The organism is Flavobacterium sp. CFBP9031 (assembly GCF_034044945.1).
In the GTDB taxonomy this organism is placed as follows: domain Bacteria; phylum Bacteroidota; class Bacteroidia; order Flavobacteriales; family Flavobacteriaceae; genus Flavobacterium.
Genome location: NZ_JAXCWF010000003.1, coordinates 230,686 through 346,028, shown reverse-complemented (window position 1 = coordinate 346,028; position 115,343 = coordinate 230,686). Strand labels below are relative to the sequence as shown.

Sequence of the window (115,343 nt, the reverse complement as noted above, 5' to 3'; positions counted from 1 at the left end):
TTTTAAATTCGCGATCGATTACACTAATAATGCTGCTTTATTTTCAATATCATTCTGCGTCAATAATGATTTTATATTATTGAAAGTCACCAATGCAATTTGAGTTAAAGCTTCGTTGGTAAAAAATGCTTGATGCGCTGTTACCAATACATTCGGAAAACTCATTAAACGCTGAATCGCGTCGTCTTGAATAATGTTTGCCGATAAATCTCTAAAGAACAATTTTTCTTCTTGTTCGTAAACGTCAATTCCTAAATAACCTATTTTCCCTTCTTTTAAGCCTTCAATAACCGACGATGTTTCTATTAATCCGCCGCGGCTCGTATTGATAATCATAACACTGTCTTTCATGAAAGTCAGCGAAGTTTTATTGATTACATGTTTCGTCTGATCGTTTAAAGGGCAATGCAAAGAAATAATATCACTCGCCTTGAAGATCTCTTCTAAACCAACAAAAGAAACGCCGTCTTTTTTCATTTCATCACTTTCAACAATATCATACGCCAAAACTTTACAGCCAAAACCTAACGCTATTTTAGAAAATGCTTTTCCGATATTTCCTGTTCCTATAATTCCAATTGTTTTTCCGAATAAATCGAAACCTAATAATCCGTTTAAAGAGAAATTTTGTTCGCGAACTCTATTATAAGCTTTATGTGTTTTTCTGTTTAAAGTTAAAATCATCGCCATGGCATGTTCGGCGACCGCTTGAGGAGAATATGCAGGAACACGGCAAACTTTTATGTGGTGTTTTTTAGCCGCTTCTAAATCGACATTATTAAAACCAGCGCAGCGTAAAGCAATTATTTTTACTTTTTTTTCTGCTAATTGTTTAATGACAGTTTCGTTTACAATATCATTTACAAAAACACAAACAATCTCGCACTCTTCTATTAAAGCTACCGTCTGAGGATTTAACTGTGTTTCAAAAAAGTCCAGCTGAAAACCAAAATCTTCATTGTATTTATTGAAAAACGTTTTGTCGTAAGGCTGGGTCGAGAAAAAAGCGATTTTTTTTGCGCCAAGATTTGAGCTCATAATAGTGAATTATTTATGTTTTATTATTTCTAAAATTCCCTTTTGGCAGATAATACAGCCATCCAAAACCAATTAAAAATAAAATAAGCGAACCTATAAATGCTGGAATCAAAATCTCTTTATTATTATCTAATGCATTGTTTAAAGCGGCATACAACAACCAAATTTGGATGCTTACATTTAAGATTAAAACAAATATTAAAGTAGAAAGAATAACATTCAACTTATTTGGATTTGCCTGATTTTGGCTTTTTCTAAATGTACTCATAATATATTTCTTAAACAATTAACTCGCTTTATTTTCAAAAGCTTTTACAAAAATCTTTTCTCCTTTTAAAACCACTTCCAACTGAGGCAAAGCTCTTGGCGGAGGCCCAGCAATAACATCACCAGTCAAAGCATCAAAAGAACCTTCATGACAAGGACAATGAATAATTCCTGTTCCCGGTTTGTAATAAACGGCACACGAAAGATGTGTACATTTTTGCTCAAAAGCTCTAAACATGCCACTTTCTAAATGCACTAAAATATACGGAATGGTACTTCCTTCAATCACAAAACCTCTCGTTCCGCCCAACGGAATATCTTTTACATCGCATACAAAATGTTCGCCCACCACTTCATCAGCTGGCAGTAAATAGGCTTTTGCCGCTACCAATCCGCTGCCCACCATTAAACCACCAGAAACCAGAGTAAGGAATTTAGCAAAATCACGTCGGCTGACTTGTGTTGATTCCTGCTTTTTATAAGGAAAATCTTTTTTCCAATTTTCTTTTAAATTATCTTCTTTAGACATGGATTTTAGATTTAGAATATTCGTAATTCGTTGCTACCCTTCGGCATCATGATATTTACTTTTGTATTTACGCGCTCTTTCCCAAAAACAAATGAATTTACTGGAGTACTATTTGGACGCATTTCTTCGATTTGTTCGCGAGTTCCATAAAACAAGGCGCCACTCGGACAAACCGTTGCGCACATTGGTTTTTTGCCAACGCTGGTTCTATCGTAACACATATTGCATTTCATCATTAAATCGTATTCTTCCATTTTCTTCGGAACTCCAAACGGACAAGCCATAACGCAATTGGAACATCCAATACAGCGTTCTGTATTTGCAGTATGAACCACTCCAAATTCGTCTTGCGAAATCGCATCGGCTGGACAAACATTCGCACAAACTGGATCTTCACAATGCATACAAACCTGAACTGTGGTCTGAATGGTAACGGCACGCTCTACATAATTAACATGAATCATCGATTCCTGACCATTCGTTTCACATTCCGAACACGCCATTTCGCACGCTTTGCAGCCTATGCATCTTTGTAAGTCTACAAAAAACTCTTCGTTTTTATTATAATTGGTTAAATTCATAATTGTTGCTTTTTATAGATTAAACACTTGCATAAGCATTTGATTTGTCTGATGAATTTTCTATTTCGCCCAAGGGTTCCAACTTACAAGCACAAACTTTAAACTCCGGAATTTTAGAAATCGGATCTAATGTTCCGGGCGTTAGTTGATTGGCTGATTTTTTTCCCGGCCAGTGATACGGAATAAAAACGGTATCTTTTCTGATGGTTTCTACAATATTGGCTGGAAAAATTCCTTCCCCTCTTCGGGTTGAAACTTTCACTAATTCTCTCTGCTGGATATTGTATTTCTGAGCCATTTCCGGATGAATTTCCAGCAAAGGTTCAGGAAACTGATCTACCAGTTTTCCGATTCTTCTTGTTTGTGTTCCGCTTAAATACTGAGATACAACTCGTCCCGTAGTTAATATTATCGGATATTCTTCATCTGTAATTTCGCCTGGCAATTTATACGGAGCAGGATTAAAATGTGCTTTTCCGTCTGGAGTTGCAAACTTTTTATCTTCCCATAATCTTGGCGTTCCAGGATGATCTTCGGTTGGACATGGCCAGAAAACGCCCATATTATCTTCTACTTTTTTATAGGTAATTCCGTTGTAATCGGCAGTCCCTCCTTTTGAAGCAACACGAAGTTCATTAAAGATGGCTTCGCTATCAGCGTAGGTAAACTTATCTTCCTCCCCTAACCTTTTAGCCAATTCTAACAATATTGAAGTATCGGTTCTGGCATCTCCCGGAGGTGTTACAGCTTGTCGAATTCGGATAACTCGTCCTTCAGCTGAGGTTGTTGTTCCTTCTTCTTCTTCCTGCAATGAACCCGCTAAAACAATATCCGCATGACGGGCAGTTTCATTCAAAAAGAAATCTATCGCAACATAAAACTCTAATTTTTCAAGAGCAGAACGCACATAATTATTGTTTGGAAGAGATACTAACGGATTAAAACAAATCGAAATCAATCCTTTTATTTCACCACTGTGAATCGCTTCTATAATTTCATAAGCTGTAATGCCTTTATGCGGCATATCTTCTTCCTTAATTTTCCAGACATCGGCAATGTATTTTCGATGATCCATATTTTCGATATCACGGTTTCCAGGCAGCTGATCACATTTATGACCGTGCTCTCTTCCGCCCTGACCATTTCCTTGTCCGGTAATCGTTCCGTAACCGCAATAGGGTCTTCCAATTCTTCCAGTTGCCAAAACCAGATTAATGCATCCCAAAACATTATCTACTCCTTTTGAGTGATGTTCAATTCCTCTTGCGTGCAGTAAAAAGCTCGTTTTTGCTTTTCCCCATAATTCGGCCGCTTCTTTAATTTTTTCTTTCGAAATTCCAGTAACTTCTTCTGCCCATTCTAATGTATACTCTTTTACAGCATCAATCGTTTCCTGAAATCCTGAAGTATGATTATCAATAAAATCATGATCTAACATATCGTGATCTACGAGATATTTCAGCATTGCACCATACAAAGCAGAATCAGTTCCTGGCCTTACATCCAAATGAATATCGGCTGTTCTTGCTAACGGAATAACACGCGGATCGACAACAATCAGTTTTGCACCTCGATCTCTGGCTTTCCAAATCCAATGGGTTAAAGTGGGAAACGTTTCGCTGATATTGGCTCCAGCAACTATAATAACCTCAGCATATTCTAAGTCAGAATAATTGTTTGAAGCGCGATCTAAACCAAATGCTTTTTTATTTCCTGCGCCAGCACTTACCATGCAAAGGCGTCCGTTGTAATCTAAATTTCTTGTTTTTAAAGCTACTCTAGCAAACTTCCCAACCAAATAACTTTTTTCATTAGTTAACGAAACTCCAGATAACATCGAAAACGCATGTTTCCCATATTTTTCCTGAATTCTTTTAATTTCAGAAACGGTTTTATCCATTGCTTCATCCCAAGTGGTTTGTTCAAATCCTTTGCCTTCTACTCTTTTTATTGGATGTAATAATCGATCTGGATGATTATTTTGCATATAACGCTGAACACCTTTTGGACACAAACGCCCCTCGTTGAACGGAAATTCCATCCAAGGCTCAAAACCAACCACTTTATTGTCTTTTACAGATAATTGAATACCACATTGCATTCCGCAGAAACAACAATGTGTTTTAACCGTTTTATCTGGTTCATCACGTCCTGAATATCCTTCTTTTGGCGTATAATTCAGATGCGGACCAAATGCTTCAATTATTTTTTCAGTTGATACAGGTAGTTTTGCCATGATTTTTTTTGTTGTTTTTTGGTTTCATGTTTCAAGTTTCACGTTCTGCTACGAAACTTGAAACCTTAAACTTGAAACTATATTTTTATCCAAATAAATTTCCGCCTTCAATTCTTGCTTTTAAATGTGCTTTCGCTAAACGATCTCGTTTTCCTTCGGGACTTAAATCTAAGTGTGAATTTCCTTCATCATCACTAAAGTCAAAACCTAATTGTTTCGTTACAATTTTCAAATCATCAATGTGAAGCTGAGTTGTAAAAGGTTTTCCGGTTTCTTTACAGATAGCCATTCCTTTTTTCATTCCTTCCTTTTTGTAAATATGCGCACCAATTTGAGCCGGTCGCTGAATAATATGGAAGAACTTTCCAAAGGGAATCCATATCAAAAACATAATAACCGTTACGGCATGAATTACAGCTAGAAAATCATACGCGAACCCTTTCATAAACTGATACGAATACGTTAGGCATAAACCAGTAACCGAAATGGCAATTAATAAAAGAAGTGGCAGTAAATCGCCTTCAAAAGTCTGTGTGGCAATTAACCCTGGATTGGTTAAACGTCTTCTTAAATAATAAAGAGAACCGAAAATAACCAGATAAGAAGACCAGTTTAAGGCATGGAAAGTCAGAAATGCCATAATAGAATCCAATCTGAAATCCATTACTTTAAAACCAAAAAAATGGGCTTCGTAAACAGAAATAGAATTGGGTGCCAAGGTAAAATGAATCCATCCAAATGTGAGCGGGAAAGTAATAGCAAAAGCCGAAAAACAGCCAATTGCAATGCAAAAATGAGCCAGCCATCTGTATTTTCCTCTTGGATAAATAAATTTCTGAAAAGCAATATTTTCAACCGATTCTTTCCCTAAAAACCATAAATGCGAAAAGACTTTTCCTGTAAAGAGAAATTGAATGCCGCGTTTGAAATACATCCAAGTTGGAGGTCGCTGCAGCCAAACCGTGTATCGATACACCACTCCGAAAAATGCAAACAGAGTTCCGAACAGATAGGTAACCAAAGCCGCATCAAAATTTTGCAGTTTTCTTGATCCATAGAAAACCAATACGACCATAAAAACCGAAGCGGCCGTTGCAATTAATAAAGCTTTTGTATTAAATGTTTTTTCTTTCATGACAGATTATTTTCGCTCAATATCTTTAGCCATTTCAGGCAGTTTTTCTTTTGTCATTTTCACAATTACACGATGCATCCAGATTAAACAAGTCAGAGATAACGCCAGAATAAAAAGCCATGAGCTCGTCCAGAATCCGGTAAATGATAATAAATACCCGAAAATAATAGGCCCGAAGAATCCGCCTAAACCACCTAAGAGTCCGACCATTCCACCAATTACCCCAACTTCATTAGGAAAATAATCTGGTATATGTTTGTAAACAGCAGCAGAACCAATTCCCCACGAAATTCCTATTAGAATAACCAAAACTAAATACACCCACATATTGGCTTCAAAATGAATTTGTGTAATTCCTTCTGCCAATAAATCTTTCTTTTGCACTTTTTGGTTTTGCTCTACAACCACTTCCTGCCATGTTTTTTTGGATGGGAAAAATTTAGAATGTGGCTGACTTTCATCTTTTTGAGCGATGTTATATTCTTTATCATCTATTACTATTTTATCTGGTGCTACAGACGTAACTGTTCCTGCTTTGCTAGATAACAACCCGCTTCCTGATGTTGTAATATCCATTTTCGGAAACAATAGTAAAAAGCTTAAAACGACTGAAGAACTCAAAACCCAATACATCACTTTTCTAGCCCCGAATTTATCCGATAAAAAACCTCCAAAAGCGCGTACGACACCTGCAGGTAAACTAAAACAAGAAGTAAAGATTCCGCCCAAAACTAAAGTGGTGTGATAGACATTCATAAAATTTGGCAGAAGCCATTGTGAGAAAGTAACAAACGAGCCAAATACTAAGAAATAATAAGTTCCGAAACGCCAAACACGCACGCTCTTTAAAGGCTGTAATAATTGTTTTACCGTTTTGGACTGTGCTTCGCTTTTTTTGTTTTTGGCAAAAATCAGAAATACAATTCCCATCAATAATAAAGCAGAACCGTATAGAATAGGAAGCCATTTCCAACCATTTTCAGGATCGCTTTCTGAGAATGTACTTAATAAAGAAGGTGCAAGAAATGGTGTAATTGAGGCTCCTGCAGTTCCCATTCCGAAAATTCCTAAAGCTCTTCCTTGCCATTCTTTTGGATACCACACAGAAGTTGAAGCTACGCCTACAGCAAAACTAGTTCCGACCATTCCGAATAAGAAACTTAGAATAGCAAAAACAGTAAAAGAAGTCGCAAAAGGTAAAAGAAACAATGGAATTGATGCCAAAATCAATAAAGCAGAATGCACAATTCTGCCTCCAAACTTATCGGTTAAAATTCCCATTGGCAATCTCATAATCGATCCTGTAAGAACAGGAATCCCTAAAAGCCATCCGATCTGTACGACACTCCAGTTAAAAATTTCTTTATCAACTAAAAAAGTAACCAGTACTCCGTTGAGTGTCCAGCATGCAAAACAGATTGCAAATGCCAAAGTGTTTAAAAAAAGGATGCGGTGGGCTTGGGAAAGATCTGCCATAGAATAAAGTATTAAATTGTGTTTTTGAAAATCTATTACTGAAATATGGGAATCATGGAAATTGCTTTTTCTAAACAACAGAAAAGCAATAGTTTACTAAAGTTAAAAAAAATATCCAAAGCAAAGTACTTACTGTCAAATATTTAGCGTTATAATAATCTTATTTAAATTCATTCTTATAAAAACTGGTAATCAATCTGTTAAATAAAACACAATTTCAAAAGAGCGATTAAACCTGTTTTAATTAATAAAGTCTAATCTGTAAACAATTAAAAAACTTGAATATGAAAAAATTATTTATCGCAGCTATGTTATTTGTTGGAATAGCAAGTTTTGCACAAGAAACGGATCAAAAACCGGCGCGTGAGCAAAGAGAGAGAATGACTCCAGAACAGCGTAATGAGAAACAGCTTCAAAAACTAACTACAGAATTAAGTCTAGATGCTAGTCAGCAAGCGCAGGTAAAGCAGCTTTTAGCAGATAGAAGTGCAAAAGCCGAAAAATTTAGAGAAGCTAGAAAAGAAAAAAAAGATAGCAACACAAAACCAACTGCTGAAGAAAAAGCGGCTTTCAAAAAACAAATGGAAGACGAAATCGCAGCAAATGATGCTAAAATGAAATCGATCTTAAAAGCTGATCAATACACAAAATGGAAAGCCCTGCAAGAAGAGAAAAAAGACAAAATGAGGGATAAAATGAAAGAGCACAAAAAAGATAAAATCTAATTTGATGCAAAAAAAAGAGGCTTTGAAAGCCTCTTTTTTATTATTTAAAATGTTTTCGATACTTTATCAATCGCATTGATTGTAAAATCTAAATCTTCGTAAGTTAATGCATCTGTAATAAACCACGTTTCGTATGCAGATGGTGCGATGTAAACACCTTCTTGCAATAATCCGTGAAAGAATTTCTTGAATGTTTCGTTATCTCCTTTTGCAGCAGTTTGGAAATCAGTAACTGGATTGGCATCAAAGTGAACCGAGATCATAGAACCAACTCTATTGATCGTAAACTCAACATTATTTGATTTTAAAACTCTGTCAATTCCTGCTTCTAAATAAGCTGTTTTTTCTTCTAAACGAGTAAAAACTTCTCTATCCGAATCAAGTGCTTTTAGCATTGCCAATCCCGCTGCCATAGCCAACGGATTTCCTGATAATGTTCCAGCCTGATAAACTGGCCCAAGCGGCGCTAAGTAATTCATGATTTCTTCGCGTGCAGCAAAAGCTCCAACTGGAAGTCCTCCACCAATTACTTTTCCGAAAGTCACGATATCGGCATCGATTCCGTATAATTCCTGAACACCTCCGCGAGCTAAACGGAAACCTGTCATTACCTCATCAAAAATCAATAAGATTCCGTTTGCAGTACATAGTTCTCTTAAACCTTCAAGGAAACCTTTTGCAGGCAGAATACATCCCATATTTCCTGCAACAGCTTCGATAATAATAGCTGCAATTTCTCCTTTATTAGCTTCGATTAAAGTTTTTACATTCTCCAAATCATTGTATTTGGCTAACAAAGTATCTTTTGCAGTTCCTTCTGTAACTCCAGGACTATTTGGCGAACCAAAAGTTACGGCTCCACTTCCTGCCTGAATCAAAAATGAATCCGAATGTCCGTGGTAACAACCAGCAAATTTTACAATTTTATCTCTTTTTGTAAATCCGCGAGCCAAACGAATTGCGCTCATACAAGCTTCTGTACCCGAATTCACAAAACGAATTTTATCAATATTTGGAACCATAGAAACAGCCAAAGCTGCAATTTCAGTTTCCAATTCAGTTGGCATACCAAACGAAGTTCCTAGTTTTGCTTTTTCAATAACAGCATCAACAACTGGCTGATACGCATGACCTAAAACCATTGGTCCCCAAGAGTTAATATAATCTATTAATTTGTTTCCGTCTTCATCATATAAGTAAGCACCTTTGGCACTTTTTACAAAAATCGGAGTTCCGCCAACGGCTTTAAATGCTCTTACTGGTGAATTTACTCCTCCCGGAATTACTTTTTCTGCTTCAGCAAAAAGCTGACTACTTCTTTTATATAACATTCTTATTTTTGATTTTAGAATTCAGATTTTAGATTAAAACTGAAAACCTATTTTAATTTCTAGATTAATTTCAACAGAACTGAAAACTGCCAATGAGACTGAACACTAAAAACTGACCACTTAATTACTTAACCTTAAGTCTCTGTCCAATTGAAATAGCATTATCCGTTAGATTATTTTTTCTTTTTAAATCCTCAACCAATAAATTGAATTTCTTTGAAATGGAATACAATGTATCTCCTTTTTGAACCTCATATAAATTCGGATCGTATTGATTCATATTGATCTTTGGATCAGAAGCGACATCATAAGATGATTTTTTTGGTGGAGCCGAAGTATTTATCGGAACATAGTTTCTTCCTGTAACCTGACAATCATATTGATGCAGATTATAACGTTCGATATAACTAATCAACTTATCTGGATATTTCGGATCTGTTGCATAACCTGCTGCTCTCAATCCTTTTGCCCAAGATTTATAATCGTCTTTTTCGTAAGTGAATAAAGTTGCATATCGCTTTTTTCCAACCAAAAATAAAGCATGATCTCTATACGATTCTGATGCCTGAGGATATTTTCTAAAACATTCCTGAGCCGAATCATCATCATGGCGAACACTTTCTCCTAACCAATCATTATGACATTTTATACCAAAATGATTATTAGCATCTACAGCCAAATCACCTCTACCTGCACCCGATTCCAAAATTCCCTGCGCCAAAATAATACTCGCCGGAATTCCGTAGGTTTTCATGTTTCCCATTGCAATATCTTTGTAAAGCAACACATAATTACTAATCAAATCGCTGGTAACAACTGTTTTGGAAGTAGATTGAATAACCTCAGTTGTATTATTTGTAGAAGGATAATTTTTACCGATTGGCTTAACAGGAGTACTTCTTTTTGTCGCTGCCGTTCGAGTTTGAACTGCTGCCGCTTTTTTAGTCGTCGCGATAGCAGGCTTACTAGAAGAGCAGCTTGCTAAAGCTAATATTAAGAGAAGTAATACAATTTTTTTAATCATTAGTTTTTAGTATTGGTAATTTCTTCTTCTTCAACTTTATATTCATTCCATCAATTCCCTGCAATCCGCCTGTGTGAATGAGTAGAATTTTTGAATGTGCAGGAAAATAATTTTTGCTGATTAAATCTATAACGCCAAAAACCATCTTTCCTGTATAAATTGGATCTAAGGGTACTTTATTTTCTTCAAAAAAAGCATTAATAAATTCGATTAATTCTAAATTTATCTTTCCATAACCTCCAAAATGATAGTCAGAAATTAAATTCCAGTTATCTTTTTTTGCAAAAATACGAATTTCATCGGTTAAAAAGTCACCTTTTAACGCTCGAAAGCCCAAAATTTTCTGGTTTTGCAACGAACTATTAATTAATCCCGAAATCGTACCACCTGTTCCAACTGCGCAACATACGTAATTAAAAACCGAATCTTCTTCGGTTAAAATCTCTTCGCAGCCTTTTACTGCCAATTCGTTTGTACCTCCTTCTGGAACCAAATAAAAATCGCCAAATTTATCTTTCAACTTTTCTATAAAAGATTTTTCACCTTTCAAACGATAATCTTCTCTTGAAACAAATTCAAATTGCATTCCGTTTTCTTGGGCAAATTTCAAAGTTGGATTCTCTTCTATTTTATCTAAAAGTTCATCCCCTCGAATTATTCCGATGGTTTTGAAGCCTTGTTCTTTTCCCGCATAAGCAACTGCTGCAATATGATTGGAAAATGCTCCGCCAAAAGTCAGTAAAGTGGTTTTATTTTCGGCTTTCGCCTGAAGTAAATTGTATTTCAGTTTTCTAAATTTATTCCCCGAAACAAAAGGATGAATGAGATCTTCACGCTTTATAGTCAACGAAATATCATTCGGAAATTGAATATTGATGGATTGATTGAAAACTGGATTCATTTTAATTTAATGTAATGTAGAAACTGGAAAAAAGATCTATTTTTCAGATAATTTAAATCGGTTTCTTTTGTGTAAGCTTCTCTTTCAAAACTAATATTTCGATACGCTAGATCTTTGTTTTTGTATTGAATTAAACGAATTAAAAATTCCAGAACATACCAAATAAAGAATGGCAGAACTAGCATTTCTAGCTGTTGCCTCAAATGTATTTTTTCATGATTTACAAAAGTCCCGTTTGCTTTATCAAAATCATATTTAACTAAAACGAAAGGAAATAAAGTCATTCCTCGATACCCTTTCGGAATTAAATATTTAGCAACAATCAGAAACATTGGCTGTAAAATTTATAAATTTGTAGCTATAAAATTGTTCGATTTCAATAAAATCATAATCAAATATTTATATTTTTGATTTTAGTTTATCCGAAAAAGAACCCGAAGCAGATTTATGAAAGAGCAAAGTAATGAAAATAAATTAATCGAAGGCGAAGATTTTTACTATACGCCCGAAGGTTACAAATGCTTTACTGAAAAACATCATTTAAAACGTGGTTATTGTTGCAAAAGCGGTTGTCGCCACTGTCCGTACGGATATGATAAAAAAACAGGAAGAATAAATAAAAATTAGAATACCACAGGATGAAGGTTTTTATCAATAAAAATATACCAGAAGATGGCATTAAATTGCTTCAAGACAAAGGCATTACCTTTACAATAAATCCAACAGAAAATGCATTGTCAAGAGAAGAGTTTATAAAAATCTGTCAAGAACATGATGCGTTGCTGAATGTTGGCACAAACAAGTTTGATGAAGATTTTTTTCAGCAATGTCCCAATTTAAAAGGAATTGCTTTGTTTTCTGTCGGATTTGATTCTGTCAATATTCCATCGGCAAACAGCAGAAAAATTCCTGTTGGAAATACGCCCGATGTTTTAAGCAGAGCGACATCGGATGTTGCTTTTTTATTGATGCAAAGTGTTGCGAGAAAGTCATTTTTCAATCATAAAAGAATTTTAAATAATGATTGGGGAAGTTTTGACCCTTTGGCCAATTTAGGACAGGAACTTTACGGTAAAACGCTGGGAATTTTCGGTTTGGGAAGAATTGGTTTTGAAATGGCTAAAAAATGTAAGGCCGCATTCGGAATGAACATAATTTACCACAATCGTTCTCATAATGAAATTGCCGAAAAAGAATTGGATGCGAAATATGTAGATTTTGAAACGTTACTTGCAGAAAGTGATGTTTTGAGTGTTCATTCGAATTATACAGAAGAAAATAACGAAATTTTCAATAAAAATGCTTTTGCTAAAATGAAATCTAATTCGATTTTCATCAACACGGCAAGAGGAAAATTTCATAATGAAAATGATTTATTTGAGGCGCTAACGAATAGTATAATCTGGGGCGCAGGATTGGATGTTACCAATCCTGAACCAATGAAATCAGATAATCCGTTATTATCACTTCCTAATTGTTGCATTTTACCACATATTGGCTCTGCAACTTATGAAGCTAGAAATGCAATGGCGATTTGCGCAGCTCAAAATATTATTGCGCTTTTTGAAAATAAAAAAATGCCGTTTTGTGTTAATGAGGAAGTTTATATTTAAAATTCCAATTTTTTAAATTCCAAATTCCAATTTAAAATCAACAATCTAAAATCTAAAATTATAAATGGATATTCGTTCAAGAAAGTTTAAGATTACGATTTACAAATCGTATCATAGGTCGGATATCCGTTATCCCTAGCTCTTTTTAATTAGAAAATGTGACAATTTGCCAATGAGGCAATTTGAAAATGAGGTAATTAAAATAAATTTTAAATTCCAATTTCATCGGCTAATATTTTGCTTCTCTGGAGCTTTTATATTGGGGTTACTGTTTTTCTATAAATATTTCGCATTTGCAAGTCTTTATTTTATCAGCTCCAGAAGAGCTAAATATTTATAGAACAAATTAACCGTCAGTCACATTTAAGCCCCAGCGGGGCGGCATAATTAAAAAAACAAAAATTAATCTGTTGTTAATCTAACCGCAATATCTTAGCAACTTAGCATCTCTAAAAAATGACTTTCAAAGAACAAATACAACAAGGAATACCTTCTATACTACCATCAAAACAGGCTTACGATCTAGCAATTAATCATGCTCCGAAACGAAAAGAAATTCTTTCGGCAGAAGAAAAAAAGTTGGCGCTGAAAAATGCTTTACGTTATTTCGATCCAAAACATCACGCCGAATTACTTCCTGAATTCTCAGAAGAATTAGAAAAATACGGCCGTATTTATATGTATCGTCTTCGTCCAGATTACAAAATGTATGCAAGACCAATTGACGAATATCCAGGAAAATCATTGCAAGCGAAAGCGATTATGCATATGATTCAGAACAACTTGGATTATGCAGTGGCACAACACCCGCATGAATTGATTACGTATGGAGGAAATGGAGCCGTTTTCCAAAACTGGGCTCAGTATTTATTGACGATGCAATATTTGTCTGAAATGACAGATGAACAAACTTTAACCATGTATTCTGGGCATCCGATGGGATTGTTTCCTTCGCATAAAGAAGCGCCAAGAGTTGTGGTTACCAACGGAATGGTGATTCCGAATTACTCGAAACCTGACGATTGGGAAAAAATGAATGCGTTAGGAGTTTCTCAATACGGACAAATGACGGCTGGAAGTTATATGTACATTGGCCCTCAAGGAATTGTACACGGAACGACAATTACGGTTTTAAATGGTTTTAGAAAAATAAAACAAAATCCTGAAGGAAGTTTATTTGTAACTTCTGGTCTTGGTGGAATGTCGGGGGCACAGCCAAAAGCAGGAAATATTGCAGGTTGCATTACGGTTTGTGCTGAGGTAAATCCGAAAATTACTAAAATCCGTCACGAACAAGGATGGATTAATGAAGTGGTAACTTCTACAGACGAATTGGTTGCCAGAGTAACTTTAGCGAAAGCGAATAAAGAAACCGTTTCGATTGCATATTTAGGAAATGTGGTTGATGTTTGGGAACGTTTTGATCAGGAAAACATCAAAATTGATTTAGGTTCAGACCAGACTTCACTTCATAATCCGTGGGCTGGTGGTTATTATCCAGTTGGAATTTCTTTTGAAGAAGCCAATGATTTGATGGCCAATAATCCAGAATTATTTAAAGAAAAAGTTCAGGAAACCTTACGCCGTCACGCAGATGCTATTAACAAACACACCGCAAAAGGAACTTACTTTTTTGATTACGGAAATGCCTTTTTATTAGAAGCTTCTCGTGCAGGAGCCGATGTAATGGCCGAAAATAATATCGATTTTAAATATCCAAGTTACGTTCAGGATATTATGGGCCCAATGTGTTTTGATTATGGATTTGGTCCTTTCCGTTGGGTTTGTACTTCAGGTAAACCTGAAGATTTATTAAAAACAGATGCGATTGCTTGCGAAGTTTTGGAAAAAATGGCTGAAACTGCTCCAAATGAAATTCAGCAACAAATGCAGGATAATATTAAATGGATTAAAGGCGCACAGGAAAATAAATTGGTTGTAGGTTCACAGGCTCGAATCTTGTATGCTGACGCTGAAGGCAGAATTAAAATTGCTGAAGCTTTTAATCAGGCAATTGCAAAAGGTGAAATTGGCGCGGTTGTTTTAGGACGCGATCATCACGATGTTTCAGGAACTGATTCTCCTTATAGAGAGACTTCCAACATCTACGACGGATCTCGCTTTACAGCCGATATGGCAATTCATAACGTAATTGGAGACAGCTTTAGAGGAGCAACTTGGGTCTCTATTCATAATGGAGGCGGAGTTGGCTGGGGCGAGGTTATAAACGGCGGATTTGGTATGGTTCTTGATGGTTCTACAGAGGCTTCAAAACGTTTAGCATCAATGCTTTTCTGGGATGTTAACAACGGAATTTCAAGAAGAAGCTGGGCTCGAAATGAAGGTGCTGTTTTTGCCATAAAAAGAGCCATGGAAGTTGAACCTTTATTAAAAGTGACTTTACCTAATTTAGTTGACGAAAGTTTGCTTTAAAATAACATAATGTCATACTGAGCGAAATCGAGGGCTTACAGAAATGAAAGGACTTTCACTCGCTCAGTTTGACAAACTTAAAAAGAACATTAATTCTTAGATATATGAAAACACTTAAGTTAATTCCGTTTTTGTTACTGCTGATACTTACTTCTTGCAGTACTGTGACTGTTTATTCTGATTATGACAAAACTGTCGATTTTGCGCCGTATAAAACATACGCTTACTTTAAGCCCGGAATTGACAAGGTTGAAATATCAGACTTAGACAAAAGAAGAATTTTACGCGCTATTGATGATCAAATGCAAGCTAAAGGATTTACAAAAAGTGACAATCCTGATTTACTGATCAATATTTTTACAAAATCCAGAGAGCAAGTAGATGTAAACCAATTTAGTGCTGGCTGGGGTTACGGCTGGGGCTGGGGTTGGAATCCTTATATGATGTATGGTGGTAACCAGACTACCGTGTCTACTTCTACTGAAGGGACTTTATACATTGATTTGATCGATGCTAAAAAGAAAGAAATGATCTGGCAAGGTGAAGGTGTTGGAACTTTGACAAGAAACATCGATAAAAAAGATGAGAAAATTGCTGAGTTTGTAGGCAAAATTTTAGCTCAATATCCGCCAGTTAAAAAATAGTTTTCAGTCTCAATTGGTAGTTCTCAGCTTTTATAAAACTTTAAATAGTTGTGAACTTTCCAGAAATAATTAATACATTTGTTACTCAATCAGCTAAAAAAATGAAAAACTTTAACAACATTATTATCGCTATTATTAGCATTATTGCAATTCAGCAGTAATGGCGAGGTGTTATATAAGTTTGTAAAATATAATTTATAGAAACCTCCCAATTGGGAGGTTTTTTTATTTTAAAAATAATTTTAAACAGCCACGAATTCACGAATTTATATGTTCAAAGATTATCAAAAATAATTCGTGAATTCGTGGCAAAAAAACAAATTCTCATGAGTTTATTTAACGAAGTACTTAATGCCCAAAAGCAGCTTGAAAATGTAGTTGCCGCAACGCCTCTAACCCAAAATTTGAATCTTTCAGACGAATTTGAATCTACTATTTTATTAAAAAGAGAAGATTTGCAAATTGTTCGTTCGTATAAAATTCGGGGTGCTTACAATAAGATTTCTTCGTTAAATGAAAAAGAAAAAGCAAACGGAATTGTTTGTGCCAGCGCAGGAAATCATGCTCAAGGTGTTGCCTATTCTTGCAATCTTTTAAAGATTCAAGGCAAAATTTATATGCCCAAAACAACTCCGAAACAAAAAGTAAAACAAGTTCAGTTATTCGGAAAATCGTTTGTAGAAATTGTTTTAACTGGAGATACTTTTGATGACGCTTATGCTTCTGCAACTGCTGATGCTATCAAAAATCATAAAACATTTATCCACCCTTTTGATGATGAAAAAGTAATTGCTGGACAAGGAACTGTTGGGTTAGAAATCTTAGAAAGTTGTAAAGAACCTATCGATTATGTTTTTGTTCCAATCGGAGGCGGCGGATTGGCTTCGGGCTTGTCTGAGGTTTTTAAGCATTTAAGTCCGCATACCAAAATAATTGGAGTTGAACCAAAAGGCGCTCCTTCGATGAAAACTTCGATTGAAGAAAACAAAAATACGGCACTAAAAACAATTGACAAATTTGTAGATGGAGCTGCTGTAAAACAAGTTGGAGATAAAACTTTTGAAATCTGCCGTTATAATCTGGAAGATATAATTTTGGTTCCCGAAGGAAAAGTCTGCACTACAATTTTAAGATTGTATAATGAAGAAGCAATGGTTGTTGAACCAGCAGGAGCATTAACAATTGCAGCTTTAGATTTTTATGCAGCTAAAATTAAAGGAAAAAATGTAGTTTGTATTGTAAGCGGAAGCAATAATGACATTGAAAGAACTGCCGAAATAAAAGAGCGCTCTCTACTTTATGAAGGTTTGATGCATTATTTTATGATTCAGTTTCCACAGCGTCCGGGAGCTTTAAAAGAATTTGTCAATAATATTTTAGGGCCTGATGACGACATCACGTATTTTCAGTTTGCTAAGAAAAACAGTCGAGAAGTTGGTTCTGTTGTCGTTGGTTTAGAATTGAAAAACAAAAATGACATTATGCCTATTAAAATAAAAATGACCGAAAATGGTTTTGAGTTTCAATACTTAAATGATAATCAAGATCTGTTTACACAATTGATCGGATAAATAAAAAATAAAGGCTGTCAGATGGGATGACAGCCTTTTCACATTCAATACAAATTACTAATTGAATTGTGGATTGTAAATTATTGCTTCAAGATTTTTTTCGAATAAGAGCCTTTATTGTCGCTCACTTTTACCACGTAAACTCCTTTTGGTAATCGAGAAATTTCAATTTCAGCTTGATTTCCTTTTATAAATTTTACATTTTTCTTTAAAACAGGTTGCCCAGTGATATTGAAAATCTGTACATCTGCATCTCCCTCATGATTCGTATCGATTTTTAAAGAATCATCTGTTTCATCGACAAAAATCATCATATCATTTGAACTTGTATTTTCAACAGCTGGTTGAGCTAAAGCGCTTTTTGCTGTAGAAGATTCAACCTGCACCAACTGCCACTGCTGATTTAGACCTCCGGTATAAGCCCAAACTTGAATATTAGCGCCATTTGCTGTCGAAACATTTTCTACATCAAGCGATTTACCGCTGTTTACGTTTATAATTTTGTAATATCCTGTTCCAAGATTGGTTACCGTCCATTTGAATTCATTTGAAGATGAAAAAGTTTTCTGCTGTACTTTTAATCCATCTCCGGTTCCGTTATTTTCAACCGCCAAATACATTCCGGTCGATTTTACGATGATGTAATAATTACCGCTTCCGTCAGAAACAAACTTCCAGCGTTGGTTACTCCCTCCTCCATTTGTAATATCATATTGTTGAATTCTGCTTCCGCTTGTTGTAGCATTATCTGCAACATCTAAACCTTTATTACTGTTTCTTGAAATAATGTTATAATATCCCGGAAAACCTGTTGAACCAGCTGTTACAGTAATTGCACTAGTTGCGGTTTTTGCTCCGTCAACCGTAGTCGCTGTAATAGTGGCATTTCCTGCAGCGATGGCAGCAACCAATCCGTTTGAGTTTACTGTTGCAACAGATGTATTGCTAGAGCTCCAATTAACTGCTGTATTGGTAGCATTGCTTGGAGAAACTGTCGCTGTCAATTGCTGTGACTGACCCGCTGTAAGTGTTGCGGAAGTCGGACTTACACCAACTCCTGTAACCGCAACTGGATTTGATGCTCCCCAAGTAAAAGTAACTGCAGAAGAAGCGGGAACTGCATAATTAAATGCTGACGATCCTGAAACTACTTTTATCGTATTTGATGATCCTCCTGAATTATAAATTACTAGTGCGGTTGAACCATCAGGATTTTTAAATGCAACTGAAGAAATAGTGCCACTTGTGCTTGAAGAACCAATTCGCACAGCACCTGGTTTAACATATTTAGAAATTTGACCAATAATATAATAGGCTACATTTTTAGTGTAGCTTGTACTATTATTAACTGTAATCGCACCTAAACAAGTGGTACACCCACCTGGAGTACGCGGACCATAGCTTGGATTATTGGCAGCATTCCATTCTAAAACTGTTTTCGACCAGTTTGTTGTACTTCCAATTACAACATTTTGCATATGCCAGCCAAAATCACCGCTAAAACTTCCGCCTGCACCAGTGTATTGTTCTGTAAAATAAACATTTTTGTTGGTTTGATTTTTTACAGTCGACATTGCTGCAATATTTCCTAAATACAAGTGAAATGCTGCTCCGTCAACATAAGAACTATTATTTAAAACATCAATCGGGTAAGCTGTATTATCGCAATTGTGGTCAAAAGCAATAATTTTGATGTTGCCATAACCTGCTGCTGCCATTTGAGGCCCAAGCTGTTGATTGATAAAATTCTTTTGTTCTGTAGAATTCATCAGCATGCTTGGTTCGTTGTTTGGATTTTCCGGTTCATTTTGCGGTGTAATTCCCCAAATATTAATACCTTGTGCTTTCATAGCATCAAAATATTTTACGAAGTATTTCGCATACGCCGCATAATATTGTGTTTGCAACGAACCTCCAACCCAAGAACCATTGGTTTTCATCCATCGTGGTGCCGACCAAGGGGTTGCTAAGATTTTGATGTTAGGATTAATCAGTAAGATTTTTTTAATGATCGGAACTAAATAAGTTAAATCTGGTCCGTTCAAACTGAAATTGTTCATATTTGTATCGCCTGAAGTTTCGTTGTAACTGTAAGAAGAACTGCTTAAATCTGAAGCGGCAATACTGATACGAACGACGCTTGCATTTAATCCTGTTGTTGGATTATACAAATCATTCAACAATTGATTTTGCTGAGTGGCAGCCATTCCAGCAATGACTTCGCAGCTTCCTTCGGTAAGGGTATAACCAAACCCATCCATGGTTTGATACGTTGTTCCTGCATTTACAGTTACCGTAGAAGGATTGATTCCTGAATTGGTTCCAAAACTTACTGTTGCCTGCTGTTGTAATAGTTTCGTTTGATCTCCTGTGGTCATCCACGGAGTTACCGTCTGAGCATTTAAGCTGTTCATGAATAAAAGCGTACCGCAACATAATAGTTTCAACGCTTTACTTACCCGAATTGTAGGTGTTTGAGTAGTTTTGTGCATTCTTTTGTGGTTTTGGTTTGATAATTAGTTTTTTCTTATTTATTCAGTTTTATTTTACTAAAACAGCACAATATTATGAGTATTTTTGCAATATTGTTATTTTTAATACTTTACAAATACACATCAAATTAAAAAAACTGATATAACAAAAACGCATCTAATCGTTTTTCAAAACACTGAAAAACAATATTTTAAAAAATTAAAAATCATAAAAAACTTACCTATTAAAATCGAAATAACTCATCATAAAATAAAAAATCTATACAATTCCTTACAAAATGCCATTTTACGAGCAAATAAAGGGCATATGACAATTATCAGGGACATAAAAGAAAGATATATTGTATTTTTGTAGTTTACTTAAAATACAATAAAATGACAGCTTTAAAAGATATTTCGACAATAGAAGACATTCAGCAAATGGTTAATAGCTTTTATGCAAATGTTAGAAAGGACGATTTAATCGGGCCGATATTTAATGATAAACTACAAGATCGCTGGGAACCTCATCTTCAAAAAATGTACAACTTTTGGCAGACAATTCTGTTTGATGTTCGTGCTTACTCTGGAACACCTTTTCCTCCTCATAAACAATTACCAGTAGACAAAACGCACTTTGACCGTTGGATCGATATTTTTAATTCGACAATCGATTCGCAATTTGCAGGACCAATAACCGAAGAAGCCAAAATGCGCGCTACTAATATGGCTTTTATGTTTAGCCATAAAATTGAGTATTTTAGAAATGTAGAAAATGAAATGAGAAATGCAATAAAAAAATCTTAAAAAAATTCCTTCAATTAAAAAGCAGAACTTTATATTTGATAAAATGAATTAAACCCAAATCTACATTCTTTTATTTATGAAAAAAGTTATTTTCTTTATTGCAATCTGTTTCTCATTTTTAAACCAATTATCAGCACAAACACCAGCTTCTAATTTATACAAAGGAACTGTCGACGGAAAAACCCCGATTACACTTTACATTCAGACATCAGAAAATCAATGCAATGCCGATTTAAGCTATGCGGCAATGTATCGTTACAATAAATCAAAAAATTGGATTCAAATTTATCCTACTCAAAACAAAAAGAAAGAAAATGAGTTTGTTATGGTTGAACACAATTTCAGTGGTGTTTTAATTTTACAGAAAAGCGGAAATACTTTCACTGGTTTATGGATTAGCCCTGATGCTAAAAAACAATTGAAAGTAGAGGTAAAAGAAACTCCAATGACCAAAAAAGAGATTGAAAACTATCAACAAACGATGGAAAGAGTAAGTTTTGATAATAACGACTGCTAAAATCGCATTTATTTCAGCTCTTTAAAAATCTACAAAAATGCAATAAAAGTCAATTTCGAATAAAAATTTTGCGATGGATGATAAAAAATCGAGTCTTAAATTCGTAATTTTACATTTTAATCTACAACGTTTTCGAAATGAATCCAAATATTGAAACCAATCCGTTATTAGAGAGATTGCCGAAGCATTTACAGCAATTTATCAAACCTCAAGATTATAGTGACTACACTCCTATCAATCAAGCGGTTTGGCGATATGTTATGCGCAAAAATGTAGATTATCTTTCTAAAGTGGCGCATCATTCTTATCTAGAAGGTTTACGTAAAACAGGAATCGAAATTGATTCTATTCCGAGCATGTACGGCATGAACCGAATTCTAAGTGAAATTGGGTGGGCTGCGGTTGCAGTTGATGGCTTTATTCCGCCAAATGCTTTTATGGAATTTCAAGCCTATAACGTTTTGGTTATTGCTTCAGACATTAGACAATTAGAACATATTGAATATACTCCTGCTCCAGACATCATTCACGAAGGTGCTGGTCACGCTCCTATTATTGCCAATCCAGAATATGCGGAATATTTGAGACGTTTTGGCGAAATTGGCTGTAAAGCGATTTCTTCTCATAAAGATTATCAAATGTATGAAGCGATTCGTCTGCTTTCTATTTTAAAAGAAGCAGAAGATACGCCACAAGAAAAAATCGATGAAGCCGAAAAAGCGGTTGCCGATTTGCAAAACAACATGGGCGAATTATCTGAAATGGCTCAAATTCGAAACCTACACTGGTGGACCGTTGAATACGGTTTGATTGGAACGGTTGAAAATCCAAAAATTTATGGCGCAGGATTACTTTCTTCTATTGGAGAAAGCGCTTGGTGTATGACAGATAATGTGAAGAAAATCCCTTATGATATTTCTGCTGCCAATCAGAATTTTGATATTACACAATTGCAACCTCAGCTATATGTAACTCCAAATTTTTCTTATTTGAGTTTGATTTTGGAAGAATTTGCTAATAAAATGGCTTTACGAACTGGAGGTTTATCTGGTATTCAGAAACTGATTCAATCGAATGCTTTAGGAACAATCGAATTAAGTACAGGTTTACAAATTTCTGGAGTTTTTACCAATGTAATTGAAGAAGAAGGAAAACCTGTATACATCCAAACAACTGGAAAAACAGCTCTTTCTTACCGCGAAAAAGAATTAGTTGGTCATGGAACTTTAACGCATCCTCATGGATTTGGAAGTCCGATCGGGAAACTGAAAGGCTTTAATCTGGCGATTGAAGATATGAGTCCGAAGGATTTACAGGCTTACAGTATTGTAGAAAACGAAACTGTAAAACTGGAATTTGAAGGCAATATTATTGTGGAGGGCGAAATTATTACGGGTTCTAGAAACTTACATGGAGAAATCATTCTGATCAGTTTTAAAAATTGTACCGTTACTCACGGAGAAACTATTTTGTTTCAACCTGAATGGGGCAATTACGATATGGCAATTGGTAAAAAAGTGATTTCTGCATTCTCTGGCCCAGCCGATGTGAATAGTTTTGATTTAATTAATATTGTTCCTTCAACAAAAACGATTAAAGCGAAACATACTGACGAGCGTGATGAATTGGAAGTTTTATATGCTACAGTTAGAAACATAAGAAATAATAAAGACTCTAAATCGGAATTGAAATCGGTCTTTGAAAAAGTCAAAAGCAATCATTCAAATGACTGGCTGTTAAATATTGAAATTGCCGAGCTTTTGAAAGATTCAGATGAGAAACAGCTTTTGCAAGAAGTTTTGGTATATCTGGATCAATTGAAAGAAAGACGTCCCGAAATTGCGCATTTAATTTCTGGTGGATTGGATTTGATTTTTGATCGTTCTATTGCTTGATTTGCTAGAAAGGCACTAAGGCGCGAAGGTTTTTATTAAGTAAATAACATAATATTTGTCATTTCGACGAAGGAGAAATCTCCGCAAGTAACTCAGCAACGAAAAACCAATCTTTGTCGAGCTTCTCGTGGAGATTTGCTTCGCCTGTTCGCTATCGCTCGAGTCTCCTTCGTCGAAATGGCAAGATTCCTGAAAGTCTGTGTATGAAAACTATCCAAGAATTTGGTATTAAATCATTTTAATCCTTTAATCTGTGGCAAAAATTCTTTGCGACTCTGCGTCTTTGCGAGATTCTTTTTTACAACTTTACAACTTCAAATCCTGAGTCAGCTCCGTTTCAGACTCGATAGTTTTTCCGTTGTATTCTAGTTTCCAGCCCATTGAATTGGTCATGATTAAAATCTTAGACAATTCGCTTATTAATCGGTTTTGGGCGTTGGTTTTTAGGGTAGATTTTTCGATTTTCTTAGCCAGATTGGCTTTTACCGATTTGTTGATTTTATTGTAATCGTCGCCCGTAAACGGATTCAGTTTACTTTGTTCAACATCATAAAACTGAATATCTGGGTTTATGGTAATTTCTTCTTTTGGAATATTTAAAATCGTAATGGTTTTATTTTTTTCGTCAATATCATATTTCATCTGATGCAGATCGTAAGCAACCGTCACATTTGCATTGACTACAATAAGCGCTTTTTTCTCAAAAGAAATCATGTCCATCAAATATTTCTGCTGATTTTTATAGGTAATGACTTCTGAAAAATGCCCTTCGGTTACCACCAATTTCCCAACGTTAAGAATCTGCTGCTGAATTAGATTGGTATTGTACTGAATATCTGAATCGTCTTCTTTTTTGAACTGGCAATATTTAAACCCCAGAACAATTATTAAAACAATAACACCAACACCTATAATTCTTTTAATCAAGTTTTGCATTCTTCTAAAATATTTTAGACCAATTTACTCCTTTTTTTAGTTTTTTTTGCCACGAATTCACGAATTTTCGCTAATCTATGTGGATACTAATAATTGAATTTCACAAATTAAAATTTGTGAAATTGAAAAATTTTATAGACAAAGAAATTAGCGAAAATTCGTGAATTGCTTCGCCTGTTCGCTATCGCTCGAGTCGTGGCTAATAAACCTAGAAAGGATATCCGATAGCGATATTCAAAATGAGATTATCTTTTCTCCACGAGCTGCTTCCAAAATTAATATCGTCAATTACCCATCTTTGTCCGTCTGGCAAGGCAGGATTTCGAAGCGGAATGGCCAAATCTGTTCTTAAAACTAAAAACGATAAATCGAAACGTAAACCTGCTCCTGCTCCAATTGCAATTTCTTTCATAAAATCTTTTGAGATTTCGGCACCAGCTTTGTTCGGATCAGCATGCAGCAACCAAATGTTTCCAGCATCTAAAAACACCGCACCTCTAACAATACTAAATAGCTTTGCACGATATTCGGTATTAAATTCCAACTTCAAATCGGCTGATTGATCTGGTGTATAATTATCAGTTGTTTCTGGTGGAATAACGTAACTTCCCGGCCCTAAAGTTCGTGCTCTAAACGCTCGAATACTATTTGTTCCTCCTACAACAAACTGTTTGGATGCTGGAAGCGTATTCGAATTCCCGTAAGCAAATCCAGCTCCAACAATCAATCTGCTGGCTAATTCGCTTTCTTTTCCGAGTTTTAAATAATGTCTAAAATCGGATCTGATTTTTACATATTGGCTAAACGGGACATCAAATATAGTTTTAACCTTATTTGGATAATCTGCCCCTGTAATCAATCCGGTAAGATTTCCCGCCAAATCCAATTCGCCATTAAAATAGATTGTGTTTTTTCGGCGCTTTTGCATCGTATTGGTATACGTATAATTGTACGTTGGCCCAAAAATCAGCTGTTTTTCGATTACTTTTCCTAATGCCGGATCTTTATCGATATCAGCTAGATATTCTGGCGTAACATGATTCGGACTCACATAAGTCACATCTATAATATTTAACTGATGTTCTTTACGAATGTTTTCTTTCCACAAATATCCAAACGAAGTATTAAAAGAATTCAAGGCATACAACTGCGTTCGTTTTTGATATTCGTAACGAATAGTTGCTTTAGTCCTCGGTACATATTCGCTATTGCCTTCAATATTAAAAGGAGTAATAAATCTAGGCCAGGTCAAGCTGACTTCGCCTCCAAGCTTATAAATATTTTTCCCTTTATTTACACCTCCAAGCTGAAAATCGGCACCACCAAAAATTGAAGCGGTAAACAATTCTGCACCACGCAAAAAGTTTCTGTTGTTCCAGTTTAAATTTAATTCGGTACCGGTATAACTTGCTGAATTGGTTTTCCCGATAACTTCAACACGAATAAACTTTTTAGGCAAAAGTGTTAGGTAATAATACGAATCTAAAGCATTGTCTATACTGTCTGAAGGCTTAAATTCATTTTTGACAAAACTGAAAGTTCCTAAATTCACAAAACGATTCAAAGTCAAATTATGATCGGTTCGGTTGTATAAATCCCCTTTTTTGAAATAGATTGTTCTGTCGTAAACTCTTGGCTTAAACGTTTCTGCCGTATCAATAATGGTAAAATCTTTGTACTGCGTAATATTCTTTTTTCTGTAAACCATGCTGTCGTTTCCCAGAGAATAATTGGGATAAACAAAAATGTTATTTATGGTATAAGCTCTTAATGCTTTTACAGGAGTTTCATCTTTAATAACCAATCTAATTTTTACTTCATGATCGCCTTTACTGCTGTCTACTTTCGCCAGAAGATAATCTGGATTAAAATAGTAATACCCTTTTTCTTTCAGTCTGGCATCAATACGTTCCCGTTCTGCTTTTATAACATCCAAATCATACGGCTTGCCCACTTTGAGCAAACTGCGTCTACTTGATCTTGCAATTATTTTTGACATCTTTAAAGAGTCATCTGGAAATGTGACGCTTTTAATAATATATTGCTTTTTTGGAACCACAGTATATTCTGCCGTTACTCTCTTGTTACTTACAGTAGAATCGGCGCTGACACGAGTTTTAAAATAACCTCTATTTTCAGTAAAATTTCGCAGCACTGAAGCATTATAATCTAAATCGACTTTACTAAAAAGCACTGGCTCTTCTCCAACTTTGTTGCGAAGCCAATATCTAAATCCTTTATCTTTTTTGGGTTCCCCAGCAATATTATAAAACCATAATTTTGGACGTAACCCTAAAAACGTTTTATTTGGTTTTGGACGAAGAAGACCTTCCAACTCGGTTTGTAGCGCTTTTCTATCTTTCTTTTTCATGATAGAATCTTTCACTTTCACCGAACCGCCTGTATAAAGCAAGTCCCCTTCTGGAAGATATTTTGTATTACTGCATCCTAAAGCAAAAAATAAGGAAAGCAGCGCGATATACTTTAAATATATATTTCTATGATTAAGTCTTTTGCTCATTTCCTTCAATTGTTTTTTCGTCTTCGTTCTCTTGCAATTTTTCCTTTTCCTTCTGCTCTTTCTTTTTTTGTTTCTCTTTTTCCTTGCGGATTTTTTCTTCTCGAATTAATTCTTTTTCTTTTTCAGTACGATGGAAAAGTTCTCTAAATTTATTGTAACTCATCGTGATAATAAAAGCAACACCTGTTTCTACAACCTGCCCTTCGACTGCCACTTGATATTGATTTTTTCTGTAGGCACGAACCATATAACGGCCGTCTTTTGTCAATTGATAATCTAAAGCGACATCACCAGCAATATTGGTGCTTTCTTCATTGGCGCGTTCTGCACCTTCTACTCCAAAACTGCTTCCAACCGTTACTTTTAATCTGTCATCCAACAGTTTTTTAGAAACCTCCACATTCAAATCGGTTCTATTTTGCATCGTCCCAGACGTGTAATCTTCAGACGATTCTAAATCGAAATTGACTTCAACTCCTGTGATTAATTCTCCTGCCAGATTATTCAATTGTTGCGAAAGTATTTTACTTACACTTTGTCTCGCCATGGTTTCAGCACTTATACCCCCACTTTGACTCGCAAACGGATTTTCGCCTACAAAACGGTTTAATAATAAAAGGGCAAAAACCTGTTTATTCAATTCTGCGGGATCTTGTTCTAACTGTTTCAACTTGGTTTGCGTCATTGTAACTACATCTGTAGAAACATTATAATTTCCATCCGGCAATACAATTCCAAAAGAAATTTCAGGTTTCATCAATTCGCCGTTCATTTTCAATAAAGTCTGAAACGGAAGTTTTTGTTTGTAAGTGTTTTGTACCGCCTGAGTCTCACTTTGTAATTGTTTTCCAAGTAAATCAATCGGTGCCGCATCAACTTTATAAATAGCCGTAATATTGACATTTGCCATTGTGGGTTCACCATTCCAGGTAATAAAACTGCCTTTCTGAATATCAAATTTCCTTTTGATTCCATTAAAATTCATTTCATAAGCTCCGTCCGAAAACTCGTATTTCCCAGTTAGAGTTGTTTTTCCAGATTGATCAATTCCTCCAACTAATTCCGCTTCCCCTTTCAAGTTCAAATAATCTCCGTTTGCTTTATCAATCAGCAACGTTAATTCGGCTTCTTTATCAATTGTAATAGCAACATTCACATCCATTCCTTTCAGTTCCGATTGATCTAATTTATTTTGAAGATCAACTGTTTGTTTGAGGTACATATTGTCTTCATCAACAAACTCTACAATTCCCTCACGATCTGCAATAGAAGGATCTGATTGTGGCATCACCACCGTAAACTTGGTTTCTTTATTGATTTTTAGCGTTCCATCAACAACCGGACTATCCAAGTTTCCTTTTATATTCAATTTGGTATCTAAGAATAAATCTCCATAGAACAAATCGTTGTCTTTTGCTTTTGAATGAATGGCTCTAAAATCGTCTGCTTCAACTAGCAAATTGAAATTGTATTTCACAAAGTCTGGAGACTGAATGGTTCCGTTTACGTACAATTCGTTGTCATTCTCATCAAAAAGAGAGAATTTATCAAATGAGATCGTTTCATTGCTAAAAGTGATTTTCTCATTTTTAGTTTTAAAGTACGAATTGAGCTGTGTTACCCTAAAACCAGCATCATTAAAATTCAATTCTCCATTAATTTTTGGAGCAGAAGTGTTTCCTGTAAGCTTAAAATTCCCTGATAAAAAGCCTTGTCCTTCAGTAATATTACCCATGCTAAAACCTTGGATGCTTTTGATGTTTAACTTATTAATAGCCACATCAAAATCAAAATTCCCAGTATCCATCAAATAATCTCCTGTTAGCTTCAAATCATTTCCTTCGTCACTTAAAGCTACATTTGCAGCAAGCGTATTTGCTGTTTTATTGTCAACTTTTATTTCTAAGTCACCGACTTTTGAACCTTTAAAAGTAAAATCATCAATTTTTAAGTCAGAAGTAAAAGTCGGGTTTGTCATCACATTTTCAACCAATGCATTTCCGTTTATCAACCCTTGCATAAGCAATTCGTCTTTTTTAACCATATTCATAATGGTTTCTATTTTGAAATTAACAAAATCGACTTGCAACGGCGCATTGTCCTGTGTTCCTTGCGATTGAATTTTTAACTCATTTCCGTTATTATTCAAATTGAATTTATCGACATAAAGTCTTTTTTCTCCAAACTCAATCTTGTTTTCTGGATCTACATTCCATTTATCATAATTTAAAATAAAGTTTTCAGCATCCAGTTTTACAATGTTTTTTGAATCTTCAGCCTTAAATTCACCTGCTATAAAATATTGCTGTTTCTCTTTGGCATCTTTTACTTCAAGAGCATAAGTCAAAATATTATTCTGCACATTTCCTGATAAACTTGTAAACGGAATTTTAAGCGAACCGCTTTCAATTGTTGCCACAGAAATCGAGTACTCTAAAGCATTTTCTTTGGCTTCGATGTTTATTTTCCCGTCCGAAATGGTATTGCCTCCATAAACAATTCTTGGAATGGTTCCTTTTACAGTCAAAGAATCTGTCTGATTATTATAATTTCCTGTTATGCTAAAAGGTTCTAAGCCTGTTAATTTTGGCAATAATTTTAAAAGCACAGGATCATTGTCGACTTTCAAAGTAAAGGCTAATCTCTGTTCATCTGATTCTGCATTAACCTTTGGATTTTTTAGATCAATATATTTTGATAATGATTTTTGAATCGAATTTGCCAGTGTCGTGAGTTTGTATTTTCCTGTTACTTCGGCTTTTAAAAATTGAGACGAAATTTTAATCGAATTGCTGTCTTTGTCTGCAAAAGCCAAAAGACGAATTGAATCTAAAACAATCGGTTCGGCATCTTGCAAAATCTGAATGTTCGAAAGAAATACTTTTCCGTTCAGAAAATCTGGATTGCTATTGGTTATATCGGCATCGACATTTCCGCGAAGTTTCATTGGTCCTGCATGCAGATTTAGTTTTTCTAAATCGGCAATATCCAAATTTAGTTTCAGTTTTACGGTTGGATATTTCTCTTTTGTATCGCCTGAAGCTGTTAAATTGAAATTCAAATTAGGATCTTCCATTCCTGATTTTACCGCAAAAGAACCGTTTTCGATATTTCCTTTCAGCGTTAAATCTTTATAGGTATATTTATTAAAAATCGCTTTCTGAACAATTCCGTCAACAAAAGCATTTGCCGTTTTCGGATCTAAACCGTTTCCTTTTACTTTCGCTTTAAGCGTAATTTTTCCGATGGAGTCGTTTTTAATTAATCGCCCCAAATCGAATTCCTGCAGAGAAACGTTTGCATCATATTTTTCTCTTTTCTTAATGCGCTGATCGAATAACGCATCAACTTTTGCATTTCCGAAACTGCTGTTTAAAGCCAGATTCGTTTTAAAATTTTGAACTGAACCTTTAAATTTTCCTTGCAAACTTAACTGTGACGGAAGTTGAATATTTTTCGGAATTGTTCCCGCAGGCACAAACAGGTTAATGTCTTTTGAAGTACTCGAAATCTTCTTGATATTTAAATCATAATACGCTTTTTGAGCATCCGGAAGCCCAGCGATTTTCCCAGAAAGCGAAACTTTTGTCGTTCCTATTCCGCTCATTTCAAATTTCGAAATAGTCAAATCTTTTACTTTTCCGCTCACGCGACTGTCTACATACAAAATCGCATTTGGATTGCTTTTAAACGGATTTGTTTTCTGCAAATCTGGAACAAACAAGAGAATGTCTTTAAAACCAATTTTTGATTGTTTTAAATTAGCATCAATTGCCAGATTTCCTAAATCTTTCTGAAGCGATTCAAGTGATTTATATTGCGCCTTAACTTTATCTTGAACAAGAGTTTGTGGCGTTTTTAAATATAAATTCTCTAAAGAAGCATTTTTTGGACCGTAAAAGAAATCGGTTTTGAAAGCCTGAATCTGCAAACCGCTTTTTTCGTTAACAGTCAATGTTTTAATATTTCCAGAAATGGTATCATTTCCATAATATAATTTCTCGGCTTTAAAATTAAATCTACTCAAATCAAGATGCGCATAATCCAATCCTTTTGTTTTCGGTTTGGACTGCATATCATCAAATTTAAAAGCAATGTTTTCTAGATTGGTTTCGTTCAATTTTACTTTCCAGCCTACTTGCTTTATGGCTGTGGTATCTAAGTTGGGTGCGTCAATTTGCTTGTCTTTTGCTCCCAATCGCAGATTTCCGCTTAGATTTTTTACTTCGAAAGTATCAAAATCCAAAAGCTGTTTGTTCAGGTCAATTTCGTTTACAGCTAAATTTAAGTTGCCTAAACGAATGCCAGAATTGAGTTTTGAATCTTTATTATCGTATAAAATATCGATTTTAGACAACGCTATTTTATCTAATGCCAATTTAAAGTCTGGACGCTTCGAAATTGTATCAACCGTTTTTACTGAAACTTCAGCAATTTTCTCGACTACATCCTGATCTAAAATCACCTTCAATCCGTTTAAATTGATTGTCGGAATATTAAAATCCATCTGATCCAAATCAAATTTTTTGAATTTGGTATCAAAATGAGTCAGGTTTACACGAATGTCATTTTTAGCGAAATCATCCTTAAAGTTAAATTTAACTTGATCGAGGTTTACTTTTACAACCGAAATTTTGAAAGGCTTTGCATTAGGATCTTCAACTTTTGGTTCTTTTGATTCGAATGCTTTTATGATATAATCGAAATTGAAAACGCCTTGTTTGTTTCTGGAAATATTGGCTTTTACATTTTCAAGCGAAACCGAATTGATTTCGAGTTCACTGCTAACGAGTTTAAAAAGGTCAACATCAACCTCTAATCGTTTACCAGCCAGCAAAGTATCTTTTTTTTGATCTTCAAAATAAAAACCTTCCAGAACTACATCTTTGGGGAATTTTATCGAAATATGATCTAATGAAACTTTAGTTTTTATCTTGCCCTGAAGATAAGTAATCGCTTTGTCCTTAACGAAATTTTGTACCGAAGGAACCTGAATTAGAATAATAAGAAGTAATAAAAGTGCAACTACAGAAACCACGCACCACATAAGGATACGAAGTGTTTTTTTAAGAAAATAAACAGGTTTCTTATTCATACGTCAATAAAATCGGATTAGATTAAAATTGCTTCTGAAAAAAGCAGAGTTACACATTTTACAAAAATGTAAAATTTAAACCTTAACAATTTACACAATTATGAGGAATTATTCTAAAATTTTATTGTCGTTTTTGCCATAAAGGCGCTAAGTCATGAAGTTCTTTTTAAATAACTATAGTTAGAATTTGATATGAGAAATCTTTTCTTGTAAGAGGTTTATCTTTTGCTGGAGTTGGGCCAAGAATTTTTGATGCTGTTCAGATTCTGGATTAAAGCTTCTGTGGCGAAGACTTTTCTGGATTTCATCAACTTCCTGCATTGTTGTCAAACTTTCCTGAGAAATGTAATTTTCGCTGAAAAGCTTCCAGATATAATCGATCGCAATTTGATTGGGATGTAGCATATCTTCATTATAAAAACGATAGTCGCGAAGTTCATCCATCATGATTTCATACGAAGGAAAGTATTCAGTGTTCCGTTTTAAGTGTTCGGTTTTCAACACAAAATGCAAGGCTGTAAATAAATGAGACTTGCTTAATTGATTTTCTACGAAACCATCTTTTATGTGTCGCACCGGAGAAATCGTAAAAATGAAATGGATGCTTGGATTTAAAGACTGAATTAAATTGATTGTATTTTGAATGCTTTTCTGAATCACTTCAACCGATAATAATTCTTTCGAAAATTGTTTTTGAGGCACTTTGTGGCAATTAGCAACAACTTCGTCTTTTTCTAGATTTCTATAAATCCATGAAGTTCCAAAAGTGATGATAATATGAGTGGCTTCTTTTAATTGTTTGTTCGTTTCTAAAATTGCTTTGTTTAAAGTTTCAAGCAATTCTTGTCGGTCGGCATTACTTAAATCAGAATGCACATCAAAAGAATGCCAGCGTTCGTTATGAAAGAAAACGTCTTTTTCTTCAAACCATTGTTCTTTACAAATTCGTTCAAATAATTTTTCTATAGAGACCGAATTAAATATAATTCCAAACGGATTTGTTTCATTCTGAAATTTAAAATAATCGAATTTCTCCGCCATATTCTCAGCAAAGCAAGAACCTATAGAAAGTATTTTCGAATTATAATCGATTGGCGAATTACTTTTTGAAATAGGGATTTGTGTTCTGAATTGCATGACTTAAACATTTTAAACAAATTTCGATTATTTTTAGCAATAAAAAAAGCCAGATAAATCTGGCTCTATAGGTAAAAAGTTGGCTCTTAATAAAAATATTCAGTGTTACCTAAACTATCAGATCCTGTATTAACTTCTTTAGTTGGGTATCCTTGATCATTATAGGTAAAAGTGCTGTTTCCCCATAAATCACCATCTGCTGTATCTGTTAGGATATTGAATTTAACTCCATTTGCTTCTCCATCAACAAATGCGATTTTATCCATTCCTAAAATATTTTTAGTTGCATTGTTTTTATTATCATAAGTGTATTTATGATCTGGTGAGTTAGTGCTTGTAATTTCGCTTACTTCACCATTTACAAATTTAATTGTAGCTGTTCCAGAAGGAACATTTTGTAAAACATCATTTCCTGAATATCCTTTCACTGAAATTGTACCATCTGTATTATACGTATAAACTTCCTTATATCCTCTTAATACTGCTACTCCTTCCTCATATTCATATTCAACTCTTACAAAAGTTGATAGCTTTCCATCAGTAGTGTATGTAAAAGTATTTACTTGTTCTGATTTTCCATTAGGAAGTTTGAAATCAATTTTTGTAATTAAATCTCCTGTATAAGTATAATGCAGATTAAAAAATCCAGTATCATCTGTTGCACTTACTATTTTGTTACCGTCGTACTTATAATTAATGGTAGCTTTATCTCCATCTGGATTTGTAATAACAGTTTTTTTTAGTAAAACAAGATCTGAAGAACTTGATGAATCATCGCTTGAACACGATGTCAAAACTAGTGCTAAAGCACCAAAAAGGCATAATAATTTTTTCATTTTGATTTGGTTAAAATTCTTAATGGAGCAAACGTAGTACAATCAAAAATCAAAACCTTACGGGATTCCTCATCGAAGCATATTTTACAATTAAAAAGATCATTAATACACTAATAACAAACAACATAAAGGATCACTTGGTAAGAAAACGTTCTAAAAGACATGCATCTTAAAACACAATACCTCTTGTATGACTTCTATTATTTTTGAGTAAAAAAAATTGAACACGTAAAAAAACTTTAAAAACTCCATCAGTTAATTCACCTGTAAAAAAATTACATTTTTAATAACAAAAATGAACTTCACAAACTAAAACAATTCCTTATTTTTGCATCTTCCATTTTTTTTAAAATCTTATATGAAATTATTATATACCTACATTATCAAACATAAAATGCTTCTGTTTTTTGCTTTGATAATGGCTACTATCAACATTTGTTTCAGTTTATCTGACTCTGTAATTACAGGAAAATTAATGCAGGACTGTGGCGTCGGTCTGGCAAAATACAAAGGAAATGAAATCGGATTTATAAAATCTTTAGCTTTTTGGCTTGGGCTTTCACTTGGTGCTGCCATGATTTCCAGAATTACCAAAAACTTTCAGGATTATTTTACCAATGTGGTAATTCAGAGAACCGGTGCGCAAATGTATACCGACGGAATCAAAAAGTCTCTAGATCTTCCTTACGCCGAATTTGAGGATCAACGAAGCGGTGAAACTTTAAGCAAATTGACAAAGGTTAGAATCGATTCAGAAAAACTGATTACACTTTCTATCTCTCTAATTTTCCAAACTATTATTGGTTTCATTTTCGTAATCGTTTATGTAGCCCGAATTGATATGAGAATTTCAATTATCTTTTTAATTACTGCTCCAATTATTGCTTTGGTAAGTTTGTATTTAGGAAAAAAGATCAAAGTTGTTTCTCGAAAAATCGTGAATCAAACCAATGCATTGGCAGGTTCTACTACCGAAAGTTTACGAAACATCGAATTGGTAAAGAGTCTTGGCTTAACGTATCAGGAAGAAAAACGTTTAAACTTAAATACTTTTAAGATTCTTCAACTAGAGTTACAAAAAATAAGATTTATTAGAAGTTTAAGTTTCATTCAAGGAACAACCGTTCATTTCTTGAGAACTTGTGTTGTTTTTGCTTTGTATTATTTCTTGTTTGGAGGAAAAATTATCGTTGGAGATTTATTGACAATGGTATTCTTCACCTTCTTTATTTTTGGCCCTTTGCAGGAGTTAGGAAACTTCATCATCGCTTTGAACGAAACAAAAGTTTCAATGGAGAATTTCAAAAACTTACTGAACGCTCCAAAAGAATTCCGTCCAAAAACTCCAATACATATTGGTGCAATTCAGAAACTGCTTTTCGAAAATGTGAGTTTTCAGCATAAAACTGCCAAATTTAAAGCCGTTGAAAATATCAATTTCGAAATCAAACAAGGTCAGACCGTTGCCTTTGTAGGTCCGTCAGGATCTGGAAAAACAACTTTGGTAAAATTGTTAGTCGGATTGTATACTCCAGAAGAAGGTCAGGTTTTATACAATGATATTGATTCTACAGAAATTGATTTACTAGATTTAAGAAAACAGCTTGGTTTCGTAACTCAAGATGCACAATTATTCTCTGGAACAATCCGCGAAAACTTATTATTCGTCAAGCCAAATGCAACCGACGAAGAACTTTATGATGCTTTAAAACGCGCCAGCTGTGACAAACTTCTGAGACGCGCCGAAGATGGTTTAAATACTACAATTGGTGAAGGCGGAATTAAAGTTTCTGGAGGTGAAAAACAGCGTCTATCTATCGCAAGAGCTATTTTGAGAAATCCGAATTTATTGATTTTTGATGAAGCGACTTCTGCTTTAGATTCGATTACCGAGGAAGAAATTAACGATACGATACGAAATATTTCAGATAAAAACAGAATTACTGTTTTAATTGCACATCGTTTATCAACTGTTATGCACGCTGATAGAATATTTGTCTTAGAGCAAGGTAAAATCATCGAGCAAGGCAAACACGAAGATTTAATTGTTGAGAAAGGGCTTTATTATGCTATGTGGCGCCAGCAAATTGGAGAGCGTAAGTAGTTTTTTTTAAAGGTTCTGAGGTGCTAAGAAACTAAGGTTCTAAGTTTTTTATGCCTTATTTGTCATTTCGACGAAGGAGAAATCTCCGCAAGTAACTCCGCAACCGGAATCCAATCTTTGTCGAGCTTCTCGTGGAGATTTCTCCTCGTTGAAATGACTTAAAATGAGAAAATACTATAAAATACAAAAGCCGAGAGATTTTACAATCTCTCGGCTTTTTTGAATATATAAAAAAACTTAGAACCTTAGTTCCTTAGCATCTTAGAATCTTTATTTCACAAAATCCACAGCTTTAGCAAGCGCTTCCCCAATTCCATCAACATTTTTACCTCCTGCCGTCGCGAAGAAAGGCTGACCTCCTCCTCCACCTTGGATGTATTTACCTAATTCACGAACTACTTGTCCTGCATTTAAGTTTTTCTCTGCTACAATTTCTTTAGAAACATAGCAAGTTAACATTGGTTTTCCTTCGTGAGCAGTTGCTAAAACTACAAATAAGTTGTTATAAGAACCACCTAATTCGTAAGCTAAATCTTTTGCACCTTCTGGGTTTAAATCTACTTGTTTTGCTAAGAATTGAACTCCGTTGATTTCTTGTAATTCTTTAGCCAAATCAGCTTTCATATTTTTAGCTTTATCTTTCAATAAAACTTCCAATTGTTTTTTCAATTGAGCATTTTCATCTTGTAATGCTTGAATCGCTTTTACAGGATCTGGCGCATTTTTAAGCACTTCTTTAATTTCTCCAAAAGAAATTGCTTGAGACTCAAAATATTCTTTTGCAGCTTCACTTGTGATAGCTTCAATTCTTCTAATTCCAGCAGCAACAGCTCCTTCAGAAACAATTTTAAAGTGCCAGATGTCAGATGTATTTGCAACGTGAGTTCCTCCGCATAATTCGACAGAATCTCCAAATTTAATGGTACGAACTAAATCACCATATTTTTCACCGAACAAAGCAATCGCTCCATCTTCAAGTGCCTGTTCTTTCGGAATCGCTCTTTTCTCTATTAATGGTAGACTCTCACGAATCCTTGCATTTACAAAGTTTTCAACCTCTAATAATTCCTCATCAGTAACTTTAGCAAAATGAGAAAAGTCAAAACGTAAAGAAGCATTTCTTACCATCGAACCTTTTTGCTCAATATGCGTTCCTAAAATCTTGCGTAAACCTTGGTGCAATAAATGCGTAGCCGAGTGGTTTGACGAAGTTTTAGCTCTTTGGTTTGCATCTACAACAGCATTAAAAGTTGCTGTAATATTTTCTGGCAACGATTGTGTTAAATGTATCGTTTGGTTGTTTTCTTTTTTAGTGTCGATGATATAAATGATATCTCCGTTTTGCGCTTCTAAATATCCTTTATCTCCAGTTTGTCCTCCACTTTCTCCATAAAATGGAGTAGCATTGAAAACTAATTGGAAAATTTCTCCATCCTTTGCACTTTCAACTCTACGGTACTTCGTAATCTTAACTTGTTGTGATAATCTGTCATAACCAACAAATTCCTGAATTTCATCTTCAACAATTACATTCCAGTCACCTGCAGTTACTTTAGAAGCTGCACGAGATCTTTCTTTTTGTAATTGTAATTGCTCTTGGAATCCTTTTTCGTCTAATTTCAATCCTTTTTCTGAAAGAATCAAAGCCGTTAAATCGATTGGGAAACCGTAAGTATCATACAATTCAAAAGCTTTTTTACCGTCGATTGTATCTCCTGCATTATTTAAGATTACAGCATCCAAAAGAATTAATCCCTGATCTAATGTTCTTAAGAAAGAGTTTTCTTCTTCACGAATAACATTCGAACAAAGTGCTTTCTGTGTTCTGATTTCTGGGAAAGAATCTCCCATTTGCTCGCTTAAAGTTTCAACTAATTTGAAAATAAATGGCTCTTTTGTTCCTAAGAAAGTAAATCCGTAACGAATAGCACGACGTAAAATTCTACGAATTACATATCCTGCACCCGTGTTAGAAGGCAATTGTCCATCAGCAATAGCAAATGCTACCGCACGAACGTGATCTGCAACTACACGAATAGCAATATTCATTTTATTTTGTTCTTCACTAATGTCTGTTACATCATTAGTTGTATATTTTGCTCCAGTAATGGTTTCGATTTCTCTAATTAAAGGCATGAAAACATCAGTATCATAGTTTGATGTTTTTCCTTGCAAAGCCATACACAAACGCTCAAATCCCATTCCAGTATCAACGTGCTGTGCAGGAAGTTTTTCCAATGAACCATCTGCTTTACGGTTGAATTCCATGAATACATTGTTCCAGATTTCAACAACTTGCGGATGATCGTTGTTCACTAAACTTTTTCCAGAAACTAAAGCTTTTTCTTCTGCAGAACGTAAATCAACGTGAATTTCAGAACAAGGTCCGCATGGCCCTTGGTCACCCATTTCCCAGAAATTATCTTTCTTATTTCCAAGAATAATTCTATCCTCGTCAATTAATATTTTCCAAATATCCCAAGCTTCTTGATCAAACGGAACGTTATCTTCTTTACTTCCTTCAAAAACAGAAACATAAAGATTTTCTTTTGGAATTTTGTACACTTCTGTCAATAATTCCCAAGCCCAGTTGATTGCTTCTTTTTTAAAGTAGTCACCAAAAGACCAGTTTCCTAACATTTCAAACATAGTGTGGTGGTAGGTATCAATACCCACCTCTTCAAGGTCATTATGTTTTCCTGAAACACGAAGACATTTTTGCGTATCGGCTATTCTTGGACTTTTTGGAGTTCCGTTTCCTAAGAAAAATTCTTTAAACTGGGCCATTCCCGAGTTGTTGAACATTAAGGTTGGATCGTCTTTAAGTACAATAGGAGCTGAAGGAACAATAGTATGACCTTTACTCTCAAAAAAATCTAAAAATTGTTTACGTACGTCTTGTGATTTCATATTTTAATTAGAAAATGTGTCTGTTTTAATGTGTCAATTTGAAAATTAGATAATTAGCTAATTTATTCATTTGATGATGCGTTAAGTTTTTTATAATGTAATTAAAAAACTTATAATTTAAACAATAAATTACCTACTTTGCGCATTATCTAATGATAAAATAGCCCCAATATCTAATCATTAATCCTTGTAAAAAAGTGTCGAACAACTGAAACATTTAGCAGTTTCGTTCGACTAACTCATTTTACAAGGTGCAAAAATAGCGTATTTTAAAATATGGCGAAAGTAAAATATTATTACGACTCAGAAAATCTGGCTTATACGAAAATAAAAACCAGAAAAAGAATAAAAATTGGTTACGCATTCCTGTTTTTATTGGCTTCAGCACTATTTGGATTTTTAGTTTTTGTACTTTTAATAAACACGCCTTATTTCGAAACCCCAAAAGATCGTTTACAGGCACGTGAAATTGAAAATTTAAAACTGCAATATTCCATTTTAAATAAAAAACTGGACGAAATCGACGCTGCCGCAGATGCATTAGAAGAACGTGACAATAATATTTACCGTGTATATTTTAACAAAGCTGAAATTCCAGATTCGATTCGGAAAGCTGGTTTTAGAAGTTCTGACAGATACAAAGCGCTAGAAGGATATAATAATTCTCAATTGGTTTTAAATGCAACCAAAAGAGTCGACAAACTATCGAAGCAGTTGGCCATTCAGTCTAAATCTTTAGATGATATTTTAAAATTAGCTGGAGCTAAAGAAAATTTATTGTTAGCGATTCCTGCCATTCAGCCAGTTCGAAATGAAAATTTAAAACGTGTCGCGTCAGGTTTTGGATACCGAATTGACCCTTTCACGAAAGTGAGAAAAATGCATAACGGAATGGATTTTACCGCCAATACTGGAGCTCCCATTTATGCAACAGGTGACGGTGTTGTAGAAAGAGCTGACAATACAGCTTCGGGATACGGAAACCACATCGTGATCAGGCACGGTTTTGGATATGAAAGTTTATATGCGCATTTAAGTAAATACAACTGCCGTCCGGGGCAAAGAGTGAAACGAGGCGATGTGATTGGTTTCGTTGGAAGTACGGGTAGATCTGAAGGTCCGCATTGTCATTATGAAGTGCATAAAGACGGAAAAGTCGTAAATCCGCTGAATTTCTATTACGGAAATATTTCGGCTGTAGAATATGTGGCGATTTCGCAAATGGCAAACCAAGAAAACCAATCATTAGATTAATATCACGAAAAAATAGTATTTTTGAAATAAAATAGAAAAAAACAAATCATGCATATTGAACTTTCTAAAGACAAGAGATATTACAGTATTGGCGAAGTTGCCAAAGCTTTTAATGTCAATGCCTCTTTGATACGATTTTGGGACAGCGAATTTGACATTCTAAAACCTAAAAAAAATGCAAAGGGAAATAGAATGTTCACTCCAGAAGATGTTACCAACCTTCAATTAATCTATCATTTAGTAAAAGAAAGAGGTTTTACGCTTGAAGGTGCCAAAATACACTTAAAAGAGGGTCAGAAGAAAACGTTAGATAAATTCGAAATAATACGTAAATTAGAGTCGATAAAAACGCAACTGAACGACATCAAAAACGAATTGTAATTAAAAATAGAAATAAACTTAAATCAAAACAAATATGAAAAAGTGGTTAATCCCTGTAGGAATTATTGTAGCACTTATTGCTATTATCGCATTTTGGTCGATTGGTATTAAAAATACTGCTTTGCAACACAGTCAGGCTGTTAATAAAGAATGGGGAAATGTTCAAACGGCTTACCAAAGACGTAATGATCTTATCGGGAATTTAGTAAACACTGTAAAAGGTGCTGCTGACTTTGAAAAAGGAACTTTGACAGCAGTAATTGAAGCTCGTGCCAAAGCTACATCGGTAACTATCGATCCTAGCAATGTTACACCAGAACAATTAGCAGCATTTAACCAAGCTCAAAGTGGCGTAAGTTCATCATTATCAAGATTATTGGTATCTGTTGAGCAGTATCCAACTTTAAAAGCAAACGAGAATTTCTTAAAATTACAAGACGAATTAGCAAGTACTGAAAACCAAATTTTAACTGCTAGAACTCGTTTTAATGAAGCTGTACAAGTTTACAACGGATACGTTTTAAAGATTCCAAACAACTGGTTCTTGAGCGAATACAAAGAAAAACCATACTTTGAAGCCTCTACTGGAGCTGATAAACCTGTTGAAGTAAAATTCTAAAATCTACAATCTAAACTCTAAAATCATTTTCATGTCAAAAGTAGAAGATTTTTTAACCAAAGAAGAAGAGCATGAAATTGTTGAAGCAATTCGCGTGGCCGAAAACAATACTTCTGGCGAAATTAGAGTACATATAGAAAAAACAACTTCTAAAGTCCATTTTGATCGGGCTTTAGAAGTTTTTCATGAATTACGAATGGATGAAACCAGATTGAAAAATGGAGTATTACTCTATTTTGCAGTTGAAGATAAAAACTTTGTGATTTGTGGAGACAAAGGAATTAATGATGTCGTAGCTAACGATTTTTGGGATTGTACCAAAGACATTATGGTGAATCATTTTAAATCCGGCAATTTTAAACAAGGAATTGTTGACGGTATTTTGAATGCCGGAGAACAGCTCAAAAAATATTTTCCGTCTCAGGAAGATGATGTAAACGAACTATCTAACGAAATCTCAAAAGGATAAATAATGAAAAATTCCAAAATTAAAATCCCAAATTCCAATAGAATTTTTCAGATTACTTTTTCGTTTATCGCATTATTTATCAGCAATGCTATTTTTGCGCAATTTGAGATTCCACCCAAACCAAGTTTCCAGACTTCTGTTTACGATTACGCTAACATTTTAAGTTCTACAGAAAAGGCACAATTAGAAGAAAAACTAATTCGTTACTCTGATTCAACTACTACTCAAATCGTAGTAATTACAATTGAGAGTTTAAAAGGAGAAGATGTAAGCCAATTAGCAACTAAATGGGGGCAAACATGGGGAATTGGAGGAACTAAAGAAGATGATAATGGAGTGGTCATTCTTTTAGCTAAAAATGAAAAAAAAATTGCCATCAATCCTGGATACGGTCTGGAAGATCGTTTAACGGCAGGTATTGGCGGAACAATCATCAGAAATATTATTATACCTGAGTTTAAAGCAGGTAGTTTTTACAACGGCCTTGATAAAGGAACTGATGCTATTATTGATGTTTTTAAAGGAAAATACAAAGGCGAACGCAAACAAGCAAAAGGACAAGATTTTCCTATTCTGCCTTTTATTGTAATTGTTGTAATTGTTTTAATCTTACTCGCTCGAAATAAAAGAGGCGGAGGAGGAAATTCTGGCAACAATGGCGGCGGAGGCCCTAGCCTGCTCGATGTTATTATTCTGAGTAATCTTGGAAGAAGTGGCGGAGGAGGCGGATTTGGAGGCTTCGGCGGCGGATCATCTGGCGGTGGTTTTGGCGGAGGCGGTGGCTTCGGAGGCGGATTTGGCGGTGGAGGTTTCTCTGGCGGTGGATCTAGCGGAGGCTGGTAATTTATTCTGGTTCTAATTTTCCTCGTTTCAGGTTTCAAGTTTAGGTTTCAATCTTAAAAAATCATACATTTACATTTTACAATTTATTAATAGATGTTATCACATAAAGCAAAATACGCCCTTAAGGCCTTACTTTATTTAGCAGAACAAGACGAAAATCACATTTCTAGAACTGTAGAAATCGCTGATGGCGCTAACATTCCTAAAAAGTTTTTAGAGCAGATTTTATTAGATCTAAAACGCGGCCGTTTTGTAAGCAGTAAGCAGGGAAAATTTGGCGGATACTATCTAATTAAATCCAAAAATGATATCACTTTGGCAGAAATTCACCGATTATTTGACGGTGCAATTGCCCTTTTGCCATGCGCTTCTTTAAATTTTTACGAGCCTTGCTCTGATTGTAAAACCGAGTCTGAATGCAGTCTTCGTCACGGTTTAATGCTAATTAGAGATAAAACTTTGAAGGCTATGGAAGGCATCACAATCGCCTCATTGGTAAAAAAATAAAAAAATATTTTCTAAAGTCTAGTAAATCGATAGAATTAATTATATATATTTGCCAAAAATAATTAACTAATCATTTACAAAATTTTAACTCATGAAAGTACATTCTAGTAAATCAGGTGGACAAAATCTTTTGCAAAAAAAACATAATTATAATTTCACAACTGTGAATACTGCTTCATCTATGCTGTGTATGTGTTGGTAAAAAAAATTTAATTTTAAATTCTACTAATCATATATACTTAATATAAAAAATGAAGACATCTATAAAAAATATACTTACACTACTTGCAGTTTTAACATTCTCAATCTCATTCGCACAAAAAATTGACGGGGTTGTTACAACAGATCAAAATATTCCTTTAGAAGCAGCCAATGTGGTAATTAAAGGAACCACTTTTAGCGCGATTACAGATTCTGAGGGAAGATTTTCGATAGAATCACAAGGAAAATTACCACTTACAATCCTCGTTCAATACATTGGTTATAATACTGCTGAGCTTGAAATTACAGCTATCCCTGCTTCACCATTATTGGTGACTTTACGCGAAGAAAACAAACTTGTTGAGGTTGTAGTTTCTTCAAGAAGAAGAATTGAAAAAGTACAAGACGTACCTATTGCCGTTTCTGTAGTTACAGGAAAACAAGCAGAAGCAGCAGGAGCTTTCAACGTAAACCGTATTAAAGAATTGGTTCCTTCTGTACAATTATATTCTTCTAATCCAAGAAATACTGGAATCAACATTAGAAGTTTAGGTTCACCATTCGGACTTACCAACGATGGTATCGATCCTGGAGTTGGTTTCTACGTAGACGGTGTTTATTATGCTCGTCCTGCAGCAACTACTTTAGATTTTATCGATGTAGAACAAATCGAGGTATTACGTGGTCCACAAGGTTCTTTATTCGGAAAAAACACAACTTCTGGAGCTTTTAATATTACATCTCGCAAACCAAGTTTTACAACTGGTGCCGATTTTGAATTGAGTTACGGAAATTATGCCTTTTTACAAGCTAAAGCTTCTATCACTGGAGCATTAGGAAAAAAAGTCGCTGGTCGTTTATCTTTCTCAGGTACACAACGTGATGGTTTAATTGATAACATTGCGACAGGAAGACCAACCAATACTTTGAACAATCAAGGTTTTAGAGGACAATTATTATGGACTCCTACTGAAAATACAAACATTACTTTTGCAGGAGATTTAACAACACAGCGTCCTGACGGATATGCGCAGGTTGTTGCTGGTGTTGCCCCTACTCAAAGGGCTGCATACCGTCAGTTTGATGCTATTATTAAAGATTTAAATTATCAATTGCCAAGTTTAAATGCTTTTGACCGTAAAATAGATCACGATACACCTTGGCGTTCTGGACAAGATTTAGGAGGTGTTTCTTTAAACATTGATACAAAAATTGGAGGCGGAACTCTAACTTCTACAACTGCATGGCGTTTCTGGAACTGGGATCCGTCAAACGATAGAGATTTTACAGGATTACAAGTTTTAGCTAAATCTCAAAACCCAACAAGACAAACTCAGATTACACAAGAAGTTCGTTATGCTGGACAATTAACTTCAAAAATTAGTGGTGTTGCAGGAGTATTCTTTATCGATCAGACCTCTCAGACAGATGGTACAGAAGAATCAGGAAATGCACAATGGAGATTCTCTCAAAGTACAACTAGTCCATTATGGAAAACTCCAGGTCTTTTTGAAGGATACGGAATTAAAACTGACGCAAGAATTAGAGCTTCTAGTGCTGCAGTATTCGCACAGCTTGATTGGGCTGTTACAGAGAAATTCCACATTTTACCTGGTTTGAGATATAATTTTGATAAAAAAGATGCAAGTTATTCTCGTAAAACTTATGGAGGACTTCAAACTACAGATCCTGCCTTATTGGCTTTGAAAAAATCGGTTTACTCTGATCAGGCATTTGACTCAGATACTGACAATACAGACTTTTCTGGAAACTTAACGCTTACTTATAAAGCATCAGACAAAATCAATGCTTATGCAACTTATGCAAAAAGTTACAAGCCAGTTGGAGTTAACGTAGCAGGTCTTCCAACAAACGCAGCAGGACAGCCAATGACAGACCTTGCAGTGGTTAAGCCAGAAAAGGTAAATCATTATGAAATTGGAGTAAAAACATCTCCGTTTAAAAACTCAATTTTCAATTTAACGTTCTTTAATACTGATATCAAAGATTTCCAAACTAACGTTCAGGCAGCTGAATTGGGTGTAAACCGTGGATATCTTGCCAATGCAGATAAAGTACGTGTAAGAGGTGCAGAATTGGATGCAAGTTTTGTTATCAATTCGCATGTAACAATTAATGGAGCGGCAACTTATACAGATGGTAAATATGTGAAGTTTACTAATGCGCCACTTCCGTTAGAAGAAACTGGAGCGCCAGTTGCCTTCAAAGATGTTTCTGGAACTGAATTGCCAGGAGCTTCAAGATGGGCAGGTTCTCTTGGAGGTGAACTTTCGGATAAAGCAAAATTCTTTGGTAATGCTGGAAAAATTTTCTTCGCCGCTGACGGATATGCTCGTTCTGAATTTTCTTCAAGTCCTTCGGCTTCAAAATATTTAGTCGTACAAGGTTATGCAATCTTTAATGCTCGTTTAGGTTTCCGTGCTTCGCAAGGTTTATCTATTCAGATTTGGGGAAGAAACCTTTTCAATAAAGATTACTACGAGCAATTATTGCCTGCAGGTGGTAACTCAGGTCAATATGCTGGAGTTCTTGGTGATCAAAGAACTTACGGAGTTACATTCAAGTATTCACTGTAAGATGGTTAGTTAGTTTTAGTATTAAAAAGGGATACATTTTAAAATGTGTCCCTTTTTTTTATTTCACAAAATAACTTTCAAATCAAATTTTAAAATAGACGGAAATAAGATCATTTGTATAAATTCGCAGCCTGAATTTATAGTTTTTGAACAGATCTTTTAGATTACTTTTTACCATAATCTTTCTTTGCCAGCTAATTACTGGGCAAAATCAAAGAAATATCGACCAGCAGACTTTGACCTGGATTCGATACTATAATATTTTTCCGTTATCCGAAAAATGGGCTATTCATTCTGAATTTGATAATCGAAGCTTTGTAAACCCTGTTCACGAAAATCTTTTCGTTATACGGTCTCAAGCTCGTTACAGAGCGACTAATATGATGGATTTTGGTGCTGGATTTGCTTTTTTTAGCGTCAATACTCAAAACCCAAACCTTGACCCTGATTATTCTGTTCCCGAATATCGTGCACAGCAAGATCTTACTTTAATTAATGATATTGCCAAAATAACTTTTCATAATCGCTTTCAGCTCGAAGAACGATTCATTCAAAAAGCAGATAAAAATGGACTTTTAGACGAATTCTCATTTGCTTACCGATTTAGATACCGATTACAATCTATGTTTACCCTTTGGGAAAAAGAAGGAAGAAGCATAAAAGGAACTATTTCTGACGAAGTGTTATTCAATTTCGGAAAAGATAATCGTAGAAATACTTTCGATCAAAACCGTTTTTACGTTGCTTTACGTTATCATTTCAATCCAAATCTTGGTTTGGAGCTGGGTTATTTAAAGAACTTTCAAAGACGCGCCAGCGGTGTAGATTTTTACGATCGTGATATTATCCGATTCACGGTTTACCATAGAATTAATCGGAAATTTTAGATTTTAGATTTTAGATTTTAGATTTTAGATTTTAGATTTTAGATTTTAGATTTTAGATTTTAGATTTTAGATTTTAGATTTTAGATTTTCTAATAAAAAAACCGAAAATCAAAAATTTGATTTTCGGTTTTTTTAATCTTTGAGCCTTAGAACCTTAGCTTCTCAGTACTTCAGAACCTAAAAAAAACTCACGATCCTCTCTGTTTTCTTCCTTTTTTGCTTTCAGCAAAGTTTCCAATTTTATAGGCTAGAGAAAACATTACGTAGCGTTTTAAAACTGTATTTTCTTCATCTCGAATTGAGGTTGGCGAAATGGTTCTTGTGGCACTTTGGTTTTGATTTAAAACATCATACACTTTCACTTTTGCATATAATTTTTTATCCAAAAATCCGTAAGAAAGACTCGTATTCCAAAGGAAGAAATCTTTTTTGAAATCGTCTGAGATATTAGAATTATAAGTATATCCAAAATCATTTCCGAAAATTAAATTAGCAGGCCAATAGGATGTTGTCTGCAAATTAATTCTATGAATTACGTTTGAAGTCGCATCTCTAGAATAGTTTTCATATCGTGTTTCGTTGTACGATAAACTATAAGATGGCGCGATTGAAAGCACTTCTCCATAATCATAAGAAGCATAAACACTTGGCGTAATTACAACCGATTTTGCATTGTACATAATAGCATTTGTAAATCCTTTATCAAAATTATAATTACCGCTTAAACGCAAGCCATATCTTAAAGTATGAGCATCTTTTTTAACCTGCTGATTCCAGTTTCCTCCAACAGAAGCCGAATACGTTCCCGAAATATTTACATAAGTTGTATTTCTTTTTCCGCTATCATCATAAATAGAAGTTGAAACTATATCATTATTGTAGTAATCTCCTTTAAGGAACAGGCTATAGCCAGAACGTGTTCTAAAGTCAAAGTTTTTAAAATCGATTCCTGCCGTATTTTTCTCAATCGGATTTAAATTTGGATTACCAATTACACTATTCAACGGATTATTTAAATCTGCAACTGGCATTAATTGTGTTGCCGACGGAAGCGCATTAGAATAATCGTATTTAAAAGTTAAATTTTTAGAACGATTAAATTTATATCGAAGTTGTGCCGTTCCGTACGGAAGCATGTATCTTTTATTCAAATCGGTTGTTTGATTTAAATAAAAAGAATGATTATCAAACTCTACAATTGATGTTCTAGAATTGATATTAAGCGTGTATTTACTTTTCTGCCAACTGATACCAACTTTTGGTGTAATCGAATTTTGTTTGGATGTGGTATAATTTGTTAAGGACAAATTTAAATCTGAATAGTCTTGTGAAGCATCATCAAAATTAAATGTCTTTTGATCGTTCATCGAACTTTGCCAGTCAAAATCGGTACCAAAACGAACGCGAAGCGAATCTGTAATTGGCTCTGTATATTCTAAATCTAGTGAATAAGCATCGCTTTTTGAAGTATTTTTTGCGTTCTGATTTCTTTCGTCGCTCGGTTTATTATCCTGATAGAAAATCGTCTCAGAAATATTGATACCGTTCGAATCATTTTTAGTGTTATTGTTATTAAAAACTACACTTAAATTTCGCGACTTTTTTTCAAACGTTTTGTTGAAATTAATGCTGTTGGCAAAACTTGTATTTGAACTTTCGGCATGCGATGTTGCCGTACTTTCGTTCAACGCATCGCCATTTTCATTTTCAGAGAAAGTCGAAGAAGACGAATTACTATTTGATTCCGATAAATTCAATTTAGGAGCAAAAACAATCTGCATCGTAGGATTGATTTTGTATTCTAATTCAAAATTGGCCTTGTTTCCTGTATTTTCATTTCTAGTTTTAGAATCGGCTTCTGTCAAGATATTTCCCGTTGGCAAAAAACTAAGCTGGTTGGATTTGCTGTCATTTTTAGTCACCGCATTTGTAAAGTTATAACTGCTCATAAACTCCAAATCTTTTGTCCAATCGTCAGAATAATTAATCCCAGCCAAAGTCGACTGTGTAATCCCTTTTCCTCCACTGCTCGCACCTTGACTGCCTCCTTTTGCATTTCTTCCTCCTCCCATATTATCAAACACCTCATCCATAGAGAATCCGGTTGAGTTGATATTATTTGAAGATGCTAAAACACTAATTTTTTGTTTGTTCTTAAAGAAATTCATCATCAAACTACTTTCATAGCGTTCGTCTGAACCATATCCTCCAAGTACTTTACCAAAATACCCTTTGTTTTTCTTTTCGTCGATTGTAATATTTATACTCGAATAATCTGAAGTAGATTCTTGTTTAGAAAGTTCTTCTTTTTTGGTTTTAAAATCAGAAACCTGAACTTTTTTAATAATATCTGCCGGAAGGTTTTTAATCGCAATAGCTCCATCTTTATCAAAAAATGCTTTTCCGTTCACTAAAACTTGATTGACTTCTCGTCCATTTACGGTAATTTTTCCTGTATTGTCAACATCAAATCCTGGCAACTGTTTCAATAAAGTTTCCACATTTGCATCTGGACGCACTTTATAAGATCCGGCGTTAAATTCTAATGTATCTTTTTTGATGGTAATCGGCGGTGCTTCGCTTTTTATGATTACCTCATTTAAGACATTTGCATTTTCAAGCATGTACAATTTACCAAAATCTTTACTTTCTGTAAGTCCTTTTTGTTCTTCGTAATACGCTTGGTATCCCGTATAATTTACTTTCAGAAAAACGGGCTTATCATACTTTTTAGTATTGATAATGAAATTTCCGTTTTTATCGGTCGTAGCATATTCAATAATGGTTGAATCTTTTACCGCTGTAAAATAAACGGTGGCGAGTTCTAGCGGAAGTTGCGAGTTAATATCGACTACAGTTCCTTTAATAACAATATTGTTCTGGGCATTTGCCGAATATACAAAGGCTAAAAACAATAGTAATGAATAAATTCTGGTCATAAAATTAGGTTAGTTAGATCAGTAAGACTTTAAAAAACGCAAAAGGTTTAATTGTATTTTTTACATTTATCCAAATATAATGCCAATAAAAAATTGATCTTTTAATTATCTAGACACCAAACATAAAAAAATCCCCTAATTCAAGGGGATTCTTTTTTTATTTTTCTCTAATATAAATATCTATCGGAACTCCTGCAAAATCCCATTTTTCTCTAATTTTATTTTCGAGATATCTTTTATATGGTTCTTTAACATATTGTGGCATATTGGCAAAAAATACAAACTGAGGTGTTTGTGTTGGCAATTGCATACAATATTTAATCTTTACATATTTTCCTTTTGTTGCTGGCGGCGGATAAGCCTCAATCACTTTTAACATGTACTCGTTGAATTTTGAAGTTGCAATTCTTTGTTTTCTATTTTCGAAAACTTGAACTGTTGCTTCTAATGCTTTTAATAAACGCTGTTTTGTTAAAGCAGAAACGAATAAAATTGGCACATCTGTAAAAGGCATCAATTCTTTTTTGATTTTCTCTTCGTAATCACGAGTAGACATCGTATCTTTTTCTACCAAGTCCCATTTGTTCACCAAGATTACAACCCCTTTACGGTTTTTCTCTGCCAACCAGAAAATACTCTGATCTTGACCTTCAAATCCGCGAGTTGCATCGATAACTAAAATACAGATATCTGCATGCTCAATCGCACGCACAGAACGCATTACAGAATAAAACTCTAAATCTTCTTTTACTTTTGCTTTACGACGAATACCGGCAGTATCAACCAAGTTAAACTCGAAACCAAAACGGTCAAATTTAGTATCAATTGCATCACGAGTTGTTCCAGCAATATCGGTAACAATATAACGATCTTTACCAATCAAGGCGTTTATAAAACTAGATTTTCCTGCATTTGGACGTCCTACAACTGCGAAACGTGGCAATTCAACTTCTGGCGTTTCTGGTTCAGGTTTTTCTGGGAAAGCATCAATTAAAGCATCCAATAAATCTCCTGTTCCACTTCCAGAAATACTTGCGAATGTATAATATTCACCTAAACCAAGATTGTAAAACTCTACCGCGTCTTTTTCACGCATTGCGTTATCAACCTTATTTACAGCCAATAAAACTGGTTTTGTTACTTTACGAAGTAATTTTGCAACAGTTTCATCCATTGGCGTAATTCCTTCTTCAACATCAACCACAAAAATAATAACATCGGCTTCGTCGATAGCAAGTTCTACCTGCTTACGGATTTCACCTTCAAATACGTCATCGCTTCCGCGAACGTATCCACCTGTATCTATGACAGAAAACTCTTTTCCGTTCCACTCGCTTTTACCATAGTTTCTATCGCGGGTAACCCCAGATACTGAATCTACAATAGCTTCTCTTCTTTGTATCAGCCTATTAAAAAGGGTCGATTTCCCTACATTAGGTCTTCCTACTATCGCAACAATGTTATTACTCATTTTTTTGAATTTTAGACTTTAGACTTTAGATTTCAGATTCTTAGCTTCCTAAAAACCTAATCACTTGTAATCCAAAATGCCTTATTTAAATTTTTTGCAAAGGTAGTTAAAAAAAGTTGCTGAGACGCTAAGATTCTAAGTACCTAAGTTTTTTAATTATTTTGTTTCAAATTTCAAGTTTCAGGTTTCAAGTTTTACGTCTGCCATAAAACTTGAAACCCGAAACTTGAAACAATTAAAAGCTTTATTGATTGTAACCAAATCGTTTTAGCATATTGGCGTTACTTCTCCAGTTTTTATTCACTTTTACGACTAGTTCAATGTGAATTTGTTTTCCGAAGAATTTCTCTAAATCGGCACGAGCATCGGTTCCAACTTTCTTTAAAGCGGCACCTTTATGTCCGATAATAATTCCTTTTTGAGTTTCACGTTCTACCATAATAATCGAACGGATTCTGATGATTTTTTCATCTTCAAAAAATTCTTCTGTTACGATTTCAACCGCGTATGGAATCTCTTTGCTATAATTCAATAAGATTTTTTCACGAATAGTTTCGTTAACAAAGAAACGTTCTGGCTTGTCTGTCAACTGATCTTTCGGATAATAAGCTGGAGATTCTGGCAATAATTCGATAATTCTTCCGAAAACTTCTGGAACATTAAAATTCTGTAAAGCCGAAATCGGGAAAATTTCTGCATTTGGTACTTTTTCTTTCCAAAAAGAAACCTGCTCTTCTAATTGTTCCTGATTAGAATTATCTATTTTATTTAAAAGTAATAAAACGGGAATTTTGGCATGAATGATTTTATTAAAGAAAGCTTCGTCTTTTAGATCTTGCTCGCCTATTTCGACCATATAGATTAAAATGTCTGCATCTTCAAAAGCCGATTTTACGAAGTTCATCATCGATTCCTGCATTTCGTATGCTGGTTTGATGATTCCAGGAGTATCAGACAAAACTAACTGAAAGTCTTCTCCGTTTACGATTCCTAGAATTCTATGACGTGTAGTTTGTGCTTTTGATGTAATGATCGACAATCGTTCTCCAACGAAAGCGTTCATCAATGTTGATTTTCCAACATTTGGATTTCCGATAATATTTACGAAACCTGCTTTATGTGACATTTTTTGCTTTATTTATTTTGCAAAGGTAGTCATATCAACTCAATACAGAAAATAAAACATTTTTTAAAGTTTTCGTTGGATTTCTCAAAAATCGACGTATCTTTGCACCCGAAACATCGCGGGATAGAGCAGTAGGCAGCTCGTCGGGCTCATAACCCGAAGGTCACAGGTTCGAGTCCTGTTCCCGCTACTAAGTAAAACACCACTTGAAAAAGATGGTGTTTTTTTTATTCAAAATTTTAACAGCTCGGCGGACTCATATCCGCCACGGCGGACACAGGTTCGAGTCCTGTTCCCGCTACTAAGACAAAAGCTTCAGAGAAATCTGAAGCTTTTTTGTTTTTTATCTATTTTCATTTCATTCACTAGCAAAACATCCTCACCTTCAATGATTACTGATTACTCGAAGTCGGCGCTACATTCTTTCTGTGAATTTACATCTTGGATACGATTTGCATCCAAAAAAACTTCCGAATTGTCCTCTTCTTTCAACCAAATTATTGCCACATAGTGGACATTTGTTTTCTTTAATTTTTTTTTCTCGGTTTCTAATTCTTCTTTTAATATAATTAATATGTTCCCGTTTATTGAACGAATCAATGATATTAGAAGCATTAATTCTTTCAAAAATACTATTCTTTTCGTCTTTTGAGAGATTTATAGTAGAGTATTTTTTAATTGTTCTTATAAGACGATACACATTAATAACATCTACACTTGTATCAATCTTTATTTCTGCTTTTGTCGAAAAAACAATAACAGATACATATTCAAGACCGCTATATTCGTTTAAACAACTTTTCAAAGCTCGTATATGTCCCGCATTTTGAAAAATTGGATTGTAAAATTTCGTTTTGTACTTATATAATACTTGAGTCCAGTACTCCGAGTTTTCATGTCCAACAATCCATCCTTTGTAATTTTTGGTTTCAATAACAAATATTCCAAAACTAGAAATCACCACATGATCGATTTGAGCAGTTACTTCCCCTCTTTTTAAAACTATATTATTAATTACTTTATAATCTGACTTATTTAAAAAATATAATACTGAAGAAACTGTTTTCTCTCCAACTATTCCTTTAATTTTTGTTTTGAAAAAACCAAAAATTAAAATCAGTAAAAAGACTGCAATTAGTAAAATTAGTTCCATAAACTCTTAGTCTCTTAAATTTCAACTAAATATAAAGAAATACTACTAACTAACAATTTTATAATAATCTTTAATAATTAGGTTAGATAATTGAATGCTTCCCACTACAACGACAAAAAGCTTCAGATTTCTCTGAAGCTTTTTGTCGTTTTTTGTGGACCACTTTGAAATGACTTTGCGTTCACGAACGGCACGCTCACACCAGCAAGGAGACAGTTTTCATTTCATACGTTTTGCTTCTATCTTTTTTCCATTCTGTAATAAAAACAAATTTGAAATTTCTCCTTTTTCGTTCTTTTCAAACTGAATTTGTGCATCTACTACTTTGTAGAAAAAGAACATTTCACTTTCTACAAATATTCGGAACGCATCTTGTCCAGTCAATTGTGAAAATAGCTGGTCTTTATCTAATGAAATTTTGATTTCATACTCATTTTCAACTGCATAAGTCCCAACAAACTTTTGAAGTTCTTCAGGAGTAATACTAATTTCTTTTCTGATTTTTTGCACAGGCAATGGTTTATTATATAGAATACTTCTAATTGCCTTAGAAGGAATTGAAACGTTGCTGTGATTTTGAAGTATTATTATTGTTTTATCATTTGTAATATGTCTATCAATAAAAGTCACATAGCCTGGCCACCCCCCATCATGGTTTGCAATTTTTCCAAAATCAGCATTTTCTTCAATTCCCCAACCAAAACCATAATTCCTTTTAGCTCCGTCTTTCAAAGTTGCTAATTCAAAAACTGCTTTCATATCCTCTTTTGTGAGTAATTTATTGGTATATAATGCTCTATCCCAAATCAATAAATCGTTTACAGTTGAATTAACTCCTCCATCTCCAACAACACCATCAAGCCAAATAACAATTTTAGTTTCTTCCAATTCGTCTGGTAAAACATATTTTTTCAAACTATCTGAGTAAACATAACCAAAAGCATAATTGTCAATTTTCTTTGGCGATAATCTACGATTGTACGCAAAGGTATTTTTCATTTTCAACGGTTGGAAAATAGCCTTGTTTAGATAGTCAGCGTATGTCATACCCGATGCTTTCTCAATTATTGATGCCAATAGTGCATAGCCCGTATTGCTATATTCCCATTTAGTATTTGGCTCAAATAGTATTTTTGGTTGATGTTTACTAAATATATTAATTATGTCTTTGTTAGTGGCAATTTTAGATTTGTCAAATAAACTATCCATAAGCTGCATGTAGTCTGGCAGACCTCCGGTATGATTCAATAAGTTTTTTACCGTTACTCCTTTATAAAAAGAAAGTTCGGGTAAGTATTTTGTGATGTCATCGTCCAAATTCAACTTCCCTTTTTCTTTAAGTATCATTATCCCCATAGCTGTAAACTGCTTTGAACAAGATGCCAATTCAAAAATCGAATTTTCGTTCAATTTTTCTTTTGTTGTTTCATTTGCAAGTCCAAAACTATGGCTATAAATAACTTTCCCTTTTTCTGCAATTAGAACATTTCCATTGATTTTCTCTTTTGAATAAAGAGAATTGAGTAAACTGTCGATTTTTTGAATTCGATCTTGTCCAAATGTAAGATGTGCAACTAAAAGAAGTCCGATTGTAATTGTTAATTTCATTTTTTTATTTCTGGTTAATTAATGCAGGTAAGATGGCTCGCAAAATTGCCACCAACTTATTTATATGTGTGACAAAACCATAAAAAGCCATCCAAATTTGGGTAGCTATATGTGATAAATCTCATACATTATTTATCTTTCAAATATATAATTTTTCGAATACAAACTTTAGATAAACAATCGAAATTCACATTAATGTTAACACGAAAAGTATTCAAAAAATAAAAATGCCTTTTTAATGTTTACGAAATAAAAATCCTATTTTTGGAAACAAAGAAAGAATGACATTTCTACCCAATTCACGTTAGAAAAGTCGAAAATCTTCAAACTTTTAACAAATTAACCAGAGAATTAAACCATACCTTACGACAATGAAATATTTAACCGCTATTTTATTTTTCACATTATTTGCCTGTAACAGTGTTCATAAAACTAATAAACAAATTGTTGAAAATGCGATTACAAATAACGCGGCTAAGTTATTAGAGGACAAAAGATTTCATTCTGTTTCCATTACAGTGTTTAAAGATGGAGAAGCCACAATAAAACATTTTGGTGAATTAACGATCGGAGAAGGAAACAAACCAAACGATTCTACACTTTACGAATTGGCTTCGGTAACTAAAACTTTTACAGGTTATGTAACTGCTAAAGCTATACTTGATAAAAAAATAAATTTAGAGGATGATATTAGAATTTATCTTGATGAACCTTATCCTAATTTAGAATTTAAAGGCGAACCTATAAAAATCAAACACCTTATTACACATACAAGTGGTTTTCCTAATTTCCCTATAAAAAGCGAAAATAAAAAGGCTTTTTTTGAAGGACTAAAACTAATCAAAATTGAAACGATACCTGGAGAAGTATATTCTTATTCCAACACGGCTCCAGAATTGACAGCACATATACTTGAAAAAGTGTATCAAAAGCCTTATGAGGAATTGGTAACTGAATTTATTCTGAAACCAAATAAAATGAACCAAACCAAGTTTACATTAACCGAAAATGATAAAACAAGGTTGGTAAAAGGCTATAATGATAAAAACGAATTAATGCCTAACTTCAACAGAACTTTATGGGGCGGAATTTCGGGATTGCATTCTACGCCTACGGATTTAGTGAAATATATGAAATTGCAACTAGACAAGTCAAATCCTATTGTAAATGAATCGCATAGAAAATTATACAAAGAAGGTTCTGATTTTTGGGAAGGCTATCATTGGTACATCATAGAAAATGAAAAGGAGTTAATTTATAGACATCACGGAGGCATATACGGAATGCAGAATTGGTTTGTAATTTATCCTAAACAAAACATAGGAATATCTATAATTACAAATACCAGCTTTAATGAAACAGGAGAAATTTTAGAAAATGTAGTCAATAAATTGTATGATGATATAAATAAATAGATAGATATAAAAATCAAGTCCATTCTTCGGATTTACCAAATCATCCAATTATAAAGCTATTTTCCATTAAGGATATTACCTAAAAGTATTGCAATAACTGTTGCCCGTAATCTTATTTGTCTTTTGCGATTCTAAATCCAAATCCATCGTTTCGTGTGTCTTTTGGAGATTGGTATCTCACTTCCGGCATATGAATTCCGTATTCTAATGGTTTTCCATCTGCACTTTGGGTTTCGTAAAACCAACTTACACCTTTCGAGATTTTATATGATCCTTCTCCTTCAGGTGGTCCTTGAGGATTTTGTTTGCTTACTAAGCTATCCTTTTCAGGATTATACCAATCAGAAACCCATTCCCCGACATTACCAGTCATATCATAAATTCCTAGTTCATTCGGTTTAAGAAGTCCCACTTTATGAAAAATACTATCTGAGTTTTCTTTTACCCAACCAATCTCAATTGGATTATTACTGCCGCTATATTTGTAGTTTTTAGTTTTCTTTCCACCTTTAGCAGCATACTCCCACTCTGCTTCTGTTGGTAATCTTCCTCCTGCCCATTTTGCATAATCATTTGCTTCATCCCAAGTGGCAAGCATCGGATTTTCGTCTATCCATTTATAATATACTTTTACGCCATGTGCATTTTCTATAGGTGCGTCTGGCATTTTTCTTCCAGTATTTTTACAAAACTCCCTAAACTGTTTAACCTTTATTTCATATTTACTTATATAAAAATTATCTAGTTCAACCATTCGGTGCGGACTCGTAAAACCATTTATGGTGTCTCCTTTGGGGCTAATGACCATTTGGTTTTTGCCTTGTTCAAAAGTGCCACCCTCTACGAAAATCCAGTCAACATTGTCTTCTTTACAGGAAGTAAATACCAAAAGTCCAAGAAAGATTATAAGTAATTGTGTTTTCATATTATTTGCTTAAAATTACTGTCATTAAATCTGACAACTACACAAATCTATCCAAATTTGTATAATACTACGAACTTTAAAGAAACAAAATTCCTTGCGACAAAGACAAAATCTCTTAAAAAAATCCTAAACTTTTTTGCCTTTTCCTAATAAAAATTTTCCAATAAACCTCCATGTCGCCCTAGACCAAAATATCTTATAATTCTTTCATAATTTTAGTTAATCATTTCTTAATCTGCTAAGAAAACAATTTGCATTACTATAAATTCGTCGTGTCATTTAATATGAAATTAGCTATATTTTAAAAAATAGCATCATTCAAATTACACCCCAAAAACAAAACTTAAAAACAACTAAATACCAAAACGTGATTTATACCACACTTTTAAATATTGCGGTTTTTCAGGGAATAGTTTTAGGCTTTATTATTTTAAAGTCTTCCATTTTCAATAGTAATTCAAATAAATATCTGGCAGGTTTGCTTTTTACACTTTCCATTATTTTACTGAATCATGTTTTTGAGGTTGAAGATGCATTTACTCCATATCCTTTCCTTCGCTTTATTGATCATATCGAATGGACATTTCTAATAGCTGCTTTTATATTCCTTTTTATTATAAATCGAATTGACGATAGTATAAAAAGCAAGCAAAAATCGTATTTGTGTTTTATTCCCTTTGCCTATACCGCTATCCTTAATATTGCGTGCGATCTGGATCGTATTGCAGGACTTTACACTATTCCAGAATCGGGCTCTGGTCTGCTCAAAATACTTAGTCTGATTCATCTTGTGTTAGCCATTACATTCATGCCTTTTTTACTGTGTTACTCTTATTTTATGCTAAGACATTTAAAAGATCCACAAGAGAAAAATTGGATCTTTATCCTATTAACAATTGTTTCTTCATCATTATTCGCTTTTCTTATTATTGCCCTAGCCAACAAGTTTTTTCCATTTGACCTTTCTGCAACGATGAGCATCTTGGCTTTTTTTGCCACATTCATAATTCATTGGACTGCTTATATTGGCATTTATAAATACAAGCTGGCCAAAGACCACGAAGCAGTTTACAATTTTTTAAACAGAGATTTAGCCATTTCGCCCGCCAATCTTCAAATTATAGAAAATGACACTCGAGAAGAATATAGTGAATCTATCACGGCAGAAAATCTTTACTTTCAAGAACTAGAACTTCTTTGCAAAGAGCAGCACATTTATACTGACAGTACACTAAACAGAGAAAAAGTTGCCGAAAAATTAGGTATAAGCCCAGGATATGTTTCTCTAATTGTAAACACAATAACAGAAGATAACTTTGCCAACTACATCAACAAATATCGGGTTGAAGCGGTTAAGGAAATGATTTCAAATTCTGAATATGAAAACTATAATTTGCTTGCAATGGGTTTAGAATCTGGCTTTACTTCCAAAACAACTTTTTATAAAGCTTTTAAAAAACTTACTGGCCAAACACCAAATGAGTATAAAAATAACCTCAAATAAGTACCATTTTATACATTTTTGAGTTTTTGAAACCTTTTCTAATTTTTCTTATGCCAATTTTGGCTTCAAATAATTCAAATCAATTTTTATGAAAAAAATTTTATTGCTAGCTGTTTTTACAGTTTTAGGATTTGCAAATGTTAATGCCCAAGAAATTAAATTTGGAGCTAAAGCAGGTTTAAACTTTTCAACTGTTAATGGAAGTAACACCAACAACATTGATTATGTAACATCATATCATTTTGGTGTTGTATCGGAAATTCCAATTTCTGATAAATTTTCCTTCCAGCCTGAAATAATGTATTCGCGTCAAGGATATAGCTTCAATAATGATGTTGTTGCTATGAATTATTTGAACATTCCTTTAATGGGAAAATATTACGTAACAAAAGGATTAAGTCTTGAAGCCGGACCGCAAATAGGTTTTTTACTTTCTGCGAAAAATGAAGGCGTGAAAGTAACAAACTCATTTACTACTTTTGATTTTGGCGCTAATTTTGGCGTAGGCTATAAATTAGAAAACGGACTTAATTTTGGTGCTAGATATAACTTGGGAATAACTAAAGTTGATACTGACAATAGAAATGGAGTATTTCAAGTATCTGTTGGTTACTTCTTTTTCTAAAGTTTAATACTCTCATCGCTTTTACACTTGGAACTCCTTAGAAAAAGAAGATCATAATAACCGATGAGTATAGATTTTAATTAAAGCTTCAGAGAAATCTGGAGCTTTTTTTATAAATATACTTTATTTATATAAAACCCGTTATTTCTTTACAATAATTTAATATCATGTTTTCTTAGTAACTGATTTTATATTATTAAATGTTTTCTTAAATTCGCAATTCCGTAATGAAACCATTTGTTTTCATTCTAAAATTATGATTTTCATATCAATACCACAAAAAGTAACTTTATAATCTTTTAAAAACAAATTATATTATAATTACAATTCAACACAATGCAAAACAAACACAACCCCAAATTCTTATTTTTTGCCCTTTTAGCCTTATTTTTTTCTGTCAATTTATTTTCTCAAAAAAGTGTTTACGCCGGAATCGAAATTGGACGTAGAGCTATTAAAGTTTCTGTAATTGATGTAAATAACATCAGAAAAGCTGATTACAAAATTCTTTCTTTCTGGACTGAAAGAATTCCGTTTGCTGACCATATTACTGCTAACGGTGAACTTACACAAGAAGATATCACTAGAACTAGTGTTATAGTTACTAACCAATTGCAAAAAATTAAAGCTGAAAACAAAATTCTTGAAGAAAACATTTTTGTTGTAGCGGCTCCTGTTTTTGCTTCTGCACGTAACTTAGATGTTTTAAAAAATAAAATTGCGATTTTAACTGGAAAGCAATTAGAAGTATTAGATGTTAATGAAGAAGCAAAAACACTTGTAAAAGGTGCTATACCACCTGTTGATTTTGCTAATGCTTTCCTTCTTGATATTGGTGCTCAAACTACAAAAGGAGGTTATATCGACGAACTTAAAGACGGTAAATTAGAATTTGTTCCTTTAGAGCTTAGTTTTGGTACAATGACACTTACTGATGCTGTAGAAAAAACAGTGGTAAACAAAAGTCAGGTAAACGATATGTCGACTTATCAGGAAAAATCTTTTGACTATAATGTAATTCTACGTAAAAAGACAAAAGAATTATTTGATGCGAATCCTCCTTTGGCAAAAAAGGATAAATTATACTTATCTGGTGGAGCTGTTTGGGCATTTTCAACTCTTTTCTATGATGAAAATGTGAATAAAGAGCATTATGTTGCTCTAACTCTTCAAGATGTTATCGATTATGATGCTATTCTTAAAAACAACTTTAACAAGTTTACTAATCTTGCCAAAACAAATAAAGAAGCTGCGAGAGTTTTAAGCACTTACGACCAAAAATACTTGATTTCGGCAAACAACATCCTTGTAACTTGTCTTGAAAGTATTCCAGACTACGCAACAAAGAAAATTTTGTTTGTAAAAGAAGGACAAGTAATCTGGCTAATCTCTTATATTGCAGATCGTTCTAAAAAAATAAATACTAATTTCTAAAAAGTATTTTTTCAATAAAAAAAGCCTCAGAGAAATCTGGGGCTTTTTTTATTGCTTCTCATTTCAATTTAAAACATACTGGTATTTCTAACTTCTACTATTTCAAAATGGTTGCAACTTATAATTTGCAACCATATTTACCATTCAAAAAAGCATAGTTTTTCTTTTAAACTCTAATTTTAAAAATCAGGAAAAAATCTTACATGAAATAAAACCTCCCGATTATGAAAAATTTAACCGCTTTTTTTATCGTAACTCTTTTAGCAGTAACTGCCTGCAAGAAAGAACCATCAAAAGATAATCAAGAAACAGCAAATGCATTGTCTACTGACTCCATAACTGCTATTGCAAAAGAAGCTTGGATATATGGCTATCCCATATTTTACAATTACAAAACCATTTACTCTAGCGCAATCAACAAGGAAGCTAAAGAATACTCTGGATTTAACAAATTCAAAAGCGTAGCTACCAGTGCAACTCCCGCAGATACTTTAATAGTAACCATAAATAACGATACTCCGTACTCAATGGCAGCGATTAATGTTTCAGACGAGCCGGTTATTCTTCAAGTGCCAAAAATAGAAAACGATCGATATTATGTAATGCAGTTTGTAGACCTCTACACTTTTAATTTTGAATATGTAGGATCGCGAGCAACTGGCAATAATGCAGGTAAATATCTCATTGCAGGACCAGATTGGAAAGGAGAAACTCCTAAAGGCATTGATAAGGTTTTACATTCTGAAACCAATTTAATATTTGTCGTAGGCCGTACCCAGTTACATGATCCTGCAGATGTATCAAATCTTAAAAAAATACAGGCGCAGTATAAATTAATTCCGCTGCATGAATATACAAAACAGCCTGCTCCTCCTGTAAAAAAATACAATCTGCCTTTGCCAGTCTGGAAAGAAAGCGATTACAACTCGCTTCAATTTATTAGTGCGCTAAATGCTTTATTACAATACGCAAACGAAGATAGCAGCGAAAAAGAACTAAGAAAACGTTTTGCTAAAATTGGAATTGTGCCTGGACAACCTTTTGACAGTTCAAAATACTCGCCTGAAACGATAAAAGCAATTGAAAAAGGAATTGCTGAAGCCAAACAAGAACTGGAATCTAAAATAGATAATGTCAAAGATGCGGGAAGCCTTTTTGGTACACGCGCAGAACTTAAAAACAATTTTCTGAACCGTGCAATTGCCGCAGCTGCCGGAATTTATGGAAACACTAAAGAAGAAGCAGTTTATACCGGAAGCAGTGTCGATAAAAATAATCAGCCGCTTTTAGGCAATAATAATTATGTTTTAAAATTTACTAAAGATCAACTGCCTGAAGCCAAATATTTTTGGAGCATCACCATGTATAATCTTCCTAAACGTTTTCTGATTCCAAACCCAATTAACAGATATTCTATTGGCAATAAAACAAAAGGATTAAAATATGAACCTAACGGAGATTTGATCATTTATTTACAAAAAAGCTCTCCTGGAAAAGACAAAGAAAGCAATTGGCTTCCGACTCCTAAAGACGAAAAATTCATGTTTGTGATGAGAATTTACGGTCCGCAGCCAAACGTTATTAATAATATTTGGAAAATGCCTCTTCCAGAAATTGTAAAATGAAAATCATAATTTCAGAAATAAAATCATAACCATTTTTCTAATTTTAATTTCAAATAATATGAAAAATTACAAATTACTATCAGGAATATTTCTAGTTACGATATCATTACTGATTTCTTCCTGCAAACAGAATAATGACAAATCAGAAACCGATTCTTCAGCATTAAAAGATTCAACGGCTGTAAATACGGATTCAGTGGCACAAAAAAACAGTGTTAAGGTTACTGCATCAAACTTTAACCGCGCAGAAACAGATCTTTACTTTACGACTTCGGTTAAAGATGCTGGTGGTATTGGTAATATACATCATTATAGAACTTTAATGCCAATTGACAAACAAGCTGTAATTCGTGCTAACCGAGATGTATTGTATTCTTCTGGAGTTTATGATCTCGATGCTGGACCAATAACCGTTACACTACCAGATCCAGGGAAACGTTTTATGTCGATGCAGACTATCGATGAAGATCAATATTCTGAAACGTATTACGCTCCCGGAACTTTTACTTTTACAAAGGAAAAAATCGGAACACGCTATCTGATGTTAGGAATAAGAACTTTTATTGATCCTAACGATCCTAATGATTTACCGAAAGTTACAGCATTGCAAGATGCAATTAAAATTAGCCAAAAAGATAAAGGAACTTTTTCGGTTCCAAATTGGGATCTAGTGAGTCAAAAAAAAGTTAGAGATTCTTTAATTGGCGTTTCTAAAAAATTATCTGATACAAAAGGAATGTTTGGCTTAAAAGGTAAAGTTGATGAAACACGCCATTTATTAGGAAGCGCAACAGGATGGGGCGGAAATCCAGAAAAAGATGCACTTTATCTTTCTGTTTATCCTAAAAAAAATGACGGAAAAACAGTCTATAAACTTAAAGTTAAAAATGTTCCTGTTGATGGATTTTGGTCTATAAGTGTATACAATAAAGAAGGCTATTTTGAGAAAAACGATCTTAACATGTATACCTTAAATAATATTACAGCGAAAAAAGATGCTGACGGATCGATCACTATACAGTTTGGAGGCTGTGACGGAAAAACACCAAATTGTATTCCTGTCGCTCCAGGCTGGAATTATTGGGTTAGACTATATCGTCCGCATAAAGAAATACTTAATGGCTCATGGAAATTTCCTGAAGCGGTTGAAGTTAAATAAATACTAGTATCAATAAAATTAAGGCTTCAGAGAAATCTGGAGCTTTTTATTTTAAATTAATCTCTGAAAAGTTTCATCATTTAAAAACTATATCGTAATATTGCAATATTAATATAATAATTATGGGAGCAACTAAAACAGAACATTTTACAGACGCACAAAATCAAATTGCTACAATTGCTAAAGCATTAGGACATCCTGCAAGAATTGCCATAATCGAATATTTGCTGCAAGTGAATGAATGTATTTGCGGCGATATTGTAAACGAACTGCCTCTTGCCCAGCCTACCGTTTCTCAGCATCTAAAAGAGTTGAAAAATGCTAGAATCATTAAAGGAAATATTTCTGGAAATGCAATTTGCTATTGTATTGATGAAAAAACAATTGATATTTTAAACTCCTATTTTTTAAACATCACACAAACCATTTCAAAATCAAAATGTTGCTAAAACATTTTTTTTGAGCAACTATATCGCAATATTGCAATTAACAAATAAATAAAAATAAGATGAAATTATCAGAAATAAAACAGATTTTACCAACATTAGACAATGTTGAATTTCAATTAGAAAACGGAACTTTTGTGCCAGAACATTTTCATGTGACAGAAGTTGGGGTAATTACCAAAAATTTTATTGATTGCGGCGGAGTAATCAGAAATGAAAAAGCAGTAAACTTTCAGCTTTGGGATGCCAATGATTTTGAGCATCGTCTAAAACCAAATAAACTATTGCACATCATTCAATTATCTGAAGATAAGCTAAACATCGAAGACTTCGAAATTGAAGTAGAATACCAAAGCACCACAATTGGAAAATATGATTTAGAATTTAACGGAAAAACTTTTGTCCTAAAAAACAAAACAACAGCTTGTTTAGCCCAAGATGCTTGCGGTATTCCAGCTGAAAAACAAAAGATCAATCTTACTCAATTAACCAATGATAATGCTTCATGCTGCACTCCAAATTCAGGATGTTGCTAAAAAATGAAAGAACAAATCTTTAAATACAAGAAACCAATTGTAATAACCTCATCTGTTATTTTACTGCAGCTTATTTTCGGTTTTGAACCCAAATTCTGCATCATAAATATCATTTGGTTATTTGTTTAATTATGAAAAAGAAAATACTAATACTTTGTACAGGAAATAGCTGCAGAAGCCAGATTGCCGAAGGCTACATGAAATTTTTTGCAGAAAATAAAGCTGAGGTTTACAGCGCGGGTGTAGAAACTCATGGCGTTAATCCAAAAGCTATTTCGATAATGAAAGAAGATGGAATAGACATTTCAAATCATACTTCGAACAATATTGATGAATATACCCATATCGATTTTGATTTTGTGATTACGGTTTGCGACAATGCTAAAGAACGATGTCCTTTTTTTCCAACGAAAGCAGCCAAATTTCATTACAATTTTCCCGATCCTGCAAAAGCAATAGGAACTGATTCTGAAATCATGGAGCAGTTTAGAAGCGTACGAGAGCTAATAAAAACATATTGCAAAAACTTTGTGGCAGAAAATCTAACTTAACATTATTGAATATTCCGTTAGGAATATCTCGTCGGTAGAAAAAAAATAATATAGTTTTGCATTGTGTCCTGTAGGGACAGCTGATTTTAGGGAAATAAAAAATACGTTCAATTAATCAAACGTTCCTACGGAACGTATAATCATGGTTCATATTTAAAATCTACCAACGAAACATTCCTACGGAATGAATAGTTGGAAGAATCTTGTCTATTTTTAAACATTACCTCATCGATATAAAAACCAAAAATGCGTAAACCCAAAAGGACTTACGCATTTTTTCTGATGAAACATTATAAAAAACGCCGTTTATCGTCTTCTTCCGCCACCTCCGCCGCCAAAGCCGCCTCCGCCACGAGAACCACCTCCCATTTGTCCAGCGCTTGGTCTTGACGAAGCTCCTCCGCCTCTATTAAAATTGGAGTTTGAAGAACTTCCTCTATTAAGATTCGAAGTTCCTGCACTTGGAGATGCACTCTGGCGTGTTCTTCCAGATGCATTGGTATTTCCTGTTCCTGTCGATGGTCGTGTGCTTGCAGAAGGGCGCGAATTACCTCGATTGGTATTGTATCTGTTATTGGTAGAATTGTCTCGTACTGTGTTAGATCTTGATCTATTATTATTGTAATTATTAAAATTGTTTCTGTTATTAATGTATACGTTATTATGTCCGCCATGATAATGACCGCCATGATAACCATGATGATGGTAATAATGGTTGTGACGATAAATTCCGACCGCCATTACGGTAAAAGCGGCGAAGTAAGGCGGATAAAACCCATAATAATAAGGTGGATAATACGGCACATAAGCCGGTGAATATACATATTGTACAATGGGCACCGTTTCTACCACAACTGCCGTTACGGCTGGCGCGCTTTGTACGGGATCATCTCCTGCATAAGCTGGGTTTGCTGTTTTTGCTGGTGCGGATTTAGCTACTGGTTCAATGACATAATCTTTTCCGTACAGCAGCTCATCGCCTACAATCTGCATTTTTACCTTTCCGTTTTTATCTTTATCAACCAAAATAACAGCAACGTCTTGATTTTCGTTCTTGTTTACAGCAACTTGAAGAATAAAAGTAAACGAATTTCCGTTTTTCTTTGTGACTACTTTTATAAAGTCTACTTTTTTATCCAGATTCAAATCCAGATTATTGATTCCTGTTTTCTCCAGATTCAGGTTTTTCTCAAATTCTTCAATAGTTTTTGATTTCTGAAACAGGGACATCACGGCATATAAATCAAGATTGTCTCCTGGAAGCCCAAGTTCTGGGCCATCATTTTCAGCTTGACAAAAAATCAACTGGGCAGACATCATTAATGCGACTGTCAAATATTTTGTAAATATCTTTATCATAGTAAGAGTATAAAATATTAATAAGAAGAGTAGAAAATGATTCTTTCTATACTTTCTAATCTGTACCCAGAAATCGTCTAGTGTTTTTTAGTTTTATCCAATTCGCCAATAAAAGGAATTGCATCTTGAATTTCTGCTCGTATGGTTACTTGCAAATACTGCTCAAGCTGTACAAATTTTGCAGCATTGATTCCGCCAATTGGTTTTACCAGTTTAGAATGGGTTTTCGCAAGCAGTTTTTCAGCTTCTTGATTGTACTTTAAATTCGATGAGGTTAATTCTGTCGCTTTAGCGTCACTCAAATTGGCATAATTCTTCGCATAATCTTCTAGAATTTGAATCTTCTTCTGACTTAAGGCTTTGCGTTCTGTTTCGTATTTGTCGTAAATAGGCTGAAATGCAGCTGCCTGTACATCGGTCAAGCCCAAATATTCTTTAACCACTTCTGCTTTAGATTTTCCGTAAAGGTCTTGGATGAGTTTAATTTCATCAACAGAGCTCTGGGCCGTGACATTCAATCCAAAAGCTAGTGACAGTATAAATATTATTTTTTTCATAATCTTAATTTTATAGTTTTTAATTACTTGCTAAAGTTTAGCTAAGCGGTACTCCAAACTAAATTGGGAGTATTTCAATGTTATTTTTATTCTGTCAATCCATCAGATGCACTCATGTCTCTTAAGCATACATATTTGCCATCTCTTTTTTCAAAAAGGCTCATATAGTTTCCAGTATTAACTGGAGTGTTAGTAGAATCTGTTACTTTGTAGTATCCTACTTCTACAACCATATTACCATCCTTAGAAACAAAAACTTCTTTGGTTTCAAAAGATATTATATTCGTATTATTAGCCAAATCTGATTCTAAAAATTCATATCTGGCATCTTTACCAATAATGGGTGGCCTATTTTGATAAAAAGTTATGGCATCATCTGCATAGTAACCAATCTCTTTTAGCTGGCCAGCATTGTATGTTGCAGCATATTCATTTTCTTTTGCCTGAATTTCTTTCTTGACTTGTTTTAAGTCAATTACAACATTTTCGTCTTTTTTTGTATTGCAGGAAACCAATAAAACACAAAACCCTGCGAGAACCGCTCTTGTAATTATTTTATTTTTCATACCTATTAAATTTTCAAATTGTTATAAGATTATTTCATTTTACAAACAGGTTCAAAAAATTGTTCGTAAACACAGGCCTTTTTAATATTCTTCAAATATCTTTTGGAGTTCTGCCAAACTTCTCTGTTTCAGCAATGCTACTGATAATAAAATTCTAGATTTCTGCGGATTCAAAGCGTATGAGGCAATAAGTCCAAGTTCATCATCATTGCATTCTACATTACGGCTTACAAGTCCAGTCGCAACGCGCGTGCTTCGAACTACGATAATTCCTTTTTTGCTGGCTCTTGCGCAAGCATCTAGAGAAGCTTTATTCATATTTCCGTTTCCTACTCCAGCAATTACAATTCCTTTAGCACCGCGTTCTATCGAAGCATCAATTAAATCTGGTTTCATATCGGCATCGGCATAAATAATATCTACACGAGGAAAAGAGCTAACGCCTTTCACATCAAATTCTGAGTTTTTCCCAAATTTTTGACTAGGGTAATTAAAGAAATCATTTGTTCCGTAAGAAGTAATACCGATAAGTCCTCGAAGCGGAGACATAAAAGTCTGAACGGCCGTTGTACTCACTTTTGTTAACGATTGTGCAGAATGAATCCAATCATTCATTACCAAAAGCACTCCGCGTCCTCTTGCTTTAGGATCGCCAGCTACTTCAATAGCATTATAAAGATTTAAAGGTCCGTCTGCACTAATGGCTGTTGACGGGCGCATTGATCCTACAAGCACTACTGGTTTATCTGTTTTTGTAGTTAGATTTAAAAAATAGGCCGTTTCTTCCATCGTATCGGTTCCGTGTGTAATTACAAAACCGTCTACATCATTGCTATTGGCCAATTCATTAATTCGATTAGCTACCTTCAGCATAATTTCAAATGACATATCCTGAGATCCCACATTCGCAATTTGCTCGCCTTTTATATCTGCCACTTTTAAAGCATCTGGAATGGCATTTACCATCGCATCAATAGTAACCTGTCCCGAAGTGTATCCAGATTGTACTCCCGTTTTAGCAGAACCAGCAATTGTTCCTCCTGTTGCCAATATTAGAACTTTAGGTTTAGCCTGTCCGAACATGCTGATATTTAATGACAGTATCAGCAGTAAAAGTATTTTTTTGTAAAAGTTGATATTGAATTTCATCATTTTGTAGTTTTAGATTGAGAATTATTTTTGGCCCGTTAAAGTTGCTGGATCCAGAAGTTTCTTAATTTGATCTTCTGTCAGCAATTTCTTTTCGCGTATAAGTTCTAAAATTCCTTTGTTGGTTGCGAGTGCTTCTTTGGCCAGTTCGGTTGTTTTTTCATAACCCAAAACAGGATTCAGAGCCGTTACAACACCTACACTTCTATCCATGTAATGCGCTAAAACATCTTTATTTACCGTAATGCCATCGATACAGTTTTTTCTAAATAACGGCATTGCTTTAAAAAACAATCCTTGCGATTCCATCATGGCAATAGCCTGAACAGGCTCAAAAGCATTTAATTGCAATAAACCAGATTGTGCGGCAACCGTTACGGTAAGGTCATTTCCCATTACTTTAAAACACAATTGGTTCATCAACTCTGGCATAACCGGATTTACTTTTCCTGGCATAATTGAAGATCCTGGCTGAAGTGCAGGCAAATTGATCTCGAAAAAACCAGTACGAGGACCAGAAGCCAAAATGATCAAATCGCTGCTTATTTTTGCCAAAGCAACTGCCATGCTCTTAAGTGTAGAAGAATACATTACAAACCCTTGCTGGCTAGTTGTTGCGGCAATAAGATCTTTGCTCATTACGATTGGTTTTCCTGTAATTTTTGCCAGATGTGCCGCTACTTTCTCAGCATAACCTGGAGAAGCAGTAATTCCTGTCCCGATAGCAGTAGCCCCCATATTTTGTTCGCATAGATAAGCCTCCGATTTTTTTAAAGCGCTAATCTCCGCATCAAGTTGATTCCCAAAAGCATGAAATTCCTGACCTACCGTCATTGGTACAGCATCTTGTCCTTCAGTTCTTCCTATTTTTAGGATGTCTTTAAATTCATCACCTTTTTTATGGAAAGCTTTCGCCAAAAGATCGGCCTCTTTAAGCAGTTTGTCGTTATGGAGCAGTAATGCTACTTTTATAGCTGTTGGATACACATCGTTTGTTGATTGCCCCATATTAAGATCATCGTGAGGTTCAATAAATTGATATTCGCCTTTTTTATGACCGCTTAGTTCTAGCGCGATATTGGCCAAAACTTCGTTCACATTCATATTGGCAGAAGTACCGGCACCACCTTGATACAAATCGACCAAAAACTGATCGTGATATTTGCCGTCAATTACTGCTTGACAAGCTTTTTCTATAGCAGCAAGCCTGTCTTTTTTAAGTCGGCCTACATCAGCATTGGCACGTGCCGCAGCTAGTTTAACCATTGCAAAAGCTTTTACATAGTCAGGATAAGATTGCGTAGTCAAGCTACTGATCTGAAAATTTTCTAACGCACGTGCAGTTTGCACACCGTAGTAAGCATTTGCTGGGATTTGTTTTTCTCCTAGAAGATCTTTTTCAGTTCGGGTTTGAGCATTAAGAATGCCTAAAGACAATCCGAACAATAGCAGGTATTGTACAGTTTTACACATATTTTCTTTTTTTATTAATTAAAAACAAAAGCTTTTACTGGTTTCTTTTATAAAATGATTGTGAGAAATTATATTTAAAAGAAAACTGTAATTTGTTTATTGAAGTACTCCATCCATCATTAAAATTTTCGCGGTCACCCCACTGAAATTCTGCTCCAACTGTGCAATTTTTTACAGGAGTATACAAGACATTTACAAGAGCGTATTGTCCCTTTTTAAACGCCTCATCTATTTGTCCATCAGAGTTGTCGATATCAATCATAGAATATCCAATTGCAGTACTAAATTTATCACTCCAAGTATGATCTAAAAAAGCTACAACCCCCACTAAAGGAAGCGCAACACCTTTTACAGGAGTTACCGCATTACCAAAATTGTTTTCGATACCTATATCCACAGGAGCATCGTTCATGTAGTTTTGTATTCCTTCTCCGTATACCACCTGTCCTCTAAAAACATCATTTTTACTAAAGTTGATGTTGGTGCTTAAATTAAGTCCCCATCCTACAGCCTCTCCAGATAAATCATACTGATCATTATTCAGATCTTTCCATTCAATTTTTCTTAAGATACCTGCCAACTCCACATAACCCCATTTTGTGCCAACGTGATATTCTGCCGAAAGGTCTGGCAACGGAAATCGCGCTTTTACGCCTTGCAGTTCCACACGATTTGCATAATCTCCCTGATCGGCACTTGCTCCAGGTCTTTCTAATGCGATAGTTAAACGGGTATCACCTTGAATGGGCATATAACGAATTTGAATATTACGGAAGAATACCATTCCTGTTGGCCCCCAATACTCTAATGAATTCGGAAATACGCCAATATCCATAAATGGGCTCCAAGTTTGTCCAGCTCCAAATTTTCCTAATTCGGCATAAGCATGACGCAAACGAAAAGTAGTTTGTCCAGCATCGACACCCGTACCGAACAATTCGAATTCAAAATGAGTTTTTAATTCGCCAATTCCTGTATCAAAGTAATTTTTGAAACCTAATCTGGTCTGGCGCACAGAAGCGTAGTAACTGCCATCTGGTCCGTATTCGTCTTTAAAAGCAGGCAATTTTGTGGGCCTTACTACATCGTACCAATCTGATTGTATCTGATTAAAATTATAACCAATATCGGTCATAATAAAACCGTAGATTTCCATGCTTTTATTCCCTTCGTCTTGAGCTCGAACAAATGCTGAAAGAAGAAAAAAAATTATGAGGACACGACACCTCATCGTTGCGATCTGCAAAAATCTTTTTTTCATAATGATTATAGTTTGTTTATTGTGGGATACAACTTTTAATCTGATTTTTGCAGTCCTGGCTTAAAATAAAAGTCATTTTATTTTAAAAAATGGATATTTCTCAGTACGAATTTTTATTCACCTCAAAAGCTTTTATCTGATCCTAAAAGCTCTTAATACGGGAATGCAAAAATTTTAACACCTATACATTACAGTCTTTTTTGTTTAAAAAAAGAAACAAAACACAGCTTTTACCTAATTATCAAACAAATATAACTAATACAATAGCACGACTAGGGTTATTAACCGTTACATTTAACCGTTAAAAATATCAGATAAATAATACTAACATGTTAAAAATTTTCATAAATTTATATCTTCATAAGTAATTGGTCTTTAACATTTTATACGCCTAAGTGACTTTTTTTTGACATTAATAATTTTCAAATAATTTATTATGGAGTCTATAAAAAAAATCCCCTCGGATAAAATCTATAATGAGCTGGAAAATGTTTTAAAGTTTTATTCTTTTAAGAACTCCACTCTTTTAAGCAATTTTCTTCGCTATATTGTCACCGAGACTATAGATGAAAGACAGCAGTTTATCAAAGAATATTCTATAGCTGTAAATGCTTTAAGTAGACCCTCCCATTTTAATCCGCATGATGATGCCATGGTTCGCATTCATGCAGGACGATTAAGAAAATTACTTACTGAATATTATTCTACCGATGGAAAAGGCAATTCGGTTATCATTCATGTCCCAAAAGGCGGTTACGTTCCAGAATTTATTCATAATAATAAAATGAGACCTACTGATCTCTCTATCAGTATTAGTAAAACCAATCCATTAATTACCGTTTTTCCTTTTAAAACAATGGTCCATCGACCAGATTTAGAAGCTTTTTCGCAAATACTTTCTGAGGAGATCAGTGCAGAACTTTCCCGTTTTCAAGATATATCTGTAATAGCTCATTTCCCTTCTGATGTCCTTTCAAAAATTAACGAAAATGTTCTAGAAGCGGCCAATATGATTGGAGCAGATTTTCTTATTACAGGACACATTCAAATTATCGATAACAAACTGCACATAAGAGTCAGCCTAATAAGCTCATCTTCAGGGAAATTTATTTCGACTAAAGTATTTACTCCAGCTACTATAGAGGATGGCATTAGAATTCAAAATGAAATCGTAAAGGATATCGTTTCTACTATGGGCGGTTATTATGGTACTATTTTTAAAGAAATGGTAAAAACTTCATCATCTAAAATTTCAAACCACTCAAGCGTTTCAAAGGCAGTCTGCAGTTACCACGAATACCAATGTTCCTTTTCTATTGAAAATTACGCTACCGCCCTTTCTAATTTAACTGAAGCCGTAGAAATAGACCCAAACCATTCTATTGCATGGGCAATGCTGGGCGAAATGCATTTGGCTTCTATTGCCCTAGGATTAGACAATTGCAAAAAAACTATCGAAAAAAGCAGTCACTGCATCACAAAAGCCTTAAATATTGATCCTAATTGCCAGCAGGCTTGGTACGCACAGACTCTTTTACATTGTTTTAGAAAAGATCAAGACAACTGTCTTTATGCCGCAGAGCAATGCATAAAAATGAACCCTAATTCGTCAGGCATTGCTTCAGGAATAGGCTGTATACTGATTTTTGCAGGTTATTTTGAAAAAGGTTTTAATTTATTAGAAAATGCCACTCATATAAATCCTGCACATCCATGGTGGATTAGCATTGGATATTGTTACTATTTCATTCATAAAAAAGAATATCAAAAGTCTTTATATTGGGCAGAAAAAATGGATTTTGAAGAGACTATTTGGGATCCTTTGCTTAAAGCCGTTTCTTTATCTCTGCTCAGCGAAGATGCAAAAGCAAAAGCATATTTGAATAACCTTCTAGAACTACAGCCTCAAACAGCCGCAGAAATAAAGGAAATACTATCGAGTTTTATGTTTTCTGATGAAATTGTTTTTAGAATCATCAACAGCTTAAAAAGAATCGGGTTAAAAAATGGCATCTGATCTCTGAGAGATTTAATCAAAAACTATCTTCTACGACTAAGCCACTTTCTTTACTGCACGTTTTTTCTTTTCTAATAATTTAAGATGATTTTCGGCGCACAAAATTTTCTCGGTCGTGCCGTTCTTCTGTATTTCGATGAGATAATGAAAATCTCTCTCCTTTGAAGTCGATTTTATTATAAGCCCCTTTTTAAAATCCATTTTTCTTTCGATAATGGTTCCCTTGTAAGATCTCCCACTTAATGCAGTGTAGGAAACATCTTGTCCTTTTACAAATTTCATTGTTTTAGCCTTTTGTTACTAATATTTGCTAATACTTCTAAATCTGAAAAACCAATGTTAAGGGGGGAAATCAGTTTTTCTATTTCGGCGAATGTAAAAAGTTTTGACAATTTACAACCCCGTATTTATACCTGTTTTTTGAATCTTAAATATAATTAATTTTTTAATGTAAAAATTACCTTCCAAAAAAAAATTGATACAATTTAGAACAGCTTCTTTTGCTTCTTTTTTAGCATGAATTCCTAGTTTTGAAAGAATGAATTTTTGTTTCAAAAACAACTAAAAAAGAGCAAAATGGTACAGGAAAGAGTGATGGAGAAATTGGCAATTTTAGCAGATGCAGCAAAATATGATGTTTCTTGCTCATCGGGACAAAGCACGCGAAAAAATAAAAATAAGGGATTAGGAGATACTGGAGGCGGAATCTGCCATGCTTTTACAGAAGACGGGCGCTGTGTTTCTCTTCTAAAAATCCTTCTTACCAATCATTGCATTTTTGATTGTGCTTATTGTGTAAGCCGAAAAAGCAACGACATCAAACGGGCTGCTTTTACCGTGCAAGAAGTTGTAGACTTAACGATTGGTTTTTACAGAAGAAATTATATTGAAGGTCTATTTCTTAGTTCTGGAATTTTTGACAATGCAGATTATACGATGGAACGTCTGGTTAGAATTGTCAAAAAACTAAGATTGGAAGAAAATTTTAATGGCTATATTCATCTAAAAGCAATTCCAGGTGCCAGCGAAGAATTACTAAAAGAAGCTGGATTATACGCCGACCGTTTGAGTGTAAATGTCGAAATGCCGACAGAACAAAGCCTCAAATTACTTGCTCCAGACAAAAATCATAAAGATGTGATTAAACCAATGCAATATCTAAAAAATGAGATTATTGGTTATCAGGAAGAGAAAAAATCCAACTACAAAACACCGCTTTTTGCTCCTGCTGGACAAAGCACGCAAATGGTAATTGGCGCAACAAAAGAAAATGATCTGGAAATTCTTGGAATGGCCAATTACTTTTACGAACAAATGAAAATGCGTCGGGTCTATTATTCTGGTTATGTACCAATAAGTTACGACAACAGGCTTCCTGCAATTGGGACTCCAGTACCTATGATTCGCGAAAACCGTTTATACCAAGCCGATTGGCTAATTCGTTATTATGGATTTAATGTAAATGAAATTGTTGGTTTTGATCAGCCGAATCTTGACTTGGATATTGATCCAAAATTAGGATGGGCCTTGCGAAATCTTCATCAGTTTCCTGTGGATATCAATACGGCCGATTTAGAAATGATCCAACGTATTCCGGGAATAGGATTTTTGGGCGCGAAAAAGATTGTTGCTGCTAGAACTTTCAAAAAACTACAGCCTGATGATTTAAAGAAACTTGGCATTTCGTATAGCCGATCCAAGTATTTTTTGGCTTTCTCTTCGCCTTTTTATTTACAAAAAGACTTGACGCCGATTCAAATAAAAAATCAGATTTTGAATTTGCAAAACAGTAAATACAAGAATAATTTTTCGAACCAGCTTGCTTTATTTTAATTCAAATGACACAAATTCTTTATGATGGAAGTTATGAAGGCTGGCTTACAGCAATTTTTGAAATCTACGAGTACAAACTTAAAGATGTTGTTTTTGCCAAAGAAGAGATTTCAAACACTTTGCTTTTCTCCAACACACATTCTGTAACGACTGATGAGGTAAAAGCTAATCGGGTTTTGAATGGTTTGCAGGAACGTCTTTCTCATCATGGCTTCAACAATCTTTATTTTGCTTTTTTATCTGAATTGGATCAGATTGAAGAAATCTTATTCCGATTTGTAGCCTATGCTTTTGCGAGTAAAATCAATATTGAAGGAGATTTAAGCCGAAGCGAAGTATTGAATGTAAAAAAAGCAGCACATTTAACAGGAAAAGAAAGTCATAGAATGAAAGCCTTTGTTCGTTTTAAACTAACAAAAGACGGATTATATTATGCCATTATAGAACCAGATTGCGACGTTTTGCCACTTATCGAACAACATTTTAAAAACCGTTACGCCGACCAGCGCTGGCTGATTTATGATTCAAAACGCAAGTGCGGAATTTATTATGATCTTGAAAATGTCTCTACGGTCGAAATGCAATTTGAATCAAATCCGTCCTCTAGTTTTTTAGCTGAAATCAACGATGAAAACGAAGAATTTTTCGAGAATCTATGGCGCAATTATTTCAAGAGTGTCAATATCGAATCAAGAAAAAACACCAAACTTCATATCAAACACATGCCAAAACGATATTGGAAAAACCTGACAGAGAAAATACCAAACCTCAACAAAAGGTAATATTGTCTAAGCCATTAGTCGAAATTAAAAAAATACTTTTTAACACATAGAAATATATATTTTAATATTGAAAAGAAAATCCAAAGAAACCAGTTTCTACACATAGCTAAACTATGTACATTTAAATTAGTGAAGCGCCTTTTTTAAGTTTTCAAAAACTATGTTTCTATGTGTTAAATACTTCAAATAGAGTGTTATTATTTGCTTTTCTTAAGCGCGTCCAGCAACTCTACCATATCTACCACAGCATAAGTTGAGCAATAGTCAGATACGGCATAAGGCAGAATTAAACTGTTGTTATGAATAATCGCCCCGCAAGAATATACTACATTAGGAACATATCCCTCACGCTCATCTTCCAACGGAGAAAGCAACGGTTCTGTCAATCTTCCTATTTCTTTTGATGGATCGTCGAGATCAAATAATGAAGCACCAATACAGTAACGTCTCATTGTACCTACTCCATGCGTGATAACAAGCCAGCCTTCTTCTGTCCATAATGGCGAACCGCAATTTCCTATTTGAGTCAATTCCCAATTAAACTTAGGCTTTTGTAAAAGAATGGGCGTGTTCCATTGTGTGACACGCTCAGAATACATAATGTAATTATTAACACCATCAATTCTGGCCAGCATTGCATATTTGCCTTTTATTTTTCGAGGAAACAAAGCCAGATTTTTGTTCTGTGCGCCTTCTCCATGCAATGGCATAACTCTAAAACTATAAAAATCTTCGGTAGAAATTAACTTCGGCAGAATCGTGTGTCCGTTATAAGCCGTATAGGTTGCCATAACACGATCTGAACCATCATCATCAACAAAACGTACAAAACGTGCATCTTCTATTCCGCGGCTTTCAGAATCAGAAATCGGAAATATGACACGTTCCGTTATATCCGAATCGTGTTTGAACTGCAAATCGTAAAAAGAATTGGCCAGCCACAAAATTTCTTCTAGCGCCACTTTTCTTTCTTCACGAATTAAAGGATCTTTTAAAGCCTCAATCAACGTATTTTTAAGAACAGCAAATTCAAATTCTTCGGGAAGATCCTGCATAATCTGAGCGATATATTTATCAGTAGTATGCATCTCATACAGCTTGGTCAAAAATCGCTCTTTATTAAACAACGTTTTATGCTCGATTTCTGCCTGATCAATATGATTTCCTATTTTCATGATATGCAGATTATTGTCACGATCTAAAATTGCTCTTCTAAAAACAATCGACGAAATATGACCTTCACCCGTTGCTCGAAAAGAAATAATAACGCGTTTTTCTCCTGCTTCTAATCCCGTCTGATCAAAATCTTCTACTATTGACGGATTAAAAATCGCTGCAGATTCGATGGCATACTCCATTGTACAATACGATCCAATAAGCATTTTTCGGTCTAGAGACATCCCTTCGTAATCGATCTGCATTCCTTCTATTATAGGTCGTATTCTTTCGCAGTGTCTGAAGAATACTGCCGAAATATTTCGGTGCCTCCTAGCAAATTCACGAAGCGTCTGCTCCAAAGTCTGAAGTACCTGTTTCTCGTCCAGCATCATTATCCGAAGTACCATTTGCTGGGTTCGTTCTTGCCCATTCATAAAATATCGGGCAACAACTCTTCTTGAATCTGGTAAAAACTTTATATTTTTTCGGACAACGGATACTCGCATAACTGGGAATTTTTATGATAATAAATCATTTATTATCCAACAAGTTAGTGATTTTTGTTAAAGTAAAAAACTTAATTTTTTATTAAAACTTAGAATTAGCCTATAATCCTAGGTTCTTTTATACTGATTTCATCAAAAGTTTTTTCCTAATTTCGTCTCTGGACATCCAACTTAAAACAATGAAGAATAAAGTTAAATTTTTGAGAGAAGAGAAAAACATGACTCAAAACGAACTTGCCGAAAAATCGGGTCTTTCATTGCGAACCATTCAGCGAATTGAAGCGGGGAATATTCTCAAAGGCTTTACCTTAAAAACAATTGCCGAAGCTCTAGAAACCAATCCCGAAAACCTGATTATCAAAAAGGAAAATATCCAAATCGAAAGAGCCAAACTCATTAACCTTTCTGTTTTATCTGGACTTATTATCCCGTTTGGAAGCGTTGTTCTTCCTTTAATTTTAACGTATAAAACACAAGATTCCCTAAACAACGAAATAGGAAAACAAATTGTAAGCCTTCAAATTGTTTTAAGTCTTATTCTTTCGGTTCTAATGATTGTGAGTCCGTTTATTCAACATTTATTTACTTTCAAATTTCCGCTTTTCATCATTCCTTTAATTGCCTTTCTTAGCATAAAATTTCTGATTGTTATTTTGAACGGAGTCAGTTTAAATCAAAAACAAGAATTAGCTATAAAACTGAAAAACAAATTCTTATAGTAAAAGTCATAAAAATGGCGTAAAACTGTCGTATTGTTTTTGCAAGAAAATCGGAATCGAAAACCGAATCTTGCAGAAAAAATAAACTATGAAAGTATTTAAGAAAATTGCAATCGTATTTTTAGTCGTTATTGTTTTATTCTTGTTGGGAGGATATTTTTATTTTCAAAAGAAATTCACTCCACCAGAAAACTATTTGAAGGTTTCGGGTATTGCCCAAAATATTCCCATAAAATGGATTTCGAGCGATGGAAATTCCCATTCTGCTTTGCTTTTGCCCATAAAAGTGAACGGAATAAACCGAACCTTTTACATGCAATTTGATTCGGGTTCTGCCGTTACGGTTTTTTATAAAAAATCATTGGAATCTATTGCTCAAAAAATTCAAAATCAGATTAAAATTGATGCTGCAAACAATTTCATTTCGACTGCTTTTACAATCGGAAATATGAAAGTTGCATCCAATACTTTTGAAGTTTTGAATTATGGCGAAAAAATCAATTTTGATGATCCAAAAGCTGAAAATATAATCGGAACAATTGGAACCGATTTATTAGAAAAACGAATTACGATTTTAGATTTCAAAAACAATCAATGTTACTTTATCGAAAATACAAAAGAAGATGATTTTGCTGATTTTGAATTTAAAAAACGTAAAATTTTAATTCCATCAAATATCGAAAATGAAAAACTAAAACTGCTGTACGATTCTGGAACTAGTGGTTACGAACTGATAACGACAAAAGAAATTTGGCAGCAATACAGAATTAAAAACAGTGCTGTAAGAATGGAAAAAGGAAATTCGTGGGGAAATACTTTGAGTGTTTATTCCGCTTCTGCGAAAAATAAAATACAATTTGGCAAAGTGATTTTAGACCTCTCTGAAGTTACGCATATAGAAGGCACATCAGACCTTCAAAAATTCTTAATGAAGCGTTCTGGAATGCAAGGAATGATTGGTAACAAACTTTTCCTCCAGCACAAATTAATTCTGGATTGTAATAACGGAAAATTTAAGTTGGAATAAGAGTAAATTTTACAATAAAAAACGGTTTTTAGGAATTGATTTTAATGATGTTTTTGACATTTTCGATAAAACTTTCGGTGTCTTTGATTTCTTGTTTTATCAACTGATGATGATCAGACAAATCGTGCTGTTCCATCATATCTTTTTTTAAATATTTAATCATCGATTCTAGACTTCGCGTATCATTTTGATTTTGTTTTTTTAATTCACGCTGTTTGCTTTCCAAATATTTTAAAGTCTCTTTTAACTTCTGAACGTTTAATTTCACCAACCTATTCTTTTTAATAATTATAAAAACAATAGCTGGAAATGTGACAAATTCAATATGCTCCAAAAACCAATACCATTTGAATTCAACTCCGTTCCCAGCCATTGTTATTGGTACTTACGAACAAATTGATTTTTTGGATTTAGAAATTTTCTTATTTTTTTACTAATTTTTAAATCAAGAAAATAAGCAACTGAATTACAAATATTTAAATTAAAAATAGGCTTGAATTATTTTTTATTTTAATCAAAATAGAAAAGAATGAATGTGATTACAAATCATATTCACCATTAAAAACACAACTTTCAGAATTTCAAAACATTAGCAAAAATCATCTAAAATTGTGAATATCTATTTGAAGATTTAACTATTTATTTTGCAGTAAGATTTATCTTTGGCATCCTTAAAATTTAAAAAGAGATGAGCGCAACTTGGTACGAATGCAAAGTAAAATATAGAAAGACAGATGAAACTGGAGGACAAAAAGTTTTAACCGAGCCCTATTTGGTTGATGCTTTGTCTTATACAGAAGCTGAAAAAAGAATGACCGAAGAAATGGCCGCGTATACAAGTGAAGAATTTAAAATCACGGCTATCAAAGTGGCAAATTATGCCGAAATTCATCCTTTTGAGAATGCAGACAGATGGTTTAAATCTAAAATCACCTTAATTGCTTATGATGAAGAAAGCGGTAAGGAAAGAAAAACAAGCATGTATATGCTCGTTCAAGCAAATGATGTTCGCGAAGCCTTTGACAATACACTTCACATCATGAAAAATACAATGGGCGAATATTCTATTCCGGCCATTTCAGAAACGGCAATTATGGATGTTTTTCCTTATTTCAGCGGTGAAGAAGGCGAATCAGAAATGCTGGAAAGATTCAACGCTTTGAAAGCGTCTAAGCCAGAAAAACCAGAGGCAGAAATGATCGATCACATGGAATTTGAAACGGCTGTAGAGGAGTAATATACTAAAATGCATAAAAAAACGAAAAGCTTCAGAATGGTCTGAAGCTTTTTTATTTTAGACTATTTCAATAAAGCATTTTTGCCAATGGCGTTACTGCCGAAGCCGATTTTGGCAGTAAAGACGTAAGCGCATCAAATTGTGTTGGACTTATATTCTTTTTCATTTTGGCTATAAAAGACTCTCTAGTGTTGGTCATTTTAGAAGTATAACCTGCTTTGTCTGTAGCCATTGTAGGCAAAATGTTTTTCTTTTTATTTAGCGTTTCATTTACCAACGAATTCACAACCGGTTTTTGAGCTTCGGTTAATTTCAATTTTGGAGATAGTACGCCCATAACCTGATTTGCGACACTAGCAACATCAAAAGCAGGTACTGCTGTTGTCGATGCCTTACTGGCTGCTTTTGTCACGTCTCCTATGCTTTGTGCATTTGCAAATGAAATTGTCCCTAAAAAGACAGCTAAAATCAATAATTTCTTTTTCATGGTATTTTCTTTTAAAGTTATTTGCTTGATACTAAAGGTAATAAAAATGTGAATTCATCTGACATTTTAAAATCATAAACATCTAAAAACCTGTACTTTATACTATTTCAGCAAGAAACATTGCAAATCTTCATAAATCAAAATAAGTCCTATCTTAGCTACAGAATTGCGCGTTGATTTAAAACCACTTACAGCACCAAAGTCAAAAAACCTAAGAAACCAGAATCTATATGACCAAAAGAAACCTAATTTTATTCGGATTTATAGTTTTAAAATTTATCCTACAATATGTTTTAGTTAGCCCAGAATACGATTTGCAGCGCGACGAATATCTGCATCTGGATCAAGCAAATCATTTGGCTTGGGGATATTTGTCTGTTCCGCCACTTACCTCTTGGTTTTCGTATATCATTTTACTGCTTGGAAATTCGATTTTTTGGATTAAGTTCTTCCCTGCTCTATTTGGCGCTTTGACACTTTTGATTGTCTGGAAAGCTATCGAACTTTTAAAAGGCAATCTTTATGCGTTAATTCTTGGTGCTTTATGTGTTTTATTTTCATGTTTACTGCGTTTAAATATGCTTTATCAGCCAAACTCATTTGATGTTTTATGCTGGACTGCATTTTATTATGTTTTACTACAATACCTGACTTTAGAAAATAAAAAATGGTTTTATTGGGCAGGCGTAATTTTCGCTTTGGGTTTCTTGAACAAATACAATATAGTGTTTTTGTTACTCGGATTAATTCCTGCTATTTTAATTTCTAAACAGCGAAAAATACTCGCAAAAAAAGAATTCTACTTTGCTCTTATTTTAGGATTAATTCTAGTTCTTCCTAACCTTTATTGGCAATACAGCAATCATTTTCCAATTGTGCATCACATGAAGGAATTGGCCGAAACGCAATTGGTTAATGTTGATTTAGGTGATTTTGTAAAAGATCAAATTCTATTTTTTATTGGCGGATTATTGGTTATTTTGACTGGACTTTTTGCGGTTTTATTGTATAAACCTTTTCAAAAATACAGGCTCTTTTTTACCTCTTTCGTTTTTACAATGCTGATCTTTATTTACTTTAAAGCAAAATCGTATTATGTAATTGGCCTATATCCAATTTATATTGCTTTTGGCTCTGTTTTTCTATCTCAAATTTTAAACAACGGATGGAAACGATATTTAAAACCTGTATTTATAGCACTGCCCTTATTGTTTTTTATTCCGATGTACGAAATGGCTTTTCCTAATAAAAGTCCAGAATATATAGTGGCGCATCCTGAGAAATACAAAAAAATGGGAATGCTGCGCTGGGAAGACGGAAAAGACCATCATCTTCCACAGGATTTTGCCGATATGCTCGGCTGGAAAGAATTGGCCAGAAAAACAGATTCGCTTTATGCATTGTCGCCCAACCAAAAAGAAACCATTGTGCTCTGCGATAATTACGGACAAGCGGGAGCGATTAATTTTTATTCTAAAAAAGGAATCAAAGCGGTTTCCTTCAATGCCGATTATCTGAACTGGTTTGATCTTAGCATTTCATACAAAAACCTGATTCGCGTTAAGGAATATGACGAAAACAATGAAGAACTTAAAGAAACGAGTCCGTATTTTGCAACGGCAACAATTGGCGGTCAGATAACTAATCAATATGCTAGAGAATACGGAGCTACGATTTTTGTGTTCACGAATGCTAAAATCGATATCAATAAAAGATTACAACAAGAAATCAACGAAGTAAAAAGCGCTATTATAAATGATTAATTTCAAGGACCTATCGTATTTAGAAACTGGAAATCTAAAACAGCAAGCCGCATTTCATGTTTTGACTAAACATAGAGTTTTGGAAAACCTTACTGAGTTTGATCCTATTTTGGTTGGCACGATTCCGATAAATATTGATATTGAAAATAGCGATTTGGATATTGCCTGCTACTGGAAAAGCAAAGTTGATTTTATTGAAAGGATTAAATCTTTATTCGAAAAAGAAAGCAATTTTACCATTCAAGAAATTGTGATTGATAACCATGAATCTGTTGTGGCAAACTTCTTTATTGAGACTTTCGAAATAGAAATCTTTGGACAAAATATTCCAACCGAACTTCAAAATGGTTACAGGCATATGTTCATTGAGCACCAAATTCTAAGCTCAAAAGACGAAAACTTTAGATTGGAGATCATAAAACTGAAAAAAAGTGGCATAAAAACCGAACCAGCATTTGGCTTGCTATTAGGCTTAAACGGAAACGTTTACCAAGAATTACTGGATTTTAAATTATAAGAAAAACCGTCTTTTCTGAAAATTATAAAAAATAAAGTACTAAAATTGTTTGCATAACCGTATTTAGTGTGTATCTTTGCACCCGAAACATCGCGGGATAGAGCAGTAGGCAGCTCGTCGGGCTCATAACCCGAAGGTCACAGGTTCGAGTCCTGTTCCCGCTACTAAGTAAAACACCACTTGAAAAAGTTGGTGTTTTTTTTTATTCAAAATTTTAACAGCTCGTCGGACTCATATCCGCCGCGGCGGACACAGGTTCGAGTCCTGTTCCCGCTACTAAGACAAAAGCTTCAGAGAAATCTGGAGCTTTTTTTGTTTACATACCTTTCCGATTCTCTTTACGGGCACAGATTGCAAATCTGTGTGATCGTTGTGCTCGTGCTAGCAGAGAGATTAGCTAGTATAATAGGCATTAGAAAATCTAATAGTCCATTTTCCGTCTTTTGAGAAATAAACATAAATTATCTTATATCTTTTGTCTATTCGTATATCAAAACAAGTTTTTTTTGTTTCAGAAATTACTTTTAAAATAGGTGTCTCTGAATCTTTCGAATAATTATATCCAAAATATTCCTCCAAAGTATCCGAACTTCCAGATAGGTTTAATTTTTTTTCATATTTCAACTCATTATTAACAAATCCTTTGATAACATCATTAAATTCATACAAAAAATAAACTGTAAATGCTTGCAAATTTTGCTTCGACACAATACCTGAATTTTTCGGCTTCAATCTATCATATTGGACAGAAATATTTCCTTCACAAGAAATATTTTTAACGATTTTTTCTTTTGAAGAACAACTAAGAATAATCATTAATAATAAAATCCCTGCTGTTTTTTTCATTTGACTTATTGTTTTTATTATTTATTTATTAATTCATGCTTTTAAGTTTTCCAGATCAGAATTCATCATGTTATTCCCTGCTCCGCAAAGTCTTCTTCATTAATGCTGCGCAAATGTCTCTGACTTTGTGCTACTCAAAACAAATATATCTAAAAAACATAAATGCCTTAAAGTATCTGACTTTAAAACAAAACTTCTAATAGGAGATGAACAAAAAAAAAGTCAGGAGACTTTTGAGACGTTTGTATTCAATATGACGAAAAAAAAATGCGCAAAGTCAGAGACATTTGCGCAGCTTTTTTGTGAGGAACTCTTCGGAGAGCGGGGGGGAACACTTAGGAGAGCGGCAGTAAACTTTTATAGAGAAATGGCAGTTTCTTCTCGCAAACCATTTATAAACTCTTCAAAGCTATTGGCTACTAATTCAAAAGCATCATTTTTTGTTTCCCACTCCATTTCCATTTGATACAGTAAAATTTTATCTATCGATTCTTCATCAAATGATATACAAAATATCCAGCCTCCATTATCAATAGCAAATGGCAACTTTTTTCCCAAACCTTCTTCTTTGAATTCTTTAATAAAATCGTACATCATCCTATAAGTTATGAATTGTGAAATCTCAAACAACTTTCCGTCATTATTTATAAACTTATTTTCCTTTACCGACAAATCAGCATATTCTGAAATAAAATCTTTAATGTTATCAGGTATTTTGATACCAACTTCATTTTCAATTCTAATATATTGGTGTGGTAAAAACCTATCACATAAAGTTAACTTTCTCATTTTTTTTAATTACTAATTTTCGAATAATCCTTTTCTAATTGAGCCACTATAACAGAATATCCCCTGCTCCGCAAAGTCTTCTTCATTAGTGCTGCGCAAATGCCTCTGACTTTGCGCTACTCAAAACAAATATATCTAAAAAACATAAGCGTCTCAAAGTCTCTTACTTTAGAATAAAACTCCTAACAAGAGATGAACGAAAAAAGTCAGGAGACTTTTGAGACGCTTTTGTATTCAATATGACGAAAAAAAAATGCGCAAAGTCAGAGACATTTGCGCAGCTTTTTTATGAGGAACTCTTCGGAGAGTGGGATTTTTTTGTTTTTTTTAAACTATCCTTGAAACTTTTATATTCTTTATGTTGAATTATTCCACAGAGTGCAAATTAAACCCAACAGATTCAGCTCCTACATTTTTCACTTTGTAATTTCTCATTTCTATCCCAAGTCCGTGATCTCCTTCAAATGTCGAATTGAAACAGATTCCAAAATAACCTTCATCTATTTTTCCTGCCATATGAATTGCTTTTGGTTTTATCATTAAATCAATAATTTGAGCATCCTTATTCATTGGATTAGGATATTTATTATCATCTTCAAATTCATTCAAGTAATCGTTCCACAGAAATGTATAATAATCAAAAATACCTTTTCGGATGTCTTCTATAAATGATTCTTGATTTCTAACAATATATTCAATTGTTGATTTATGGATTTCTGAAATCTCTTCATTATCAATTATTAATTGACAATTATCACAATTAAAAATTCTAATTGGCAATCTGCACACTAATTGATCATCACTAATTCCGAAATTTGGATACGTATAATTTTCCCAAATATATTGACTTGGATATTCTCTTCTATGCCATTCATCAAATATTTCTTGTGTGCTCATTTATAGTTTTAAAGTTTGAGTTAATTATTTCGTGTTCCGCAAAATCTTCTTCATCAGTGCTGCGCAAATGTCTCTGACTTTGCGCTACTCAAAACAAATATATCTAAAAAACATAAGCACCTCAAAGTCTCTGACGTTAAAACAAAACTTCTAACAAGAGATGAACGAAAAAAAGTCGGGAAACTTTTGAGACGTTTGTATTCAATATGGCAAAAAAAAGCGCAAAGTCAGAGACATTTGCGCAGCTTTTCATGAGGAATTCTTCGGAGATTGGACTAGCTATTTCATTAGCAATTTATATTTTAATTTAGCATCCTTGTCTTCTGGCTCTTTTTCAATGTATAACTTTAGATATTCAATCGCTTGTTTTTTTTGACCTGAAAACCTATATGCCTCACTTATATAATAATACCCATAGGTGGAGTCTGGAAAAAGGTGATTATTTAACTTAAATAAATCTATTGCCTGATTCGTCTTTTTTTCGAACAATAGCTTACAACCATATCGTTCAATAAGATTTTCTCTTAATGAATACTTCTTCGAATTGCGTTCTACTTCTCTAATTCCAGCTTCATAACCTTTATTGCATACTATCTTAATTATATCTTTAGTATAAAAAAAATTGTCAATTGATGGTGCTGAACCCACTAATTGTTTTTTAATTAGATTACTTACTTCCCAATAATTTTCGACTTCTCCATTTGTTAGAATAATAACAGTATAGCCCAAATCCGGATAAATCATTAGTTCACAAGCAATACCATCATGCCCACCGGTATGTCCAAAAATTCGGTGCCCGTTTATTTTGTTTTCTTCAAATCCATATCCATACATTCCTTCTCTATACTTCACTTTACCCGATGTACAAAGAGCAATATTTTCTTTACTAAGCAAACGACCGTTTTGTAAAGCATTGGCAAAACTCAGCAAATCGTCAACGGTTGAATAGCCGCCACCAGCAGGAGTTCCTTTTACTAAATTTACGAAAATATTATTTTTCCATTGTCCTGGTTCCTCTAATGACATTGTATAGCCAGTAGCTAAATTTGGAATAGCATTATCCAATTCGTAAGCATCAGTATTAATCATTTTTGAAGGTTTGTATATATATTCTTTTACGTAATCAAAATAATTTTGAGCCGACACCTTTTCTATGATTAATCCTAAAACCATGTATCCAGAATTGCTATACGAGAAGCTGGTACCTGGGGCAAAGGCTAGTTTTTTATTAACAAACAATGGAAGGTAATCAGAAACCGTTTTGAATTTTTCTTTTGCAAGCTTATCGTATTCTTCCCAAAAACTGTTCATTCCCGAAGTGTGCGTTAACAATTGGTGGATTGTTACAGAGTCGGAAACAGTTTTATTGGGATAATCTGCAAGATATTTGCCTACTTTGTCTTGAAGCGAAATCTTGCCAGATTCTACCAATTGCATAATCGCTATTGCTGTAAACATCTTGTTTATAGAAGCTAAGTTGAACTTTGTGTCTGGCTTATTTTTTATACTGTCTGGCAAATTGGCAAAACCAAATGCTTCCCTATATATTGGTTTGCCATTTTTTGCAATAAGAACAACCCCACTTAAATTATTTTCTTTTTCAAGTTTTTTTAAGTGAGACCTTATCGGATAAACTACACTTTCCAAATTTTGTGATTGGACCGCGATAGGTTGCAAAAGCGATATAAAGAAGATCGATATAATAAAATATATTTGACGGGTTGTCATATGGTATCATTTTATGATTAAAGAGACAAAACTACTTTAACCATAAAACGAAAAATTGTATAAATGTAAACCTATAAAAACAGCCAGTGCACTTGTTTTCTTTCTAGCGCAGTTGTTTTTTCAAAAAAAACTTTAGGAGAGAACCCTGTCAATGATTTGAATTCTCTTATCATATGGGACTGGTCAAAATAATCAACACTATATGCAATATCCGTTAAGCTGTTTCTTGTATTGTTTGATGAGTATTTATTAACCGCATTTCGAAATCTTAGTATCTTTTTGAATTGAGATGGAGTTTTGCAGATATGCCTGCCAAAGTGTTTGTTTAGCGTTGTACGTGAAATAGCATTTTTTTTACATAGTTCTATAATCGTTAAAGCATCATTTTCTTCACACATAATTTCAGACAAAATAGTTTCAAGAAAATCATGCTGAAACCCTATTAATTTGGATAACCAATAACTTTCAACAGCTTGAATTTTTTCGGTATCATTTTGCAAGGAAAGAATTTCAATCATAGCTTTTCTATAATCTTTAAAAGGTGAAAATTCAGAAAAATTTGAACTATTATAGTGGCTTAATTCATGCTCCAAAAATGAATTAATAGCTAACGGCTTAAAATAGATAGTAATTTCTTTTATTTCTCCTTCGTATTGGACATACACCGGCTTATTGAAATTATACACCAAATTTGTTTCAATCTTATTGTCATCGCATTTCCCAATTATTAACTTATTTCCTTTATTAATAGTTTTTGATTTTTCACTTATTGATACAATGGTAAAAATAGATGGGAAAGTTATGTATTGGGCGGGTTTTTCTTCAGATGTATGCGTGAGTATATAAATACACTCTATGTATTTTTTAAGTAAAGGATTTAAAGGGGAATAAACTTTTATTTTCATAGTTTATAAAAATTGGATTCACCAGCTGTCAACGAGACTTTAAATTTGTTATGCATTGACAAATCTTTTACCGTTTGCCGTTTGGTTCACTAAAATTACTCCTAACTTATTTTATAAATGTGGTTATGCAAACAAAAAGAAGAGAAAAAAGTTAAGGTGTTCATTTTTAAAAATCATAATAATCAAAGATAATCTAGTTAGATGTTTGAATGCTTCCCGCTACTAAGAAAAATACCACTTAAAAAAGCTGATGTTTTTTTATTTTAAATCCTAACAGTTCGTTGGGCTTATATCCGCCACGACGGATGCCGATTCGAGTACTGTCCTCACTACCAATACAAAAGCTCCAGATTTCTCTGAAGCTTTTTTTAGAACTATCATTAAAACTGTTATATCCATTGCCTTCAAGAGCATTACGCTCAAATTAGCAGTCTAAATATTATTTAATACTGGGTTACTTCTTTAGCCAGATTACGTATTACAAACCATTTTGGGTTAGTCAAAAAAGATTCAGTGTTCCAATCTTTACTCTCAATATCTTGTAAAAGAATAAATAATTGTTCCAATTTAAATTTAATATCACCATCAATCAAGTTTTCTGAATGCAACTTATTGAGATTAATAGGATTCAGAAAGGTATAAAAATCACCCTCTAATTCTTCTAAATTAAATCTAATTAAATCATCCCTTTCATTAATGCTAATATGGTTTGGAATTGCCATTAATTTTAATGTCTCTTGTAAAGATCTAAAGATATCTACCATTGGGCTAATTCTTTTCCAATTCTGTTTCAGTATGCATCACACACGCCCACTTGCTGTTTTCTTTAATCCAGGTAGAAGTGCAAACGCACTTTATAGGTTCTTTTTGACTTTGATCTACTATCTCAAAATCGAGACGATATCCTATTACCGCAGTGTTTTCGGCAATTAGTTTTTCTTTTACATCATAGATGTTCAGCACTTTTATTTTATTGGTTTGCCCAGAGTCGAACATATTTTTGAACTCAGCCTCACTGATACCCTGAATACCATTTTTTCCGGCAACTATGCAAGGAAACAGCGTTAGGTTTCTAACCGTTTCATAGTCACTATTTTCAACTCCGTGCCAGTATTTTTTTTCCAATTCTATAATTTGCCCTTCCATATTATCTCGTTGTTAATTAGACATTTCACAAATTTCACATTAATATTGAAATAAAATTACTCTTTTAACATAGATTTAATTTCGTAAAAAAGCTTCTTAATAATCATCTTGATCAAACGAAATGGATTTAGGATCTATCAACTGTTGGCGTGAGCGTCTGGCTCGTGCTACGATTTTTTTAATTACTAACTCATAATTTTCAGGTTCAAACAATATGAAAAAATGAGAAAGAAAGAAGTTCCTGAATCTCTAAAGATTGTTGGAAATAATATAAATGAGATTATTAAAGAAAAAAACTAAAAGTTAGACATTTAGCGAGCGATTCTAATTTAGATATTGAAGCTTTAAGAAGATATATGTTAGGCAAACAAATTATGGGTATCGATAAAGTTATTAGAATTTCTAAAGCTTTAAGTGTCGAAGTATCGGAACTATCTCAGAAAACATGATTATTCTTCCCTTCATTAAAACATAAAACACAATAAAAGCATAGAAGAATATTCTCTCAAAAATAAAATTTTTCAATATTTTTAAAAATTATTTTTCACTTAAAAAACGAACATTTCGCCCACACAACCTCACAACAACAATTTATTAATCAAACAAATACAAAACAACTAACTCGATTAACATGCCAATACTGATCGTCCAAAATGGTTTTCCATCAAAAAAAAATTAAAAATTTTTCTCAAAATGCTTTGTACATCTCAAAAATAGTTGCACTTTTGCACCCGCAATAGCAAAGCAGGTCCGTTCGTCTATCGGTTAGGACGCCAGGTTTTCATCCTGGTAAGGGGGGTTCGATTCCCCCACGGACTACTTACTAAGACAAAAGCTTCAGAGAAATCTGGAGCTTTTTTTGTTTATATTTACTTCTTTAAATGTTTGAGGATTTTAGAACAGTATTAAAAGCGCACAAAACCTACAAATTGGCAATTAATAAAGACACAAATACAGCAAACACAATAACAAAGCAAACAAGAAGTTATGAATGAAGTAATTTCAGATTACAAACACAATCAGAAAATCAACCCAAATCTTAAAATGAAACACAAATTAATAGCCCTTTTATTTGTATTCGCCTTTGCAAATATGTCTGGACAAGCGCCCGCCAGCAAAACCAACTACACCAACAGCAAATTACCTGCAGAAGAAGCTGTTACTAATAAATCTCTAAAACCGCTTAAAAAGATTTCTCTAGACGATACCTCAATTTTAATTTACGATTACGACGGTTCGCTTTTTTCATGGGATCTGGAAGTCGAAAGCATTGTTTGGACAGTAAAAGCTTCAGATGCCCACACAGAGATGTGCGCCAACAAAATAACCATTCATGACGGAGTTGTGTATATTCCGTTTATTAATGGAGAAATTTACGCAGTAGATAATGGAACAGGAACTATTTTCTGGAAATCTAGAATAGGAAACATTACAGACCAGATTGTTCTAAAAGACCAAACTCCGATTATAGCTAACGGAAAACTTTTTATAACTGCTCAAAATCAAAATCAGAGCAGTAATTTATACGCTTTAGATTTAAAAGATGGCAGCTTGGCTTGGAACTACAAATTAGACACTCCAAACAACGATATTGAGCCACTTTTTTTCGATAATAAGATCTTTACCCAAAGCGGAACAAATGTATATTGTTTTGAGGCTAATACAGGAAAATTACTTTACCAAAAAAGCTTTGATGAAACCATGACCGGGAAACCAGTTACAGATGGCGAAAGTGTTTTTATAACAGGCGATAAAAATTGGCTCTATGCTTTAAAACCAAACAGCCTTGATGTTTTGTGGCAGTTTAAAATAGAAGAAACCAAGAATAACGTTAAGGAACGTATAGTATGCCACGACAAAAAGCTATATTTTGCAGCGCAAGGGTCAGAAGTTTCTTCGATATATGCTGTAGATTCTAAAACGGGAACTCAGCTTTGGAAAACAGATTTTAAAGGTGATAATGTAGAATACATCGTTAAGGAAGTGGATAATCTTTGGGGATATACCCGTAAAAAGAAGCTTTTTGAACTGGACTTATCAAACGGTGAAATTGCATTTGAAGAAAAACTAACTACACTGCCAATTTCCAATATAGAATTTCCTGCTGATGACAACCTACTTTACTATTATTGCGATGCAGGCTTAATTCAGTTTGATTTAAAAGAAAAAGACGAAAACGTATACTACATGCGTACCTCACTTAAAGACGATCCATATAGCGCTTATTTAAAGATAATTCGATAATAGCTTGCTGCTTTTTGAAATAAAAAAAAGACCATTTTTTCAAATGGTCTTTTTTATACTCTTTTGAGAAAAATTTACGCTCTAAACAAAGCATATTTATTATAGTTGTACAAAACTTTATCATAAGCAACATAAAGCGAAACTATTTTCTCTGACGATTCATTGAATGTGATTCCGTTATATTTTCTAAACAAGTAAATTTCTTTTAAACAATTAGAAAGACTTTGGTGAATTTCACTTGTAAAAGTCGGCAGTTTTTTATCTCCTACCAAAAGATCAACCTGGTAGTTGGAACTGCTTTTTGATAAGTTATTACCAATAATTCTAATTGTAAAAGTGGTTGGTTTTCCGTACTGTTCTCCTTGATATTGCAGTGTCATAATTTCTTCTTATTAAGTGATTAGTAATGCCGTTGGTTAATCGGTTTTTGGTTCTCCGGATACTTATATTAAAGTTATAAAAATTTAGGCAAACATAAAGAATTCAATTCTAAATTAAATGTTATTTTTTCAAAAAGACGAAACCTCTAGAAACCAGAAAACCGTAACGAATTACGGTTTTGGCAATTAACTAAATATATTTAATCAACTTGTTTAACGAGTGTAAAATTCATTCATAAGCATCGATTAATTTTGGGTAATTATTGTAATTTATTTTCTTGGTTTATTTCTAATAAAAACGGATTTCCATTTTCGTCTATCATGGTCATATTCAAAGCATCTAATAATGCTGTCTTTTTTGAAACCTCGCCTGTAAATTTATTGTACGAAAGATTCAATTCTTCAAGCTTGTTAAGCTTTTCAATTTCTTGCGGAATTGCGCCTGAAAATTCATTGTCAAATAAACTAAAATTTTCTAATACATTCCAATTAATAATTTCATTTGTCAAATTTCCCGACAGCTTATTATTATTCAGCAGCAATACTTTTAGACCAGAAATTTTATAAATCGAAACAGGCAGTTTTCCGTTTAATTCATTATTGCAAACAGCTAAAATTTCTAACTGATTTAGTTTTCCAATTTCCGACGGAAGCTCTCCAGATATCTTATTCATAAAAAGCTCCAAATCTTTCAATTTAGTCAACTGGCAAATCGAAGATGGAATTGCTCCTGATAATTTATTATCGGCAATATTAAGCATTTCTAACTCTTTCAGATTAAAAATGGCAGAAGACAAACTTCCTTCAATTTTATTTTTTTCCAGATTCAGCGATTCTAAATTCACAAGATCGTAAAAAGCTTCAGGCAATTCTCCCTGCAGATTATTATCTGCCAAATTGAGCGCGACCACTTTTCCGTTTTCGGCTTTAACACCGTACCAAGTAGAAACAGACAGACTTAAGTCCCATTTGTTTTTCCATTGCAAACCATTTGTTGCATGGTACAATTTTACAAGCGCTTCTTTTTCTTTATCCGAAATGGTATCTGCCAAAACGTTTAGCGAAAAAGCAAATAATAAAGAAAGAGTAATTAAAATTTTCATAACAGATTTGGGATTTGTTACTTGTGTAAAATTATGCAATTCACTGTTATAATACACCAAATATCGGCAAACTGTTTAAAAAAATTTTACAAGTAGGATTTAAGCTACTTTTATTATTTTTCAGAACCTGCATTTTTTTTGATTACATTTGATCAACTAATTCTAAAAACCTCACATTATGCAAATTAACTTCGTTGCTTTATTCCTTGCAGCAATTGTCACACTCGTAACTGGTTTTATCTGGTACAGCCCAAAAGTATTCGGAACAATCTGGATGAAAGAAAATAATCTTACTCAAGAAGAGTTAAAAAAAGGAAATATGCTTAAAATCTTCGGACTAACGTATATTTTTTCTCTAATGATTACAATGACTTTAATGTCTCTGACCATTCATCAGTCTGGTGCAATCGGAATGGTTGGTGGACCGCCATTGATAGACAGTGCAAAACCTTCATTTGCTGCTTTTATGGCAGATTACGGAATGGCTTACAGAACTTTCAAGCATGGTGCGCTTCACGGTTTTATGTCGGGACTATTTTTTGCTTTTCCTTTAATTGGAATCAATGGCTTGTTTGAAAGAAAATCTTGGAAATATATTTTTATCCATAGCGGATACTGGATTCTTACTCTGACTCTTATGGGCGGAATCATCTGCGGATTTGCTTAATATCATTTATAAAAAACCCATTTGAAAAATTTATTTCAAATGGGTTTTTCTTAATAATAACTTAAACCCCATTAGTTATTATAAATATTATCTAATTTTGAAGAAATTAGCTCACTCTTTTGAATACAACATATTCTTTCCAGATTTACAAAAGCGCATCATTACTGCCTTTAGAATGGAACTCGCTTGCAGCAAATAATATTTTTTTGACACGAGAATATCTCGAAGTACTGGAAAATTCTTCTCCAGTAAATATGACCTGCCATTTTATTGGGCTTTTTGAAGAAAAAAAACTAATCGGAATTGCTTTAACGCAATTCTTATTTGCAGAAAAACTTGAATCTTTTGGAGAGCGTGATAAATGCTTAAAAACTTCGGTGCGTAATTTTGCATTAAAGAATTTTGCTTCACACGTTTTATTTGTTGGAAACAATATGCTTACAGGACAAAATGCTTTTATTTTTGACAAGACCATCAAAGAATCCAAAGCAATTAAAACACTTCATAAAGCTATCAATCAGCTTAAAAAAGATTTGAAAGAAAGCGGAAGAAAGGTTCATATAACGAGCATAAAAGATTTTACAGCAAAAGAAATCGAACCGCTTCAGGCAGAATTCAAAAACAACTACACGTTTTCGACCCAACCAAATATGATTTTTGAAATCAATGAAAATTGGAAAACCGAACAAGATTATATTGATGCTTTATTAAAAAAATATCGCGATCAATACAAACGGGCACGCAAAAAATCGGAAGGAATTGTAAAACAGCAAATGTCTCTTTCTGACATTAAACAATATGAAGATGTGATTTACGATTTATATTTTCATGTTGCAAAAAATGCACCTTTCAATACCTTTTTTCTGGCGAGAAATCATTTCAGCTTTTTCAAAGAAATCATGGGAGACAACTTTCTTCTCTATGGCTATTTTTTAGATGAAAAACTAATCGGCTTCAACACTTTAATCAAAAATGGCGATGTAATGGATACGTATTTTCTTGGTTATGACGAAAGTGTTCAGCGCGAAAAAATGCTGTATTTAAATATGCTCTACGATATGATCGCTTATTCTATTAAGAAAGGTTTCAAAGAAATTGTTTTTGCCAGAACAGCTCTTGAAATTAAAAGTTCGGTTGGGGCAAAACCAGTTAAAATGTATGGTTTAATCACACATAGCAATGCATTGATTAACCATAACATTTCAAGGTTTTTTAATTATTTAGAACCAAAAACAGAATGGCAGGAACGTAATCCATTTAAATAAATCTACGGTACCGCAATTTTCATTTGCTTGTGCAGAATATGAATTTCTAAAGAAGTCTGAGCACCACAATATTCTCCATCAATTTGAAAATTAACGGGATAATCCGTTTTTATTTCAGCCTTATCGGTTGAAATAATCACAATATCATCAGAATCAATTGGCATATTTCCGGTAATTATTTTTCCGATTAAAAGTAGATCCAAACTTTTTAAAATCACCAGCTCAAACTTCCCATCATTCATAGCTCCATTTGGATTAATTACAACTCCAGTTCCATATTTCTGCGAATTGGCTATTACAATCATTCTTGCTACATGCTCTACCGTTTTGTTATTTGCCGAAATGGTAGCAACAAAAGGTTCCTCAGATTCTTTGAGCGTTGTGAAAGCTTGCAATGCATATCCCCAAAAACCACGCACATCACTTTCTTCATAATTTTTAACCAAATTGGCATTTAATCCGATATCACTTAAATGGATACTTTTTTTTCCGTTAATACAAATCATATCCATTTCGATATAATGGTGTAGAAACGCTATTTTAAGGTTCTCCTCTATTCCATCAGGAAGATTCAAGTCAACCGAAAGTCCGTTTGCAGAACCTGCAGGCAAAATCCCAATTATAACATCTTGCTCTTCTACCGCTTCAGCTACCATTTTTATCGTTCCGTCGCCTCCTGCAACAATAATGCGCTCTGGCTCATGTTCATTATATAAAGATTGTATGGTTCTTAGATCATTTTTTCCCGTAGTTTCGTAGACTTCCAAATTGAAATGATTGGTTGCTGCAAACTCTTCAACAGCATCAATAAGATCTGATTTATCCAAGTCACCAGAAATAGGATTTACAACAAATAGAATATTCTTTTTCAAAATTTTATTTTTAAAACCAATTAAATTAAGTAATTTACAGTTACATAAATATACGTAATTAATGAAACCAATTCTACAATTATATCGCGGTTATGCAAATGAGCAAGAGTTAATTGTAATGGGGCATGTTTTAAAAAGAGAAAACAAATACGATTTTGAGAAAAGAAAATTAAAAAATGCCACTTCGATACTCAGACTGTTCCGAATAAAAACCATTAAAAATTTTGATGTTTATCTTCATTATAATGGCGAAGTCATCCACACTAAAACATTAGATGATGGCTTTTTCAATTTTTGCATTCCATTAGAAAAAGAAACCCATTTTGGATGGATGTCTTACGAAGTGAGTTTAAAATATAAAGAAGAAACCATAACTTGCAAAGGCAGTTTTATTAGACCTCACAAAGGAAAACTCGGAATCATATCTGACATTGACGACACTTTTCTGATTTCACACACCAATAACTTTTTTCGAAAACTTTATATTTTATTATTTAAAAATGTAAATGACCGAAAAGTTTTTAAAGATGTTGTACCTCACTATCAAGCTTTAAGTTCTGCAGGAAGAGACAATGTCGAAGAAGTAAATGCTTTTTTCTACATCTCTAGCAGCGAATGGAATTTATACCGATTTATTGCTAAATTCACCCGAATTCACAAACTCCCTAAAGCCGTTTTTCTCTTAAAAGACATCAAAAGAGGAGTCACCGATTTCTTCATGAGCGGAAGAGGAAATCACGATCATAAATACGAAAAAATAAAGCATGTTGTAGAGTTCTACCCAACTTTAAAATATGTTTTAATGGGCGATGACTCGCAGCACGATCCAATGCTTTACGAAAGAATTTGCAAAATATTTCCCGTTACAGTTGTTGCGGTTTATATTAGACAAACGGGTAAATCTCCTAAAAAAGAAGTCCAAAAGATTCTAAAAAATCTGGAAAGCATAAATGTTTCCGTTTGCTATTTTAAAGAAAGCAGTAAAGCAATTGATCATTCTAGATCGATCGGGATTATTAAGTAGTTTGTTTCAAGTTTCAAGTTTTATAAAACGCAAAGTTCGCAAAGCTATCTATTGATAAAGCTTTGCGAACTTTGTAAATTGTAAATGCCAACTACAAAAAACTTAGCGTGCCTTGCGGTTAAATTTACTCGTCAACATGAAACTTGAAACCTGAAACCTGAAACTCGAAACAAAAACATTAAGCATTCAACCCATCAATTTCTTCTGAAACAACTTCCCAATCGATTAACAATTGCTCCAAATCTTCTTTCTTTTTATTGTAAGCAGTAAAAAATGAGGCATCTTCGATATGTTTGTCGTAATTGGTTTCTAACATCTTATCGTCGTGCTGAATTTGCTTTTCTAATTGCTGAATCTGGCTTTCGATTTTGCTTAATTTGTTCTGAAGGGCTTTTCCTTTCTTCTGATCTTCATAAGATACTTTGGCAACCTCTTTCTCTTTTGGAGTCGTTGCTTTTACAACATCTTTTTTCTCAACCTCACGCATGTTTTCCAAATTACGTTGCTCTAAGAAAAAGTTAATGTCTCCTAAATATTCTTTGATTTTTTGGTCTTTAAATTCGTAAACGATATTTGACATTCCTTGAAGAAAATCCCTGTCGTGAGAAACCAATAATAAAGTTCCGCCAAATTTTTGAAGTGCTGCTTTTAAAACGTTTTTAGATTTAATATCTAAGTGGTTCGTAGGCTCATCCATCAGCAAGACGTTAATTGGCTGTAACAACAATTTGCAAAGTGCCAAACGGTTACGTTCACCTCCAGAAAGTACTTTCACTTTTTTCTCCACATCATCTCCACGGAACAAAAACGAACCTAACATATCACGTACTTTCATACGATTTGTGTCAGTTGCAGCATCTTCCATTGTTTGAAGCAAAGTAATTTCTCCGTCTAAGTATTCTGCCTGATTTTGAGCAAAATATCCTAATTGAACATTGTGTCCTAATTTGATATTTCCTTCATATTCAAATTCGTTTACAAGAGCCTTGATGAAAGTCGATTTTCCTTGCCCGTTTTGTCCAACAAAAGCAATCTTACTTCCTCTTTCAACCAGTAAACTTATATCTTTAAGAATCGTTTTGTCACCGTAAGCTTTCGTTACATGTTCAGCTTCAATAACAACTTTCCCTGGTTCTTTTGAAACTGGAAACGAGATATTCATTACTGAGTTATCATCTTCGTCAACTTCGATTCTTTCTACTTTATCTAATTTTTTAATCAGCGATTGCGCCATCGAAGCTTTTGAAGCTTTTGCACGGAATTTCTCGATTAATTTTTCTGTTTCCTCAATCTTTTTCTGCTGATTTTTTTGAGTAGCTAATTGCTTTTCTCGAATTTCATGGCGCAGTTCTAAATATTGAGAATATGGTTTATTGAAGTCATAGGCTTTACCTAACGAAATTTCGATTGTTCTATTCGTTACATTATCCAAGAACATTTTATCGTGCGATACAATTACGACAACTCCAGGATAATTACGAAGGAAATTCTCTAACCAAATGATACTTTCGATATCTAAGTGGTTAGTTGGCTCATCGAGAAGCAATACATCGTTGGATTGTAATAATAATTTAGCCAATTCGATACGCATTCTCCATCCTCCAGAGAACGTTTCTGTTTGGTTATTAAAAACTTCTCTTTTAAAACCAAGACCTAAAAGAATTTTCTCTGTGTCTCCCACATAATTATAACCTCCAAGAAGTTCAAAACGATGTGTATAATCAGATAAATCTTCAATGATTTGCCCGTATTCTTCACTTTCATAATCGGTTCTAGTAACCAATTGATGATTGATTTCTTCCAGTTTTTTCTCTACAACCTTAATCTCTGTAAAAGCTTCATAGGCTTCTTCCAAAACGGTTCTTCCTTGTTCAAAATCAATATCCTGACGTAGAAAACCCATTCTGATATCTTTCTCTTGCGAAATAACTCCTGAGTCTGGTTTAAAATCTCCTGCCAGCATTTTTAGCATTGTAGATTTACCAGCTCCGTTTTTACCAACAAGACCTACACGGTCGCCGGCGCCTAAACGAAAAGTAACTTCTTCAAATAAATAGGTTCCTCCAAAAGAAACGGAAAGATTGTGTATATTAAGCATAATTTGAGTAAAAACTAAAGGCTGTGAAAAACCTTTATTTTATTAATAAAAAACAAACTGTAAATAAACCTTTGGCATTTACAATTTTGAAAGTGCAAAAGTATAACTTTTAATTGAAGTTTTTATACTGAAAAACAATCGCTTTTACCATATTCTAAAACAAAAAAACGGATTGAAAATTCAATTTGATTTTCAATCCGTTTTTAAAATTTAAATTATTGAATGCTTTTTTAAGCTTCTTTAGGCTCTGGCATTAAGATCGAAGCTAAAACAGAAATTAAAAGTACACCTCCAATTACTAATAAAGAATAAATAGATTCAATATGGTAGAATGGAGAAATAATCATTTTTATTCCGATAAATGACAAGATAATGGCTAGACCATATTGCAATTTACTAAACAAGTGAATAAAGTTGTCTAACAAGAAAAACAATGCTCTAAGCCCTAAAATTGCAAAAATGTTAGAAGTATAAAGAATAAATGGATCATTTGAAATTGCAAAAATCGCAGGAATAGAGTCTACTGCAAACAGTAAATCTGTAAATTCAATTACGGCTACAACTACTAAAAGTGGAGTTGCTAATTTTTTACCATTTTCGTATGTAAAGAATTTATCTCCGTCATACTTATCGCTAACTTTAAAGAACTTTCTAATCAATCTAGCTCCTCTAGTATTGTTGTAATCTTCATCATCGTCATCGTCTCCAGAAGACCAAGATTTAACCCCAGCATATACCAAGAACAATCCGAAAGCTGTCATGATTAAGTTAATATCATATTTAAATCCTTCTAATCCTGCAAGGCCTAAAAGTTTGTTTAAATACGTTAATTCGATTAAGAAAGCACCAGAGAAAATAAAGATTGCTCTTAAAACTAATGCTCCGATAATTCCCCAAAACAACACTTTATGTTTGTTGTTATTCGCAACATCAAAAAATTTAAATACTAATATGAATACAAAAAGGTTATCAACAGAAAGCGCTTTTTCGATCCAATATGCCGATTGAAATTCATAGAATTTAGCTGCACCTGCAAAATAGTACACTAAACCACTAAAGATCATGGCTAAACTGATCCAAACTAATGACCAAGTTATAGCTTCTTTATTTGTTACGACGTGACTTTTTTTGTTGAAGATTCCTAAATCTAGCAACAGCATAATAACTACTGCAACCGCAAAAACAATAATTAAACCGGGATGTTCCGAAAAGATTGGGTGTTGATTCATTTTAGATATTAATTAGGTTAATTTTTAAATTATATATTGGCCATTGTTACCACAATGACTCTTCCGCCCTCTTCATTAGAAAGCAGTATTTTTTTTCCGTGTGTAAGTTCTACCATTGTACCAATTGGAACTTCTTTGTCTTCAGTTAAATCTTTTAGCGAAGTCAGTTTTTGATTGACCAAAACCCACTTCCCATTAAAAAAAGTAAAGTAACCAACAGGCACTTTTTGCTGCGGTGTTAATTTCTCATTTCTGGCAATATTACGATTAACATGCCATTGAAACAAATATTGATCATTATAAACCATTAATCGATGATTCTCGGGCTTCCAAGTCGTTTCCTGAAACTGATAATACAGATCTAAAACAGGCAGTGTTCCTTGATGCGGAGTACCGCAAAAAGGACATTTTGGAGTATTTGTATTATCAAAAACATACCATTTTTGGTCGCAGGTCGGATTATGACATTTCTGCATTAAATCGGTTGTTTTTAACAATGCAATTTCCCATTCTTCTGCGTTTGGTCTTTGCATCGGATTGTGTAATCCGTCTATAAAAACTTTATCAAACAAGGTTTTTAAATAAGGTCCTGTGATGGTATAAGGCAATTTTGTAATATCTGCCCAAGGTAAATCCCACTTCGAAACTTGGTTTAGTTTTGGCCTATTTGTGGCATCGGTTGGGTGTTCGATAAACATCGCTTTTTCGCCCATTGACAATAAATCGTCTTTTTCGGTATCTAAATCATGGACTTTTCCTCCTTTTAACGGATGCCTATGCAATAGAAACATATAAATCAAAACTGGCAATGCATGCAAATCTGTTAATCTGTTTGGCAATTTTCTGTTCGGATCATTTTTATCTAAATGTTTGCTCGAAAGTACTTCTGGCGCAATAAATTCGGCTGTACCAATTACTTCTGCAGGAAATAATCCTGGAACAACCAATCCGTCCAAATCTATCATACAAGCCGATCTTTCTATCGGATCGATTAACACATTATTGTATGATAAATCAGAATGAGCCAATCCCATGGCATGCATTTTTTTAACGCCTCTAGAAAGATTTACACAAACTTGAAAATAGCTTAACCAATCGCCCAATTCAGAACTTGCCACACGTAACGGAAAATGCGGATTTCTAAATTTGGGTCCTGCAAACCATTTTCCGTTCTTTTCTTTTCCTTGAATTAATTCACTGGTTTGATATCCTTTTTTAAAGAAGAATTTTGGCTTATAAACAGGGACAATAATTCCCGTTAAACCATTGTATTCAATAACGTCCGTTGGCCATCTGAAAACTTCATTTAAATAATAATCTCCAGCTTCTCCATTTTGAATTTGAGAATAGTATTTATTGGTAATTTTTTGAAGCCTTTCTTTCTGATTGAAGTCTAATTTATCTCTAAAAATGGCGACTACATATTTTCTGTCGGGACTAAAATAAACGTCTTTTACACCACCGCGCATCGGTTCTCCGTTATCAACAAATTGATATGTTTTGGTATAGTCGTTTATTGATTTTACTGTAACTGTACTCATATTTAGTAAATTATAGCAAGCGTTCTGTCATCATGATTTCCTGGACTCCAAAAGTCCATCCAGATTGAAAGTTGTGTCGCAATATCTGCATTTTCATATTCAAAATCAACTTTAGATCCATCTTCATTATTGCCTTTTAAGTCAGACAGAAATTCATTCCATTTTTCTATTTTTTCTAAATTGGCTTCGACCACAAATTTAGGATCGTAAATTCCGTCTGTCATTAGTATTAAATAAGAGAAATCATCTACTAATTTAAAGCCGAAACGTGAAGAAAGTTTATCGCTTTGAAAAATTTCAGGCATGGTAATAAAACGTGTTCCACCACCAAATTCGCCTACATCGATAACATTCATCAATGTAATTTCGGTTAAATCTTTATTTAGCAAACCAATGGGACAATCCCCAACTCCAAAAGTTAAGATGGCATATCCGAAATCATATTTTTTAACTAAAGCAAAAATTAAAGTTGCATGAAATTTTTTCAGTTCTTCGTTATTCGCCGTCGCAAATTCTTCAATCTTTTGATTAACAAAATGAGCCGCTTTTGATAATGTATTGTAACCAAAATGACTTATTTTTTTTGATGAATCTGAATCTGTTTTATGGTAATGATGAAGTAAAATCTCGTCAAATTCTTTTAAATTTTCTTTATCTAGATTTTCTTCGAAGTACTCAATTAAAGTATCGCAAGCTAATTTTGAACCTTTTCTCGATAAAGCCGCCGAACCTGCGCCGTCTGAAACCGCCAAAACACTCCAGCCATTTGTATCAAAATTTTTGAATGCAAAATCGTCTTCTCTAAAAGAGCCCACATTGGCATGACTTCTTCCTCTTTTGGAAGCCACAACAATTTTTTTATCTAAAAAAGTACTCGCAACCGCTACATTATCTTCTTTAGCAAAAGGAGCTTTTTTGTCACTTTCAATACTTTTCCAAAGTGATTTTGGGTCAGGATTTATAATTATGGTAAAAACTTTTTCGTTTAAAGGCGTTTCTTCCGATTCGCCATCAATTTTAAAAAGCATTTTTATTTTTAAATCGCCGCTTATTTTCGGATTTCCCGAAAGCACTTTTTCTTCGCGATCAAATGAAAGTCCGGTTTCTTCTAAATTTTCCATTTCGTACGAAATAATATCATCCCAACCCAATTGTATAAAATCAATTTTTGCTTGGTATGCTTTATTTACGGTACCGTTTGGCAGAAAAACAGATTGATTCGTAATATCATCTATTCGATTTATTAAGTTCCAATTTTGCATAATGATCTGCTGTTTTTCTTTTATTATTTTTACTGCTGCAATATTGTTTTCACTAGAAATAAAATCTTCAAAAAGCGATTGTTTGCCTTTTGGAATATCAATTTTATTCTGGAATAAAAAAGACTGAAGATATCTTTTGGTCTCTTCCATACGTATTATCCTTGCGTTCTGTTTACATCAAAACCACCTTCGCCATAACCGTAAGATCCTTGATTGTTACACCACGGGCATGTACTAATTTGCTCGTCGCCAATACAATGTATTTTTTCGCAAACACAAACTGCAAATGCAATTTGATTGCCGCAACATGGACAAGTTGGTGCACCAAACAATTCTTCTGTATTTACTTTTGTATTGAAATTACTATTATCAGCCAATTCAAAATAATTATTGTCAACTTGATAAGCGCCAACTAATTTGTAATTTTTTGACGTCAATTCGATTCCAGCATAAATAGATGGCGCAATATTTTTGCGGTATTTCATCAAATATGGTCTCTTAGTATTTTGACATTTTCCGCTTAAAACCACATAATTATCATCTACATATTGCTTGTTTGGTTCTTCTTTTGTCAAATCAATTTTAGAAAGCGTTTCTCCATCTAATTTTGCCAATTCAAAACCAGATGAATTATTTTCTACGCTAATACTGCTGGTTTTAATAGAATCTGTAACCCATTTAAAAAATTCTTTGTACGATTGTACATTTGTATTTTTAAAGTGAAGTACGTTTTCTGTCAACTGCCCTAATAATTTTGTATCCGTTTCGTTTCCAAATGAAACCGCAATTAAATTTGCAGTTCGCTGCCAATTATTTTTCCATTCGTTTATTGCTGCCTGCGTATCGTCTGTCGGAACTCCGTCAGTAAATAAAAAAACGATTGGTTTCCAATCTCCTTTTACTTCATAAGTCGTTTTAACAATATTATTTCTTAATTCATACATTAAATGCCCTAAACCTTTACTAAGCGATGTCCCGCTTCCAATTGGAAATCTAGGCGGATAAAAACTCACTATTTCCTGCAACGGCACTAAAGTTTTTGGCTGTCCTGCAAAAACGATGATAGAAACATAAACCGTTTCCAGAGCATGCGGATCTGTTTTTAATGCCTGAATAATAGTTGATAAACCTTCTTCAACTTGCTGAATAGGTTCTCCAACCATTGATTCTGAAATATCAATTAAAAAATATATTGGTAATCTTCTCATTTTAAAGGAATTTTAATAGCATTAAAAAAATAAATAAAAGGATAATTTGTGTCATATCAACTGCCAATCCAACGCCGACTTGAGCAGGTTTTACAAATGTTTTCAGGAAATTTAATATGGGGAAAAATATACTATTGAAAAAATCAAAATACGATTTAAACTGATGATGAAGCTTATCTTTATATGGCAATAATTTGGAATAAAAAAATAATGCAATAATCAGAATTTCAATAAGAATTTTAATTGTATACATTATGAAAGTGCCTTGATTATCTCGCTCGCTATTTCCTTAAAAGCCTCTCTTTCTGCGGTATTTTTGGTTGGATAGCCGTAAACTGCTATTCCGTTATTTGGTTGCATATAATTTATAGAGAAACAAGCGCCATAACATTTATTTCCTCCATTTAAAGGTATATCATGTTTCACTTTTAAATAAGCACAACTTTTTCTAACAATTACATCGTGGATAATAAAATCCTTTTTAATGTAATTCTGCTTTAAGATCTGCTCTACATTTTTAATATTGAAATCTTCAATACCTGTTGTCCCGTAACACATATTGATATTATCTATATTCATGGTGTCTAATATCTCATCTGAAGTTTGCTCTAAATTTTCAAGCTCATTTTCTTTTCCTTCATAATAAGCTTCATCCACTGCTGTGGCAACATGTATAAGCACTTTTGAAAATGTAAATAGCATATCAAGCATTTTTTTTAATTAAATCACAACTGTTATTTCGCTTGGCGGTGGCGGAAGCGTTACACTTTCTCCTGTTCCCTGGCTTTTATTTCCTTGTTCGATAGTTTCAGAAACCCATTTAAAAAATTGCTTTAAAGTAGAACTATCAGCAGAATCTAAATGGACAACATTGTCTGTAAGTTCCTTTAAAATACTGTCGTTGGCCATATGTCCGGCCGCACAACCTACAACTGCACCAAAATTTAAGGCTTTAATTTCTTGAATTTTTTCTCTGTAGAATTGAATATCTGATGGTTTTCCGTCTGTAAAAACAAATAATAATGGTTTCCAGTCGCCTTTTAAAGTTGCAGATCCTTTTATAACTTCTGTTTTTACTTTCTGAATTACAAAATCTAAACCTGCTCCCGTATTGGTTGGACCACTTTGCGGACAAGTTATTTCAGGAAGCTGAAAATGAACCAATTCGGTTAAGGGTACAATTTCTTTTACTTCTCTGTCGTAGGTTATAATACTAATCCAAAGAGAATCTAATGCTTGCGCGTCTGAACGCAATGTATTAATCATACCACTTAAAGCATTATTCAAAGCTTGAATTGGCTCTCCGTACATTGAACCCGAAGTGTCTAGCAAAAAATATACTGGTAGTCTTCTCATAATAATTTTTAAAAACTAGTAAAACAATGAATTCGTGAACTATTAATTAGACGGTACAACCCCGCCTTTTACTGAATTTAAACCACAATGTTTAATTCAGATGGTGGCGGAGGTAATTCTTTTACATTTGTAAATTCTCTGCCTAAATCTTCAATTTTTGTAGAAGTTACACCAATTGAAGCTGTTACCCATTGAAAAAACTTGCCAATACTAGCGCTATCTGCGTTTTCTAAACTTACTACAGTATCGGTAATTTGTTTTAGAACATTGGTATCTGCACCGCCTCCCGCTGCACAAGCAACCGTAAAAGCTGTTTTTACTTTTTTAAATTCTGCCAGACCGTTTTCCCAATTATCTGTCGGAATTCCGTCAGTCATAATAAATACTAATGGTTTCCAATCGCCTTTTTGCTCTGTGGTTGTTTTTGCAACTTCAGTTTCTATTTTCTGTGCAGTCAATTTTAAAGCATCGCCTAAAGCCGTAACTCCACTCGCTTTTAAATCAACCATTTGAAAAGATGCCAAATCGGTTAATGGAATAATCTGCTGTGCCGTACTGTCAAAAGTAATGACACTCAAAAAAGCAGTTTCTATGGCTTGCGGATTTTGTCGCAACGAACTGATCATCATTTGCACACCGTTTTTAACGGCTTCAATAGGTTCGCCAGTCATTGAACCAGATGTGTCTAAAAGTAAATATACAGGCAGTCTTCTCATGATATAACGATTTATACAGGAATATTATAGGTTGAAGTTTCAAAAGCGCTATAAATATTAGAGCTTCTTTTTAAAGTCGCTACTAAAAATGAAATAATGCATGAAAATATTACAAGTTTCTCAGCTTGATAAACAGATCTATCACCTGAGAAACTCTAATCCATGAATGTTTTCAATTTATAGGTAAGATTGAACTATTTTATGAATAGTCTGTCCTAAAAAAGTATCGTCTGTTGGATCTCCAATTGCGCTGAATTTCCATTCTCCATTACGTTTGTACAATTTACCCATAATAATAGAACGCTTGTTTACGTATTGACGGTCTGCGGCTACATTATACGACGCAAATTCAGAAACTACTTTTGTTGGAGTTCCTTCATACATTCTAATTTTTGCATAAGGAATTTGAGAAAAGTCTTCTTTTCCTGCATTATTCAAAAAGAAAAATATCTGATTTACTTTGGCATCAACTTTAGAAAGGTCAACTGTAATAATTTCATTATCCAAACCATCGTCGCCGCCTGTATCACCTGCAAGGTCATCACCGGTATGCTTCAATGCACCATCTACACTTATCAATTTACCTTTTGGCAAACCAAATTGTTGTAAAACTTCTACTCTGTAAAGTGGGGAATACAAATGATCACATAGTTTGTTTTGATCGTCGATTAATACACAGCTTAAATCTAAATCAATATCCACTACATTTTTTGATAATCCTAAAAAGCCTTTTGTTTCAATAGCTCCCCAGTTTACTCCAACACAGAAGTTGGTTAATGTTTCACCACTAGTTTTTCTTAAATCAATTTTTTGACCTTTGGTTAAGTTAATTGCCATTTGAGTTAATGTTTTAAAATTAATTATATTTATTTAAGTAATCTTGTAAACCGCCTTTCATTCCAATCCCAACAGCTTCAAATTTCCACTCTTCGTTTCTTTTGTAAATTCTACCAAATTCGACAGCCGTTTCTATAGAAAAATCTTCGTCAAGCTCATACTTAACTAACTCAACATTAGCTTGATCTAAAATTCTAATAAATGAATTTCTAATTTGTCCAAAATTTTGTCTTTTTGTATCAGCATGGTGAATGGTAACCACAAAACAGATTTCGTGAACTTCTGGAGAAATTTTAGATAAGTCGATGTATACTTTTTCATCATCGCCGTCACCATCTCCTGTTAAGTTATCACCTGCGTGAGTAACTGCTTGGTCAGGTGATTTTAAGTTATTGTAATAAATAAAATGATTGTCATTCGGAATTTTTCCATTTGCACCAACTAAAAAAACTGAAGCATCCAAATCAAAACTTGATCCTGTGCTGCTTGAATTACTATCCCATCCTAATCCAACAGTAAATTTTGGAGCATCGATACTTTGTCTTTGTCCTTTCTCTAAGTTAATTGCCATTTTATTTTTAATTAATATTAATATTCAACATTGTTTTTAAAATATTAGTCTGTTCATCAACATTCTGTAATTCATCCAGAAAATCGACAGACGAAATTTTTTCTAGATATTCATTTAGCACTTCTAAAACACTTTCAGGCAGTGTTGTTTTTATCGTACTAAGTTCATTTTTTAGGTCCGCATTTTTATTTTTCAGCCCTTTTATAATAATTTGTTTAGAAGAATCATTTTTAGAAAGATCAATTCCTTTTACAGCTTCTTCATTTAAGAAATAGAATGATTTTTCGTTAGCAACAAAAACAAATTTGTCATTAGAATCCCTGAATTCATAAACTTCTATAATCTCATTATTACAAACTAATCCGCAACAAAATTTGATCTTAAAATCTAAAATATTTAGTCGTCCTAAAAGCTTTCTTTCAAATCGTGCGTGTGCATTTTCATAAACACTTTTATTAAACTGCGAAAGCTTCTCGTATTGATCAATAGTAATTTCTCTATAATATTCTGCTTGAATGCTTTGTGAGAAAGTCAACAAATCATTCCAATTGAAAAAAACATCTTTTTCTGTAACAAACAATTGATAGAGTTCTTCTATCTTTCTTGACATATTTTGAGCATGAAGCTGCAGTTGTTTTGCAAGCTTTGTCTCCCCGATTTCCGATTTTAATTTTGCTAAAATATCTTCGTTAATATAAATCTCATCTGAAATTAAAACATACTGCTGTTCTTTTGATTTTTTTAGTTTTTGAAACAAATCAATTAAACTGTTAGTATATTGAATATGAAAAAGTTCCAGTTTATTAATATCTAAAATTCTATTTTTTTCGAAGAGTTTGTGAATGATTTTTGTTCGTACCAAAACTCCAACAAGATCCTTGTGATTAAAGAAATTGGCTAACAATTCTAAAACCACTAATTTTCTATTACTCTCTTTTATTATTTCAAGATATCTTTCCTCTTCCTCCTGCATTTATTTAATTTCCAAACATTCAATTTTTATTAATCTTAGCTTACAACACCTTTTTTCAATTCTTGTTCTAGACTTTGTAAACCGGCATCAAGTTGTCTTCTGGTTTCTGCACCTTGCTCATGAATTTGCTTTACTTCTGTCAAAGTATCAATCAAAGATTTCGTTGTCATCTTAAGCGTTTCAAGAGAAACGACTGTATTTTCGTTTTCTTTAGCCACTTCAATACTATTTTGTTTCAGCATTTCAGCATTTTTCTGTAAAATAGTATTTGTTGTTTCTGATACTTTTCTTTGTACTTCTATATTTTGTTTTTGTCTTTGAAGTGCCACCGCAAGAGTAAGCTGATTTTTCCAAACTGGCATTGTTGTAGTCAGTATAGACTGTGCTTTTTCTGCAATAGAAGTATTATTGTTTTGCACAACTCTAATTTGCGCTAAAGACTGTAACATGATAAAACGTACAATCTTCATATCTGCCAGACGTTTGTCTAAACGATTGATGAAAGTTCTTTTATCTGATATTTGATAATCCTGATATTGAGCGCTATTTGCTTCCATTACAGCAAGCTCTTCGTTTAATTCTTTAAAACGAATTTGTCCTGCAATAATGTGTTTTTCCATTTCTTTGATAAGATTCACATTCCCATCAAACATAGTTTGAAGTGCGCTGTTATCTTTCACAGAATTAATCATTCCTGCTTTTACCTTATTACTGATTTTATCAATATTTACAGTAATTCTGTCGTATTCCTGGAATAATTTTTTTACGTCAATAATAAACTTATTAAGCAATGGAACTTTTGATATAAATCTTTTAAATGGACTTTGATTTAACTGCTCTACATCAATATAATTCAGTTCAGTTAATAAATCATTAATCAAACCTCCTACTTCGCCAGAATTATAAGTTCTTACATTCGTTAAGAAATTATCACTTTGTTTAGCAATAGAATTTTGAATTTCTGCACCATAATTCAGAATCGAATTGGCGTCATTTTCATTCAATTGGTTTGAAATGCTTTTATAACTATTTACTTCCGCTTCTGTAATTGAAGCTAAATTTACATTTCCATCTTTATCAATCAAAGCAGTATTCTCCTGAGTAACTAATTGATTCTCCATGATTTTTATAAGTGATTCTGTTGAATTGTAACAATAGTTTGTTCTAATTTTTTATCGCTTGTTGGTACTCCAACTGCGTTAAATTTCCATTCGTCGTTTCTTTTATAAAAAACACCTAAAATCATGGATACGTTACCGGCAAATGAAGCATCATTTGCAACATCGTAACGCGCAAATTCTTGAGTTACTCTAGTTGGAGTCCCTTCGTATATTCTGATAGATGCGAAAGGAATATCTTTAAAATCCTGACCTCTAAAACTGTTTATAAAAAACGCAACATGACTTGCAGAAGGCGTTAACTGAGAAAAATCTAAAGTGATAACTTCATTATCCAATCCGTCGTCACCATTTAAATCTCCCGTTAAATCATCTCCACTGTGTTTAATTGCACGATCATTAGAAATTAATTTTCTAAAGTTTACCGAATCAATATGATTTTTCTTGTCGTCATAAACAGCACAGCTAGCATCTAGATCTACTGCTTCTTTTTTTGTGCCAAAAAAACCTTTTTTCTCGATTGCTCCCCAATTCACACCTACACAGATGTTTACTAGTTTTGAGCCATTACTTTTTTCAAGATTAATACGTTGTCCTTTTTCTAAATTAATTGCCATATCTTAGTTATATTTATTTAAATAATCTTCCAATCCGCCTTTCATTCCAACACCCATTGCTTCAAATTTCCACTGCCCATCTTTATTGTAAATTCTTCCAAATTCAACTGCAGTTTCGATAGAGAAATCTTCTTCCAATTCATATTTAACCATTTCTGTATTGTTAGAATCATCTACAATACGAATGAATGAATTACGCACTTGTCCAAAATTCTGTCTTCTTTCTTGAGCATCATGAATTGTAACCACGATACAAACTTCTTTTACAGCGGGATTTATTTTAGTTAAATCTATTTTAATTTGCTCATCATCACCGTCTCCATCTCCTGTTAAATTATCCCCTGTGTGAATAACAGATTCGTCTGGAGCTTTTAGATTATTGTAAAAGATAAAATGAGAATCGGATAATATTTTTCCGTTAGCACCAACAATAAAAGCCGAAGCATCAAGATCGAAACTAGAACCTGTACTACTGTTGTTTGTATCCCATCCTAGACCAATTGTAAATTTTGGTGCATTAATATTTTCTCTTTGTCCTTTCTGTAAATTAATAGCCATAATCTAATCTATTTTTATTACGTTAATATTGTTTTGATATTCTAAAATCTGGTGATAATTATTACTAATTGCAAGATGAAATAATTCGTTACTTTTCTTTCTAGAAATATTAGAAATTAAATAAGCAAATTGTTTGTCATCCAGGCTTAATATATATTTTACGATTCTCGTATTGTATTGAAAATCTTCACTATTTACAATAGAGACAATGTCTTCTACGTTTTTAACCGCAAAATAATTGTAATGATTTTCTATTTTCGGATGAATCTCTTTATTAGTCAATTCTGCGTAGTAAACAAATAGAAAATCTCCTTTCACATTATGCTGATCCAAAATTTTATTTACTGTATGCTCGTGGCTACCTGTTATTTTAATATCGTCTACAAAAATGCATAGTTTGCCCTCAATAAAATTACGATCGATGTAATACGTATCATTCGATATTAATTTTACTCTCTGTTCAAAATCTAAATTTCCGTAATCTGTTACGTAAGTTTGATTTCTATAAATTTTAGATTCAATACAAGCTTTTTTCCCATTTTTAAACAAATAGCTGTTTAGTTCTTTTTTAAAATAATAGCACAAAAAGTTGGATGCAGTTGGAATAGATAAATAAGGACTTGGTAAAATAACAATGTCTCTATTTGATAAAATTAAATCTTTATGTTGAGCAACAAATCCGTCAAAAAGATCTTCTGCAAATTTCTCTGCAAAAAACTTATCTCCAAATTTAAATCTGCTGTATTCTGTCTCTTTAAAAGGACAGATTTCTTCTTCAACAATTTTATGTAAACTATAGCTTATATTCACTTTTATATTTTTAATAGATGTGCATCAAAACCAAATTTTAATGCTCCATTATAATCAGCAATACTATTATCGCCAATATGTAAAACATCCTTTTTTTCTATTTTTTTATATTTATTAACTTCATCAAATACCAATTTAAAAATTTCAGTGTTTGGTTTTGAAAATCCGACTTCATCAGAATATATCTGAAATTTTAAATATTCAGCCAGATCATAATGTTCTAATATTTTTCTTAAAACCTTTCCTTTAATAAATGCTGTATTACTCAAAATATTTATCGATTTACCTTGATTAGTTACTTCTTTAAACATCTTTTCGATATCAGAATAAATTAAAACTGGCTTATACTTTAAAAATAGTTCTTCTGTATGGCTGTAAAACTCCTTTAAGCGATCTGTACCATTTTTATCAAAATCAACATTTAAAGCCGCTAAAATTAAATAATAAATTTCGTACGTATCAATATTTAATCCTGTTTTTTCGTTAATATTATTGCATAAAACATCGTAGTATCTTACGACTTCATTTACCCTTTCAATTCCATGCTCCATTTCAAAAAAGTCCTTAAATAACAGATTCCTTTTTTGTTTAAATTCTGGATTTGATTTTATTAATGTCAGCCATAAATCAAAAGAAAGATGGCTGTAATTTTTATGATTTATTTTCAAGAATCTCCTTTATTTAATTATTTCTCCCGAATAATATTTCTCTAAGAAGAAACCTAAATCAGCTCTGTAGCCAATTCCTGAAGCCTCAAATCTCCAGTTACCATTTCTCTTATATAATCTTCCGAATTCAACACCTGTTTCAATAGAAAAATCTTCTCCTAATTCATATTTAGCAATCTCCTGACCATTTGAATCGTCAACAATTCTAATATAAGAATTTCGGACCTGTCCAAAGTTTTGCTTTCTGCGCTCAAAATCTTCAATTGTAACTACAAAAAGGATTTCTTCTATTGCATCGTTAATTTTAGCTAAATCTACCTTTATCGCTTCATCATCGTCTCCATCACTATTTCCTCCAGTTGGATCATCACCTGTATGCAATAAAGCTCCATCTGGAGATGATAAATTATTATAAAAAACAAAATAGCTTTCACCTAAAAGTTTTCTATCAGCATTAATCATAATGGCTGAAGCATCTAAATCAAAATCATGGCCAGTTCCTTCATTTGGATCCCATCCTAAACCAACAGTAATATTAGAGAGGCCTATATCAATTTTTTGTCCTTTTTGTAAATTTATTGCCATTATTCTATTTTATATTAAAAAAATTAACTTGCACAATAATACGAAAAAGAAGACCATTAATAATGAGGAAAACCGTAAAAGCAAAAAAATTATCAACAAATTAAAGCACAATTCTATTAAAATTGCGTTGATTTAATTTTTACATAATAAATTATTTACCAACAAAAAATTACGACAAAGATTTATCTTAAACTAATGAGAATACAAGACCGAGCAAAAAACAAACATTATTGCTATATTTACATTTTATTCTAAAAACTCAAAATTGAAATTGTAAGCACTTTTATAAAGATTAATTCTTAGTTTACAATATTTCTAAAATTACATCAGCATTAAAATGTTTAAAAGAGGTTCCAAATTAAATAGCATTATAACAGGAAGTTGTCCAAAATGCCAAAAAGAAAGCATGTATGAAGACAAAAATCCGCTTCATTTGAGTAAGGTTCTCAAAATGAACGAGCATTGCAGCCATTGCGGATTCAAATACCAAATTGAACCTTCTTTTTTTTATGGCGCAATGTACGTTAGTTACGGATTAAATGTTGCGGTAGGAATTGCTGCTTTTATTGTTTCATTTGTCTTTTTTGGAGCCACAATCGAACAAGCCTTTATTGCAATTATCTTGACATTAGTTGCATTGTTTCCTTTTGTACTTCGTCTTTCAAGAAACTTATACATTAATATGTTTGTTTCGTACGATCCTAAGGCCGGTCAGGAATAAGAGATTTTAAATATCTTTTATGGAAGCGTTTTATATCTGCTTCTTTATCTATTGGAGTTCCGCTTTCAATATTATCATACAACATTTTCGCTAAAGCCGGTCCGAGCATTACACCACGTGTCCCTAATCCGTTAAGAAGATGAATCGATTCGTATGCTTCATGAGTACCTACCAAAGGTCTTCTGTCGGCAACTGTTGGTCTAACTCCAGCAAAATGTTTTACAATTTCAAAATCGCAGGTAATAATTTCTTTAATGCGATCTAAAAGCTCTTGTTTCCCTTCTTCGGTAGGAAGATCTGTTTTGTCATGCCAATTGTAGGTAGCTCCAACTTTAAACAAATTGCCTCCTACTGGTAAAATAAAAACACTGGTATTAACAATTAAATCCAATTTCAAATCTGGCGCTTTTATTAAAAACAGTTCCCCTTTTGTTCCATCCAAAGGGAGATAATTAAAATAAGGGTTTTTATGCAATCCAAAACCCTCTGCAAAAATGATATGGCGTGCTTTAATATTTTTATACTGAATTCCTAAATCAAGAATTTCCAAGAAAGAACTATGGAAAGATTCTTCAAGAAGCAAATTATTTTCCTTTAAGTAGGTTTTATAGCTTTCTAATAGTTGTCCAGTTTTAACATAGCCTGTATGTAGAACTTCTCCATAATCATAAGGAGAATCAATACCTTGATACTTCTTAGTAATTAGTTTCGTTGATAAAAAAGGAGCCAAGTTTATTTTATCTGAAGCTGCAAACCAATTATTCTGTTCTTCAATTGAAAAAAACTTTCTAAGAATTGGCATTTTAAAATTAAATTTCTCGTTCAGTTTGTCTTCAACCTGTTGGTAAAACTCATTCATTAAAACCAAATGCTCTTTGGCGTTCCAGACTTCACTAAAACGCTTCAGAATAACGGGATTGTACAAACCTCCAGCAATTCTCGAAGAATTCTGAGATTTGTCATCAACAACTAAAATAGATTTATTGTTTTTTAAGGCGATTTCGGCAAAAGAAATTCCAGCCAATCCAGATCCGACGATTAAATAATCAAGCATTGTGAAGTGTATAGATAAAATAAAAAAAACTCTAACTACAAAGGTAGCAAGAGTTTTTCTTATTATGAGTTTATGAACTTAGTAATTCCACATATCTTCTTCAAAATTACGAATCTTCTCTTTTACTCTTTCAGAT

The 115,343-nt window shown here is 33.6% G+C and carries 103 protein-coding genes and 3 tRNA genes (1 of these 106 running past the window's edge); 43 read left to right on the top strand and 63 right to left on the bottom strand.

Annotated elements, in window-relative coordinates; genetic code table 11:
• Positions 1 to 18 precede the first annotated feature (18 nt).
• From SOM12_RS07285 to SOM12_RS07255, 7 genes are all read right to left on the bottom strand, one after another.
• The gene (locus SOM12_RS07285) at positions 19 to 1,038 is read right to left on the bottom strand and encodes a 2-hydroxyacid dehydrogenase (protein WP_320492913.1); all 1,020 of its coding nucleotides are present in this window, start codon (positions 1,036 to 1,038) and stop codon (positions 19 to 21) included.
• A gap of 13 nt (positions 1,039 to 1,051) precedes the next feature.
• Entirely contained in the window at positions 1,052 to 1,306 is a 255-nt protein-coding gene (locus SOM12_RS07280; protein ID WP_095928740.1) for a DUF6755 family protein, read from the bottom strand.
• 18 nt (positions 1,307 to 1,324) lie between these two features.
• Complete coding sequence (locus tag SOM12_RS07275) at positions 1,325 to 1,834, bottom strand: ubiquinol-cytochrome c reductase iron-sulfur subunit (RefSeq protein WP_095928739.1); 510 nt, start codon at positions 1,832 to 1,834, stop codon at positions 1,325 to 1,327.
• Between the two features lie 11 nt (positions 1,835 to 1,845).
• The gene (locus tag SOM12_RS07270) at positions 1,846 to 2,415 is read right to left on the bottom strand and encodes a 4Fe-4S dicluster domain-containing protein (protein WP_008466969.1); all 570 of its coding nucleotides are present in this window, start codon (positions 2,413 to 2,415) and stop codon (positions 1,846 to 1,848) included.
• A gap of 19 nt (positions 2,416 to 2,434) precedes the next feature.
• On the bottom strand, positions 2,435 to 4,651 hold the full coding sequence (locus SOM12_RS07265) for a molybdopterin oxidoreductase family protein (RefSeq protein WP_320492912.1): 2,217 nt from the start codon (positions 4,649 to 4,651) through the stop codon (positions 2,435 to 2,437).
• Between the two features lie 85 nt (positions 4,652 to 4,736).
• A complete protein-coding gene (locus SOM12_RS07260) occupies positions 4,737 to 5,786 on the bottom strand; it encodes an MFS transporter (RefSeq protein WP_320492911.1) in 1,050 nt (349 codons plus the stop codon).
• Between the two features lie 6 nt (positions 5,787 to 5,792).
• Positions 5,793 to 7,262 (bottom strand): MFS transporter, encoded by a 1,470-nt coding sequence (locus tag SOM12_RS07255; protein WP_095928736.1) that lies wholly within the window; start codon positions 7,260 to 7,262, stop codon positions 5,793 to 5,795.
• 284 nt (positions 7,263 to 7,546) lie between these two features.
• Between SOM12_RS07255 and SOM12_RS07250 the strand changes: the two genes are divergently transcribed.
• A complete protein-coding gene (locus tag SOM12_RS07250; RefSeq protein ID WP_320492910.1) occupies positions 7,547 to 7,987 on the top strand; it encodes a hypothetical protein in 441 nt (146 codons plus the stop codon).
• 44 nt (positions 7,988 to 8,031) lie between these two features.
• On the opposite strand, the gene hemL is transcribed toward SOM12_RS07250, so the two are convergent.
• From hemL to SOM12_RS07230, 4 genes are all read right to left on the bottom strand, one after another.
• Positions 8,032 to 9,318: a glutamate-1-semialdehyde 2,1-aminomutase gene (gene hemL / locus SOM12_RS07245; RefSeq protein ID WP_320492909.1), complete on the bottom strand. Its 1,287-nt coding sequence runs from the start codon at positions 9,316 to 9,318 to the stop codon at positions 8,032 to 8,034.
• 124 nt (positions 9,319 to 9,442) lie between these two features.
• Positions 9,443 to 10,342: a glucosaminidase domain-containing protein gene (locus tag SOM12_RS07240; protein ID WP_320492908.1), complete on the bottom strand. Its 900-nt coding sequence runs from the start codon at positions 10,340 to 10,342 to the stop codon at positions 9,443 to 9,445.
• Positions 10,335 to 11,243 (bottom strand): 1-aminocyclopropane-1-carboxylate deaminase/D-cysteine desulfhydrase, encoded by a 909-nt coding sequence (locus SOM12_RS07235; protein ID WP_320492907.1) that lies wholly within the window; start codon positions 11,241 to 11,243, stop codon positions 10,335 to 10,337. Before SOM12_RS07235 ends, SOM12_RS07240 begins: the two co-directional genes overlap by 8 nt.
• Positions 11,240 to 11,575: a hypothetical protein gene (locus SOM12_RS07230; RefSeq protein WP_095928731.1), complete on the bottom strand. Its 336-nt coding sequence runs from the start codon at positions 11,573 to 11,575 to the stop codon at positions 11,240 to 11,242. The genes SOM12_RS07235 and SOM12_RS07230 overlap by 4 nt, the downstream gene beginning before the upstream one ends.
• A 115-nt stretch (positions 11,576 to 11,690) precedes the next feature.
• Here SOM12_RS07230 and SOM12_RS07225 point away from each other — a divergent pair, with 115 nt between their 5' ends.
• The 5 genes from SOM12_RS07225 (at position 11,691) to ilvA (ending at position 17,504) form a co-directional block, all read left to right on the top strand.
• A complete protein-coding gene (locus tag SOM12_RS07225) occupies positions 11,691 to 11,870 on the top strand; it encodes a DUF5522 domain-containing protein (protein WP_095928730.1) in 180 nt (59 codons plus the stop codon).
• Positions 11,871 to 11,881: 11 nt separating this feature from the next.
• The gene (locus SOM12_RS07220) at positions 11,882 to 12,856 is read left to right on the top strand and encodes a 2-hydroxyacid dehydrogenase (RefSeq protein WP_095928729.1); all 975 of its coding nucleotides are present in this window, start codon (positions 11,882 to 11,884) and stop codon (positions 12,854 to 12,856) included.
• 456 nt (positions 12,857 to 13,312) lie between these two features.
• The gene (locus SOM12_RS07215; protein ID WP_320492906.1) at positions 13,313 to 15,289 is read left to right on the top strand and encodes a urocanate hydratase; all 1,977 of its coding nucleotides are present in this window, start codon (positions 13,313 to 13,315) and stop codon (positions 15,287 to 15,289) included.
• Positions 15,290 to 15,393: 104 nt separating this feature from the next.
• Positions 15,394 to 15,933, top strand: coding sequence for a DUF4136 domain-containing protein (locus tag SOM12_RS07210; RefSeq protein WP_095928727.1), 540 nt, complete (start codon positions 15,394 to 15,396; stop codon positions 15,931 to 15,933).
• Between the two features lie 326 nt (positions 15,934 to 16,259).
• Positions 16,260 to 17,504, top strand: coding sequence for a threonine ammonia-lyase IlvA (gene ilvA / locus SOM12_RS07205; RefSeq protein ID WP_095928815.1), 1,245 nt, complete (start codon positions 16,260 to 16,262; stop codon positions 17,502 to 17,504).
• 80 nt (positions 17,505 to 17,584) lie between these two features.
• On the opposite strand, the gene SOM12_RS07200 is transcribed toward ilvA, so the two are convergent.
• Entirely contained in the window at positions 17,585 to 19,996 is a 2,412-nt protein-coding gene (locus SOM12_RS07200) for an RICIN domain-containing protein (protein ID WP_320492905.1), read from the bottom strand.
• A 375-nt stretch (positions 19,997 to 20,371) separates the two neighbouring features.
• On the opposite strand from SOM12_RS07200, the gene SOM12_RS07195 reads away from it, so the two are divergent.
• The 3 genes from SOM12_RS07195 to SOM12_RS07185 all read left to right on the top strand — a co-directional run bounded on the left by SOM12_RS07195 (position 20,372) and on the right by SOM12_RS07185 (position 23,194).
• Complete coding sequence (locus tag SOM12_RS07195) at positions 20,372 to 20,782, top strand: group III truncated hemoglobin (protein ID WP_095928725.1); 411 nt, start codon at positions 20,372 to 20,374, stop codon at positions 20,780 to 20,782.
• A gap of 76 nt (positions 20,783 to 20,858) precedes the next feature.
• Complete coding sequence (locus SOM12_RS07190) at positions 20,859 to 21,299, top strand: hypothetical protein (protein WP_095928724.1); 441 nt, start codon at positions 20,859 to 20,861, stop codon at positions 21,297 to 21,299.
• A 137-nt stretch (positions 21,300 to 21,436) separates the two neighbouring features.
• Positions 21,437 to 23,194: an aromatic amino acid hydroxylase gene (locus SOM12_RS07185; RefSeq protein ID WP_095928723.1), complete on the top strand. Its 1,758-nt coding sequence runs from the start codon at positions 21,437 to 21,439 to the stop codon at positions 23,192 to 23,194.
• A 306-nt stretch (positions 23,195 to 23,500) separates the two neighbouring features.
• Here SOM12_RS07185 and SOM12_RS07180 read toward each other — a convergent pair whose 3' ends face one another.
• The 5 genes from SOM12_RS07180 to SOM12_RS07160 form a co-directional block, all read right to left on the bottom strand.
• The gene (locus tag SOM12_RS07180; RefSeq protein ID WP_320492904.1) at positions 23,501 to 24,130 is read right to left on the bottom strand and encodes a DUF4230 domain-containing protein; all 630 of its coding nucleotides are present in this window, start codon (positions 24,128 to 24,130) and stop codon (positions 23,501 to 23,503) included.
• Between the two features lie 208 nt (positions 24,131 to 24,338).
• Complete coding sequence (locus tag SOM12_RS07175; protein WP_320492903.1) at positions 24,339 to 26,651, bottom strand: BamA/TamA family outer membrane protein; 2,313 nt, start codon at positions 26,649 to 26,651, stop codon at positions 24,339 to 24,341.
• Positions 26,635 to 31,746 (bottom strand): translocation/assembly module TamB domain-containing protein, encoded by a 5,112-nt coding sequence (locus tag SOM12_RS07170; protein WP_320492902.1) that lies wholly within the window; start codon positions 31,744 to 31,746, stop codon positions 26,635 to 26,637. The genes SOM12_RS07175 and SOM12_RS07170 overlap by 17 nt, the downstream gene beginning before the upstream one ends.
• Before the next feature lie 180 nt (positions 31,747 to 31,926).
• Positions 31,927 to 32,883, bottom strand: a complete 957-nt coding sequence (locus SOM12_RS07165; protein ID WP_320492901.1) for a GSCFA domain-containing protein — start codon at positions 32,881 to 32,883, stop codon at positions 31,927 to 31,929.
• 86 nt (positions 32,884 to 32,969) lie between these two features.
• Positions 32,970 to 33,719: a hypothetical protein gene (locus SOM12_RS07160; protein WP_320492900.1), complete on the bottom strand. Its 750-nt coding sequence runs from the start codon at positions 33,717 to 33,719 to the stop codon at positions 32,970 to 32,972.
• Between the two features lie 358 nt (positions 33,720 to 34,077).
• Here SOM12_RS07160 and SOM12_RS07155 point away from each other — a divergent pair, with 358 nt between their 5' ends.
• Entirely contained in the window at positions 34,078 to 35,823 is a 1,746-nt protein-coding gene (locus SOM12_RS07155; RefSeq protein WP_320492899.1) for an ABC transporter ATP-binding protein, read from the top strand.
• Positions 35,824 to 36,093: 270 nt separating this feature from the next.
• Here the strand turns inward: SOM12_RS07155 and alaS are convergent, their stop codons facing one another.
• The gene (gene alaS, locus SOM12_RS07150) at positions 36,094 to 38,733 is read right to left on the bottom strand and encodes an alanine--tRNA ligase (protein WP_320492898.1); all 2,640 of its coding nucleotides are present in this window, start codon (positions 38,731 to 38,733) and stop codon (positions 36,094 to 36,096) included.
• A gap of 276 nt (positions 38,734 to 39,009) precedes the next feature.
• Between alaS and SOM12_RS07145 the strand changes: the two genes are divergently transcribed.
• From SOM12_RS07145 to SOM12_RS07110, 8 genes are all read left to right on the top strand, one after another.
• Positions 39,010 to 39,987, top strand: a complete 978-nt coding sequence (locus SOM12_RS07145) for a M23 family metallopeptidase (protein ID WP_320492897.1) — start codon at positions 39,010 to 39,012, stop codon at positions 39,985 to 39,987.
• A gap of 48 nt (positions 39,988 to 40,035) precedes the next feature.
• Positions 40,036 to 40,368, top strand: a complete 333-nt coding sequence (locus tag SOM12_RS07140; protein ID WP_026730479.1) for a MerR family transcriptional regulator — start codon at positions 40,036 to 40,038, stop codon at positions 40,366 to 40,368.
• A 34-nt stretch (positions 40,369 to 40,402) separates the two neighbouring features.
• Positions 40,403 to 40,987, top strand: coding sequence for a LemA family protein (locus SOM12_RS07135; protein ID WP_095928713.1), 585 nt, complete (start codon positions 40,403 to 40,405; stop codon positions 40,985 to 40,987).
• A gap of 31 nt (positions 40,988 to 41,018) precedes the next feature.
• On the top strand, positions 41,019 to 41,456 hold the full coding sequence (locus SOM12_RS07130) for a TPM domain-containing protein (RefSeq protein WP_095928712.1): 438 nt from the start codon (positions 41,019 to 41,021) through the stop codon (positions 41,454 to 41,456).
• 3 nt (positions 41,457 to 41,459) lie between these two features.
• A complete protein-coding gene (locus SOM12_RS07125; RefSeq protein ID WP_320492896.1) occupies positions 41,460 to 42,299 on the top strand; it encodes a TPM domain-containing protein in 840 nt (279 codons plus the stop codon).
• Positions 42,300 to 42,392: 93 nt separating this feature from the next.
• Positions 42,393 to 42,806 (top strand): RrF2 family transcriptional regulator, encoded by a 414-nt coding sequence (locus tag SOM12_RS07120; RefSeq protein WP_012023964.1) that lies wholly within the window; start codon positions 42,393 to 42,395, stop codon positions 42,804 to 42,806.
• 251 nt (positions 42,807 to 43,057) lie between these two features.
• Positions 43,058 to 45,604, top strand: a complete 2,547-nt coding sequence (locus SOM12_RS07115; RefSeq protein WP_320492895.1) for a TonB-dependent receptor — start codon at positions 43,058 to 43,060, stop codon at positions 45,602 to 45,604.
• 146 nt (positions 45,605 to 45,750) lie between these two features.
• The gene (locus tag SOM12_RS07110; protein ID WP_253251770.1) at positions 45,751 to 46,491 is read left to right on the top strand and encodes a DUF2490 domain-containing protein; all 741 of its coding nucleotides are present in this window, start codon (positions 45,751 to 45,753) and stop codon (positions 46,489 to 46,491) included.
• 188 nt (positions 46,492 to 46,679) lie between these two features.
• On the opposite strand, the gene SOM12_RS07105 is transcribed toward SOM12_RS07110, so the two are convergent.
• From SOM12_RS07105 to era, 3 genes are all read right to left on the bottom strand, one after another.
• The gene (locus tag SOM12_RS07105; protein ID WP_320492894.1) at positions 46,680 to 49,430 is read right to left on the bottom strand and encodes an outer membrane beta-barrel protein; all 2,751 of its coding nucleotides are present in this window, start codon (positions 49,428 to 49,430) and stop codon (positions 46,680 to 46,682) included.
• A 157-nt stretch (positions 49,431 to 49,587) separates the two neighbouring features.
• Complete coding sequence (gene der, locus SOM12_RS07100) at positions 49,588 to 50,901, bottom strand: ribosome biogenesis GTPase Der (protein WP_250833916.1); 1,314 nt, start codon at positions 50,899 to 50,901, stop codon at positions 49,588 to 49,590.
• A 244-nt stretch (positions 50,902 to 51,145) separates the two neighbouring features.
• Complete coding sequence (era, locus tag SOM12_RS07095; protein ID WP_250833917.1) at positions 51,146 to 52,027, bottom strand: GTPase Era; 882 nt, start codon at positions 52,025 to 52,027, stop codon at positions 51,146 to 51,148.
• 117 nt (positions 52,028 to 52,144) lie between these two features.
• Here era and SOM12_RS07090 point away from each other — a divergent pair.
• Positions 52,145 to 52,217, top strand: a tRNA-Met gene (locus SOM12_RS07090).
• Positions 52,218 to 52,442: 225 nt separating this feature from the next.
• Here SOM12_RS07090 and SOM12_RS07085 read toward each other — a convergent pair.
• Positions 52,443 to 53,180, bottom strand: coding sequence for an NERD domain-containing protein (locus tag SOM12_RS07085; RefSeq protein WP_320492893.1), 738 nt, complete (start codon positions 53,178 to 53,180; stop codon positions 52,443 to 52,445).
• Between the two features lie 219 nt (positions 53,181 to 53,399).
• On the bottom strand, positions 53,400 to 54,788 hold the full coding sequence (locus SOM12_RS07080) for a serine hydrolase (protein ID WP_320492892.1): 1,389 nt from the start codon (positions 54,786 to 54,788) through the stop codon (positions 53,400 to 53,402).
• Positions 54,789 to 55,159: 371 nt separating this feature from the next.
• On the opposite strand from SOM12_RS07080, the gene SOM12_RS07075 reads away from it, so the two are divergent.
• Positions 55,160 to 56,203 carry a serine hydrolase domain-containing protein gene (locus SOM12_RS07075; protein WP_320492891.1) on the top strand — a complete coding sequence of 348 codons (1,044 nt, stop codon included), beginning with the start codon at positions 55,160 to 55,162 and terminating at the stop codon, positions 56,201 to 56,203.
• Positions 56,204 to 56,315: 112 nt separating this feature from the next.
• Here SOM12_RS07075 and SOM12_RS07070 read toward each other — a convergent pair whose 3' ends face one another.
• Positions 56,316 to 57,128: a formylglycine-generating enzyme family protein gene (locus SOM12_RS07070; protein WP_320492890.1), complete on the bottom strand. Its 813-nt coding sequence runs from the start codon at positions 57,126 to 57,128 to the stop codon at positions 56,316 to 56,318.
• 367 nt (positions 57,129 to 57,495) lie between these two features.
• Between SOM12_RS07070 and SOM12_RS07065 the strand changes: the two genes are divergently transcribed.
• The 8 genes from SOM12_RS07065 to SOM12_RS07030 all read left to right on the top strand — a co-directional run bounded on the left by SOM12_RS07065 (position 57,496) and on the right by SOM12_RS07030 (position 65,008).
• A complete protein-coding gene (locus SOM12_RS07065; RefSeq protein WP_320492889.1) occupies positions 57,496 to 58,632 on the top strand; it encodes a helix-turn-helix domain-containing protein in 1,137 nt (378 codons plus the stop codon).
• Positions 58,633 to 58,720: 88 nt separating this feature from the next.
• Positions 58,721 to 59,257 (top strand): porin family protein, encoded by a 537-nt coding sequence (locus tag SOM12_RS07060; protein ID WP_095928694.1) that lies wholly within the window; start codon positions 58,721 to 58,723, stop codon positions 59,255 to 59,257.
• A gap of 336 nt (positions 59,258 to 59,593) precedes the next feature.
• Positions 59,594 to 60,691, top strand: a complete 1,098-nt coding sequence (locus SOM12_RS07055) for an exopolyphosphatase (RefSeq protein WP_320492888.1) — start codon at positions 59,594 to 59,596, stop codon at positions 60,689 to 60,691.
• Positions 60,692 to 60,915: 224 nt separating this feature from the next.
• On the top strand, positions 60,916 to 62,316 hold the full coding sequence (locus SOM12_RS07050) for a DUF1254 domain-containing protein (protein WP_320492887.1): 1,401 nt from the start codon (positions 60,916 to 60,918) through the stop codon (positions 62,314 to 62,316).
• A 58-nt stretch (positions 62,317 to 62,374) separates the two neighbouring features.
• On the top strand, positions 62,375 to 63,475 hold the full coding sequence (locus SOM12_RS07045) for a DUF1254 domain-containing protein (RefSeq protein WP_320492886.1): 1,101 nt from the start codon (positions 62,375 to 62,377) through the stop codon (positions 63,473 to 63,475).
• A 122-nt stretch (positions 63,476 to 63,597) separates the two neighbouring features.
• A complete protein-coding gene (locus SOM12_RS07040; RefSeq protein WP_320492885.1) occupies positions 63,598 to 63,924 on the top strand; it encodes a metalloregulator ArsR/SmtB family transcription factor in 327 nt (108 codons plus the stop codon).
• 59 nt (positions 63,925 to 63,983) lie between these two features.
• A complete protein-coding gene (locus SOM12_RS07035) occupies positions 63,984 to 64,457 on the top strand; it encodes a DUF6428 family protein (protein WP_320492884.1) in 474 nt (157 codons plus the stop codon).
• Between the two features lie 131 nt (positions 64,458 to 64,588).
• Complete coding sequence (locus SOM12_RS07030; protein ID WP_320492883.1) at positions 64,589 to 65,008, top strand: arsenate reductase ArsC; 420 nt, start codon at positions 64,589 to 64,591, stop codon at positions 65,006 to 65,008.
• 306 nt (positions 65,009 to 65,314) lie between these two features.
• Here the strand turns inward: SOM12_RS07030 and SOM12_RS07025 are convergent, their stop codons facing one another.
• The 6 genes from SOM12_RS07025 to SOM12_RS07000 all read right to left on the bottom strand — a co-directional run bounded on the left by SOM12_RS07025 (position 65,315) and on the right by SOM12_RS07000 (position 71,373).
• Positions 65,315 to 66,367 (bottom strand): hypothetical protein, encoded by a 1,053-nt coding sequence (locus tag SOM12_RS07025; protein WP_320492882.1) that lies wholly within the window; start codon positions 66,365 to 66,367, stop codon positions 65,315 to 65,317.
• A 77-nt stretch (positions 66,368 to 66,444) separates the two neighbouring features.
• On the bottom strand, positions 66,445 to 66,924 hold the full coding sequence (locus SOM12_RS07020) for a hypothetical protein (protein WP_095928685.1): 480 nt from the start codon (positions 66,922 to 66,924) through the stop codon (positions 66,445 to 66,447).
• 86 nt (positions 66,925 to 67,010) lie between these two features.
• Positions 67,011 to 67,490, bottom strand: a complete 480-nt coding sequence (locus SOM12_RS07015; protein ID WP_095928684.1) for a YybH family protein — start codon at positions 67,488 to 67,490, stop codon at positions 67,011 to 67,013.
• An 81-nt stretch (positions 67,491 to 67,571) separates the two neighbouring features.
• The gene (locus tag SOM12_RS07010; protein ID WP_320492881.1) at positions 67,572 to 68,642 is read right to left on the bottom strand and encodes a type II asparaginase; all 1,071 of its coding nucleotides are present in this window, start codon (positions 68,640 to 68,642) and stop codon (positions 67,572 to 67,574) included.
• Between the two features lie 21 nt (positions 68,643 to 68,663).
• On the bottom strand, positions 68,664 to 70,112 hold the full coding sequence (locus tag SOM12_RS07005) for an aspartate ammonia-lyase (RefSeq protein WP_320492880.1): 1,449 nt from the start codon (positions 70,110 to 70,112) through the stop codon (positions 68,664 to 68,666).
• Positions 70,113 to 70,146: 34 nt separating this feature from the next.
• Positions 70,147 to 71,373 carry a DcaP family trimeric outer membrane transporter gene (locus tag SOM12_RS07000; protein WP_320492879.1) on the bottom strand — a complete coding sequence of 409 codons (1,227 nt, stop codon included), beginning with the start codon at positions 71,371 to 71,373 and terminating at the stop codon, positions 70,147 to 70,149.
• 436 nt (positions 71,374 to 71,809) lie between these two features.
• On the opposite strand from SOM12_RS07000, the gene SOM12_RS06995 reads away from it, so the two are divergent.
• Positions 71,810 to 73,390, top strand: a complete 1,581-nt coding sequence (locus SOM12_RS06995; RefSeq protein WP_320492878.1) for a hypothetical protein — start codon at positions 71,810 to 71,812, stop codon at positions 73,388 to 73,390.
• A gap of 36 nt (positions 73,391 to 73,426) precedes the next feature.
• Here SOM12_RS06995 and SOM12_RS06990 read toward each other — a convergent pair whose 3' ends face one another.
• Positions 73,427 to 73,672, bottom strand: a complete 246-nt coding sequence (locus SOM12_RS06990; RefSeq protein WP_248729563.1) for a hypothetical protein — start codon at positions 73,670 to 73,672, stop codon at positions 73,427 to 73,429.
• A 294-nt stretch (positions 73,673 to 73,966) separates the two neighbouring features.
• Between SOM12_RS06990 and SOM12_RS06985 the strand changes: the two genes are divergently transcribed.
• Together SOM12_RS06985 and SOM12_RS06980 are read left to right on the top strand one after the other, a co-directional pair.
• Entirely contained in the window at positions 73,967 to 75,223 is a 1,257-nt protein-coding gene (locus SOM12_RS06985) for a putative DNA modification/repair radical SAM protein (RefSeq protein WP_320492877.1), read from the top strand.
• 5 nt (positions 75,224 to 75,228) lie between these two features.
• Positions 75,229 to 76,005 (top strand): TIGR03915 family putative DNA repair protein, encoded by a 777-nt coding sequence (locus SOM12_RS06980; protein WP_320492876.1) that lies wholly within the window; start codon positions 75,229 to 75,231, stop codon positions 76,003 to 76,005.
• A gap of 197 nt (positions 76,006 to 76,202) precedes the next feature.
• Here the strand turns inward: SOM12_RS06980 and SOM12_RS06975 are convergent, their stop codons facing one another.
• Positions 76,203 to 77,669 (bottom strand): glycoside hydrolase family 130 protein, encoded by a 1,467-nt coding sequence (locus tag SOM12_RS06975; RefSeq protein ID WP_095928677.1) that lies wholly within the window; start codon positions 77,667 to 77,669, stop codon positions 76,203 to 76,205.
• 179 nt (positions 77,670 to 77,848) lie between these two features.
• Here SOM12_RS06975 and SOM12_RS06970 point away from each other — a divergent pair, with 179 nt between their 5' ends.
• Entirely contained in the window at positions 77,849 to 78,388 is a 540-nt protein-coding gene (locus SOM12_RS06970) for a helix-turn-helix domain-containing protein (protein ID WP_320492875.1), read from the top strand.
• Between the two features lie 88 nt (positions 78,389 to 78,476).
• Positions 78,477 to 79,415: a hypothetical protein gene (locus tag SOM12_RS06965; RefSeq protein WP_320492874.1), complete on the top strand. Its 939-nt coding sequence runs from the start codon at positions 78,477 to 78,479 to the stop codon at positions 79,413 to 79,415.
• A 28-nt stretch (positions 79,416 to 79,443) separates the two neighbouring features.
• On the opposite strand, the gene SOM12_RS06960 is transcribed toward SOM12_RS06965, so the two are convergent.
• A complete protein-coding gene (locus SOM12_RS06960; protein WP_320492873.1) occupies positions 79,444 to 79,788 on the bottom strand; it encodes a hypothetical protein in 345 nt (114 codons plus the stop codon).
• A 315-nt stretch (positions 79,789 to 80,103) separates the two neighbouring features.
• On the opposite strand from SOM12_RS06960, the gene SOM12_RS06955 reads away from it, so the two are divergent.
• Positions 80,104 to 80,652, top strand: a complete 549-nt coding sequence (locus tag SOM12_RS06955; RefSeq protein ID WP_250833945.1) for a DUF4494 domain-containing protein — start codon at positions 80,104 to 80,106, stop codon at positions 80,650 to 80,652.
• Positions 80,653 to 80,719: 67 nt separating this feature from the next.
• Here the strand turns inward: SOM12_RS06955 and SOM12_RS06950 are convergent, their stop codons facing one another.
• Entirely contained in the window at positions 80,720 to 81,139 is a 420-nt protein-coding gene (locus SOM12_RS06950; RefSeq protein ID WP_095928673.1) for a hypothetical protein, read from the bottom strand.
• A gap of 230 nt (positions 81,140 to 81,369) precedes the next feature.
• Here SOM12_RS06950 and SOM12_RS06945 point away from each other — a divergent pair, with 230 nt between their 5' ends.
• The 3 genes from SOM12_RS06945 to SOM12_RS06935 all read left to right on the top strand — a co-directional run bounded on the left by SOM12_RS06945 (position 81,370) and on the right by SOM12_RS06935 (position 83,583).
• A complete protein-coding gene (locus SOM12_RS06945) occupies positions 81,370 to 82,902 on the top strand; it encodes a glycosyltransferase family 39 protein (RefSeq protein WP_320492872.1) in 1,533 nt (510 codons plus the stop codon).
• The gene (locus SOM12_RS06940) at positions 82,895 to 83,419 is read left to right on the top strand and encodes a DUF4269 domain-containing protein (protein WP_320492871.1); all 525 of its coding nucleotides are present in this window, start codon (positions 82,895 to 82,897) and stop codon (positions 83,417 to 83,419) included. The genes SOM12_RS06945 and SOM12_RS06940 overlap by 8 nt, the downstream gene beginning before the upstream one ends.
• Before the next feature lie 91 nt (positions 83,420 to 83,510).
• Positions 83,511 to 83,583 (top strand) — tRNA-Met (locus SOM12_RS06935).
• Between the two features lie 229 nt (positions 83,584 to 83,812).
• On the opposite strand, the gene SOM12_RS06930 is transcribed toward SOM12_RS06935, so the two are convergent.
• The 7 genes from SOM12_RS06930 to SOM12_RS06900 all read right to left on the bottom strand — a co-directional run bounded on the left by SOM12_RS06930 (position 83,813) and on the right by SOM12_RS06900 (position 89,730).
• On the bottom strand, positions 83,813 to 84,265 hold the full coding sequence (locus tag SOM12_RS06930) for a hypothetical protein (RefSeq protein ID WP_320492870.1): 453 nt from the start codon (positions 84,263 to 84,265) through the stop codon (positions 83,813 to 83,815).
• 357 nt (positions 84,266 to 84,622) lie between these two features.
• Complete coding sequence (locus tag SOM12_RS06925; protein ID WP_320492869.1) at positions 84,623 to 85,054, bottom strand: SMI1/KNR4 family protein; 432 nt, start codon at positions 85,052 to 85,054, stop codon at positions 84,623 to 84,625.
• A gap of 366 nt (positions 85,055 to 85,420) precedes the next feature.
• Positions 85,421 to 85,951 (bottom strand): DUF6985 domain-containing protein, encoded by a 531-nt coding sequence (locus SOM12_RS06920; protein ID WP_095928669.1) that lies wholly within the window; start codon positions 85,949 to 85,951, stop codon positions 85,421 to 85,423.
• Between the two features lie 279 nt (positions 85,952 to 86,230).
• The gene (locus SOM12_RS06915) at positions 86,231 to 87,679 is read right to left on the bottom strand and encodes a serine hydrolase domain-containing protein (RefSeq protein ID WP_320492868.1); all 1,449 of its coding nucleotides are present in this window, start codon (positions 87,677 to 87,679) and stop codon (positions 86,231 to 86,233) included.
• A gap of 71 nt (positions 87,680 to 87,750) precedes the next feature.
• Entirely contained in the window at positions 87,751 to 88,584 is an 834-nt protein-coding gene (locus SOM12_RS06910) for an AraC family transcriptional regulator (RefSeq protein WP_320492867.1), read from the bottom strand.
• 443 nt (positions 88,585 to 89,027) lie between these two features.
• The gene (locus tag SOM12_RS06905) at positions 89,028 to 89,306 is read right to left on the bottom strand and encodes a hypothetical protein (RefSeq protein ID WP_095928666.1); all 279 of its coding nucleotides are present in this window, start codon (positions 89,304 to 89,306) and stop codon (positions 89,028 to 89,030) included.
• A gap of 46 nt (positions 89,307 to 89,352) precedes the next feature.
• Positions 89,353 to 89,730 carry a DUF4440 domain-containing protein gene (locus SOM12_RS06900; protein WP_320492866.1) on the bottom strand — a complete coding sequence of 126 codons (378 nt, stop codon included), beginning with the start codon at positions 89,728 to 89,730 and terminating at the stop codon, positions 89,353 to 89,355.
• A gap of 747 nt (positions 89,731 to 90,477) precedes the next feature.
• Between SOM12_RS06900 and SOM12_RS06895 the strand changes: the two genes are divergently transcribed.
• Together SOM12_RS06895 and SOM12_RS06890 are read left to right on the top strand one after the other, a co-directional pair.
• Positions 90,478 to 90,549, top strand: a tRNA-Glu gene (locus tag SOM12_RS06895).
• A 168-nt stretch (positions 90,550 to 90,717) separates the two neighbouring features.
• Positions 90,718 to 91,974 carry a PQQ-binding-like beta-propeller repeat protein gene (locus SOM12_RS06890; RefSeq protein ID WP_320492865.1) on the top strand — a complete coding sequence of 419 codons (1,257 nt, stop codon included), beginning with the start codon at positions 90,718 to 90,720 and terminating at the stop codon, positions 91,972 to 91,974.
• A 74-nt stretch (positions 91,975 to 92,048) separates the two neighbouring features.
• On the opposite strand, the gene SOM12_RS06885 is transcribed toward SOM12_RS06890, so the two are convergent.
• Positions 92,049 to 92,354 (bottom strand): hypothetical protein, encoded by a 306-nt coding sequence (locus SOM12_RS06885; protein WP_095928660.1) that lies wholly within the window; start codon positions 92,352 to 92,354, stop codon positions 92,049 to 92,051.
• Positions 92,355 to 92,614: 260 nt separating this feature from the next.
• The gene (locus tag SOM12_RS06880; protein ID WP_095928659.1) at positions 92,615 to 93,457 is read right to left on the bottom strand and encodes a leucine-rich repeat domain-containing protein; all 843 of its coding nucleotides are present in this window, start codon (positions 93,455 to 93,457) and stop codon (positions 92,615 to 92,617) included.
• Positions 93,458 to 93,635: 178 nt separating this feature from the next.
• Here SOM12_RS06880 and SOM12_RS06875 point away from each other — a divergent pair, with 178 nt between their 5' ends.
• Together SOM12_RS06875 and SOM12_RS06870 are read left to right on the top strand one after the other, a co-directional pair.
• Positions 93,636 to 94,124 carry a DUF1761 domain-containing protein gene (locus SOM12_RS06875; RefSeq protein WP_095928658.1) on the top strand — a complete coding sequence of 163 codons (489 nt, stop codon included), beginning with the start codon at positions 93,636 to 93,638 and terminating at the stop codon, positions 94,122 to 94,124.
• A gap of 119 nt (positions 94,125 to 94,243) precedes the next feature.
• Positions 94,244 to 95,389 (top strand): GNAT family N-acetyltransferase, encoded by a 1,146-nt coding sequence (locus SOM12_RS06870; protein WP_320492864.1) that lies wholly within the window; start codon positions 94,244 to 94,246, stop codon positions 95,387 to 95,389.
• A gap of 2 nt (positions 95,390 to 95,391) precedes the next feature.
• Here SOM12_RS06870 and SOM12_RS06865 read toward each other — a convergent pair whose 3' ends face one another.
• Positions 95,392 to 96,261 (bottom strand): diacylglycerol/lipid kinase family protein, encoded by an 870-nt coding sequence (locus SOM12_RS06865; RefSeq protein ID WP_320492863.1) that lies wholly within the window; start codon positions 96,259 to 96,261, stop codon positions 95,392 to 95,394.
• A 61-nt stretch (positions 96,262 to 96,322) separates the two neighbouring features.
• On the opposite strand from SOM12_RS06865, the gene SOM12_RS06860 reads away from it, so the two are divergent.
• Positions 96,323 to 97,285: an App1 family protein gene (locus SOM12_RS06860; protein ID WP_320492862.1), complete on the top strand. Its 963-nt coding sequence runs from the start codon at positions 96,323 to 96,325 to the stop codon at positions 97,283 to 97,285.
• Positions 97,286 to 97,463: 178 nt separating this feature from the next.
• Here the strand turns inward: SOM12_RS06860 and SOM12_RS06855 are convergent, their stop codons facing one another.
• The 17 genes from SOM12_RS06855 to SOM12_RS06775 all read right to left on the bottom strand — a co-directional run bounded on the left by SOM12_RS06855 (position 97,464) and on the right by SOM12_RS06775 (position 113,432).
• Positions 97,464 to 99,383: an ABC-F family ATP-binding cassette domain-containing protein gene (locus tag SOM12_RS06855; RefSeq protein ID WP_320492861.1), complete on the bottom strand. Its 1,920-nt coding sequence runs from the start codon at positions 99,381 to 99,383 to the stop codon at positions 97,464 to 97,466.
• A gap of 230 nt (positions 99,384 to 99,613) precedes the next feature.
• Positions 99,614 to 100,612 carry a TerC/Alx family metal homeostasis membrane protein gene (locus SOM12_RS06850; protein WP_095928653.1) on the bottom strand — a complete coding sequence of 333 codons (999 nt, stop codon included), beginning with the start codon at positions 100,610 to 100,612 and terminating at the stop codon, positions 99,614 to 99,616.
• Between the two features lie 29 nt (positions 100,613 to 100,641).
• Positions 100,642 to 102,153 (bottom strand): helix-hairpin-helix domain-containing protein, encoded by a 1,512-nt coding sequence (locus SOM12_RS06845; protein WP_320492860.1) that lies wholly within the window; start codon positions 102,151 to 102,153, stop codon positions 100,642 to 100,644.
• Positions 102,154 to 102,155: 2 nt separating this feature from the next.
• Positions 102,156 to 103,565 (bottom strand): PP2C family serine/threonine-protein phosphatase, encoded by a 1,410-nt coding sequence (locus tag SOM12_RS06840; RefSeq protein ID WP_320492859.1) that lies wholly within the window; start codon positions 103,563 to 103,565, stop codon positions 102,156 to 102,158.
• Between the two features lie 5 nt (positions 103,566 to 103,570).
• Positions 103,571 to 104,623, bottom strand: coding sequence for a TerY-C metal binding domain-containing protein (locus SOM12_RS06835; protein WP_320492858.1), 1,053 nt, complete (start codon positions 104,621 to 104,623; stop codon positions 103,571 to 103,573).
• A gap of 252 nt (positions 104,624 to 104,875) precedes the next feature.
• Positions 104,876 to 105,325: a hypothetical protein gene (locus tag SOM12_RS06830; protein ID WP_141248123.1), complete on the bottom strand. Its 450-nt coding sequence runs from the start codon at positions 105,323 to 105,325 to the stop codon at positions 104,876 to 104,878.
• An 18-nt stretch (positions 105,326 to 105,343) separates the two neighbouring features.
• Positions 105,344 to 105,979: a vWA domain-containing protein gene (locus SOM12_RS06825; RefSeq protein WP_095928647.1), complete on the bottom strand. Its 636-nt coding sequence runs from the start codon at positions 105,977 to 105,979 to the stop codon at positions 105,344 to 105,346.
• Positions 105,980 to 106,056: 77 nt separating this feature from the next.
• Positions 106,057 to 106,695 (bottom strand): VWA domain-containing protein, encoded by a 639-nt coding sequence (locus SOM12_RS06820; protein ID WP_320492857.1) that lies wholly within the window; start codon positions 106,693 to 106,695, stop codon positions 106,057 to 106,059.
• 177 nt (positions 106,696 to 106,872) lie between these two features.
• Positions 106,873 to 107,532 carry a TerD family protein gene (locus SOM12_RS06815; RefSeq protein WP_095928645.1) on the bottom strand — a complete coding sequence of 220 codons (660 nt, stop codon included), beginning with the start codon at positions 107,530 to 107,532 and terminating at the stop codon, positions 106,873 to 106,875.
• Between the two features lie 19 nt (positions 107,533 to 107,551).
• Positions 107,552 to 108,103 carry a TerD family protein gene (locus SOM12_RS06810; RefSeq protein ID WP_095928644.1) on the bottom strand — a complete coding sequence of 184 codons (552 nt, stop codon included), beginning with the start codon at positions 108,101 to 108,103 and terminating at the stop codon, positions 107,552 to 107,554.
• A 7-nt stretch (positions 108,104 to 108,110) separates the two neighbouring features.
• Positions 108,111 to 109,076 (bottom strand): hypothetical protein, encoded by a 966-nt coding sequence (locus SOM12_RS06805; RefSeq protein ID WP_320492856.1) that lies wholly within the window; start codon positions 109,074 to 109,076, stop codon positions 108,111 to 108,113.
• A 35-nt stretch (positions 109,077 to 109,111) separates the two neighbouring features.
• A complete protein-coding gene (locus SOM12_RS06800; protein WP_095928642.1) occupies positions 109,112 to 110,197 on the bottom strand; it encodes a toxic anion resistance protein in 1,086 nt (361 codons plus the stop codon).
• 5 nt (positions 110,198 to 110,202) lie between these two features.
• The gene (locus tag SOM12_RS06795) at positions 110,203 to 110,811 is read right to left on the bottom strand and encodes a TerD family protein (protein ID WP_095928641.1); all 609 of its coding nucleotides are present in this window, start codon (positions 110,809 to 110,811) and stop codon (positions 110,203 to 110,205) included.
• 3 nt (positions 110,812 to 110,814) lie between these two features.
• The gene (locus tag SOM12_RS06790; protein WP_095928640.1) at positions 110,815 to 111,369 is read right to left on the bottom strand and encodes a TerD family protein; all 555 of its coding nucleotides are present in this window, start codon (positions 111,367 to 111,369) and stop codon (positions 110,815 to 110,817) included.
• 3 nt (positions 111,370 to 111,372) lie between these two features.
• Positions 111,373 to 112,179 (bottom strand): phosphoribosyltransferase family protein, encoded by an 807-nt coding sequence (locus SOM12_RS06785; RefSeq protein ID WP_320492855.1) that lies wholly within the window; start codon positions 112,177 to 112,179, stop codon positions 111,373 to 111,375.
• 2 nt (positions 112,180 to 112,181) lie between these two features.
• A complete protein-coding gene (locus tag SOM12_RS06780; RefSeq protein WP_095928638.1) occupies positions 112,182 to 112,847 on the bottom strand; it encodes an HAD family hydrolase in 666 nt (221 codons plus the stop codon).
• A 9-nt stretch (positions 112,848 to 112,856) separates the two neighbouring features.
• On the bottom strand, positions 112,857 to 113,432 hold the full coding sequence (locus tag SOM12_RS06775) for a TerD family protein (protein WP_095928637.1): 576 nt from the start codon (positions 113,430 to 113,432) through the stop codon (positions 112,857 to 112,859).
• Between the two features lie 337 nt (positions 113,433 to 113,769).
• On the opposite strand from SOM12_RS06775, the gene SOM12_RS06770 reads away from it, so the two are divergent.
• On the top strand, positions 113,770 to 114,153 hold the full coding sequence (locus SOM12_RS06770; RefSeq protein ID WP_095928636.1) for a DUF983 domain-containing protein: 384 nt from the start codon (positions 113,770 to 113,772) through the stop codon (positions 114,151 to 114,153).
• Here SOM12_RS06770 and SOM12_RS06765 read toward each other — a convergent pair.
• Together SOM12_RS06765 and gldN are read right to left on the bottom strand one after the other, a co-directional pair.
• The gene (locus SOM12_RS06765; RefSeq protein ID WP_095928635.1) at positions 114,134 to 115,207 is read right to left on the bottom strand and encodes an NAD(P)/FAD-dependent oxidoreductase; all 1,074 of its coding nucleotides are present in this window, start codon (positions 115,205 to 115,207) and stop codon (positions 114,134 to 114,136) included. The two genes, SOM12_RS06770 and SOM12_RS06765, sit on opposite strands and share 20 nt — an antisense overlap.
• 78 nt (positions 115,208 to 115,285) lie before the next feature.
• Positions 115,286 to 115,343, bottom strand: the end of a protein-coding gene (gene gldN / locus SOM12_RS06760) for a gliding motility protein GldN (RefSeq protein WP_095928634.1). The gene runs 932 nt beyond the window's last position; only the last 58 of its 990 coding nucleotides appear in the window; the start codon falls outside the window, past its right edge; its stop codon occupies positions 115,286 to 115,288.

Excerpts from the sequence above, each read along its gene's own strand:
- SOM12_RS07015 (WP_095928684.1), bottom strand. The coding sequence starts at position 67,490 with ATGAAAAATAAAATAATTACAAGAGCGGTTCTCGCAGGGTTTTGTGTT.
- SOM12_RS07210 (WP_095928727.1), top strand. The coding sequence starts at position 15,394 with ATGAAAACACTTAAGTTAATTCCGTTTTTGTTACTGCTGATACTTACT.
- SOM12_RS06960 (WP_320492873.1), bottom strand. The coding sequence starts at position 79,788 with ATGGCTGGGAACGGAGTTGAATTCAAATGGTATTGGTTTTTGGAGCAT.
- SOM12_RS07270 (WP_008466969.1), bottom strand. The coding sequence starts at position 2,415 with ATGAATTTAACCAATTATAATAAAAACGAAGAGTTTTTTGTAGACTTA.
- SOM12_RS07225 (WP_095928730.1), top strand. The coding sequence starts at position 11,691 with ATGAAAGAGCAAAGTAATGAAAATAAATTAATCGAAGGCGAAGATTTT.
- SOM12_RS06775 (WP_095928637.1), bottom strand. The coding sequence starts at position 113,432 with ATGGCAATAAATTTACAAAAAGGACAAAAAATTGATATAGGCCTCTCT.
- SOM12_RS07120 (WP_012023964.1), top strand. The coding sequence starts at position 42,393 with ATGTTATCACATAAAGCAAAATACGCCCTTAAGGCCTTACTTTATTTA.
- SOM12_RS06945 (WP_320492872.1), top strand. The coding sequence starts at position 81,370 with ATGACCAAAAGAAACCTAATTTTATTCGGATTTATAGTTTTAAAATTT.
- SOM12_RS06860 (WP_320492862.1), top strand. The coding sequence starts at position 96,323 with ATGAAACCAATTCTACAATTATATCGCGGTTATGCAAATGAGCAAGAG.
- alaS (WP_320492898.1), bottom strand. The coding sequence starts at position 38,733 with ATGAAATCACAAGACGTACGTAAACAATTTTTAGATTTTTTTGAGAGT.
- SOM12_RS06940 (WP_320492871.1), top strand. The coding sequence starts at position 82,895 with ATGATTAATTTCAAGGACCTATCGTATTTAGAAACTGGAAATCTAAAA.
- SOM12_RS07070 (WP_320492890.1), bottom strand. The coding sequence starts at position 57,128 with ATGAAAACACAATTACTTATAATCTTTCTTGGACTTTTGGTATTTACT.
- SOM12_RS06950 (WP_095928673.1), bottom strand. The coding sequence starts at position 81,139 with ATGAAAAAGAAATTATTGATTTTAGCTGTCTTTTTAGGGACAATTTCA.
- SOM12_RS07165 (WP_320492901.1), bottom strand. The coding sequence starts at position 32,883 with ATGCAATTCAGAACACAAATCCCTATTTCAAAAAGTAATTCGCCAATC.
- SOM12_RS06875 (WP_095928658.1), top strand. The coding sequence starts at position 93,636 with ATGCAAATTAACTTCGTTGCTTTATTCCTTGCAGCAATTGTCACACTC.
- SOM12_RS07280 (WP_095928740.1), bottom strand. The coding sequence starts at position 1,306 with ATGAGTACATTTAGAAAAAGCCAAAATCAGGCAAATCCAAATAAGTTG.
- SOM12_RS06825 (WP_095928647.1), bottom strand. The coding sequence starts at position 105,979 with ATGAGAAGACTACCAGTATATTTTTTGCTAGACACTTCGGGTTCAATG.
- SOM12_RS06795 (WP_095928641.1), bottom strand. The coding sequence starts at position 110,811 with ATGGCAATTAATTTAGAAAAAGGACAACGTATTAATCTTGAAAAAAGT.
- SOM12_RS06800 (WP_095928642.1), bottom strand. The coding sequence starts at position 110,197 with ATGGAGAATCAATTAGTTACTCAGGAGAATACTGCTTTGATTGATAAA.
- ilvA (WP_095928815.1), top strand. The coding sequence starts at position 16,260 with ATGAGTTTATTTAACGAAGTACTTAATGCCCAAAAGCAGCTTGAAAAT.
- SOM12_RS07260 (WP_320492911.1), bottom strand. The coding sequence starts at position 5,786 with ATGAAAGAAAAAACATTTAATACAAAAGCTTTATTAATTGCAACGGCC.
- SOM12_RS07025 (WP_320492882.1), bottom strand. The coding sequence starts at position 66,367 with ATGATAAAGATATTTACAAAATATTTGACAGTCGCATTAATGATGTCT.
- SOM12_RS06765 (WP_095928635.1), bottom strand. The coding sequence starts at position 115,207 with ATGCTTGATTATTTAATCGTCGGATCTGGATTGGCTGGAATTTCTTTT.
- SOM12_RS06915 (WP_320492868.1), bottom strand. The coding sequence starts at position 87,679 with ATGACAACCCGTCAAATATATTTTATTATATCGATCTTCTTTATATCG.
- SOM12_RS06965 (WP_320492874.1), top strand. The coding sequence starts at position 78,477 with ATGAAAGTATTTAAGAAAATTGCAATCGTATTTTTAGTCGTTATTGTT.
- hemL (WP_320492909.1), bottom strand. The coding sequence starts at position 9,318 with ATGTTATATAAAAGAAGTAGTCAGCTTTTTGCTGAAGCAGAAAAAGTA.
- SOM12_RS07145 (WP_320492897.1), top strand. The coding sequence starts at position 39,010 with ATGGCGAAAGTAAAATATTATTACGACTCAGAAAATCTGGCTTATACG.
- SOM12_RS06995 (WP_320492878.1), top strand. The coding sequence starts at position 71,810 with ATGGAGTCTATAAAAAAAATCCCCTCGGATAAAATCTATAATGAGCTG.
- SOM12_RS07220 (WP_095928729.1), top strand. The coding sequence starts at position 11,882 with ATGAAGGTTTTTATCAATAAAAATATACCAGAAGATGGCATTAAATTG.
- SOM12_RS06790 (WP_095928640.1), bottom strand. The coding sequence starts at position 111,369 with ATGGCTATTAATTTACAGAAAGGACAAAGAGAAAATATTAATGCACCA.
- SOM12_RS07285 (WP_320492913.1), bottom strand. The coding sequence starts at position 1,038 with ATGAGCTCAAATCTTGGCGCAAAAAAAATCGCTTTTTTCTCGACCCAG.
- SOM12_RS07265 (WP_320492912.1), bottom strand. The coding sequence starts at position 4,651 with ATGGCAAAACTACCTGTATCAACTGAAAAAATAATTGAAGCATTTGGT.
- SOM12_RS06890 (WP_320492865.1), top strand. The coding sequence starts at position 90,718 with ATGAATGAAGTAATTTCAGATTACAAACACAATCAGAAAATCAACCCA.
- SOM12_RS06820 (WP_320492857.1), bottom strand. The coding sequence starts at position 106,695 with ATGAGAAGACTGCCTGTATATTTACTTTTAGACACATCTGGTTCAATG.
- SOM12_RS06985 (WP_320492877.1), top strand. The coding sequence starts at position 73,967 with ATGGTACAGGAAAGAGTGATGGAGAAATTGGCAATTTTAGCAGATGCA.
- SOM12_RS06910 (WP_320492867.1), bottom strand. The coding sequence starts at position 88,584 with ATGAAAATAAAAGTTTATTCCCCTTTAAATCCTTTACTTAAAAAATAC.
- SOM12_RS07115 (WP_320492895.1), top strand. The coding sequence starts at position 43,058 with ATGAAGACATCTATAAAAAATATACTTACACTACTTGCAGTTTTAACA.
- SOM12_RS06880 (WP_095928659.1), bottom strand. The coding sequence starts at position 93,457 with ATGAAAATTTTAATTACTCTTTCTTTATTATTTGCTTTTTCGCTAAAC.
- SOM12_RS06920 (WP_095928669.1), bottom strand. The coding sequence starts at position 85,951 with ATGAGCACACAAGAAATATTTGATGAATGGCATAGAAGAGAATATCCA.
- SOM12_RS06970 (WP_320492875.1), top strand. The coding sequence starts at position 77,849 with ATGAAGAATAAAGTTAAATTTTTGAGAGAAGAGAAAAACATGACTCAA.
- SOM12_RS07060 (WP_095928694.1), top strand. The coding sequence starts at position 58,721 with ATGAAAAAAATTTTATTGCTAGCTGTTTTTACAGTTTTAGGATTTGCA.
- SOM12_RS06980 (WP_320492876.1), top strand. The coding sequence starts at position 75,229 with ATGACACAAATTCTTTATGATGGAAGTTATGAAGGCTGGCTTACAGCA.
- SOM12_RS07275 (WP_095928739.1), bottom strand. The coding sequence starts at position 1,834 with ATGTCTAAAGAAGATAATTTAAAAGAAAATTGGAAAAAAGATTTTCCT.
- SOM12_RS07125 (WP_320492896.1), top strand. The coding sequence starts at position 41,460 with ATGAAAAATTCCAAAATTAAAATCCCAAATTCCAATAGAATTTTTCAG.
- SOM12_RS06815 (WP_095928645.1), bottom strand. The coding sequence starts at position 107,532 with ATGGCAATTAACTTAACCAAAGGTCAAAAAATTGATTTAAGAAAAACT.
- SOM12_RS07200 (WP_320492905.1), bottom strand. The coding sequence starts at position 19,996 with ATGCACAAAACTACTCAAACACCTACAATTCGGGTAAGTAAAGCGTTG.
- SOM12_RS07135 (WP_095928713.1), top strand. The coding sequence starts at position 40,403 with ATGAAAAAGTGGTTAATCCCTGTAGGAATTATTGTAGCACTTATTGCT.
- era (WP_250833917.1), bottom strand. The coding sequence starts at position 52,027 with ATGTCACATAAAGCAGGTTTCGTAAATATTATCGGAAATCCAAATGTT.
- SOM12_RS06905 (WP_095928666.1), bottom strand. The coding sequence starts at position 89,306 with ATGGCAATTCCAAACCATATTAGCATTAATGAAAGGGATGATTTAATT.
- SOM12_RS07045 (WP_320492886.1), top strand. The coding sequence starts at position 62,375 with ATGAAAAATTACAAATTACTATCAGGAATATTTCTAGTTACGATATCA.
- SOM12_RS07155 (WP_320492899.1), top strand. The coding sequence starts at position 34,078 with ATGAAATTATTATATACCTACATTATCAAACATAAAATGCTTCTGTTT.
- SOM12_RS07080 (WP_320492892.1), bottom strand. The coding sequence starts at position 54,788 with ATGAAATTAACAATTACAATCGGACTTCTTTTAGTTGCACATCTTACA.
- SOM12_RS07000 (WP_320492879.1), bottom strand. The coding sequence starts at position 71,373 with ATGAAAAAAAGATTTTTGCAGATCGCAACGATGAGGTGTCGTGTCCTC.
- SOM12_RS07240 (WP_320492908.1), bottom strand. The coding sequence starts at position 10,342 with ATGATTAAAAAAATTGTATTACTTCTCTTAATATTAGCTTTAGCAAGC.
- SOM12_RS06845 (WP_320492860.1), bottom strand. The coding sequence starts at position 102,153 with ATGAGTACAGTTACAGTAAAATCAATAAACGACTATACCAAAACATAT.
- SOM12_RS07180 (WP_320492904.1), bottom strand. The coding sequence starts at position 24,130 with ATGCAAAACTTGATTAAAAGAATTATAGGTGTTGGTGTTATTGTTTTA.
- SOM12_RS07250 (WP_320492910.1), top strand. The coding sequence starts at position 7,547 with ATGAAAAAATTATTTATCGCAGCTATGTTATTTGTTGGAATAGCAAGT.
- SOM12_RS06805 (WP_320492856.1), bottom strand. The coding sequence starts at position 109,076 with ATGCAGGAGGAAGAGGAAAGATATCTTGAAATAATAAAAGAGAGTAAT.
- SOM12_RS06930 (WP_320492870.1), bottom strand. The coding sequence starts at position 84,265 with ATGAAAAAAACAGCAGGGATTTTATTATTAATGATTATTCTTAGTTGT.
- SOM12_RS06855 (WP_320492861.1), bottom strand. The coding sequence starts at position 99,383 with ATGCTTAATATACACAATCTTTCCGTTTCTTTTGGAGGAACCTATTTA.
- SOM12_RS06830 (WP_141248123.1), bottom strand. The coding sequence starts at position 105,325 with ATGCTATTTACATTTTCAAAAGTGCTTATACATGTTGCCACAGCAGTG.
- SOM12_RS07160 (WP_320492900.1), bottom strand. The coding sequence starts at position 33,719 with ATGAAAAAATTATTATGCCTTTTTGGTGCTTTAGCACTAGTTTTGACA.
- SOM12_RS07020 (WP_095928685.1), bottom strand. The coding sequence starts at position 66,924 with ATGAAAAAAATAATATTTATACTGTCACTAGCTTTTGGATTGAATGTC.
- SOM12_RS07230 (WP_095928731.1), bottom strand. The coding sequence starts at position 11,575 with ATGTTTCTGATTGTTGCTAAATATTTAATTCCGAAAGGGTATCGAGGA.
- SOM12_RS07255 (WP_095928736.1), bottom strand. The coding sequence starts at position 7,262 with ATGGCAGATCTTTCCCAAGCCCACCGCATCCTTTTTTTAAACACTTTG.
- SOM12_RS06840 (WP_320492859.1), bottom strand. The coding sequence starts at position 103,565 with ATGGAAGAGACCAAAAGATATCTTCAGTCTTTTTTATTCCAGAATAAA.
- SOM12_RS07005 (WP_320492880.1), bottom strand. The coding sequence starts at position 70,112 with ATGTGTAAAACTGTACAATACCTGCTATTGTTCGGATTGTCTTTAGGC.
- SOM12_RS06770 (WP_095928636.1), top strand. The coding sequence starts at position 113,770 with ATGTTTAAAAGAGGTTCCAAATTAAATAGCATTATAACAGGAAGTTGT.
- SOM12_RS07085 (WP_320492893.1), bottom strand. The coding sequence starts at position 53,180 with ATGGAACTAATTTTACTAATTGCAGTCTTTTTACTGATTTTAATTTTT.
- SOM12_RS06810 (WP_095928644.1), bottom strand. The coding sequence starts at position 108,103 with ATGGCAATTAACTTAGAGAAAGGACAAAGACAAAGTATCGATGCTCCA.
- SOM12_RS07175 (WP_320492903.1), bottom strand. The coding sequence starts at position 26,651 with ATGAGCAAAAGACTTAATCATAGAAATATATATTTAAAGTATATCGCG.
- SOM12_RS06955 (WP_250833945.1), top strand. The coding sequence starts at position 80,104 with ATGAGCGCAACTTGGTACGAATGCAAAGTAAAATATAGAAAGACAGAT.
- SOM12_RS06975 (WP_095928677.1), bottom strand. The coding sequence starts at position 77,669 with ATGCGAGTATCCGTTGTCCGAAAAAATATAAAGTTTTTACCAGATTCA.
- SOM12_RS07170 (WP_320492902.1), bottom strand. The coding sequence starts at position 31,746 with ATGAATAAGAAACCTGTTTATTTTCTTAAAAAAACACTTCGTATCCTT.
- SOM12_RS06990 (WP_248729563.1), bottom strand. The coding sequence starts at position 73,672 with ATGAAATTTGTAAAAGGACAAGATGTTTCCTACACTGCATTAAGTGGG.
- SOM12_RS07190 (WP_095928724.1), top strand. The coding sequence starts at position 20,859 with ATGAAAAAAGTTATTTTCTTTATTGCAATCTGTTTCTCATTTTTAAAC.
- SOM12_RS07140 (WP_026730479.1), top strand. The coding sequence starts at position 40,036 with ATGCATATTGAACTTTCTAAAGACAAGAGATATTACAGTATTGGCGAA.
- SOM12_RS07235 (WP_320492907.1), bottom strand. The coding sequence starts at position 11,243 with ATGAATCCAGTTTTCAATCAATCCATCAATATTCAATTTCCGAATGAT.
- der (WP_250833916.1), bottom strand. The coding sequence starts at position 50,901 with ATGAGTAATAACATTGTTGCGATAGTAGGAAGACCTAATGTAGGGAAA.
- SOM12_RS07010 (WP_320492881.1), bottom strand. The coding sequence starts at position 68,642 with ATGATGAAATTCAATATCAACTTTTACAAAAAAATACTTTTACTGCTG.
- SOM12_RS07075 (WP_320492891.1), top strand. The coding sequence starts at position 55,160 with ATGAAATATTTAACCGCTATTTTATTTTTCACATTATTTGCCTGTAAC.
- SOM12_RS07050 (WP_320492887.1), top strand. The coding sequence starts at position 60,916 with ATGAAAAATTTAACCGCTTTTTTTATCGTAACTCTTTTAGCAGTAACT.
- SOM12_RS07040 (WP_320492885.1), top strand. The coding sequence starts at position 63,598 with ATGGGAGCAACTAAAACAGAACATTTTACAGACGCACAAAATCAAATT.
- SOM12_RS07185 (WP_095928723.1), top strand. The coding sequence starts at position 21,437 with ATGAATCCAAATATTGAAACCAATCCGTTATTAGAGAGATTGCCGAAG.
- SOM12_RS06850 (WP_095928653.1), bottom strand. The coding sequence starts at position 100,612 with ATGAATCAACACCCAATCTTTTCGGAACATCCCGGTTTAATTATTGTT.
- SOM12_RS06900 (WP_320492866.1), bottom strand. The coding sequence starts at position 89,730 with ATGGAAGGGCAAATTATAGAATTGGAAAAAAAATACTGGCACGGAGTT.
- SOM12_RS07055 (WP_320492888.1), top strand. The coding sequence starts at position 59,594 with ATGCAAAACAAACACAACCCCAAATTCTTATTTTTTGCCCTTTTAGCC.
- SOM12_RS06885 (WP_095928660.1), bottom strand. The coding sequence starts at position 92,354 with ATGACACTGCAATATCAAGGAGAACAGTACGGAAAACCAACCACTTTT.
- SOM12_RS07105 (WP_320492894.1), bottom strand. The coding sequence starts at position 49,430 with ATGACCAGAATTTATTCATTACTATTGTTTTTAGCCTTTGTATATTCG.
- SOM12_RS07035 (WP_320492884.1), top strand. The coding sequence starts at position 63,984 with ATGAAATTATCAGAAATAAAACAGATTTTACCAACATTAGACAATGTT.
- SOM12_RS07030 (WP_320492883.1), top strand. The coding sequence starts at position 64,589 with ATGAAAAAGAAAATACTAATACTTTGTACAGGAAATAGCTGCAGAAGC.
- SOM12_RS07130 (WP_095928712.1), top strand. The coding sequence starts at position 41,019 with ATGTCAAAAGTAGAAGATTTTTTAACCAAAGAAGAAGAGCATGAAATT.
- SOM12_RS07215 (WP_320492906.1), top strand. The coding sequence starts at position 13,313 with ATGACTTTCAAAGAACAAATACAACAAGGAATACCTTCTATACTACCA.
- SOM12_RS07195 (WP_095928725.1), top strand. The coding sequence starts at position 20,372 with ATGACAGCTTTAAAAGATATTTCGACAATAGAAGACATTCAGCAAATG.
- SOM12_RS06835 (WP_320492858.1), bottom strand. The coding sequence starts at position 104,623 with ATGAGAAGATTACCAATATATTTTTTAATTGATATTTCAGAATCAATG.
- SOM12_RS06925 (WP_320492869.1), bottom strand. The coding sequence starts at position 85,054 with ATGAGAAAGTTAACTTTATGTGATAGGTTTTTACCACACCAATATATT.